The sequence below is a fragment of the Stenotrophomonas sp. SAU14A_NAIMI4_8 genome (assembly GCF_003086695.1).
Lineage (GTDB): Bacteria > Pseudomonadota > Gammaproteobacteria > Xanthomonadales > Xanthomonadaceae > Stenotrophomonas.
Genome location: NZ_CP025999.1, coordinates 2,099,485 through 2,214,827, shown reverse-complemented (window position 1 = coordinate 2,214,827; position 115,343 = coordinate 2,099,485). Strand labels below are relative to the sequence as shown.

The following is a 115,343-nucleotide window of genomic DNA, read 5'->3' as shown; positions in this document are numbered from 1 at the left end:
CACGGGCTTCCAGCGCGCCTTCAAGAAGGTCGGCCAGGTGTACGAGGCCGCAGACAGCAGTGGCGACCGCCTGGTCCTGAGTGGAAACTGGACCCTGTCTACGTCCGACACTATTTCGACGTTCGACGAAGCGGGTCGGCTCACCTCGAAGCGCTTCGTGGATGGCACTTCGCTCACGTTCGTCTACGATGCCAGCCAGCGCCTCGCTGCCGTCGTGCACAGCAGCGGCCGCACGCTTGAGTTCCTCTATCAATCCAACGACTACGAAGCATTGATCAGCTCCGTTCTGGTCGCGGGTGTGCCCCAGGCCAGCTATACGTACACTGCATATGGCCAGGTTGCTACGGTCACCTACGCCGGCGGCGGGGTGCGCACCTATCATTACGAGAACGTGGCGTTTCCTCAGCACTTGACCGGCATTACCGCTGAGGACGGGCGTCGCTACAGCACCTTTACCTACGACACCGACGGTCGCGTCATTTCAAGCCAGCATGCAGGCGGTGCCGATGGCGTAACTCTGGTCTACAGTCCCAACGGCGGCGCGGTGGTCACCAACGCATTGGGCCATCAGACCGATTACACGCTGACGCCCGGCGGTGACAGCGCGCCTCCCCGAAAGGTGTCGGGCACCACCGATGCCCAGGGTTCGATCAGCCGCACCTACTATGACGGCGCGATTGATTTCCGCCGACGTTTGGATACCTATACGGACCGGCGCGGCGTCCAGAGTAAGCACACCTACAGCGAAGGCACTGATGCGGTGACGGGCCGACCGGTCAACACCCATACCATCACCGATGCGGTGGGCCTGCCTGAGCAGCGTGTAGTGCAGACCGTGCGTGACAACGAGACCAATGCGGTGCTGGCTACGACCATCGGTCAGCGTGAGACGCGTACCACCTACAATGCGCGCCGGCAACCAGTAAGCGTGACCCAGAAGGATCTGGCGTCTGGGCAGACACGTACGACCACGTATGCCTATTGTGAGGCCGCGGATGTGGCCGCAGCAGGTAGTTGCCCGGTGGAAGGACTGCTGAAGACTGTGGATGGCGCGCGCACCGACGTGCCTGACGTCAGCACCTATGCCTACTACGCCGGAGACGACGCCGGATGCGCGACCAATGGTGCCTGCACCTATCGCAAGGGCGACCTGCGCAGCGTCACCAATGCACTCGGTCAGACGGTGGAGACGCTGGCCTACGACGCCTACGGGCGGCCGCTGTCAGTGAAGGATGCCAATGGCGTGGTCACCGACTACGCCTACCATGCTCGCGGCTGGCCCAACTCGGTGACCGTACGCGGGGCCACCACCGCAGAGGATCGCTCCACCCAGATCAGCTACTGGCCCACAGGCCAGGTGCAGCAGATCACCGAGCCGGATGGCGGCAGCGTGACCTACGTGTATGACGCCGCACTGCGACTGACCGATATCGAGGACAGCGCCGGAAACACCGTCCACTACACGCTGGACAACGCCGGTAATCGTCTCAAGGAAGACACGGTGGATGCGGGTGGCACCCTGCGGCGCACCTTGGCACGCATTTACAACACGCTCGGGCAGCTGTCGGCGCTGAAAGACGCCAGCAACCACGCCACCAGCTTCACCTACGATGGCAACGGCAACCCGCAGACGGTGACCGATGCGCTTCAGCGCGTCACCAGTCTGCAGTACGATCCGCTGAACCGGCTGGCGCAGACTCTGCAGGACGTTGGCGGCGTGGCGGCCGAAATCCGTAGCCAGTACAACGCGCTGGATCAGGTTACCCAGGTGACCGATCCCAAGGGGTTGCACACCACCTATGCCTACAATGGATTCGGCGACCTGACCGACCAGGTCAGTCCCGACAGCGGCACCAGCAGCTTCACCGTGGATGCGGCGGGCAATCGCAAGACCCGCACCGATGCACGTGGCGTTACGGCCACCTACAGTTACGACGCGCTCAATCGCTTGATCGGTGTTGCGTACCCAGATCCGAATCTGGATATCGGCTACAGCTACGATGTGGCGCCGGCTGCCTGTGCCGCCGACGAGCGCTTCGCCAAGGGGCGCCTGGGCCAGGTACTGCATGCCAATGGCAGCACCCAGTACTGCCACGACCGCTTCGGCCAGATCACCCGCAAGGTACAGACGATCAACGGTGTGTCCAGCATCGTGCGCTATGCCTACAGCAAGGCGGGCCGCCTGACCGCGCTGACCTATCCCGATGGCAGTGTGGCCGACTATGTTCGCGACCCCTTGGGGCGCATCAGCCAGGTTGGATTGACCCGCCCGGGGCAAGCGCGGCAGGTGGTGGTCGACAACGTGACCTACGCCGCCTTCGGCCCCGCGACGGGATGGAGCTACGGCAATGGGCGCCAACTGCAGCGTCCGCTGGATCTGGATTACCGCCCGCAGGCAGTACACGACCCGGCCGCCGACGGCCTGTCGCTGAGCTACGGGTACGATCCGGCGGGCTCCATCACCGAATTGAAGAATGGTGCGGGCTCAACCGTGTTGGCCACGTATGCCTACGACACGCTGGGTCGCCTGACCCAGACCCAGGACGGTACGACGGGCACGCCGATTGAGACGTATGCGTACGATGCCACCGGCAACCGCACTGCATTGACCACCGCGACCGGTGTGGCCAACTACACCTATCCCGCCAGCAGCCATCGTTTGATCGCGGTGGACGGCGAAGTACGTGACCATGATGCGGCGGGCAATACCACCAACATTGGCAGCAAGGCATTCACCTACAACGACGCCAACCGCATGAATGCGGTGAAGCAGGGCAACGCGGTGCTGGAAAGCTATGCCTACAACCATCGCGGTGAGCGCGTGCTGCGTACCCCGGCGGGCGGTACTGCGCAGATCACCTTGTATGACGAAGCAGGGCAATGGCTGGGCAACTACAGCGCCAGTGGTGATGCGCAGCAGCAGGCCATCTGGCTGGACAACTATCCAGTGGCGCTGATCAACGTGCCCGCTGCGGGCGTGCCGGAGCTCGCCTACATCCAGCCCGATCACCTGGGCACACCGCGTGTGGTGATCGACCCAGTGCGGGATGTGGCGGTCTGGGAGTGGAGCAACAAGAGCGAAGTGTTTGGGAACCAGATCCCGAGTGCCGACCCGGATGGTGATGGTGTGGCGTTCGAGCTGGCGCTGCGCTTCCCGGGCCAGCAGGCGACGGATGCAAGTGGGATGTTCTACAACTACCAGCGGGAGTATGACCCATCGGTGGGGCGGTATTCCCAGAGTGATCCGATTGGGTTGACTGCTGGTGTCAGCACCTACGGCTACGTGACTTCGAGCCCGACCCGGTTTGCCGATCCGCTCGGGCTGAAGACGATCCTAATAACGACACATGATTTCGGAATTGGAAGCCACTCTGCCATTCATATCTCGAGACCTGGCAAGCCCGATTTCCTGTATGACCCTTCCGGCTCCTACTCACCGGGTGGCCGTCGGGGGTCAGGAGGCACGTTTGACGGGGATGACGCTAGTTTGGTGAGCTATACGAGGTATCAGACAGGAACGGGTAGTCGGGTTGATTTCACAGTCATTCCCTTGACCCCGGAGCAAGAAACAGCTCTCATTGAGAGGGCAGAGGAGTGGGGGGATGCGCGAGGCTTCTGGTGCGCAAGCCATGTCTCTGGCGTGTTGGGTGGAATGTGCGGAATCAAGCAAACCATCTTTCCAGGCGCTCTCCAAAAGAGCGCAGAGGGCGCGAAATGTCCAGTGAAGTAAGGGATAGAGTTGTTTCATCATTGATTTGCTTCACTCTATCTGCACTCGTGAATTTTGCGGGGTGGATATGGATATCCGCGTTCATGAAGATAGCGGCGATGCGAATTCCATACGTGTTACTTCTCTCCGTGTTTCTTTCGGTCGCATTCTTTGCACTGTCTCGACGCGGGCGTATGCGTGGCATGTTGCGCAGCTTGGTGGCGGGGGGCATTGCTGGGCTCGCATTCGGCACTGTGGCGGTCACGCTTTCCAATCTGGCAGTTGATGGCGGGCATCGCTTACTTCTGCAGAGCTTTCAGAGATTCGGAGCAACGGCATTGGTTGCGGACATTTGGCCTTCGGTATTGCTTGGAAGTTGGCTTGTGGGAGCAATCGCATTCTGTGGCGCATCAGGCTATTTGAGGCGAACACTTCTTGTGCGAATGGTGTCGCGCGGAGACTGATCGTCGAACCGTAGAGTCGAGCTTGCTCGACTGCCCTCCGCAGCGCCCCATCACCAAAATCTATCCCGCACCATCGAACGCGCGGCCCGGCACCAGTCCATCAACCGGCCACCAGATGGCGGCGCACACCGCTCATTCCTAGGCACCACGGGCCCGGCCCGCCACCACGGCCGGGCCCGCCCATCGGGAATGCTGACACCCTCAAGCTGGTTGAGCGCCATCAACTGCTGCAGATCCAGATACAGCGCCTCAGATTCCGGCGCACGCTGCAGGGCGTCCGCCGGCAGACGAAGCGCGACAGTCGGTTTTGTGCGCTCCACCCTCAGCACGGGAAAGCCCTTGCAACGCACCTGGAAAGAGGGCGCAACGGCATCCGCGGGGTGGATCGTGAAGCCCGTTGCTCGGCGCGTGGAAACAAATTCGTGCGCACTGCCATAGAGCTTCTCGAACTCTGCGAATCCAACCTTCGGATATACCCACTTCTCTTCGGCTGCGCTCTGCGGCCATGGCAGGCAGGCAATAGCGGCCAGCGCGCCGAGAACCATCAGGCTAGACGCCAGGAATGACCGCACTCACGACCCCGCGCCGAGCGGCCGCACGCGTTCCTGGATGAAGACGTTGAGCGCGAGGCAGGCCATCGCCAGGCCCTCCATAACGCGATCGCCCACGTCCTGGTCGGGGTCTCCGTTCTGGCGGGCGCGCTCGGCGGCCAGCAGCAACTCCTGCACCACGCGCTGGCCGGCCAGGGCGCAATCGGCGTCGGCCAGTGCAATCTGTCGGCTGCGTAGCGGGTGGCGTTCCGGCCAAGGCTGGCCGTCGGAGGCTGCCCCGGCGCCGATCCTGCGCAGCAACTGGGTAAGGGTGTTGGGGTCTGGCGCGGGATCGGCTGCCGGCGGCTCCTGGATGGAATGCGGGGCAGGGGAATAGGGTGCGGTCATGGCGGGCTCCTTGCGTGCAGGCAGAAGCCGCCACCGATAAAGGTGGCGGACGATGCGTGGCTCGAAATCCGGTGTGCAACTAAGCCCGGGCGGGCACGAAGCCCCCACGCACCGCCCGCCATGGCCGGCAGACGGATTGCCAGCCGACACCACGCGAAGGTGGTGCCGACTGGCAAGCGTAAACATCAGTTGCACAACCGGGATTTTCGAGGCCCCGACCACCCGTTTTCGGTGGCCCGCCAAGGAATACGCCCGGTTGCGCTCAATGCCAAGGCAGTAGGGGCGAAGCCGTCACTGCTTTCAACATTTTCAGAATCGTTGCAAATTACGCGGCGTTGCTGATGCCTTGGCGCGCAAGGCTTTCGCCGGTATCGGCGATTCAGGCGAGTGCGTTGTCGCGGACCGAATGCAGCGACCGAGGGCAGGGCAGATGCGACATGCCAACGTCATCTGCCGGCGGCCGTTAGCGGCCGTTAGTGGCCTTTAATCGCCATTTTGGTGCGCTCAAGCCGCGCGGCATTGTGGCTGCGCGCATGGCGCGACCAATCAGTGCCATCCCGTCGGCGATCCAGGCCATTCATCGGAGGCATCTGTGGCTTGGTCGCAAACGGGTTGCCACGCCTCTGCGCGGGTGGCAACTTCCAGCGGCGATCACGTCGATCTGGAGCCCGCATGACCCCCGTTGCCCTGTATTCGCCGGAACCGGCCCGCGGCTGGTTGCCCTGGACCTGGCTGGCGCCGATCCTTATGATCTTGTTCAACGCGGTACCGGTGCTCGCGCTGGACGGGTGGATGCAGTCGCAGCATTGGTCGACGCCGGGCGGCGATCCGATCGGACTTGCTGGCGTGCATGCGCTGCTGTGGATTGGCTTCGCGCCGACGCTGGTGGCCGTGCTCGCCTGGGTGCGCTTCGTCGAAGGGCGCTCGCTGGCGAGTATCGGGCTGACCGGTCCGGCGCCGCTGAAAACCTTCCTGCGCGGACTGGCCGTTGGATTCGGCACGATCGCGCTGGTCGTAGTTGCGATCTGGATGGCGGGCGGCATGCAGGCGGCAGGCGTGGGGCTGGCCTGGCGATCGCCCATCAGTCTGCTGCACATCGGTCTGCTGCTACTGAGTTTCATGTTCCAGGCGAGCGTGGAGGAGATTATCTTCCGCGGCTGGATGCTGTCGGCGGTGGCGCGCAAGACCAATGTCGCGGTGGCAGTGCTGCTGGTGTCGCTCGTTTTCTGCTTCCTGCATTTCAGTCCGCACCAGCCGCTCCGGGTCACGCTTGGCATGTTCTTGTTCTCGCTGTTCGCCTGCGCCTGGGCGCTGCGGACCGGCAATATCTGGGGCGTGATGGGCTGGCACGCGGGGTGGAACTGGTTGCTCGCGACGGGCTTCGAACTGCCCGTCACCGGCATCGATGCGCACCTGCCGGCGTTGTTGGTGGCGCTGCGCCCGCAAGGCCTCGACGCCCTGACCGGTGGCGCGGAAGGCCCGGAAGGAAGTTACCTGTGCAGCGTGTTCTTCGTCGCCGCGATCGCGTGGATGCAGTGGCGAAAGACGCGCGGAGCTCAGAGCCTCTCGCCGACGGGCCACAGCCGCTAGCGGCCCTTCATCGCCACCTTGGTCCGCTCAAGCCACGCGGCATTGTGGCTGCGCGCGTGGCGCGACCAGTGCTTGGCGTCGTCCAGGATGCTGTCGAACAAGCTGCGGGCCTGATCCCGATCGGCCGACTGCGGCTGCGCCATCAGCCATTCGGCATACAGGCAACGTGCGGCGGCATCGTTACCGCAGTCCACCGCGCGCTCGAACGCTGCGCGGGCGTCGGGCGACTGGGTTTCGGCCAGTGCCTGCGCGTAGAGCAGGGTCTGTTCCGGCTTGCGGCGTGTATCAGGGTGGCGGGCGAACAGGCCGTCCAGCGTCTCGACCGCCAGCGCAGCGTGGCCGGAATCCAGGCGAGCGCGAGCCAGGCCGGTCAGGATGTAAGGATCGTCGCCCAGTGGTGAGCTGGCGGCGTGTTCCAGCAGGTCTCGGGCTTCCTCGGCCTGGCCGGAATTGAGCAGCGTCATGCCCAGGCGAACCCGGTTCTGCACGGTGGGCGTGCGCGCCAGCTCGGCCCGCGCGTTGCGCAGATCCTGGCCGGGGTTCACCAGTTGCTTGGCGGAGCGGATGGCCTGCCGGGCGCCGCGCGAATGGCGGGCTTCCGGAAAGTAGATCGCCAGGAAGTAGACGACGCTGCCCAGGAGCGGAAACGAGAAGAGCAGGAGGAGCCAGTAGAGGCTCTGGCCTGAGCGGATGGCGTGGACCGCGAAGAAGATGGCGGCCAGTACGTGGAGTCCGATTCCGATATAGGGCATGTGGGTGCCTGGTCCTTGGGAGGGCAGGCACTATAGTGGGAGTGGGGTGGGGCGCCAATGGGGTGTGGGTCGGGCGTGATGCGTCACGTTAATGGGGCCGATTCCCGTCGCATGACTCAGTGGCTTCGTGCGTCGGCAGGAAAATAGCGCCCGTCCAGCCGCAGGGCGACATGCACCAACAGGATCAGCACAGGCACTTCCACCAAGGGGCCGATAACCGCGGCGAAGGCGACCGGCGAGGCCAGGCCAAACGCGGCGATGGCAACGGCAATGGCCAGCTCGAAGTTGTTGCCTGCCGCAGTGAAGGCGATCGCGGTCGTGCGCGGGTAGTCCTTGGCAATGATCCTGCCCATGAAGAAGCTCAGCACGAACTGGACAATGAAATAGAGCGTGAGCGGGATCGCGATGCGCACTGCATCCATCGGGATGCGCAGCACGTCGCCGCCCTTCAGGCTGAACATGGCAACGATCGTGAACAACAGCGCCGCCAGCGTGATGGGACTGATCGCCGGCAGGAACGTCTCTTCATACCATCGCACGCCCTTGCGCGCCTTGAGCCAGCGTCGGGTAACGAACCCCGCCAGGAAAGGGATGCCCAGATAGATCAGCACGGCCTCGGCAATGGTCCAGAAACTGACGTCGATCACGCTGCCCTGCAGCCCGAACACTGGCGGCAGCCACGACAGGAAGAACCACGCATACACACTGAACAGCGCGATCTGGAAGATCGAATTGAATGCCACCAGGCCCGCCACGTACTGCCCATCGCCGCGGGCGAGCTGGTTCCAGACCAGCACCATGGCAATGCAGCGTGCCAGCCCAATCAAAATCAGGCCGGTCATGTATTCGGGGTAGTCGCGCAGGAACAGCACCGCCAGGCCAAACATCAGGAGCGGGCCGATGATCCAGTTCTGCACCAGCGACAGCATAAGTACACGCTTGTCGGCGAACACCTTGGGCAGCGCTTCGTACTTCACCTTGGCCAGCGGCGGATACATCATCAGGATCAGGCCAATGGCGATCGGGATGTTCGTCGATCCAATCGACAGGCTATGGAGCGCGCTGGGCACGCCTTCGAACATCGCGCCCACGCCGACGCCCAGGGCCATTGCCAGGAAAATCCAGAGCGTAAGGTGCCGGTCCAGGAAGGACAGGCGGGGCGTGTCAGTCGTCATGGCAGGTCTCGCAGGGAGCGGTTGGTCGATCTGTGCGATCTCGAAGAGGCGAGACGTCAGCAACCCGCAGGGCGGTCGCAGGCCTGATCGCCCGCGCAGCAGTTTTCGGTCAGGTAGGCCACCAGCGCGCTCATCGCCTGGAACTCGGCCCGGTAGCAGATGGTGCGACCGCGCTGCTCGGCGGTGACCAGGCCTGCGGCCAGCAGCTCCTTCAGATGGAAGGAGAGGGTGGCGCCGGGAAGGGAAAGCGACTGTGCGATGTCACCGGCCAGCTTGCCGCCACTTCCGGCCTGGACCAGGAGGCGAAAGATGGAAAGGCGGGTGGTGTGGCCCAGGGCCGCCAAGGCATGGGTTGCAGTCTTATGTTCCATGTTTCTAGAATAGTCGAATCGAATCGGCAGGACAACCCGCATGCAGCAGCTTCCCAACGTCGTCCCCGGCGCATTGAACCCTCCAGCTGCCGAAAGGCTGAGCGAGCCGAACGCCTCGCCACACCGGCCCCGCATCCTGATCCTGTACGGCTCCCTGCGCCCGCAGTCCTTCAGCCGCAAGCTGGCGCTGGAGGCGCAGCGGTTGTTGGAGCACTTGGGTGCAGAGACCCGGCTGTTCGATCCGCACGACCTGCCGATGCTCGACTCGGTGCCCGCCTCGCACCCCAAGGTGCAGGAGCTGCGCCAGGCCTCGCTGTGGTCCGAAGGGCACGTCTGGGTCAGCCCGGAACGCCACGGCACCCTGACGGCCGTGTTCAAGAACCAGATCGACTGGCTGCCGCTGGAGGAGGGGAGCGTACGCCCGACGCAAGGTCGCACGCTGGCCGTGATGCAGGTTTGCGGAGGCTCCCAGTCCTTCAACGTGGTCAACGCGCTACGGGTTCTTGGCCGCTGGATGCGGATGGTCACGATTCCGAATCAGTCTTCGGTGGCCAAGGCCTGGCAGGAGTTCGATGATGAGGGGCGCATGAAACCGTCGGCCTACTACGATCGCGTAGTGGATGTGATGGAAGAACTGGTCAAGTTCACCCTCCTGGTGCGTGGCCGCAGTGACTACCTGGTTGACCGCTACAGCGAGCGAAAGGGCGCAGTCGAAGCGGCCGCGCTTGCCGCTGCGGCCGGTGTGGTCGAGACCGCAGTGGATGAAAAGGAGAGCGCATGAACGCTGTCATCTACCACAACCCCAAGTGCGGCACGTCGCGAAACACCTTGGCGTTGATTCGTCACGCCGGCATTGAGCCTGAAGTGATCGAGTACCTGGCCAACCCGCCCAGCCGAGCGAAACTGGTCGCGCTGATTGCCGCCGCCGGATTGGATGTTCGCGGCGCGATTCGACAGAAGGGCACGCCGTATCTGGAGCTGGGGCTGGACGATCCCGCGTTGAGCGAGAGCGCACTGCTGGATGCCATGCTGGCCAATCCTGTTCTCATCAATCGGCCCTTCGTGCAGACGGACATGGGCACGCGCCTGTGCCGACCGTCCGAGGTGGTTCTGGACATCCTGCCAGCGGTGCGGGAGCCGTTTGCCAAGGAAGATGGCGAAGTGGTGATTGATCGGGGTGGCAGGCGCCTTCGTTGAACGGCTAAATTGCCACGGGATAGCAACCTCTGGAAGGAAGCGTGCTGGGTTGTTGGCCGGACGCGGCCACCCTAAGATCGAGCTGTATCAAGAAAAGGCCTCACCATGCGGTGCTTTGTGGATAGGTCGCATGCCCGGATCTACGAGTCCGTCTACCAGGTAGTTAGACCGCTAAGGATTGCTGAGTGAACTCTTTGGTCTTTGCTTTTCAGATTGAATTTTTCGTGGCAGCGCTATGTGCAGCTGTAATTTTTTACATGCAGGTTCGTGGCTATCGCAAGCACAGGAAGCAGTTCTTCATTACTTTGGCCGCCTCAACTGTATTTGCGGTGGCCGCCACTCTTATGAGAGCGCTCCCATACCTTCTTCGGATGCCTGAAAGCCAATCGGTCGAGCTGTACTGGCTGTCTGTCCCGCTCGCTATTCTTGCCTCTGCACTTGCCACATGGGGCAGCGTCCAGTTCTTTCAGGCATTCGATGATAAATAGCTCGCAGGCATCGCGGTCTAACAGATTGTTCGAACCGACGCCGCTTCGCAGCCCGGCCGCCAGATAGCGGCGCACACCGCTCATCCTTGGGCACCGCGGGCCCGGCCCGCCACCACGGTCGGGCCCGCCGATCGGGAATGCCGGCACCCTCAATCTGATTGAGCGCCAGCAACTGCTGCAGATCCACATACAGCGCCTCAGATTCCGGCGCACGCTGTAGAGCGTCTGCCGGCAGACGCAGCGCGACCGTCGGTTTTGTGCGCTCCACCCTCAGCACGGGAAAGCCTTTGCAGCGCACCTGGAAAGAGGGGCAACGGCATCCGCTGGGTAGATCGTGAAGCCCGTTGCTCGGCGCGTGGAAACAAATTCGTGCGCACTGCCATAGAGCTTCTCGAACTCCGCGAATCCCATCTTCGGATATGCCCACTTCTCTTCGGCGGCGCTCTGCGGCCATGGCAGGCAGGCAAGCGCGGCCAGTGCACTGATGACCATCAGGCCAGACGCCAGGAGCGACCTCACTCACGAGCCCGCGCCGAGCGGCCGCAAGCGTTCCTGGATGAAGACGTTGAGCGCGAGGCAGGCCATGGCCAGGCCTTCCATAACACGGTCGCCCACATCCTGGTCGGGGTCTCCGTTCTGGCGGGCGCGTTCGGCGGCCAGCAGCAGTTCCTGCACCACGCGCTGGCCAGCCAGGGCGCAATCGGCATCAGCCAGTGCAATCTGTCGGCTGCGTAGCGGGTGGCGTTCGGGCCAGGGTTGGCCATCTGCGGCGGCACCGGCGCCGATACTGCGCAGCAGGTGGGTAAGCGTGTTGGAGTCTGGCGCGGGGTCGGCTGCCGGCGGTTCCTCGATGGAATGCGGGGCAGGGGAGTAGGGTGCGGTCATGGCAGGCTCCTTGCGTGCAGGCAGAAGCCGCCACCGATAAAGGTGGCGGACGATGCGTGGCTCGAAAATCCGGTGTGCAACTAAGCCCGGGCGGGCACGAAGCCCCCACGCACCGCCCGCCATAGCCGGCAGACGGATTCCCTGCCGACACCTCTTTGGCGGCGGTACCGGCTGGCAAGCGCAAACAACGTCGTGTTCCCGGGATTTTCGAGACCCCGACCACCCATTTTCGGTGGCCCGGCGCAGGCTAATGCACGGCCTCTAGCGCGCGGCGCCATCGATTCAACTGCTTACGGCCCCCGGCCCAAGTCTCATTCGCTTTTTCAGCCATAGCCAAGTCGCGCTGCGGCAACATTCCAACATGGATTGAATGCTACGACGGCGCGGGACGGCCGCAGCAACTTGATCTGACTGGGGGACGTTACAACGCGGATCCGTGAAGACAATTCGCCCTTTCAGTACGCCCGGAAGCCGCTGGAACTTGCTTTCGTGCAGCTCCTCCTCATAGCCTCTGGCGCGCGCCTCCTCCAATTCCTTCAGGTTGACGTCAACGATCAACACCGCCTCACAGTTTTTACCCGCTTCAGACAGCACCTGCCGCGCACCCGTGCCGCGAATGGGGCCGAATACGCCGCTGCCGCCATACTTGGCGACATTGCTCATCACGATGTATTGGTAAAAGCGGTTTGCGTCGGCGATGCATGACGAACGATAGAGATCTGCGAAGGGGTTGTGGGCTACGACCACCACCATGTCCAGCGGACTCTCTCGTCCTTCGAGGTTCAGCCGGGCCAGCAGATCAAGGTGGCTGTAGTCGTAGCAGATAAGCACACCAATGGCCCGTCCCTGCGGGTCCACGAACCTCAAGAGCCGATCGCCGCGTTTCATCTGCATACGCCCGCCGTCCCGTTCGGAGCATTGACCGTCGTACTGGGAACGGGTGACCTTCCGGTACAAGATTGGGCTCGAGCCAGGCCGCAAGATGGCGCACTCGTTTGCGTTCTCGGCCGGGTAGTCGACTCCCGCCACCACCATCGCCCCGGTGCGGTCACTGAATGCCTGCAGTAACGGCAAGAATGCCCGCGGCACAAACACCTCTGGGAGGGCCAGCAGGTCCAACTTTCCCGGGCGTTCGCTCTTCAGGCTGCACTGGAACTCGACATGCTGGAGCCAGCTTGAAAGCTTCTGCATGAACACTCCAACACCGGTTGCGTTGGTCAATCGGTAGCCTGAAGTTGTGTAGGCGTCCAAGCTCATGCTCTCTAACTGCGCCACCGCTACACGCATTGAATCGGGCAGCGTCTTCGTCTCCTCGTCGCAGCAATGAACAACGACGGGCGCACCGGGGCGAGCATCGAAGGTCGAAAGGAAGTGCTGCGATGGAACCATCGCTTCAAGATCGTACGGCAGTTGTCCGGATTTGATTTCGTCAAACCCCTTCGTCTCGAAGTCTTTACGCAGTTTGCGCAGCACACCGATGTTCAGCATCATCTCGGTCGTGAATTCGCCTGGCCCTCGCGTGCCAAACAACTGTCCCGACGCGCTGAACTGCGCGTTCTTCTGAGTGCCAAGCCGCCGGTAAGGCGCGAACACTGCGGAGCCTCCCAGCTCGGCAGTATTCACGACGATCACGTAGCAGTACAGCCGATGCACATCGGAGCGCGCGTACTCCCAGTAGAGCCTAGTCGCCGCGTTGTGCGACACCACTACGAGCACCTCGATCTGCTCGACCATCAGCGCCGTCATGAGCTCTACGTGAGTGTATTCATGGCAGTTAAGCACGGCCCAGCGCACGGGCTGTTTCTTGCTTGACGAATTCCCGGCGTAGACGTGCAGCACCTGCCCAGTGGTCAACTTCGCAACCTGATCCTCGGACGACAGAGAGAGCTTCTCCTGGTGAATGAGGTTACGACCCATGGAGACATAGGTGATGCTCTTCTTCTCACAGTGCCAGGTACCAGACAGGGCGACTACGGCGCGCCCACTTTCAGCATCGGACAGTTGGAAGCTCGATCTATCAATGCCCCGGCAGTACGACATAACCGTCAGCCCATAATGCAAAGCAGGCACAGCAGAATCCAAAACGCAATCGGACGATTCGCATCGTGGAGTATCTGGTAAAGCAATCTGATTTCGAACGTCCACCCCAGCGGCCATCTGCACCAGGCGCAACGGAAGCATCCCTTCAGCATTGGCAAAAAGATCAGAGTCATGCCGCTGGATCTCAACTTGCTTCATTGTCACTCTCCATTTACTCCACATCTTGCGCCCAGCGGGTCATTTCTGCGGTCGATGGGGTGGTTTTTTCCGATCCGCACGGCAAACACGCCCGATCCATCCAGGTGTACCGGCACTCAAGAGTCCTCACGCGACCATCGCCGGCACTGCTCGTACACATCCCCATCCCACCAGGCATGAAATTCCATAGGCCGCGTAATGCGGTCCATCAGGGCACGCGTCTTGGCCTTGTCGCCGGCTTGGCAGGCGAAATAGGCGAAGTTCTGCAGGTTCCAGTCAGACGGATACCGGGCCAGCACATCGTCAATTCCCTGGCTCATCAACGGCCAGTCCACCTGTTTCTCAGCGAACGGGCTGCTGTAATAGCTGCCCGCGGTGGACCAGTAGATGCGCGCGTAGAGGGCAGGGCGGTCGCGTTCCGGCACCGTCTCGAGCGCGCGCCGTGCCATCGATTCCACGGCATAGGGGGTACCGCCCCATTTGGGCGAGAAGTACTGCGCCGCCACGAACGGAATCATGGTGTTACCCGGGTGCTTGGCCATGCCTTCATCCACCAGCGCCATCAGGTCGGTCGCTTCCCAGTTCAGCCGCACGGCGGCGGATGATGCCAGCTCGTACCAGCCTGCGTCGCTCGCGCACTGCTTCTTGTGTTCGGCCAGGTACTTGCTGGCCGCTTCGGTGTAGGCATGAAAGTAGGCGGAATCCTGCGCGCTGATCGAGTTGGAATAGCCGTATCCGCGGTACGCCATGCCGCGCCCGAGCATTGTGGCGGCCATGGCCAGGTGGGACGTTGCAGAACGCGGGTATTTCTTCACCCAGCGCGTGATCCGGTCGCGCATCGGGTCGTCCTGACCCAGCGGAATCCGGTCGGCCTCGTACAGCGCCGACAGCGCTTCGTAGAAATGGGTCAACTTGAGCGTGCCGCTGCTGGTGGTCTCACCGGAACGACGGTACTTGTTGGCCAAGGCTTCCAGACCCGCGAAATCCTCTTTGCCCAGCAAGGATTCAACCTGCAGTTGGATGCCGTTGCGTTCGGCGTACTCGGGCGAGTCTATGGATGGCCCGGCCTGTGCGGTACCGACGGCGCAAGGCAGCGTGACCAGTGCGATGGAGAGGCAGAGCAACAGTGATGCGGGTGAGCGCATGTCGACAGTCCTGGTCTGAGGGCCGCTTTCAGTCCTGGGTGGCGGCTGGAACCCGAGGCGAGTCTAGCTGGAATTGGGGAGCTCTAGCGGCTGGTTAGAAGCCATACTCCAGTTCGCATAATGTATATTATGTTACGCAAAGAAGTGACCAAGCCGCTCCAGCCCTACAGCCGCTCAATCCGCTCCACATAGATCACATCCTCCGAACAGCCAAACCCCTCGATCTTCCGATCCTTGATCTCCCACCAGATCACTTCGTCCATCCGTGGCCGGAACTGCATGGATCCCGCAATCACCACGCGCTTCCCGAACCAGCGCATGCTGTCCTTCAACACGTGCTTGGGAAGTGCCAGATCAAAGCATCTGCCGTCATCTACGCGGATCTCACCAAGGCCGTGACCGCCTGGGTAAACCTCCAGCGTGCCGGTCACCTCGATCATGGCGTCAGCCACAGACGGTTCGGATTGGGGTTCTGCAGCTGAAACGGATCCTACGGCCCACGCTGTGGTGACCAGGCCCAGGGCCGCGGCCAGGCTGCAGAGCAATCGATTCGAAGGTCGCACGCTCCAGCGCCTGGGCTGCACATGGCAGGACCAGACTCTACGCCGGCATCACTGCGCTTGGAACTGGAATGGGGTCAGAGCCTTTCGCTCTGCGAAAGGATCCGACCCTGGACGTCCTCGCGTCGGCCATGGTCAAGCTGCGCCAGGCACTGAAATGGGGTCAGAGCCTTTCGCGTTGCGAAAGGATCCGACCCCATGGCGGGCAAGGGCTCCCTCCCCGGCCCGCCCTGCCCCCTTGGTCAGTAGTCGTAGCTCACGCTGACCCGCAGCGATCGCGGCGCCTGTCGTACCGTCGCCGCGCCATACAGCGGGTCCGGCTGTCCGGGGTCCAGCTCCGAATACGGCGATTTCCACAGCGCGGTCTGGCTGTTGAACACGTTGAAAACATCCAGATTGAAGCCCAGTCGGCCCTCTGCAGCCGCCGGGCGGTAGGAAACGCCCAGATCCAGCTGCTTCAGCCACGGCAGGCGGCCCTGGCTGCCGGGAGGCGCCGGCTGGCCGTTGTAGAAGTGGTAGGCAATGCCGTAGCCGGACGGATCTTCGAAGTTCGGCCCGTAGGACCCCAGCGCACTGAACGGCGTGCCGGAAAGCGCCTTGATGTTGGCCGACACCAGCCACTCCGGCGTGATCTGGTAGTAGCCGTGCAGCTTGATCTGATGGGTGTGGTCGTTGCTCTGCGGGCCGTTGGTGTGCTCCATCAATTGCGCGTAATCCCACGCCTGGGTGGTGGACACCGCGGTCTGTCCGATGCCGGACAGCAACTGGCCTTCGGTGGTGCCGTAGCTGCGCGACCAGGTGTAATCGGCACGGGCGTACCAGCGGCCATCAAACGGGTGCTCCAGCGACAGGTTCACCGCGTAGTAGTTGCGCTTGAAGCGCGGGAAGCCCATTTCCGCGTTGCTCAGCGGCACGGATACGTAATTTCCGCTGGTATCAACCAGGTTGAAGGTGTTCGCCCGGCCCGGATTGATCAGCCAGCAACTTACCGGGTTGCTGTCCTTGGTCACGTTGTAGCCCAGGCTGCTGGCCTTGCCCAGCACGGCGTCGATATCGCAGTAATCATCCACGCCGCTGCGCAGCACGCGGTACGTGGCCTTGGCGCCGTACACCCAGTTCTGGCCCAGTGCCTTGCTGAAGCCCAGGATGAACTCGTCCTGGTAGGACGGCTCGATGCCCGAGGTGGCCACCGTCTTTGCATCCGGCAGCAGACCGTAGTTGTTGTTGGACGACACCGCGCCAGAGAACGCGGTCAGATCGGTCGGGTAGCCGTTGCTGTCGATGCCGCCGTACGTGTAGTAGGTGGACGTTGCCAGGGTGGCGCCGGCGGCATTGAAGGCCGGGTTCAGTGGCAGCGCCAGGTAGTAGCGGCCCACGTTGCCGAACACCTTGAAGCGCCCGTCCCCGCCCACGTCCCAGCTGAAGCCCAGGCGCGGCGCCCACTGCCCGCTGGTCTGCTTGATATACGCGTCGCCATCACGGTTGAAGTTGGTGAACTGGTCCAGGCGCAGGCCCAGGTTCAACAGCAGGCGATCGGTCACCTGCCAGTTGTCTTCGATGTACTGCGCCCGCTGCGAGGCGCGCACCGAGGCCAGTGCGCTGTAGATGTACTGGCGCACGTAGTAGCCGTCTTCACCATTGCGGATACCACCGGTGGCCGGCACGCCCAGGCCCGTGTTGATCGGCACGTTCGGGTTGGACTGGCCGTAGATCCAGTAGTAGCCATCGGCCGATGCCACCGAGCCACGATTCAGTGCACGCGCGTTCTGGTTGTCGATGCCGACGGTGATGCTGTGGTTGCCCCACACGTAGTTCGCATCCAGCCGCAGGTTGTTAGTGCGGTTGCCACGGTCCGGGTTCACCAGCAACGAGGTGGTCTGTGCATTGGTGATGGGCGTGCCACCGGTAATGGCCGGGTTCTGCAGTGATGCGCTGTTGATGTAGGTCAGGCTGCCGTCGTAGGCGGGATTGCCGATGTAGTCATCGGTGTTCATTTCACCGTACTGCGCGCTTACCGTCAGGCGGTCGGTCAGATAGCCGGTGTACTTGGCCGTCCACAGGTCGCCACCGGTCTTGGTGGTATCTTCCTTGCCGCGCTGTTCGCCCCTGCTCAGCGCGTCGTAGTCGTAGGCGAAGATGTCGCCGCGGAACACGTTTCGGCTGGACGCGCCGGTCAGTTCCAGCAGGTGGTTGTCGGTGATGTTCCAGTCCAGCTTGGCGTACCAGCGCGGCCGGCTGTATTCGTACTTTGAATAGGAATTGGTGGCCTCGACGTTCTTCACGTCGGTGCCCTCGCGGCGTTCCAGTTCGTAGGACCCGAAGAAGAACAGCCGGTCTTCGATCAGCGGGCCGCCGGCATAGATGCTCTGCGTGGTCACCCACTCGCGGTCCTTGCTCTCGGGCGCGTACAGCGCGCCGTCGCCCGGGTAGCGCACATCGTCCTTGTTCGATCGCGCCGAGGCCGGCTCCCACGTCATCTGGCCGCCGAAGTGCCAATCATTGGTGCCGCGCTTGCCAACGGCGTTGATCACGCCGCCGTCGGAGCGGCCGTACTTGGCGCTGTAGCCGCCGGTGTAGATTTCCTGCTGGTCGATGCTGCCGTATGGCAGCGTCAAGCCACCCAGGCCGCGCAAGGGATCGGTCGTGTTGAAGCCGTTGATGTAGTACGCGTTCTCTGCGGCCGACGAACCGCCAAAGCTCACCAGCTGCGCGCCGGTCGGGCCGGCATAGCTGCCGTTGCCGCTGTTGCCGATCACCCCTGGCGCCAGCTGGGCGATAGCCTCGGCCGAGCGCCCCAGCGGCAGCCGCTGCAGCTGCTCGGCGGTGATGACGGTGCGCGAATCCACGCTGCTGACATCGATCGCCGCGGCGGCACGATCGGCGCTGACCTGCACGCCATCCAGCCGGGTAATGCCGGCGAAGGACACTTCCGTGCTGGCGCCCACGGTCAGCGCCACATCTTGGCGGGATTCCAGCACCTTGCCCTCGGCATCGCGCGCTTCCACCGAATAGCGGCCCAGTGGCAGCTGGCTGACAGTGAAGCGCCCGCGTGCATCGACCGCCACCTCGCGGCTGAGGCCGGTGTCACTGCGAACGAAGATGCGCTGCGTGGAAGGCGGCGCCTGGCCGGCGATGGCACCGGTGGTGGACTGCGCATGCAGCGCGGGAGACGCGGTGGCAAGCGCCACCGCCAACGCCAGCAGACGCGGGCGCAGTGAAGAACGAGCTGTCGTCATCGTGTTTCGGTACGGGTAGTGGGGGAAGCGCTGCCCACGCGCCGCAACCGACGCGCCAGACATTGCACATTCATTAACCCCGCTCGCGCCCCAATGCAGAAATGCCCAGTGGTTATCTGCTATTGGCCGATGGCGATAGGCAGGTCTCTGCCCTACCCTCGCATGCGCCCGCTCGCTCCGCCGTGACGCGTCACGATAATGTGCCGGGCGCGCGGCACCTTCATGGCCGAAACCCCAACGCAACGCATACGCCTCCGCAGCGCTTGGGTTAAAAGCGACGCGCTGCAACAAATAGGAATAATCGTAAAATTCGAACGAATTCGAGGCTGGCGTGACGTGCAGCGCCAGAATGGGCGCCACGCCCCAGCGGCGCCGATCACCTCCCGCGCATGAACGGATTCCCTGCACCGCGCCGCCTGCGTCTGGCACTACTGGACGACCACGATGTGGTCCGTCGCGGCACCGCACTCCACCTGGGGGCAGACTTCCGCTTCCAGATCGTGGCCAGCCACTCCGCCAGCGCGTGTTTTGCACGGACGCTGCAGCAGGAGCGGGTAGACGTGGGCATCATCGACCTCAGCCTGGCGCCCGGCGATCTGAGCGGTACGGCGCTGGTGGAACATCTGCGCGAGCACGCACCCCGCACCCCGTTGCTCGCGTTTGCCGGGCAGGCCTCTGCCGCGGCGATCAGCCACCTGCTGGCGGCCGGCATCAATGGCTATGTCGGCAAATCCGAGCCGCTAAGCGAACTGGCCGACGCCGTGGTGCGCGTCTCGCAGGGGCTGTATCGCATTCCCGCCGCGTGTCGGCGGCTGCCGGGCCAGGATGAGTTGAGTCGCAACGAACGCGAAGTGATGCGCCTGCTGCTGGCGGGCTACACCGTTTCGCAGATCGCGCAGCACCGGCACCGCAGCGTCAAGACCATCAGCACCCAGAAAGTCGCGGCGCTGCGCAAGCTGGGGCTGCGCAACGACGCAGAGATCTTTGCCATGCGCCGCGAACTGGAGGCCTTATGAGCTGCACGCCCACCCCTTGGCGCAACGTGGCAATGGTGGCCGCACTGACCCTGCTGCCCTGCGCCTCCGCCGGCGATACGAATCTGTGGCAATGGGGCGATGGTCGCCAGGTGCGCGTGGCCACCTACCCGACCCTGCGCCCCTTCCCTGACGCCCCGGGCAGTCGCCCAGTGCTGCCGACCATCGCCCACGGCTATGCCGAGCTGGTGGAGCGCCACTCCGGGCTGACCTTCGCCGATACGCCCTATGACAGCCTGCGCGAGGCCCTGCTGGCCCTGTGCAGCCGCGAGGCCGACCTGATCCTGGTGCAGGGCAGCGCGCTCGATCACGCCACCTCCTGCGCATTGCAGACCGGTCGGCGCAGCTTCCCCGGCGCAACGACGGCGCTGGCCGGGCGCAACGGAACGCGCCTGCCGCGCGATGCCGATGGGCTGGATGCGGTGGTGCTGGCCGCCGTGCAGGGTGGCGCCTACCCCGGCTGGCTGGCACAGCACGCCGGTGATGTCCGGGTGCTGCCGGTACCGAATGTCTACGCCGCGCTGGCCGCGGTGGAGGCCGGTGCGGCTGACGCGGCCATCGGCATGGAAGCCTCGCTGCGCCCGATCCTGCGACGGCATTTCAGCGAGGGCCTGAAACTGCAGCCGATCCGCTCGGGATTTCCGCAACAGCTGCACCTGCTGGCCCACGCTGACCAGCGGGCGCTGCTGGATCGGGTCGAACAGGGCCTGGACAGGATCAGCCTGGAAGAACACGCCGCGCTGGGCCATCGCTGGGCGGTGCAGACCCTGCCCCGTTCGATTGCCGACGCATTGGCGCAGGCGGGCATGCGCGGTTCGTCGTCACTGCTGCCGCTGGTCGCGCTGGCCGTGGGCGGGTTGTGGCTGCGTCGCCGGCTGGCAGGACGTTGGCGCCAGCGCTCGCAGTCGCAGGCGCGTGCGGTGGGCATGCTCAGTCACGAGGTGCGCAATTCGGCGCACCTGGTGATGTCGGCACTGGATCTGCTGCGGCAGTTGCAACTGCCCGCCAGTGCGCGCGATCTGGTGAGCGCCGCCAATCGCGCGACGCTGGAGCTGCGCGCGCGACTGAATCGCGCACTGGATTTCTCGCGTCTGGCGGCCGGCACGTTCCAGCCCAGCCCCCGCCCCTGCGACGCCGCCGACATCGCAACCCAGGCGCTGGACGCCATCACCCCCGAAGCCCAGCGCAAGGGACTGACTCTGCATCTGGACGTATCGCCACAGCCGCTGCCGGGGCTGCAACTGGACCCGGACTGCCTGCGGCAGTTGCTGGACAACCTGCTGGGCAACGCCATCAAGTTCACCGATGCCGGCGGCATCGAGCTGCGCATGCAGTTGCGCGCAGATGCAGACGCGCCACAGTTGCTGGTGGATGTCATCGATAGCGGCATCGGTATCGCGCCGGCGCAGATGGCGGTGCTGTTCCAGCCCTTCCAGCCCGGCGACGAGGGACAGGCGCGCGGCGGCAGTGGCCTGGGGCTGTCGATCTGCCGCGAGCTGGCAGCATCGATGGGCGGTACGCTGGACGCGCACAGTGTGCAGGGCCGCGGCAGTCGCTTCAGCCTGCGCCTGCCGGTCACGGTCATCCCGTTGCCGGATGCCCAGGCACCGGCCGCGCCTACGGCCGCGGCCACGCCGCTGCTGGCAGGGCTGGATATGCTGCTGGTGGAAGACCACACGCTGTCGCGCCGTGTACTGGCCGCGCAGCTTCGCAGGCACGGTGCGGACGTGCATGAAGTCTCCAGCGCCGGTGCGGCACTGCTGCGCCAGGCGAGCGCGCAGCACGCGGTGATCCTGCTGGATATCGAACTGGGGCACAGCAATGGCTATGCGTTGGCGCCGCAGCTGCGCCAAGCCAGCACGGCCGAAGGTGGCACCACGCAGATCCTGGCGCTGTCGGCCCACACCGGGGCCGCGCACCAGCAGCGCTGCCTGCAGGCCGGCTTCGATGGTGTACTGAGCAAGCCCCTGCAGCTGGATGCGTTGCTGCAGGCCCTGGGTCATTGCGATGCAGCCGCCGAGCCTGCCATGCACGACAGGGTCACACTGGCGGCAGAGATGGCCGAGGATCTTCGGCGCGAACATGCGGCAGCCGAACGTGCGGCGCAGGCTCACGATTTCGTTGCGCTGGCGCACCATGCGCACCGGCTGCATGGCGCGTTGCAGATGCAGGGCCTGCACGAACTGGCGGCGATGGCCGCAACGCTGGCCCAGCACGGGCGCGAGCGCTCGCCCGATTGGGGCGCTGCGGTGCATCTGGTCGATCAACTGCGCATCGTGCACGGCCCCGGTATTGCCGGGGCCGTGCAGCTGCCCTGAATCAGGCGGCGCTGCGCGCGATCTGGCGACGGGTCAGGTCGTTGAAGCGGCCCAGCGACATCAGGTGCTGGTGGATCAGTGCCAGCCAGCCGCTGCGGTGCCATTCGACCACGGTCGCGTCGGGCAGTGCGATGAACTTCTCGACATCCACCACGAAGAAGCCGTTGAGGTTGAATTCGCGGCCATCGGGCAGGCGCACGTTGGCATTGCGCTCCACCAGCAGGTTGTTGTCCACCAGCGCCTTGGAGAAGGCCTGGGTCTGCTCGTGCTCGCGGGTGAACTGACCGCAGAATTCCAGCGCCTGCTGCACCAGCTCGGTGGCCTTGCCATCGGCGAACAGCGGCTGGCCTTCCTCGCCACCGCGGGCGATGCGGGCGCTGTCTTCGTCGATGCCCAGCAGGAAGTCGTTGCCTTCGCCGGTGTCGATGAAGATGAAGGGATGACGGCGCAGATAGGCCGGGATGTAGGTCTCATCGGCCCACAGGCCATCGGTGATGAACAGGTTGTCGTTGGTGATGCCCACCGCCGCCATCGGCACCGCGGTGGGGCCGGCGAACAGGATCGGGAAGTGGTGCAGCGCCAGCGAGAATTCGCCCAGCACCAGCGGGATGGAGTTGCTGCTGGCAGCAAATTCGAGCTTGCCCGGCAGGATCCGCACGTCGGCATGCTTGTCGGCCTGCAGCGGCACCGGACGGGTGTAGAACAGGGGCGCGCTGCTCGGTGCAGCTTCGGTGGTGGTGTCGCTGGTAGTGGTCATCGTAAAACCATGTCGATCATGCGCGCCTGCCATCCCGGGCGCGCCAGCGGGAACAACCTGAACCCCGCATTATCAACAAGCTGGGTGGCCACGACCACCCCGACCACGAATTATTTCAACTGAAGCGGGTAGCGCTGCCACAGAACGTGGACCAGGAAGCCGGCCAGTTCGGTGTCGCGGGCGCTGACGGCCGCGCGGATCTTGTCCAGCAGCACCATGTCGCTGCACGAGCGCACGTCGGCGTGGTTGGCCTGCCCTGCCCTGCGTGCGCGGTAGCGCGCCGCCCGCTGTGCATCGCTCATGGCGTACCCGAACTTGGGCGGCCGACCGCGTTTGCGCGGCAGGGTCAACTCCAGGGTTCCGGGGTCATTGTCATCACGCATGGCGGGTGCGATCGGCGGTAATTCAACAGGGGGTGCGCAATTTATCGTGAGGCATCACTTTAATCCAGCTTTTTCTGCGCTTTTGTTGCGTTGCAGCGGGCATGACCCCGCATCCACGCATGGCGTGGATCTACCGCCGCGCGCAACGCGCCGATGACGTGACGTGTCGACCATTCGTGCAACGCCCCGATGGGCACAGTAGATCCACGCCATGCGTGGATGGCACGCCCATCGCCCCATCCGCCCCCGCGCGCAACGCGCCGATGACGTGACGTGTCGACCATCCTTGCAATGCCACGATGGGCGCAGTAGATCCACGCCATGCGTGGATGGCACGCCCATCGCCCTATCCGCCGCCAACAAAAAGGGGAGCCCGCGAACGGACTCCCCTGCCTTGCCTGCTATGCGGCGCGCACCGGCTCATACCCGTGCAGGTGCGCCTCGCTGCTGGCCCGCCCCTGGCTGAGCGAGCGCAGCGCGGTGGTATACCCCACCAGGTTGGCCAGCGGCGCAAAGCCACTCACCTCGGCGCGACCGTCCTGGTCGTCGATGCGGGCGATGCGGCCGTGGCGGCGATTCAGGTCGCCCACCACGTCGCCCACCGATGCCGACGGCGAATGCACCGTCACTTCCATTACCGGCTCCAGCACCTGGGTGCCGCTGCCAGCCAGTGCCGCCCGCACCGCTTCCAGCCCGGCGCGATGGAAGGCCAGTTCCGAGGAGTCCTTGGCATGGGTTTCGCCATCGACCAGAGTCACCTCGATACCCACCACGGGGTAACCCTGCGGGCCATCGGACAGCGCCGCACGCACACCCTTTTCCACCGCGGCGATGAAGCCACGCGGCACCACGCCACCGACGATGCGGTCGTTGAAGACCACCTCGCCATCTTCGCGCGGCGCAATGTCCAGCACCACGTGGGCAAATTGACCCTGCCCGCCGTTCTGCTTGGACACCCGGCCCACCACACCGGAAACGGCCTTGATGGGCGTTTCCTGGTAGGCCACGCGCGGCGATCCCACGCCCACGTCCACCTTCCATTCGCTGCGCAGGCGCTCGACCATCACCTCCAGGTGCAGCTCGCCCATGCCCCAGACCAGGGTTTCACCACTGTCGCGATCCGTTTCCACACGGAACGACGGGTCTTCCTGGGCCAGGCTGGCCAGGCCCTGCGCGATGCGGATCAGGTCCGCCGCCCGCGCCGGGCTCAACCGCCATGCCAGTACCGGTGCCTGCGCCTGGATGTTTTCCAGTTGCAGCGGCCGTGCCCGGCTGCTCAGCGTTTCACCGCTGACCGCATCTTTCCAGCCCAGCACCGCCACGATGTCGCCGGCCACGGCCTGTTCGATGTCGTGGGTCTGGTCGGCCTGTACCCGTACCAGGCGGCTGACGCGCCGCCCCTGCGGGTGCTGCGAACTGGCCACGGCATCGCCCACCTTCAAGGTGCCCGAGTACAGCCGCACGAAGCTGAGCGCACCGTGCTGCTGGTGGGTGATCTTGAACAGCAGGCCCGCCAGCGGACCGTCCGGGTCCGGCGGCAGCACGACGTCACCCTGCTCGCTCACGGCCGTAACCGCGGGGCGATCCAGTGGCGAAGGCAGGTAATCGACCACCGCGTCCAGCAGCGTCTCGATGCCCTTGTCCTTGAACGCCGCACCGGCCAGCACCGGCACCCCTGCACCGGCCAGGGTGGCCCGGCGCAGCGCAGCGCGCAGCAGCGCTGCATCGATGGCGCGGCCTTCCAGCCAGGCATCGGCCAGCGCGTCGTCGTGGTCGGCCACCGCCTCGATCAGGGCCTGGCGATGTGCCTGCCATTGCGTGCGCGCGGCATCGTCCCACGCCGAAACGGTGGTGGCGCCATCGTCGTGCCACTGCAGCACGCGCTCATCGACCAGGTCCACCCAGCCGTTGAACGCGCTTTCGCTGCCCAGCGGTACACCCAGCGCCCACGGCCGCGCCTGCAGCTTGTCCTGCATCTGCTCCAGCACACGCCCGAAGTCGGCACCCACGCGGTCCATCTTGTTGACGAAGGCAATGGATGGCACACCATGCCGGCGCGCCTGGCGCCACACGGTTTCCGACTGCGGCTGTACGCCATCCACGGCCGAGAACACGGCCACGGCACCGTCGAGCACGCGCAGCGAACGTTCCACTTCAATGGCGAAGTCGATATGGCCGGGGGTGTCGATCAGCGTGAGCCGGTGCGGCGGCAGATCGCGCGGCGCCCACTGCGCCTGCACGGCGGCGGCGCCGATGGTGATGCCACGCTCGCGCTCGATGGCCGAAAAATCGGTGGTCGCATTGCCGTCGTGCACTTCGCCGACGCGATGGATCTCGCCGCTTTTCCACAGCAGGCGTTCGGTCAGCGTGGTCTTGCCAGCGTCGATGTGGGCAATGATGCCCAGGTTGCGGCGGCGGGAAAGGGTCTGGGTGTTCATGAGATAGGTTCCTGCAAAGCCAACTTCAGGGGCCGCACACCCCGGTTGGCGACAGGGCATGCGGCTAGCGTTCGGTCTCGGCGATCTGGTGCATGGCACGTTCTCCTTGGGTCGAGCCGGCGGCGCCGGCGGCGTTGAAAATGAAACTGCGGAAACGAAAAGAGCGCCCCGAAGGGCGCTCTGTGGATGGTCCAACGATAGCCGTATCAACGGCTTCGTGGCACTCCAGGCAGATACGCCCGTTCCGCGCTTGCGCGGGTCAGGGTGAAAAACTTCAGGAGCGGCATCCGGTTCATGCAGCGCATTCTAGACCTGCCAATCTGGCGCGCAAGGGGCTATTGCACACGCCAATGGAACAATGAGGTGTAATGGGTTCAGAGCCTTTCGCTTTGCGAAAGGATCCGACCCCGGGCGGAGGTGCGGGGTCAGATCCCTTGGCCACGCCAAGGGCTCTGACCCCAGCAACGGCCGGTCACTCGCAGCCGTTGATCCGCCGCGCGTCGCCCACGGTTGCCGCGTTGTCACCGGTCACCGACACCCAACCCTTCAGCGAGTACGCCGGATCGACCTCGCCACGCCGCGGGGTGGTATGGAAGGTGACTTCGGTCCAGCTGCCTACCGCGCCGAGTTCGCTCAGACGTGCGTCCTGGTCTTCGTCCGTACTGAAGGTATCACCCGGCTTGGAGCGCTTGGCCGTATTCACCGTGGCGGTCTTCACCGCGCGCACCCGCAAAGCGCCATTGGGCATGCGCTGGCTGGTCACATCGTAGCGCTCGGTGCCGTAGGCCCACGGGCGTTCGGCCTGGCGGCGCACTTCGCTGCCATCGTCGGCCACGGCAACCGAGCCATCCACCATCTCGGCAATGGCCGCATAGCTGGTGTAGCCGGCCATCATGGCCTGTGCGCCGATCATCTGTCGCTGCTCCAGCGGCAGTTCGCTGGCAGCAGGCTTCATGCCCGGCAGTTTCAGATAAGCGGACTTCTTGCACAGCACCAGCACCTGCTGGTCGGCCCACGCCATCATCATCTCACCGCCCGCGTAGTAGTGCGTGGTGAACAGATCCGGCGTGGCGCCCTTGCCCTTGGCGCTGCGCGTTTCGATCGAGGTGGCCTGGTCGGCCGCCTTGCTCAACGACACCGAGGTCGTGGCTGCATTGGCCGCACACGCCGAAGCAAACAGCGCAGCGACAAGTGCGGTACGTGCGAAGGGAACTTTCATGGGGGTCATTCCGTTGAAGAAAAACGAACCGCCAAGGATACGTCGCGGCGCGAACGGAAGCTTTGCTGCGTGGGGTCAGAGCCTTTCGCTGGGCGAAAGGATCTGACCTTGGGCATTCAGCCGTCAGCCGGCGGATCAAAGTCAAACCGATGTTCAACGAATCCGCCTTCATCCTTGCCGTCGCGCTGTGCGGGCACGTAGCACCAGTTCCACACGCTCTCTGCTGCAGCCGCATCCTGCGCGGCATCACCACTGGACTGGACCACTTCGACTGAACGCAGCATTCCTGCAGCATCCACCTGCATGCGCACAACGGCCGTTCCACCGGAGAACCGGTCGGGCGGATACTCGGGCGGATTCAGGAACGGAGAGAAGAACGAGATGGAAGGCTCAGACGATCGGGTCGCTTTGAAACTGCAGTCATCACGCCGATAGAAGCGCTTCTCGCGTGCCTGTACGATCCGCTTCACCGATGCCACGGCTATCTCCGCGCAGGCGTCGGCGTGCAGCGCAAGACGACTTCGGCAGACCGTATCAGCCGCGCGCTCAGGGGCGGAGTGCTGCACGCACCCTGCGGACGCCAGCATGCAGACCGTAATGGCAGTCACGTGAAGCAACTTCATGGTGGCAGGCCGGCGGAAGCGGGCTGCACAGGATTCCATCGGCCCAACGCGCCGGTCCATGCAACTTTTCCGAATTTCGACCCTGGGGCCGAGCTTGGGGTCAGAGCCTTTCGCGGGGCGAAAGGATCTGACCCCCGACAGTCAGGTCACTACTACCAGCGGCACGCCACGCTTGGGGTGCTGCAGCACCACTACGTCCTGCTGGTATACACGCTGCAGGTTGGCCTCGGTCAGCACGTGCGAGGGGGTGCCATCGGCGGCCACCCTGCCCTGTTCCAGCAGCACGATGCGGTCGGCGTAACCGGCGGCAAGATTCAGATCGTGCAGCACCACGATCACGCACGCACCGGCTTCGGCACAGGCGCGCACGCTGCGCAGGGTACGTTCCTGGTGCCGCAGGTCGAGCGCTGCGGTGGGTTCGTCCAGCAGCAACAACGGCGTGTCCTGCGCCAGCACGCGAGCAAACGTGGTGCGCGCCGATTCGCCGCCGGACAACTGCTGTACTTCGCGCAGGCGCAGTGCCTGCAGCTCGGCCGCACCAATGGAGGCTTCCACGCGCGCATCGTCCACGGCCGGATCGGGTGGGTGCGGCAGGCGCCCCATCGCCACCACTTCTTCCACGCTGAAGGCGAAGCGCACGCCATGTTCCTGCGGCATCACCGCGCGCTCGCGCGCCAGCGGCCCGGCCTTGTAGGCATGCAGCGCACGTCCGTTCAACGCCACGTCGCCGACGTCGGCGCGCAGGTCGCCCGCAGCTACCGCCAGCAAGGTGGATTTGCCGGCACCATTGGGACCCACCAGGGCAGTGACCGTGCCCGGCGCGAAATCCAGGGTGATGCCATGCAGGATCTCGCGCTGCTGGCGGCGCACCACCACATCGCGCAGGCTCAGCAAGGCGCTCATGCAGCCACCTTGCGGCGCTGCTGCAGCACCAGCCACAGGAAGAACGGCGCGCCCAGCGCGGCCGAGAACAGCCCCAACGGAATCTCCGCAGGCGGATCCAGCGTCCGCGCGGCGGTGTCGGCCACCACGATCAGCAGCGCGCCCAGCACGCCCGATACCGGCAGCAGCCAACGATGCCCCGGGCCCACCAGCAGGCGCGCCACGTGCGGCACCACCAGGCCCACGAAGCTGATCGAGCCGGCAAATGCCACCGCCGCGCCCACCAGCAATGCACTGAAGGCCACCAGACGGCGGCGCGTGCGCGCCACGTCCAGGCCCAGATGCTGCGCCTGGCGCTCCCCCAGTGCCAGCATGTCCAGCGGCGTGGCCAGGCGCAGCAGCGCGAACACGCCGATGGCGAACAGCGGCAGCACCGCTGCCACGTCCGACCAGTTGGCGCGCGCCAGCGAACCCATCTGCCAGAACACCAGCGACTGCAGCTCGCTTTCGCTGGCGATATAGGTCAGGAAGCCGATCAGCGCCGAACAGAACGCGGCCATCGCAATACCTACCAGCAGCAACGTGGCATTGCCGGTGCCCTTGCCCGGGCGTGCCAGCGCATAGGTCAGGCCGATGGCCGCAGCGCCGCCCCCGAAGGCCGCCACCGGCACCAGCCAGCCGGCGGCACCGGCCGCGCCCAGCACGATGGCCGCCACCGCACCCAGCGCCGCACCCTGGCTGACACCGACGATGCCAGGGTCTGCCAGCGGATTGCCGAACAGCCCCTGCAGACTGGCGCCCGCCATGGCCAGCGCCGCGCCCACCATCGCCCCCAACAGGGCGCGCGGAATGCGCAGCTGCCAGACCACCGCCAGATCGCGGCTGCTGACCGCCTGCGGATCGACCAGGCCCAGTTTCACCCCCAGCGCCTGCAGCACCTCCAGCGGCGGCAGCCGCAGCGGGCCGACGGCGAACGACGCCAGCACTGCCCCCAGCAGTGCCAGCAACGCAACCAGCAACATCACCCGCCCGCGACGGCGGCGCCGATCCGCAGGGCTCATGCCGGCGGCAGCGCCGCAAAGGCCTTGGCCAGCGCCAGCGCACCCGCACCCGAGCCCACGCTGGTGTACTTCAGCTGCACATCCGGCAGCACCCAGACCCGGTCGGCGGCGCCGGCCGGGGTCTGCTTCAGGGTCGGATAGGCCTTCCACAGCCCATCAGCACCGCCGAACTGCTGCAGGTCGTGCTCGGTCACCAGAATCACTTCCGGCGCCGCGGCCACCACACCCTCGTTGCTCAACTGCGAATAGTTCTTCACCCCGGCTTCGGTACCGATGTTCACGCCGCCAGCCAGCGCGATCAGCTGCGCCGAGGCGCTGTCCGCACCTGCCACGGTGGGCAGACCGCCGGCGCCGGTGGCCGATACGTGAATCACGCGCGGCGCATGGGCCAGGCCCTTGCCGATCCCGGCGGCCTCATCCAGCTGGCGCTGCACCTGGGTGGCCAGGGTCTGCCCGGCATCGGCAAGACCGATCGCCGCCGCGATCTTGCGCACCTTGTCTGGTGCGGGCTGCAGATCGTCCACCACCACGGCCGGCTCGCCCACTTCACGCAGCTTCTTCGACAGCTCGGTGTGGCGCCGCAGGCTGTTGCCCAGGAACAGCGAGCCCTGCAGGCTCAGTACGCCTTCCACGCCGGTGGTGCGGTTGAACAGGAACTGATGCGGCGCGGCCAGGCCGGCCTGGGTGGTGGTGTTGGTGGGCGCGGCAAACACCTGCCTGCCAGCGCCCAGCGCTTCCAGCACCGCAATCACGTCATCGCCGCCGGCAATGATCCGGCTGGCATCCTTCACTTCCACTTGCGCGCCGTCATCACTGGTTACCGTGGTCGGCAGTGCGGCCTTCTGCTCCTGCAGGGCCGGCACATCCACGCCGGCCACGCGCTGCCAGCCAGCCGGCAGTTCCGGCGCAGCGCCTGCCGAAGCCGCAGCAGACCCGGCGGCCGGCGCAGCGGCATCGGTCGCGCTCGGCGGCGCACTGCCACCGCAGGCGGCCAACGCCAGCGAAACGGCCAACGGGAGCGCACACAGGCGCAGATGGGAAGCGAAGTTCATGCGAATTCTCCTTGCTGGCCGGGCGAAGGCACTGCCCCCGCCCGGCACGGGGGTTACGGCTGGCGCAGGCTGATGCGGGTGATGCGGTCACCCTTGGGGTCTTCGGCGCCACGCGACTTGTTCACGGCAAACACATTGCCCTTGCCGTCGGCGCGCACGTGGTTGGGCAGCGTGCCGCCATCCAGGTTGCCGACGATGTTGCCATCACGGCTGACCGCGGTAACCGTACCGGCACCACGATTGGTGACGTAGGCCAGGCCGCTCTTGTCATCGAACGCGACGTTCAGCGCACCGGCGCCGACCGGCACGTCGTGCACGACCTTGCCGCTGGCCACGTCGACGATCAGCAGGTTGTCGGTGCCCTGCGAGGCGACGTACAGACGGTTCTGCTGCGCATCGAAGGCCACGCCCGAAGCGCTGATCGAATTGCCCAGGTCGATCACCTTGTCCACCTTGCCGCCGGCCACGTCGATCACCGCCGCTTCCGGGGTGCCGATGCTGACGGTGAACAGCTTGCCGGCCTTTTCATCCAGCACCAGGCTCATCGGGGTGAATTTGCCTTCGTCCACGCCCGATTCCAGGGTGATCGATTCCAGCGGCTTCAGCGTCTTGGCGTCGAACACCGACAGGTGGTCTTCGCCCGTTGCCGAAGCGAATACCTTGCCGTGGGTGCCATCGACCACCACGTCGCGCGCATGCGGCACGGCATCGACCGGGAACTGGTGGACCAGCGACAGATCCTTCTGGCGGTAGACGGCCACCGTGTTCTGGCGGGTGTTGGTGACCCACACGTTGCCGTTGGTGTCATCCACACCCACGCCGTACACCGCGTAGACCGCGCCGTTGGTGCTGCCCGGCACCTGCGCCGGGGTGATCGCCTTGGTCACCTTCAGGCTCTTGGGGTCCAGCTTCAGCAGCTGCGACTGGGTAACCGGCGGGCGGCCAACGGCCGAGGTAACGAACACCGCGTTGCTGGCGGCGCTGTAGGCCGACTGGTACAGGCCCGGCACCAGCTTGTTGGACTGGGTGGCGAACTGCTGCTGGCCCGACAGCGGCAGCTGCGGCGAGATGCGCAGCTTCAGCACGGTGGCGGCCGCCGGCTGGCTGGCGCGCACCACCACCGGGTGGGTGCCCGGCACCGCATCGGCCGGGATGGCCAGCTGGGTCTTGAAGTTGCCATCGGCATCAACCACCACCGGCTGGCTGTTCAGCACGGTATCGCCGCGCACCAGGCTGATCTGCTGGCCGGGCACGAAGCCGCGGCCGGTGACATCGGCGGTGCTGCCCGGCACCACGTTCTCGCCACGCGAGACCACCTGGCCCTTGAAGGTCGCGTTGGCCGGCTGGTCGAACACCGGCTGCGCCGATGCGGTAACGGCCAGCAACAGGCCGGCGGCCAGGGAAGTAAGACGGAAGGAAGAACGGGACGACATGGAAGGCTCCTTGCACACGTAGGCCGCGCCGCGTGGCGCGGGATTCATCGGTTGCCTGGGCCGCTGCACATCGACAGCCAAGCCTGGGTAGTGGGGTCGCACGGATTGGCCGTGCGCGGTTGTCATTCGGTGGCGTTGGACGCGGCCGGCGCCTTGCCATCCGCTTCGCTGCGGTCGGCCACGCCGTACAGCTCATGCAGGGCGGCGTGGAACGAGGCTGGCAGCATCGGGCCATGGCCCAGCCCCGGGAACTCGCGGTACTGCACCTGCAGCGCCGGCACCTTGGCCAGGCGCGTGGACAGCTGCATGGCCGCATCCGGTGTGGCGCCACCAATGCGGCGCAGGTGCGCGACCACGCGCGGGTTGTTCATATCACGCTTGCCGCGGTCACCCACGCGCTCGGCACCGCCCAGCATCAACCAGACCTTGGCCGGCTGGCCGTGCACGTTCTGCACGAACTGCTGTTCCGGGTCGCCCAGCGCAGCGCCCTGCGCCCACCACAGGGACGGGCTGGCGGCCACGAAGTACTGGAAGGCCGCCGGGCGGGTGTACAGCGTGTTGAGCACGAACAGCCCGCCCAGCGAATGACCCCACAGCGCCTGTTGCTGCGGGTCGATCTTCGCGCGGCGCTCGACCTCGGGCTTGATGCGGCGTTCGATCACATCCAGGAACGCGGCGGCGCCGCCCCCGGTGGCCTGGGTGGTACCGGCCTCATCGTCGGCGCGATCGATCCAGGCGGTGTAGTCTCGGGTGCGCGACGGCGAATCGATGCGCAGTTCATTGTCATAACCGATCATCACCAGCACCGGCGGTGCCTTGCGGGCGGCCAGCTCGGCCAGCAGCGACTGGTCCAGCACCATGGCCACCGCATTGCCGTCCAGGGCGTACAGCACCGGCGCGGGGGTCTTGCCCGCCTTGGCCGGGATCGCCACGTTCACCCGCCAGCGGCGCTGCTGGTCCGGGCTGTCGATCACGAAACGTTCGAAGCGGTAGCTGGACGCGGGCTCGTCCAGCACGGTGCGGCCCATCAGCTGCTGCGGGTTGCGCTGCTGTGCATGGGCGTAGGGAGCGGCCATCAGGACCCCCATCATCAGGGCGGCCAGACAGCCGACGGAGCGTACGGAAAACATCATGGGTGACGGATGCGGCGGGCCGGGCCGCCTCTTCATCAAGGGACCGCAGTCTATCCTAGATGCGAATGCTTATCACCTAGATCAAACGTCACGCTGTGTATCACGCGCGCGAGTGGCCGCCCGGTGTGCATACTGCCGTCATGCGCGATACCGCCTCCACGTTGCTGCCTGTACTGCGATGGCTCGCCCCTGCCCTTGCCTGCGCCGCTGCATTGGCCACGACCAGCTGCCCCCCCCAGCCGCTGAAGGTGGTGGTGCTGCTGAAGGGCGACACCCGCTACCAGACGCGCACCATGCAATGGCCGCGCGGCGAGGTGACGGTCGAGTTCGTGTCAGGCGGTCGTTACGCGACCGAAGACCTGAACGCCGCCGTTGCCAGCGGTTTGCTGGCCGCGCACTTCCCCGGCGCGCACGGTATCGGTACCGATGCCGTGAACGGGCGGATTCTGGTGGACGCGGCGGACGACGTCGCGTATGCGCGCCACCAGGCCGCGGCGGCTGAACTGGAGAAGGAGCTGGGCGTGCCGATCGCCATCAAGCGCGGCAAGGGCGATTGGCGTTTGTAGCCTCGAGTTTGCTCGACTGAAGCCCGGCTTTTGTAGAGTCGAGCTTGCTCGACTGCTTTCAATCCAGCAGTCGAGCAAGCTCGACTCTACGAAGAGCACAAGGCAGTCGAGCAAGCTCGACTCTACAAGAGCGCGAAAGGCAGTCGAGCAAGCTCGACTCTACAGACGCTTTGCGGCCCTGGCTGCTTCGCGCTCGGCGCGCAGCCGGTCCAGCTTTTCCTTCAGCTTGATTTCCAGCCCGCGCGGCACCGGGTTGTAGTACACCCGCTCGCCCATCGCATCGGGGAAGCCGGTCTGGTCCAGCGCGATGCCGCCTTCGGCATCGTGGTCGTACTGGTACTCGGCGCCGTAGCCCAGCTCCTTCATCAGCTTGGTCGGTGCGTTGCGCAGGTGCAGCGGCACTTCTTCGGTACCGCTCTCGCGCACATCGGCCTTGGCCTGGTTAAAGGCCGCATAGCCGGCATTCGACTTGGCGGTGCTGGCCAGGTACAGCACCAGCTGCGCGAAGGCGAGCTCGCCTTCCGGGCTGCCCAGCCGCTCGTAGATGTCCCAAGCCTCCAGCGCCATGCTCTGCGCGCGCGGGTCGGCCAGGCCGATATCTTCGATGGCCATGCGGGTCAGGCGGCGCGCCAGGTAGGACGGATCGCAGCCGCCATCGAGCATGCGGGTCAACCAGTACAGCGCGGCATCGGGGTTGGAGCTGCGTACCGACTTGTGCAGCGCCGAGATCTGGTCGTAGAACTGCTCGCCGCCCTTGTCGAAGCGGCGGGTGCGGTCGGCCAGCACCTGGGTCAGGGTCTGCGGGGTGATGCGACCGCCCTCCCCGCCCGCCAGCTCGGCGGCGATTTCCAGCAGGGTCAGCGCACGCCGCACGTCACCGTCGGCGGCCGTGGCGATTTCCAGCAGCAGCTCGGGGGCGACCTCGATGCGCGCCTCGCCCAGGCCGCGCTCGCGGTCGCCCAGCGCTCGTTCCAGCGCCTCGACAATATCCGTGGGCGACACCGCTTCCAGCACGTGCACGCGGCAGCGCGACAGCAGCGCGGAATTCAGTTCGAACGAGGGATTCTCGGTGGTGGCGCCAACGAACAGGATGGTGCCGCGTTCGATGTGCGGCAGGAAGGCATCCTGCTGCGCCTTGTTGAAGCGGTGCACTTCGTCCACGAACAGCACGGTGCGGCGGCCCTCGGCGAAACGCTGCGCGGCCTCGGCCAGCACCTGGCGCACTTCGGGCAGGCCAGAGAGCACGGCAGAGATGGCGCGGAATTCGGCGTCGGAGTATTCGGCCAGCAGCAACGACAGCGTGGTCTTGCCACAGCCGGGCGGGCCCCACAGGATCATCGAATGCACGCGACCGGATTCGACCGCGCGGCGCAGCGCGCTTTCCGGCGCCAGCAGGCGCTTCTGCCCGACCATTTCGTCGAGGGTGCGCGGGCGCATGCGCTCGGCCAGCGGGCGCAGATGATCCCGATCAACGCTCAGCAGATCGGGGCCGGGGAAGGAAGTGGAACGATGTCTTGGCACCGGGGCATTGTACCGCGAGAGCGTGCCAACCAAGGTTGGCACCTACCAAAGCCAGGGGCCCGCGCATCGGTAGCGCCGGGCCATGCCCGGCGTCACACCTCAATTACCGATGACGTCGGTGCCCTTCGGCGGGGTGAAGCTGAAGGTGCCGGCGGCGAAGCCGGGGTTGCGCTTCCAGCCACTGAAGGTGATCACGGTGCGCTGGCCGACGGCATCGGTGATTTCCATCTTGGCCAGGCCCTGCGCATTGAAGCCCAGTGCGGCGTACTGGAAGCTGGCTTCGGTATCCCGCTTGGGCGACAGCGACAGCCACTGCAGGCCGTCACGCTTGGCCGCTTCTTCGCTCAGGTCGTACTGCTGTTCCAGCAGCGCCGGGTTGATCAGTGCAGTCAGCGGGCTGTTCTGCTCTTCCTTGCCCTGCTCGCGCACGGTGGCCTGTTCCAGGTCCGGCTCGTACATCCAGACCTTCTTGCCGTCGGCCACGATCAGCTGTTCGTGCGGGCGCACGTATTCCCAGCGGAACAGTCGCGGCGCCGACAGCGCAACGCGGCCACTGGTCGATTCCTTCACCTTGCCGCGGCTGTCGAACACCTGCTGGCTGAACTGCCCATCCAGACCCTTCAGGCCACTGGTGAAGGCTTTCAGGTCATCGCGGGCGCCAGCCCAGGCGCTGCCAGCGGCGGCGCAGGCCACGGCCAGGGTGGTGGTGGCAAGGAAACGACGGAAGCGGATGTTCATGCGGGAATCCTGTGGGCGCGTGCGCCAGGAAAGTTGGGTGCCAGTGTGCCCGGGCAAAGATGAATGGGCGATCAGGGCGACATTATGCCGCCCCGCGCGTGCATCGGCGATTCAGTTGCCGCCGGTCGGCAATCTGCCGTACAGCACTTGGCCACGGAAGCCGCGGCGCACTTCCCGGTACAGCGCCCGGAACGCGGCATAGTCCTGCGGCTGGCACAGCGCCTGCGGGCCGCGCACCGCGTTCTGCTGCAGGCGGTGGTGCACGGTCACTTCCTGGCCGTTGCGGCTCCAGTCCACGCGGTAGTCGCCGGCCGCATTGGTGAAGCGCTGGCTGGCCGGAATGGCGATGATCGGCGCGTTGTCCGGGAACTGCAGGCGATAGGTTTCCTCGCGCAGGCTGGCATTGCAGTAGAACGGGGTCTGGTTGTCCGGCGCCGACGCGCTTGCGTACAGCCCGCGCACCGATTCACCCCCGGGCGGATCGGGCACAGCCATGCCGCCGGCCACGGCGAAGTCGACGTAGTCCTCGGCCTGGAACGCCATGCGGTAGCCGAACGGCCGGGTCAGGTCGACCGGCACGCCCTGCAGCTGCAGCTGCCCGCGGCCATCGAAACCGGACGCGGCCATGATCGACTCCTCTGCCCGTGCGCGGTTCTGCGCATTGAGCTGGGCGAACTGCGCGCGCATGCCGATCTCGGCGTTGTCGCCCAGCTGCGGCACGGTCTCGCCACGCAGGTTGCCCTGCGCATCGAAGGTGAAGCGCACGTCCATCACTGTGGCATTGCGCTGCGGGTCGTTGGCCGGGGTGCGCGCCACGCTGGCAGTGCGCGTGTGCAGTACCGGCGCGCCCAGATCACCATCGGGCAACTGGCCGAAACGCGCCCAGGCGCTGGTCGAATCCAGGTACAGATCGAATTCGGGCACGTAGGTGATGGCGTGGTTGAAGCGGCCCAGCACCGGAATCTTCGGCAGGGTCGGCCCGCCACCGGCGCCGATCAGCACCGGCGAGCTGGCAATGCCCTTGGCCGCCAGCAGCGCTTCCAGGATCGCCACGTGGTCCTTGCAGTCGCCATAGTGGTTGTCCAGGATGCTCTGCGCGCTGTTCGGCTCCAGCCCACCATTGCCCAGGTAGACCGCCACGTAGCGGATGTTCTGCGCCACCCAGCGGTACAGCGCATCGGCCTGTGCCTTGCGGTCGCTGATGCCGGCGGCCACTTCATCGGCCAGGGCCTGGATCTGCGGGGTCACCTGTGCCGCCTCCCCCGCCTTCAGCTGGTAGGCACGGCCCATCTGCGCCCAGTCCTTGTAGGTGCTGGCCATGATGTTCGGGCCAAACTCCCACACCGCCGCCGACCAGTTCTGCGCCTGCATCGGTTCGCGCCGCTGGTAGCGCCAGCGCCACTGCGCCTGGCCGTTCTTCACCTGCGGGCGGTCGCTGCCCTGCACGCCCCGGCTGTCCACGTACATGGGCAGGTTGGCCGGCGCGCTCAGGGTCACTTCGGCATCGTCGTACTGGGTGAACACATTGAAGGTTTCCCACAGCCCGAAGTAGCCCGGGAAATACGGCGTCAGCTGGGTGCGCCGCACCTGGTAGAACAGCCGCGTGCCCGGCGCCAGGTTGGGGAACACGATCACCCGCACCTTGCGGTCGGCATACATGGCGGCCGCGGCGCTGGAATAGCTTTCCTGGGTATAGATGCGGTCGGCCGGCACGTCGCGGCGCTGGCCGTCGGCGGTGAGCGTGTAGGCGCTCACCACCTCCAGCGTTTCCATCTTCTCGCTGTAGCTCAGCCGCACCTGGCTGAACTGCTCCACCGCCGCCTTGGTCTTGAGCAGAATTTCGTAGGTTTCGGTCTGGATGTTGCCGGCGTCGGCACGCACCTGGTAGTCGGCGCGATAGCGCACGAAGCTGAAGTTGTTGCTGGCCTCGGCATCGCTGCTGGTGGACGGCGGCGCCGGCTGCGGCACGCCGGCGTCAGCCAGAGCGGGGCCGACCGCCAGCGCGCAGGCCAGCGCCAGCACGCGGGGAAGAAGTCGATGCATGCGTCGGTTCCTTGGACGTGGTGGCGGTGGCGGGGCTTACTTCGGCGGCGGCGGTGCCAGCACCGTGCGGTCGCCGTTGTGTTCGGGCGCGCTGACCACACCGGCCGCTTCCATGGCCTCGATCAGGCGTGCCGCGCGGTTGTAGCCGATCTTCAGGCGCCGCTGCACACCGGAAATGGAGGCGCGGCGGGTTTCGGTCACCACGCGCAGGGCCTCGTCGTACAGCGGGTCGGATTCGTCGCCGGCCGCGCTGGTTTCCGGCAGGCCGGTGGCACCCACCACCACGCCATCGCCCAGGGTCTGCACTTCGTCCAGCACGCCCTCGATGTAGTCGGCCGGGCCCATCGCCTTCAGGTGCTCGACCACGCGGTGCACTTCATCGTCGGACACGAACGCACCGTGCACGCGCTCGGGCATGGCCGTGCCCGGCGGCAGGTACAGCATGTCGCCGTGGCCGAGCAGGGTTTCGGCACCGGACTGGTCCAGGATGGTGCGCGAATCGATCTTCGAGCTGACCTGGAAGGCAATGCGGGTGGGGATGTTGGCCTTGATCAGGCCGGTGATCACGTCCACCGACGGGCGCTGGGTCGCCAGGATCAAGTGGATGCCGGCCGCACGCGCCTTCTGTGCCAGGCGGGCGATCAGCTCTTCCACCTTCTTGCCGACGATCATCATCATGTCGGCGAATTCGTCGATGAAGATGACGATGAACGGCAGGGTTTCCAGCGGGCGCGGCGCCTCGCCCAGTTCCGGGTTGGGCCTGAACAGCGGGTCCATCAGCGGCTGGCCGGCGTCCTCGGCGTCCTTCACCTTCTTGTTGAAGCCGGCCAGGTTGCGCACGCCCACCGCGCTCATCAGCTTGTAGCGGCGCTCCATTTCGGCCACGCACCAGCGCAGGCCGTTGGCGGCCTCCTTCATGTCGGTGACCACCGGCGCCAGCAGATGCGGAATGCCCTGGTAGACGCTCAGTTCCAGCATCTTCGGGTCGATCATCAGCATGCGCAGGTCTTTCGGCGAGCCCTTGTACAGCAGGCTGAGCACCATGGCGTTGACCGCCACCGACTTGCCCGAGCCGGTGGTACCGGCCACCAGCAGGTGCGGCATGCGCGCCAGGTCGGCCACGGTGGGCCGGCCGGCGATGTCCTTGCCCAGCGCCAAGGTCAGCACGCTGGCCGCCTTGTCGTATTCCTTTGAGCGCAGCAGCTCGGAAAGGAAGATCATTTCGCGGGTGACATTGGGGATTTCCAGGCCGATCACCGACTTGCCCGGAATCACATCGACCACACGCACCGACTTCACCGACAGGCCGCGGGCGATGTCCTTGTCCAGCGAGCTGATCTGGCTGACCTTGATGCCCGGCGCCGGCTCGATCTCGAAGCGGGTGATGACCGGACCCGGATAGGCGCCGACCACCTGCGCATCGATGCGGAAGTCCTTCAGCTTGAACTCGATCTGCCGCGACAGGGTTTCCAGCGTTTCCTCGTCGTAGCCCTTGGGCTGCGGCTTGGGGTCATCCAGCAGCGCCAGCGGCGGCAGGTCCGAGCCGTCGCCATTGACGCCACGGAACATGGGAATCTGGTTGTCACGCTTGGCCCGGTCGCTCTTCTCGATCACCGGCTCCGGGCGCGGCTCGATCTTCACCGGCTCGCGCTTGGCGCGCACTTCGGCATCGGCCTTGCGCACTTCCTGCCGCTCCTCACGCAGGGCGCGGGTCTGCTTCCATTCGGTGGCCTGTTCCTTCTTGCGCTCCAGCAACGGCGCCAGCGACATCACGCCGCGGCCGATCTTTTCCATCACCGCAAACCACGACAGACCGGTGGCCAGGGTGATCGAGGCCAACAGCAGCACCAGCACGAACAGATTGGCGCCCAGCGCGCCGAAGCCCACGGTGAGCGAATTGCCCACCAGCTTGCCGAGGATGCCGCCGGCGCTGGACACATCACCACTGAACAGGCGCACGTGCAGGAAGCCGGTGCCGGCAATCAGGAAGCCGACCAGGCCGACCAGGCGCAAGGCCGGGTCCAGGTCGTTGTCGCCCTTGGCTTCGCGCTTGAGCCCGAACATTGCGATCCACGACAGGGCGCCCAGCACCACCGGCAGCAGGAAGGCGATGTAGCCGAACAACTGCAGCAGCACATCGGCAATCCAGGCGCCGGCACGGCCGCCCATGTTGTGCACGGGGGCGACCACGCTGCCGGTGTGCGACCAACCGGGATCACTGGCTGAATAGGTAAAGAGACTGGCGGCCAGGTACAGCAGCGCCGGAGCGATCGCGATCAGCCCCAGGTCGCGCCACAGGCGCTGGCGCCGTGGATTGTCGGTCGTTGCCGCGGCCGCCGTGCGACGCGACGCCTTGCTGTCGTCGGACTTGGAGCGTTCGGGCACCTGCTTCGCCACCTTAGACCATACCTTTGGAATGCGCTGTTAGTGGTTGATAATAAACGACACGGCGTCAGTTTTCAGTCACCGCAGCCGAACGGGCGCCAGAACGGCGTCAATCCGCCCGTGGGCGACCGCGTTCTGTTCATCGGCTTGAATCGCCCTGCCCCAGCCGCCACTCTATGACCAGCCAAGGTTGCCGCGCAAACCGCAGCCGCGCCTTGTCCCATCTACCTTTTCGCGAGTCTACATGAGCACCAGCCTGCCCTCCCGCCATCAGCGCCTCGTCATCCTCGGTTCCGGCCCGGCCGGTTGGACCGCCGCGGTTTATGCCGCCCGCGCCAACCTGAAGCCGGTGGTCATCACCGGCCTGCAGCAGGGTGGCCAGCTGATGACCACCACCGAAGTGGACAACTGGCCGGGCGACGCCCACGGCCTGATGGGCCCGGACCTGATGGCGCGCATGCAGGCTCACGCCGAGCGCTTCGAGACCGAGGTCATCTTCGACCACATCCATACGGCCGACCTGTCGCAGCGCCCGTTCAAGCTGATCGGTGACAGCCACGAGTACACCTGCGACGCGCTGATCATCTCCACCGGCGCCACCGCCAAGTACCTGGGCATTCCGACCGAGGAAACCTTCAAGGGCCGCGGCGTGTCCGCCTGCGCCACCTGCGACGGCTTCTTCTACCGCGACCAGGACGTGGTGGTGGTCGGCGGCGGCAACACCGCCGTGGAAGAGGCCCTGTACCTGTCCAACATCGCCCGCAAGGTCTACCTGGTGCACCGCCGCGACACCCTGAAGGCGGAAAAGATCATGCAGGACAAGCTGTTCGCCAAGGTCGCCGCCGGCAAGATCGAAACCGTCTGGCACCACCAGGTGGAAGAAGTGCTGGGCAACGACGCCGGCGTAACCGGCGTGCGCGTGAAGTCGACCCTGGACGGCAGCACCCGCGACATCGAGGCCCATGGCTTCTTCGTGGCCATTGGCCACCACCCGAACACCCAGCTGTTCGACGGCCAGCTGGCCATGAACAACGGCTACCTGGAAATCCGCTCGGGTCTGGGCGGCAACGCCACCCAGACCTCGGTGGAAGGTGTGTTCGCCGCCGGCGACGTGGCCGACCAGCACTACCGCCAGGCGATCACCTCGGCCGGCTTCGGCTGCATGGCCGCGCTGGACGCCGAGCGCTACCTGGACGCACAGGGCAAGGCCAGCTGACCGGCCAGGTTGTAGAGTCGAGCCATGCTCGACTGGACCATGCAAGACAAAGGCCGGCGCGAAAGCGCCGGCCTTTTCGTTTACTGCGCCAGGCCAGCAACGTTTCGGGCCAAGGCGCTCACGTCAGGACTACCCACGGCAACGCAACGAACGGTGTGAGGTACCGGCTGGGTCTTGACCCCGTCGGCATCCACCACATGCGTTTCCCAACCAAGCGTTCCCACGCTGTTGCGACCACAGCTGAGTTTCATCCTGCTGTGCTGGTCTGGCGAATCGATCTTCACCGCTCTCCCGCCGTCGATCGCGCGTTACCCCGCCGTTGCAGCACCCAAATCGATTTCAACTCCCGGGCTCACAACTGAGTCTCGCGACCCGCGGATGCACTGCACCCAGTGGCGGACGGGTGCCGACTTCACCCCATCGGCATCCACGACTTGTGTATCCCAGAGAACGGGGGCACTGCCCGCGCTGTCGCAGCGCAGCGTGATCTTGCTTGGCTTGGCATCCGGCGTCTCGATTCGCACCCGACCATCGGCGCAGGCCCAGCCTGGCGGGCAGCCTACGTTTGTAGTCACCAGTTCAATTGGATACTGTGGGTAGCCCTCGAAGACGACATCCACCTGCTGAGAGCCACCTTGGGGCAGTTGAATCCCCTGAATCGGATCGGCCTTTAATGGGACGCAGCCCTTTCCCTCGCGAAACATCCGGTATCCCTTCTCCACACCTTTCATGGAAGCTGCACGAAACAGGGGATCCTGCAGTGCCTGCGCATCTATGGGATTGGTATGGAACGCCACCTCCACGACGACGGAAGGCATGCTCGCGAAGCTGTTTTCGCCGTGTCCTGCTGCGGTACCCGCCGCGGGCACGGGAAAGTCAGCATAGCCGTCCTGTGCAGTAATGATCTCCTTCATGTAGCAAAGCGCTAGGTCCGCAAGCAGGCGATCCCCAGGTTTACTTGCGTGATAGTAGACCCGCGCCCCACGAGCGACGCCCGGGACATCTGCATTGGTATGAATACTGAGCAATCCACCAACACCCAGGTGGTTGGCGTAGTAAGGTCGCGCGCGAATATCGTCAAACACCTCCCTGTCGGTGGCAGTACTGGTGGCAAAGTGATTCCAGATGTCTGTCCGCTCAGGCAGAAGATCCTTCAGGTGGTACCGGGCAGACATCTGGGGCCACGGACGCTCCGACTCCGGGTGTATGGCGCCACTGTCCCTGCGGGCTTGATGCACGACCAGTCCGCCACGCTCCTGTAGCAGGGCTTGTAGCTCTTCGGCATAGGCCGGCGTGACCAGGTCTTCCAGGAGGCCATTGCTTTCTGGCCGCTGAAACTCCCATTCCAGCCCAGGATGCACTCGCAACAAACCATGACTGGCCGAGACAAGCACGGAATCGCCCGCTTGTGCATGACTGGCCCGCATTGACGTCGCTGGATCCCGGGGGAAATGCTCCCAGTAGAGCTTCCCCTCATAGAGAACTTCCGTTTCGACCTCGCCTACGCCCGCCTGGAGTGCTCGTGCCTCCAAGGTGTTCCTCATGCGTTGTTCCATTTCCTCGAGCGAATGATCGTCCTGCATCGGCAGCACGCCGGGACCGAACCTGATGGACAGCTTCCTCTGCTGGATGTCCACCGAAGCATCCACCGACGCTGACAATGGTCGCCTAGCGCGTAACTGATGGCGATTAAGGATGTCCTGCGCCTCCCGCGTCAAAAGCAGGTCCAGGGCTGTATCGGCCACCATGGAAGGCATTCGCCCGTTGTCGGTTTCCGTCGACCACGCCGGAGCGCAGGTGACAAGCCAAACCAGCCCAAGAAGCCGGAGTATCCGCATGCAGTTCATATCAAGTCCTTTGATGTCCTTTGTGAGCGCGCTACGTGTGGCGTGCACAAAGAACACTGCCGAGCGTCCAAAGGGGATGCGCTGCGAAATGCGCCAAATGCGGCCATTGAGCCAATCCTCAAGCCGAATGCGCCCGTCGCTGGCGCAAGGGCCCTGTACGCGCCCTGCGCCGATCAGAGCGTGCATGCTACTTGCGTCGTGGCGGCAGTCCATTCGCATCTAGCGATCCACGCATGGACTCCGATCGCACACTGCCTGCCGTATCCTTGCTTCCATGCCTTCCCTTCGCTTCCTCGACTCCCTGCAGGCCATTCCCGCCACCGACTGGGACGCCCTGCACGACGGCCGCAATCCATTCGTCACCCACGCCTTCCTGGCCGGGCTTGAAGAACATGGCTGCCTGCGCGAGGACTGGGGCTGGCAGCCGCAGCACTTCACGCTATGGGAGGGCGACACGCTGGTCGGCGCCATTCCGGGCTACCTGAAGACCAATTCGCACGGCGAGTTCGTGTTCGACCATGCCTGGGCCAATGCCTACGCCCGCCATGGCCGCGACTACTACCCGAAATGGCTGGGGGCGGTGCCCTACTCGCCCGTCAGCGGCCCACGCCTGCTGGCCCGTCACGATTCGGTGCGCGGCGATCTGCTGGAGGCGCTACGTGGGCATCTGGCGTCACTGCAGGTCTCTTCGGCACACATCAATTTCCACACCGCCCGCGATGAGGCCGCCTTCAGCGACGACTGGCTGCTGCGCGAAGACATCCAGTTCCAATGGCAAAACCCGGGTGACTGGACCACCTTCGAGCAGTTCCTGGGGGCGATGAACCACAAGCACCGCAAGAACATCCGCCAGGAACGGGCCAAGGTCACCCGCCAGGGCATCAGCTTCCGCGTGGTACATGGTGACGAGGCCAGCCGCGCCGACCTGCAGGCGATGTACCGCTTCTATCTGCAGACCTTCCTGGAATATGGCAACGCGCCGGCGCTGACCGAGGCCTTCCTGCGCCATCTGGCGATTTCACTGGGCCGCGGGCTGGTGCTGTTCCTGGCCGAGCAGGACGGCGAGCCGATTGCCGGCGCGCTGTGCCTGCGCGGCGGGGACACGTTGTATGGGCGCTACTGGGGTGGCGCCACCCTGCCCGGCCTGCATTTCGAGGCCTGCTACTACCAGGGCATCGAGTACTGCCTGCGCGAGGGGCTGAGCCGTTTCGAGCCCGGCGCGCAAGGCGAGCACAAGCTGGCGCGGGGGTTCCTGCCTACGGTGGTGCGCAGCCGGCATTGGGTGGCCGATGCGGAGTTTGCTGAGGCTCTGCAGGACTGGTGCAGACAGGAGCGCCGCGATGTGCGGCGATACCAGCAGGCGCTGCAGGCGCACAGCCCGTTCCGCGCCGAGCCGTGATGCGTGCCAACCAAGGTTGGCACCTACCAAGGCTACGCGGGCCGTTACACTTCGGGCATGACCCGCCAGTTGCCCTGGCGCCTGGCCGATGCGCCGGACGCGCCGTTCCCGCCCGCTGAAACTGCGCTGCGCCAGCCCGATGGGCTGCTGGCGGTGGGCGGCGATCTGCACCCGCTGCGGCTGCTGAACGCCTACGCCGGCGGCATCTTCCCGTGGTTCAGCGACGGCGAGCCGATCCTGTGGTGGTCGCCCGATCCGCGCATGGTGTTCCGCACCGATGGCGTGCACCTGTCCAGCCGCTTCCGACGCCAGCTGCGCGCCAGCCCGTGGGAAGTGACGGCGGATACGGCATTCACCCAGGTGATGCGCGCCTGCGCCGGGGCGCCCCGGGCCGGTCAGGATGGCACGTGGATCAGCCCCGCCATGGTGGACGCCTACAGCCATCTGCACGACCTGGGCTTTGCCCACTCCTTCGAGGTCTGGGACCGGCAGGATCTGGTCGGCGGCATCTATGGTGTCGCCATTGGCCAGATGTTCTTCGGCGAAAGCATGTTCAGCGGCGCCAGCGGCGGCTCCAAGGTGGCGCTGGCAGCACTGGCGGCCACCCTGAAGGATTGGGGCTGGCCGCTGATCGATGCCCAGGTGGAGAACCCGCACCTGCTGCGGATGGGCGCGATCCACCTGCCGCGCCAGGAGTTCCTGCAGCAAATGCGCCATGCCGTGCAGCAGCCGGGGCGCGAGAGCCCCTGGACCCAGGCCCTGGGGCGCCTGCCTGCGCGCGCCCTGGCCGGGGGTTAACACAAACTTTGCAAGCTGGCGCGAGTGCGCGTAAAATACTGCGCCTTAGGCCCAGCGTGGCCGTTTTCTGAACCGCACAGGACTACATGTCGAAAGACGATTCCATCGAGTTCGAGGGCACCGTCAGCGAGACGCTGCCGAACACCACTTTCCGCGTTCGCCTGGAAAATGGGCACGAAATCATCGCCCACATCTCCGGCCGCATGCGCAAGAACTACATCCGCATCCTCACCGGTGACCGGGTCAAGGTTGAAATGACCCCGTACGACCTGACCAAGGGTCGTATCACCTACCGCATGAAGTAAGCGGTCGGCGCACTGCGCCACCCCGACAAGGCCTGCCCTGGTTGCTGGCCTTTTGTCATGCCTGCCATCCGGCCCTGCCGGAGGTCACCGTGACCGAGCTCACCGTGGCATCGGTCAGCCGTGCTTGCGGCAGATTCGCATTCGTACCGATGGCGGCATCGTGGCACCCGGTCCAGTCCGGACCGCCACCCCTGCCCCGCCATGAACACGCCCCGCCTGCACGCCCTGATTGCTGCCGCCGCGCTGTCTGCCGGCGCCCTGTTTGTCACCGCCAACGCCGCTGATGCCCCCGCTGCCAGCGCCGGCGACTGCGTTGAACTGGGCAACGACCAGCAACTGGTCCGCGCCAACGCCTCGCGCGATGTACTGCTACGCAACGGCGAAGCGCACTATCGGGTGCACTTCCAGGAAGACTGTTCCAAGGCCGCCTACTCGCGCAAACTGACCTTCAGTACCGACGGCCAGCCCGGACAGGTCTGCGGGGCCGGGCGCACCCAGCTGCAGACCGACCGCGGGCAGTGCACCGTGGCCCGCGTTGAAGCCATTGATGCCGACACCTTCAAGCAGAAGGCGCGCCAGCGCAGCCGCTGATGAGGCGCACAACAAGGGCGGCCGAAGCCGCCCTTGTTGATGCAGCGACGAAGTGCAGGCGCTAGCGCGCCGCTACAAGCGACTGCACATTCGGTTGCGCGCGCTGCCGCGCCAGCCAGAGATCGTAGTTCGACTGCAGGCCCATCCAGAACACCGCCGTACTGACGCCGGCAAGCTCCAGCCGAATCGCGAGATCGGGACTGATTCCCGCCTTGCCGTTGATGACACGGGACAGCGCAACACGCGACATGACCAGGCGCTCGGCGGCCTCGGTGACAGACAGCGAGACCGGATCGAACACCATGGCCTTGAGAGTTTCGCCCGGATGGGGGTGGTGGTGAATCATGTGCGCCTCAGTGGTAGTCCTGGTAATCCAGCAGCTCAACATCACCGCCCGAAAATCGAAATGTGACCCGCCAGTTGCCGTTCACCCATATCGACCAGTGCCCCTGCAATGCACCTTTCAGGCCGTGCAAGCGCAGGCCGGGCATCGCCAGATCGTGAGGGCCGGATGCGACGTCAAGAATGGAGAGAATCATCAGCAGCTTCGCCGCGTGACTCTGACGAATCCCTCGGCTGGCGCCTGTTCGATAGAGCTGCTCTAGACCTTTGTGCCGAAAGCTGATGATCACAACTGTATCCCGTATCGTTACGCGATACAATAGGTGTACAGTATCGCTGAACGCCAGACACTCCCACCGATCCCAGCACCGGGCAAGGCAGCCAGCGACAACCGCGCACAAAAAAGGGCGGCCGAAGCCGCCCTTGCCTACCCCCCAACAGTGGCCGGGCGTGACCCCGGCCGCTGGTTTTATTCCACCGTGGCCGGCAGCAGCCGCTCGGGCTCTGCCTGGGTTTCCACCACCAGTTCGTCGTCGCGAACGTCGATGCTGACCTTGCCACCGTTCACCAGCTTGCCGAACAGCAGCTCGTCGGCCAGCGGACGCTTGATCTTGTCCTGGATGACGCGGGCCATCGGCCGTGCGCCCATCAGCGGATCGAAACCATGGTGGGCCAGCCAGTCGCGCGCGGTCGGGGTGGCCGACAGGCTGACGTGCTTTTCCTGCAGGCGCATTTCCAGCTCGATCAGGAACTTGTCCACCACGCGCAGGATGTGCTCGAAGCCCAGCGCCTGGAACTGCACCACTGCGTCCAGGCGGTTGCGGAATTCCGGGGTGAACGCGCGGCGGATGGTTTCCATCGCGTCGGTGGCGTGGTCCTGTTTGGTGAAACCGATCGAACGCCGCGAGGCCTGGGCTGCACCGGCATTGGTGGTCATCACCAGCACCACGTTCTTGAAGTTGGCTTCGCGACCGTTGGTGTCGGTCAGCACGCCGCGGTCCATCACCTGCAACAGGATGTTGAAGATGTCCGGGTGCGCCTTCTCGATTTCGTCCAGCAGCAGGACGCAGTGCGGCGTCTTGACGATCTTTTCGGTCAGCAGCCCGCCCTGGTCGAAGCCGACGTAGCCCGGGGGCGCACCGATCAGGCGGCTGATCGAATGCGGCTCCATGTACTCGGACATATCAAAGCGCACCAGCTCGATGCCCAGCTGCAGGGCCAACTGCTTGGTCACTTCGGTCTTGCCCACGCCGGTGGGGCCGGCGAACAGGAAGTTGCCGATCGGCTTTTCCGGGTTGCCCAGGCCCGAGCGGGCCAGCTTGATGGCCGACGCCAGGGTGTCGATGGCCGGGTCCTGGCCGAAGATCACCATCTTCAGGTTGCGCTCCAGGTGCTGCAGCACATCCTTGTCGGTGGCGCTGACTTGCTTGGCCGGGATGCGCGCCATCTTGGCCACGATCGATTCGACCTCTTCGACGTCGATCAGCTCCTTGCGCTGGCCTTCGGGCATCAGCCGCTGGCGGGCACCGGCCTCATCGATCACGTCGATGGCCTTGTCCGGCAGCAGACGGTCGCCGATGTGCTTGACCGACAGGTCCACGGCGGCCTGCAGCGCTTCGTCCGAGTAGGTCACCCCATGGTGGGCCTCGTACTTGGCCTTCAGGCCCTGCAGGATCTCGTAGGTTTCACCCACGGTCGGCTCGACGATGTCGATCTTCTGGAAGCGACGGGCCAGCGCCCGGTCCTTTTCGAAGATGCCGCGGTATTCCTGGAAGGTGGTCGAGCCGATGCAGCGCAGCTCGCCCGAGGCCAGGGCCGGCTTGATCAGGTTGGAGGCATCCATGGTGCCGCCCGAGGCCGAACCGGCACCGATGATGGTGTGGATCTCGTCGATGAACAGCACGGCGTTGGGCACCTTCTTCAGGGCCGTCAGTACACCCTTCAGGCGCTTTTCGAAGTCGCCCCGGTACTTGGTGCCGGCCACCAGCGCGCCCAGGTCGAGCGAGTAGATGATGGCATCGGTCAGCACGTCGGGCACCGAGCCTTCCACGATGCGGCGGGCCAGGCCCTCGGCGATCGCGGTCTTGCCCACGCCGGCCTCGCCCACGTACAGCGGGTTGTTCTTGCGGCGGCGGCACAGGACCTGGATGGTGCGCTCGATCTCGTCGGCACGGCCGACCAGCGGGTCGATGCGGCCGGCGCGGGCCTGGTCGTTCAGATTGCTGGCAAATTCGGTCAGCGCGTCGCCCTTGGGCTCGCCCTCCCCGCCCTCCATGCGGCCCTCGCTTTCCGGGGAGGACGGCTGTTCGCCCTCCTCGCCCAGCTTGGCGATGCCATGGGACAGGTAATTGACCACGTCCAGCCGGGTGACATCCTGCTGGTTGAGGTAATAGACCGCGTGGGAGTCCTTTTCGCCAAAGATCGCTACCAGCACGTTGGCGCCGGTCACTTCCTTCTTGCCCGAGGACTGCACGTGGTACACGGCCCGCTGCAGCACGCGCTGGAAGCCCAGGGTGGGCTGGGTATCGCGGCCATCATCTTCGGCCAGGCGGGACACCGAGGCCTCGATGGCCTGTTCCAGCTCCTGGCGCAGGCGCTCGGCGTCGGCGCCACAGGCCTTCAGGACCGCCTGGGCGGAGGGGTTGTCGAGCAGTGCCAACAGCAGGTGTTCGACCGTCATGAACTCATGCCGGGCCTCACGGGCGCGCTTGTAGCACTGGCCGATGGTGTGTTCGAGGTCTTTGCTGAACATGGATTACTCCGGCGGCAGTTGGAGACAATATGCGGCCTGACTACGCGATTTCCATCACCCTAGCGGATTGCAGCGTTCAGATGGCGTTAGCAGTGCGAACCGCTTGATCATCATTCACTCCACGGGCAGCCCACGGGGGCCTGAGCGCACCCTACCCGAGGCGCGGGCGATTGTGACGTGAATGGACCATCCCCATGGCTTTGAAGGAGAGCACGCAGGCTGTGACGCGGAGCGGCCAGCGGAGGGGCGACCAAGGCGTGGTGCTGCGACGGGGCTGCCATTGGGGCGCGCGACCAAGGCCGTCGTAGAGTCGAGCTTGCTCGACTGCTGTTGGCCAGAGCAGTCGAGCAAGCTCGACTCTACGGGGCAGTCGGCTCAGGCCTTTTCCATCGTGCACAGCAGCGGGTGCTGGTTCATGCGCGAGTACTCGTTGACCTGGGCCACCTTGGTCTCGGCCACTTCGCGAGTGAACACCCCGCAGACGCCGCGGCCGCGGGTGTGGACGTGCAGCATCACCTGGGTGGCCTTGTCCAGGTCCATGGTGAAGAACTGCTGCAGTACATCCACCACGAAATCCATCGGGGTGTAGTCGTCGTTGAGCAGCATGACCTGGTAGAACGGCGGCGGCGCCACTTCCGGGCGCGCGGGCTCCACGGCAAGGCCGTGCTCGTGGTGGGAATCGGGGGAAGACTCGCGGGGCATCCGCCTATTATAAGCGCTGGCGGCCAGCCGCGTCGGGCTGCCGCAGAATGGACGACACGCACCGGCACCGTCACAATTACCGCCTTCCCCAACGTGTTTCACAGGAATTTCATGAAAAGGATCCTTCTGCCCGCCCTGCTGATCGCCCTGGCCACCCCGGCCATGGCCGCCGCGGCCAACGCCGCCGGCAACAGCACGGCCAAGGCCGATGCCGCCATCGGGCGCCACCTGGACAAGTTGGGCTATACCTACGAAGTTGACGAAGACGGCGACTACCAGATGGTGTTCGACGTGGAAGGCGACCGGACCCAGATCGTGTACGTGCGCTCGGCCGTGGAAGATTTCGGCACGCACAACATCCGCGAGATCTGGTCGCCGGGCTACACCGGCAAGAGCAAGCAGTTCCCGGCCGAGGTGGCCAACCGTCTGCTGGAAGATTCGCAGGACGCCAAGATGGGCGGCTGGGTGAAGCAGGACATGACTGCGATGTTCGTGGTCAAGATCGATGCCGATGCCAGCACTGAACAGCTGAGCGATGCCATCGACGCGGCGATCCGTACCGCCGATGCGATGGAACTGGAACTGACCAAGAAGGACGACCTCTGAATTGAATACCCCGCAGGACATGCGCTGGGCACCCCACGCCACCGTCGCCACCGTGGTGGTCGATGGCGGCCGCGTGCTGCTGGTGGAAGAAACCATCGAGGGCCGCGCCGTGCTGAACCAGCCGGCGGGCCACTTGGAGCCGGGCGAGAGCCTGGCCCAGGCGGCGCTGCGTGAAACCCGGGAAGAAACCGGCTGGACCGTGGCGCTGACCGATTTCATCGGCTGCTACCAGTGGACCGCCGGCGACGGCACCGTGTTCCTGCGGTTCTGCTATGCCGCCCGCCCGCTCAGCCATGACCCGGCGCAACCGCTGGATACCGGCATAGACCGCGCGCTGTGGATGACCCCCGATGAGCTGCAGGCCGCCGGCGAGCGCCTGCGCAGCCCGCTGGTCTGGCGCGTGCTGGCCGACTACCTGGCCGGCCAGCGCCACCCGCTGCACCTGGTGCAGGAGGTCGCATGAGCAGCCCACGGGTGATGGTGGGGGTGTCTGGCGGCGTGGATTCATCGGTGGCCGCCTGGCGCCTGGTGCAGCAGGGCGAGGCCGTGGCCGGTCTGTTCATGCAGAACTGGGCCGACGATGGCAGCGGCGATTGCCGCGCCGAGGACGACCGCCGCGACGCCGTGGCAGTCTGCGGGCTGCTGGGCATTCCGTTTCACTTCCGCGATTTTTCCAGCGAGTACTGGCAGGGCGTGTTCGAGCACTTCCTCGCCGAGTACGCGGCCGGCCGCACCCCCAACCCGGACGTGCTGTGCAACCGCGAGGTGAAGTTCAAGCACTTCCTGGACGCCGCCCGCGAGCTGGGCGCCGAACGCATCGCCACCGGCCACTACGCCCGCGTGGCCCAGCGCGGCCAGCAATGGCTGCTGCTGCGCGGTGCCGACCGCAGCAAGGACCAGAGCTACTTCCTGCACCAGCTGGGGCAGGCGCAGCTGGCCGCGACCCTGTTCCCGATTGGTGACCTGGAAAAGAGCGATCTGCGCCGCATCGCCCGCGACGTCGCCCTGCCCACCCATGCCAAGAAGGATTCCACCGGCATCTGCTTCATTGGCGAGCGCGATTTCCGCGAGTTCCTGGGCCGCTACCTGCCCGCGCGCCCGGGCCAGATCCTGGACCCGGCCGATGGCAGCGTGATTGCCGAGCACCCCGGCGTGTTCTATTTCACCCTGGGCCAGCGTGAGGGCCTGAACATCGGCGGCGTGCGCGGTCGCCCGGCCGCGCCCTGGTACGTGGTGGGCAAGGATGTGTCCAGCAACGTGCTGTACGTGGACCAGGACCGGGAAAGCCCGTGGATGCTGTCCAACCGCCTGCGCTCGGAAACCGCGCACTGGATTGCCGGCGCGCCGCCGGCCCGGCGCTTCGAATGCACGGCACAGACCCGCTACCGCCAGCCCGATGAACCGTGCGTGGTATCGGTGCTGGACGATGGCAGCGTGCTGGTCACCTTCGCCCGGCCGCAGCGCGCCGTCACCCCCGGCCAGTCGCTGGTGCTGTATGACGGTGAGGTCTGCCTGGGCGGTGCGGTGATCGCCGCCACCGATGCGCCGCTGGAACAGCGCCTGCGCACCACCCCTTCTCCTTTCGAGGTAATTGCTGCATGAGTTTCACTGTCGACGACCGCGTACTGGCCCTGGCCGGCATTGCCCAGGCCCTGCAGCAGGTCCGCCGTATCGCCGATACCGGCCATTCCGATGCCTCTGCCGTGCGTACCGCGGTGGACAGTGTGTTCCGCATCGATGCCGGCTCGCCGCAGGACGTCTTTGGTGACCGCCATGCGCTGAAGAGTGGCCTGCGCCTGCTGCACAACTACTTCCGCAACCAAGGCCAGGACCCGGTGCTGCCCAAACTGGCCCTGTCGGTGCTTCAGCTGGAGCGCCGCTTCGTGCAGGACGGGGCCACCGTGAACAAGGTGGCCTCGGGCATCGAGCGTGCCCAGCAGCAGGCCGCCGAGCTGGGCGACAGCGGCCACCCGGACGTGCTGGCCAACCTGGGCGGCCTGTACGCCGACACCATCAGCCACCTGAAGCCGCGGGTGATGGTGCAGGGCAACCCGCATTACCTGGCCCAGGCCGGGGTGGTGGCCGAGATCCGCGCCCTGCTGCTGGCCGCCGTGCGCGCCGCGGTGCTGTGGCGGCAGGTGGGCGGCAGCTACTGGGACTTCCTGATCGGGCGCAAGGCCATGATCGAAGCGGTGGACCGCCTGCTGGCCTGAGGGCCGGGGGTCAGAGCCCGGGGTCGTCTGCCCCGGGGTCAGATCCCTTTTCCCCGGAAAAGGGCTCTGACCCCAGGACACCGGAAGGCGCCAGAAATCCGGCGCATTCAGAAAGCACATCGACGTTAAAGAGAAAGGGGGTACGGCCGATACATCCTCCGTGCACCTCCCGAGAACGTCCATGTACTCACGCATTTTCATCCGTCTGGCCGCCCCCCTGGCTCTGACCCTGCTGCTCCCTTTCGCCATCGGTTTCGAATGGCCGGCCGCCCTGCGCTGGGCGATCCTGACCACGATGACGCTGAGCTGGCTCGGCTTCGCGTGGTGGACCACCCGTGCCCAGGCCCATCGTTCCCCGGAACATGCCCGTGTCCTGCGTGAGCAGGACCAGCTGCTGACCGAACTGCGCAGCTTCGTCGGCAACGAGATCGACGGTTCGCGTGGCGAAGTCGAACGCGCCCGTGACCTGATCCGCCAGGCCGTGTCCAGCCTGGGTGGCAGCTTCGATGCCATGAACCGCAAGTCCCGCCAGCAGAGCCAGGCCCTGTCGCGCATCGTCGACCGCGCTGGCGATGAAGGCAGTGCCGGCCTCGACGTGGCCCGCTTCGCCCAGCACGCCAGCAACCGCATGGAACAGCTGGTGGAAGCGCTGGAACAGGTGAGCGGCCAGAGCAGCACCACCGTGCAGCACATCGACCAGATGGCGCAGCACCTGGACGGCATCTTCGCCCTGCTGGAAGACGTCAAGTCGATTGCCGACCAGACCAACCTGCTGGCGCTGAACGCGGCCATCGAAGCAGCCCGTGCCGGCGAAGCCGGTCGTGGTTTCGCGGTGGTGGCCGACGAAGTGCGCAATCTGTCCGAGCGCTCGACCACCTTCAACGAACAGATCCGCAAGCTGGCGCACAGTTCCAAGGACGCCATTGCCAAGGTGCGCGAGACCGTCTCGCACATGGCCTCGCGCGATATGGACCGGTCCCGCGAAGCGCGCCAGGAAGCGGCAACCATGCTCGACAACGTGGCGCAGATCAACGCGTCGCTGGGCGATGGCATGCGCGAAGTCTCCGAATGCGCCCGTTCGATCGACGGCAGCGTGGCCGAGGCCGTGCGCGCCCTGCAGTTCGAAGACATCGCCACCCAGGCCCTGGGCGGCGTGCACACCCACCTGGATCGCCTGACCGCGATCAACCGTGAGGCCGTGGCCCTGCAGGAGCTGCTGCACCGCAATGGCGGCGTGTTCGACGAAGAGATCGCCACCGCCCTGCAGCGCACCGGCAACCGCCTGCGCGACCTGCGCAGCGAATGGGAACGTCCGCCGCACAAGCCGGTTGCCCAGCAGAACATGGGCGCCGGTACGGTCGAGCTGTTCTGACCCTGATGTCCGCTGCCTTTTCCGGCAGCGCCGAAGGCCCCGGTTGTTCCGGGGCCTTTGCCTGTACGCTAGCTCTGGACCACCCCGACCCGCGCAGCATGACCCTGATCCGCGCCCTGCCCCCCATCGATGCCAGCCAACGCCCGCGCAACCCCAGTGTGCGCGAGCAGTTGCAGCAGCTGGAGGACGTGGCGCGCGAGGAGATCCAGGAGCTGCAGCGCCTGGCCGATGCCCGCCCCGCCCCGCCGGCCCAGACCGACGCCCTGATGAGCCTGGCCTGGGATCTCGGCCTGGGCGGCGACGCGCTGTAGATCCACGCCATGCGTGGATGGGCTCGTACCCATGGCATGATGCCCCAGTCCCGTTCATGGAAGACCGATGGCCATCGCCCTGATCGCATTGATGCTGATCGAATTGCTGCTTCTCTTCGCGTGGGCGCCGCTGTTCTTCCGCACTGGCATCATGCTGTTCAACCAGCGCATTGCCGCTTCACCTGACGATCTGAAACGACTTTCGCTGGGCGGCCTGGAATACGATCTTCCGACCGAACGATGGGCACGCCTGTCATTCCGCGCCCTGCCCGATGGCAGCGTTGCATTCCGTGAAAGCTTCGCGCCGGGATTCGGCGGCCGCTACTTTCCCTTGCTGCACGGCCAGATCGTGGTGGACACGCGGCGCCGCGAAGTGCGCGTGCTCGGCCGCTGCAGCTGGTTTGCGACGATCTTGACCGTACTGCTGGTGCCGATCGTGCTGCTGCGCCCGGCGGCGTGGCCGATATTGGCGGTGCCGCTGTTGTTCTATATCGGTTACCGCATCCAGCGCCGGCGCTATGCCAATGTAGTGGAGGCGGTGCGCGCACGGGTGCGCAACGACCCACCCCGGTAGATCCACGCCATGCGTGGATGGATTTCCGCGAGCGCATGCTTGTGTGCCAACCAAGGTTGGCACCTACCGTAGATCCACGCCATGCGTGGATGGGGGATTGCGCACGCGTGCGTGCCAACCAAGGTTGGCACCTACCAATGCGGTGTGGGCCGGCGTCAGCGGGCCAGGGCGACTTCGCTGCCGGCGTGCTGCTGGCGCAGCCATTGGGCCAGATCGCGCGGGCTGAGCGGGCGTGAGTACAGGTAGCCCTGGATCTCGTCGCAGCCCTGGCGGCGCAGCATGTCTTCTTCCTGGTGCGTTTCCACGCCTTCGGCCACCACCTTCATGCCCAGCGCGTGGCCCAGGTGCACGATGGCCTGGGTCACTTCGGCCGTACCCGAGTCGTGCAGCATGCCCTGCACGAAGCTGCGGTCGATCTTCAGCCGTCCCACCGGGAAGCGATTGAGATAGTTCAGATTGGAAAAGCCGGTGCCAAAATCATCCACCGCCAGCGGTACGCCATGCCGTTCCAGCACGTCGAAGCAGTGGCGCAGGATGTCGGTGTCACGGATCAGCGCCGACTCGGTCAGTTCCAGTTCCAGCCGCTGCGGCGGCCAGCCGTGGGCGTGGCAGATCTCGATCACGCGCTCGGCAAAGCCGCGGTCGCGCAACTGCACGGCCGATACATTCACCGCCACGCGTTCGAAGCACAGACCCGCACGGTCCCACGCCGCGGCCTGGCGGCAGGCCTCGTTCAGCACCCAATCGCCGATGCGGACGATTTCGCCGCACTTTTCCGCGATGGGAATGAACTCGGCCGGGCTGCAGTAGCCGATGCCGGGGCGGTGCCAGCGCAGCAGCGCTTCTATTGCCGGCGGTTCGCCGTTGTGTGCGTGCAGCAGCGGCTGGTAGGCCAGGCTGAACTCTTCGCGCTCGATCGCGCCGTGCAGGCCGTGTTCGATCTCCAGGCGGCGCTGGATGCGGGCCAGCGCGTCCTGGCTGTAGTACTGATAGGTGTTGCGCCCGGCTTCCTTGGCCGCGTACATGGCCGCATCGGCGGCGCGCAGCAGCGAATCGAAATCGGTCTGTGATTCACCCAGCATGGCGATGCCGACGCTGGCACCGACCTTCAGGGTGGTGTCACCACGGCGCAGCGGCTCGGCCAGCGAGCCAATCAGCTTGCGTGCCACATGGCCGGCATCCTCCGGCTCGGCCAGGTCGCGCAGCACCACGATGAATTCGTCACCACTGAAGCGGCCGAACAGATCGTTGTTGCGCAGGTTCTGGTGCAGGCGGGTGGCAGCGGCCTTCAGCAGCGCATCGCCGGTGGCGTGGCCGAAGCTGTCGTTGATGTTCTTGAAGCCGTCCAGATCGATGAACAGCATGGCCAGCGAGGTGCCACGGTCGCGCGCCTCTTCGATGGCTTCGGCGGTCTGCTCGCCCAGCAGCACCCGGTTGGGCAGGCCGGTCAGCAGGTCGTAGTGGGCCAGCAGTTCGATGCGCTCGCTGGCCTCGCGTTCGCGGGTGATGTCACGGAACAGGACCACGTAGCGGGCCGGCAGGCCGTCGCGGCGATCCAGCTCGATCAGCACCTGCACCCACACGCGCAGGCCGGATTGGCGGTAGAAGCACAGGTCCAGCTGCTCGGGCAGCCCGCCATTGGAGATACGGCCCAGCGCGGCCTCGAACGCGTTGCGCGAGTCCTCGGTGTAGAGCGCCAGCGCTTGGTCCAGCGTGATCGGTTCCTTGCGCAGGCCGTGGATGCGGTAGCACTCCTCGGTCCACTGCATGTGCCGCGTGGACACTTCGATTTCGCAGCCGCCAATACGCCCCAGCGCCGACACGCGATTGAGCAGCTCGGTGCGCCAGCGGATCAGCGCGTCGGTCTGGTGTTGTTCGGTGATGTTCTGCACCTGGCCGAGCAGGCGCTTGGGCTGCCCTTCCATGTCCAGCAGCGGCTGCATCCACAGGCGCAGGTGCTGCGAGGGCTCGCTGCCACGGGTCAGTTCCAGGTCCAGGTTGGCCGCCCGGCCGTCGCGCCACAGGCGACGCCATGCAGCGCGCAGCGCACCGCGCGAGCGCGGATGCAGTTGCTTCAGCCAGCGCCGCTGGCCGGGCACGCTGCCCTGCTCCAGCGCCAGCAGCGAGCGCAGCTCCGGCGACCACCAGAACCGGTGGTTCTGCGGATCGAACGACCAGCTGCCCATGCTGGCGATGCGCTGGGCCTCGCTCAGGTGCAGCTGCTGTTCCTGCAGCAGTGCTTCCAGCTGCTTCTGCTGTTCGATATCGGTATGGGTGCCGACCATGCGCAGCGGCTGGCCGTCGGCGGTACGCGCCACCACCCGGCCGCGATCCAGCACCCAGCGCCAATGGCCATCGCCCTGGCGGAAGCGGAACTGCGCGCTGTACTGCTCGCTGTGCCCGCGCAGGTGCTCGTCCAGCACCGCGCGCACATCGGCGATATCGTCCGGGTGGACCCGGCCCAGCATCTCGGTAGCGCTTTCGTCGCCAAGGGCGGGCGTGCGCAGCACGCGGTCGGTGGGAATATCCCAGTCCCACAGGCTGTGGCCAGCACTTTCCAGGGCCAGTGCCCAGCGCCCGCCGCCGGTCAGTGGTACCGGTTCAGGCACGCTGAGGGTGAAGGCCAGCAGGTTGCCGCTGCCATCGTGCACGGCGCGCAGGTGGCCGTCGTAGTGCCCCTGCGGCCCGCCGGGCAGCGAGCACGGCACGATGCCGCCGTCGGCCGCCAGCAGGCGCAGGTCTTCCAGCATGGGGGCATAGGCCGCCAAGGTGGCCGGCAGCCCATGTTCGCGCGCGGCCGGATTGGCCGCCAGCGGGCGGCCACTGCGGTCGACGATGACCAGTGCCGACGCGAGCGGATGCTGCAGCAGGCTGGCGATGATCCCTTGGTCCACGCGATCTAGCTCCGGAAAGACGCGCCCGACAGCGGGGCATGCAGTCCTTAACGGCCCGCCGCAGGGATAATTGAGTGGCCATCGCACACCCGCGCGGTAAGATGGCTGGCGCCCCTCCTTACTGCCCCTGTCCATGCCCGCAGACCCAACCGGCACCGACCCAGATTCCGCCCTGCGGATGGCGCAGTCGTTGCGGCGCGACCGCCGCCGGGTGGTGCTGAGCTATCTGATGATGGCCCTGGCCTGGATCATTGCCTCCGACGGCGCGGTGAACGGGTTCGTGCTCGATCCGCAGCAGGCCGCCTTCTGGCAGAGCGTGAAGGGCGCGTTCTTCGTCTTCGCCAGCGCGGGCCTGCTCTACCTGCTGCTGCGACCCCTGGCCGAGCACGTGCTGGCCACCCATGCGCGGCTGCAGATGTCCGAGACCCGCCTGCGGCAGATGTTCGAGGGCAACCCCGGGCCGATCCTGGTGTACGACCTGGACAGCCTGGCCATCCTCGATGCCAATCCCGCGGCATGCCTGGCCTTCGGCTGGGAGCGCGAGGAACTGCTGGCCCGCACCATCGAGATCCTGTGGCCGCCCGGCCAGGACCAGGCGCTGCAGACCAAGCTGGAGGCGATCCGCGAAGCGCCCGAGCAGCTGTGCATCCTGCGCGCGCAGCTGCAGCTGCGTGATGGCAGCCTGCGGCAGATGGAGCTGCGGTCCAATGCCATCGACTATGACGGCCACAACGCCCGCCTGCTGATCGCCATTGATCGCACCGCTGAAGACCTGGCGCAGCTGCGCCGTGACCAGGCGCTGGCGCGGGTGGAGGAGGCCCACGAGCTGGCGCGCATCGGTGCCTGGGAACTGGACCCCGCCAGCGGCCTGGGCCGCTATTCCAACCAGGTCTACCATCTGCTGGGGCGGCGCCCGCCCGAGGCCCGGCGCTGGCACCGCTTTGACGAACTGCTGGTGCCGGCCGACCCGGCCACTGCCGCGCAGACCGAGCAGCTGTTGGCCGACCTGTGCGCTGGCGAACCGGTCCAGGTGGACGTGCTGCTGCCGCTGCTGGCCATGGATGGGCGCGCCCTGATGGTGCACCTGCGCGCGACCAGTGGCCGCGACGAAGCCGGCCGCGAACGCGTGCTGGGTACGCTGCAGGACGTGACCGAGCGCGAGCAGTCGCGGCGCCTGCTGCGTGAGCGCGAAGAACAGTTCCGCGAGCTGGTGCGGGTGCTGCCCGACGGCGTGGTGATCCTGTCCGAAGAACATGTGCTGTATGCCAATGCGTGGGCCGCGGCGCTGTTCGGCTATGGCAGCCATGCCCTGCTGGGCGAGCCGCTGTCGGCGCTGGTGAACGGCGCCGATCTGCAGCGGGTGCGCGCCCAGTTGCGGGCCGGCCAGCCGCAGCACAGCCCGGGCCACAGCAGCGTGGCGGTCATGCAGCGCGCCGACGGCCGCCACTTCCATGCCGGCCTGGCGGTGGGTGAGGTGCGCTACGGTGGCCGCGACTGCAAGCTGCTGATCGTGCGTGACCTGAGTGAAGCCGAACGCACCCGCAGCGCGCTGGAAAACAGCAACCGCGAACTGCAGGCCATGGCCGGGCGCCTGTTCTCGCTGCAGGAAGACGAGCGCCGGGCGATCTCGCGCGACCTGCACGATGACATCGGCCAGGCGATCACCGCCATGAAGCTGTCGGCCTATGCCGCGCAGGACGAACAGGACCCCGCCCGCCGCGGCGAGGACCTTGCGCAGATCGTCAGCCTGGCCGACACCACCGTGGCCAAGCTGCGCGACATCTCCACCCTGCTGCGCCCGCCACAGCTGGATGCGCTGGGCCTGGAAGCCGCGCTGAGCTGGCAGGCGCGGGTGCTGTTCCGCTCGTCGCCGGTGGAGCTGCTGGCCGACATCGACGCCCTGCCCACCCGCCCGGACAACAGCATCGAACAGGCCTGCTTCCGCATTGCGCAGGAAAGCCTGACCAATGCCCTGCGCCACGCGCGCGCCAGCCAGGTGCAGCTGCAGCTGCGCGACCTGGGCCAGCGCGGACTGCACCTGCAGATCCGCGATGATGGCGAGGGCTTCGACCCCGATGGTCCGCGCGGCCTGGGCCTGATCGTGATGCGCGAGCGCGCGCAGAGCGTGGGCGGCCACGTGCATATCGCTTCGGCGCACGGCGCCGGCACCCTGGTCGACGTCCACCTTCCTTACCAGGCCGCCATGACGGCGGCCGTCGAGTCTCCGGAACACTGAACCATGTGGAACCCCAACCTGCCCCCGGTCAGCATTGACGACGCCCCCGACCGGCTGGGCGCCGGCAACCCCGAACTGCAGGCCATGGTGGCCGAGGCGGCCTCTGGCGGCACCCCGCTGATGCTGATGCACGTGGACATCGACCACTTCGCTTCGGTGAACGAGAACATGAGCGCCGAAGTGGGCGATCAGGCGCTGGTGCTGGTGGCCCAGCGGCTGCAGTCGTACCTGCGCGGGCGTGGCAAGCTGTGGCGGCACGGCAGCGATGAGTTCCTGATTGCCGTACCGCGCACCGCCGACCTGCCGTTGCCAGAAGACTTTGCCGAAGAGATCCGCCAGCAGATGGAGCTGCCGCTCTCCGTGCTGCCGTACACCCTGTTCATGACCGGCAAGCTGGGCGTGAGCCTGTGCCCGGAACATGCCAGCAGTGCGTCGCGGCTGCTGGACCACGCTGAGGATGCGCTCTACCAGGCGGCCCGCGAAGGCGGCAACGCGGTGCGCATCCACGCAGTGGACACCCCGCCCAGCGCGCACAGTGAAAGCATCATTGCCCGGCAGATCGTCGATGCCATTCCCAATGGCGAACTGAAGCTGCGCTACCAGCCGCTGGTGAGCGCACGCGATGGCCACGTGGTGGGCATGGAAGCGCTGTTGCGCTGGCAGTCGCCCACCCTGGGCATGCTGGTACCGGAACGCTTCATGCGCACCGCCGAGCGGCTGGGCATCATCGTGCAGATCGGCACCTGGGTGCTGGAAGGCGCACTCAAGCAGGCGCGCCTGTGGCGCGACCAGGGCTTTGACGATTTCACCATTGCGGTGAACGTGTCCACCCTGCAGCTGCTGCGCCCGAACTTCTTCGCCGAGGTGATGTCGTTGATGCAGGCCGCCGGCGTGCCGGCGCACATGCTGACACTGGAGATCAACGAAAGCGCGCTGACCAACAACGTCAATTTCGTGCACGAAACCTTGGCCAACCTGCGCAATGAAGGCATCAGCCTGAGCCTGGACAACTTCGGCACCGGCGATTCCAGCCTGAGCGCGCTGGTTCGCTACCCGGTGGACAAGCTGAAGATCGACCGCAGCTTCATCAAGAGCGCCCCGGCCGGTAACCGCGAGGCGGCCATTGCCCGCGCGATCATCGCCATGGGCCACCAGCTGGGCATGACGGTCATTGCCAACGGCGTGGAATCACAGGCCCAGCTGGGCTTCCTGCGCCGCAACGACTGCGATGTGTTCCAGGGCTATCTGTTCGGCGAGCCGATGTCGGCCGATGCCGCCGGCATGACCCTGCGCCGCCGCTACCTGCGCCCGGAAGCCTTCGCCGAAACGCGCCCCGACCGCACCCTGCTGCTGCTGGATGACGAGGAAAACGTGCTGCGTTCGCTGGTGCGCCTGTTCCGCCGCGATGGCTACCGCATCCTGGCCGCCGGCAACGTGCGCGACGCCTTCGATCTGCTGGCGATCAACGACGTGCAGGTGATCCTGTCCGACCAGCGCATGAGCGACATGAGCGGCACCGAATTCCTGGGCCGAGTGAAGATGCTGTACCCGGACACGATCCGGCTGGTGCTGTCCGGCTACACCGATCTGAACACGGTGACCGATGCGATCAACCGCGGTGCGATCTATCGCTTCCTGACCAAGCCGTGGAACGATGATGAGCTGCGCAAGCACATCCACCAGGCGTTCCGCACGTACGAAGAGCAGCGCCGCAGCAATGCAGGCCCGGCGCTGGCCGAGCCGCTGGAAGGTGGCGAGGATCGTTCGCCGTTGCGTTGATTACGGCCGCCGGGCACGGCCCGGCGCTACCGGAACACGTGGGTAGCGCCGGGCCATGCCCGGCGAAGGGCGGTCGAAGGTCAGCGCGGCTGCTTGATCGGCAGCACCACGCGGAAGCGCGAGCCCACGCCCGGGGTGCTGTCCAGATCGATGCGGCCGTGGTGCTTGTTGATGATGCTGTAGGAAATCGACAGGCCCAGCCCGGTGCCACTGCCCACCGGCTTGGTGGTGAAGAACGGATCGAAGATGCGCTGGCGCAGTTCCGGCGAGATGCCTCCGCCGGTGTCTTCAAACTCCACCCACACGGTCTCGCCATCCACGCCGGTGCGCACGGTGATGGTGCCGCGCTCGGCAATGGCATGGCCTGCGTTGAGCAGCAGGTTCATGTACACCTGGTTCAGTTCCGACGGCAGGCATTCCACCAGCGGCAACTGGCCGAACTGGCGTTCCAGGGTGACCTTGTACTTGAGCTCGTTCCAGATGATGTTGATGGTCGATTCAAGGCCGGCATGCAGGTCCACCAGCTTCCACGACTCGTCGCGGCCGGAGTACGAAAAGTCCTTCAGGTCGCGCACGATGCGGGTCACCCGCTCGATGCCTTCGCGTGATTCGGCCATCAGCTGCGGCAGATCCCGGCTGATGAAATCGATGTCCAGGCGGTCACGGATATCGTCGATTTCCGGAATCAGCGCCTTCGGATCGGGCGCACGCAGGGCGCGTTCGTAGGCTTCGATCACCGTGAACAGACTGCGCAGGTATTCCTGCAGGCTGCCCAGGTTGGAGTGCACGTAACCGATGGGATTGTTGATCTCGTGCGCCACACCAGCGGCCAGCTGGCCGATGGAAGCCATCTTTTCCGACTGCAGCAGCTTTTCCTGGGTGCCGTTCAGACGCAGGTACGCCTGGCGCAGTTCGGCATGGCGCTGCTGCAGCTCGCGTTCGTAGTCTTCCTGCCCTTCAATGCGCTGGAACAGCGCCAGGTAGTGGCTCTGGCCGCCCTCGCCATGGTGGTACAGATGGGCGATGACCACGCCCTCGCCCAGCGGCAGGCTGCCACTCCAGGCACCCTGCTGCCGGGCCTGTTCAAGGGCATCAGGCGGCAGCAGTTCGCGCAGGCGCTGGGCCGGTGCGGCCGCACTGTCGGCGTTGCCCAGCAGGTGCTGGGCGGCCGGATTGGCCAATGCCACCTGCCCGTCTGCGGTGAACAGCAACAGCCCTTCGCGCAGGCGTTCCAACAGGGCCTGCAGCACGGGCTGGGAAGGAAGGGGGGCGGTAACCAGGGCGTTGGCGGCGGACACGTCGACTCGGGGGCTTGCGAACAGGCGCCCAATATACGCGCTCCGGCTGCGGGTCACAGCCCGCCCGGTGGCGGCCAGTGGCCGCCGGGGAATCAGGCGACGGCCAGCGGCCGACGCGCAGTGACGGTGTGCGACTGGCCCTTGGCGTCGTAAGCCGAGGCGTCTTCGGTGCGGCCGAGCTGGCGCAGCGCCCAGTTGACCTCGCGGCGGCGGCGCGACAGCAGCACGCCGTTGGCGCGGTTGCGCTCGGCCAGTTCCTGCAGCTGTTCGCCCTGCCCGACCGGCGGCGTGCCTTCCAGCGCACGCAGCGCTTCCAGCTTGGCCCCGGTGGCGCGGATCAACGCATGCACGTCGTGCTCGACCAAGGCCTGGCGTTCAACGTCCAGGGCCTCGGCAAGGCGCTGCAGCGGCTCGCTCATGGCCGCGCTCATCCCTGCAGCTGCTGGTCCAGCTCGAGCATGCGCGAAGCAATCGCGTCCGGATTGATCTTGTAGGTGCCGTTCTGCAGCGATTCGCGCACTGCGGCCACGCGCTGGGCGTCGATCGCCGGGGCGGTGCTCAGGTCGCGTTCGATGGCCTGCAGGTTGGTGGCTTCGCCGGTCAGGCGCAGGCTGTCAGCTGCTTCCACCGGGCGGGCAGCCGAATCGCTGCTGACGCCGGGCTTGATGGCCGGGGTCGTCACGCCGCGCAGGGCCTGCGGGATCTGCAGATTGCCGTCGATTTTCTGGCTCATGGGGTGTCCTGGAGTTGCCGTACACAAGGGATAACGGCCGCTGGGCCGTGATCTTTAGGGATTTTCCAAACTTTTTCAACGCGCCACGATTACGTCACCGGCCGCATCCACCACGCCCTGCACGATGCGGCGGGTGGACAGGTTTTCGACCGAAACGCGGTCGTTGTGCCCGGCATCGCCCAGGGCGCGGCCGGCAATACGTACTTCCACGGCGCCGGTGCGGGCGACCAAGGCCACATTGTCTCCGCGCTTGATGAGACGCTGTGCCAGAAGATCATTGCCCGACAACAGGCTGCCGGCCGCCAGCGGACGGCGCGCAATGCGCCCCACCGCCGCGGCCGGGTCGGCCAGCACGGCGCCGGCAATACGGGCGGCGTCACGCTGGGCAGTGCTGATATCGGCCGCGCTGATGGTTTCTCCAGTGGCGATGCCACGGGTCAGCACCAGCACGGTCTGGTTGTGCCGTACCTTCACCGGCACGAACAGGCGCCAGCCGCCCGCATCGGGGCAACTGACCTCGACAGTGGTGTTGGCGGTGGGCTGCACCGCCAGCGGCTTGCCACACTGCGGCAGGCGCAGCGCATCGGCCACGATGGCCTCGCCTTCGCTGCCGGCCGCCAGGGTGGACAGCGCTGCGGCACGAATGCTGGCCACCGGCTGCCACTGCGCGGCCTGCGCCCACGGCGCGGCCATCGCGAGCGCGGCGGCTACTAGTAATGTCATCCGGCACATGGCGCCTCCTGGGTTCGCTGGGACCTGGCCCGGAAGGATGCAAGCGCTGTGCCAGCCCACCTCTGCAGCGTCGAGCGTGCTCGACGTCCGGCTTTTGTAGCGTCGAGCTTGCTCGACGTCCTTCTGTAGAGTCGAGCCGTGCTCGACTGCACGGCACATCAGTCGAGCATGGCTCGACTCTACAAGAGGCGGAAGTCGAGCAAGCTCGACGCTACGACCGCGGGGTGTCGGCATCACATGACCCTCAAGTTCGGCGGGCACCACGCCGATACAGCAGCCATGTCCCATGACCTGCTCAACCGGATCGACCAGCGGACCCGACTGGCCGGCCACAATCGCCTGGCGCTGCTGCTGTTCCGTCTCGGCGGACGTCAGCTTTTTGGCGTCAATGTCTTCAAGGTGCAGGAAGTGCTGCGCCGGCCCGAGCTGTTCCAGGTGCCCGGCCTGCCCGGCCAGTTCGCCGGCGTGGCCGACGTGCGCGGCCGCTCGGTGCCGGTACTGGACCTGGGCCTGGCCATCGGCCACCCCGAGCGTGAACCGGATGCGGACACCGCGCCGGGCTACCTGGTGGTGACCGAGTTCAACCGCTCCATCCAGGGCTTCCTGGTGAGCGGGGTGGAACGCATCGTGAACATCGCGGTGGAGGACATCCACCCACCGCCGGAGCTGGGCGCCGAATCGAGCTACCTGACCGCGGTGACCCGCTTCCAGGGCGAGCTGATCCAGGTGATCGACGTGGAAAGCGTGCTGGCCGACATTGCCCAGGTGCGCGGTGAAGCCGTGCTGGACCCGGCCATGGCCATGCCTGCCGACGCGCCGCAGCTGCAGGTGCTGGTGGTGGACGACTCGCGGGTGGCCCGCCAGCAGATCCGCAGCGTGCTGGACCAGTTGGGCGTAGGCGCCACCCTGCTGTCCGACGGCAAGCAGGCGCTGGACCACCTGCTGCAGATCCACGCTTCGGGCGAAAACCCGGCCGAACGCTACGCCATGGTCATTTCCGATATCGAAATGCCGGCCATGGACGGCTATACGCTGACGACAGAAATCCGGCGCCACGCCGGGCTGTCCGGGCTGTATGTGCTGCTGCACACCTCCCTGTCGGGCGTATTCAACAATGCGATGGTCGAACGCGTGGGCGCCAATGCCTTCGTGGCCAAGTATTCGCCGCACGAACTGGCGGACTTCGTGCTGGACCGCCTGCGCAAGGTGGCCATGGCGGCGTAAGGCCGCCACGCGGGGTCGGATCCCCGCAGGGGCTCTGACCCCTTCACGCCTCCCCTGTCCCAATGGGGTCAGAGCCCCTGCGGGGATCTGACCCCTTCACGCCAATGCCTTCGTGGCCAAGTATTCGCCGCACGAACTGGCGGACTTCGTGCTGGACCGCCTGCGCAAGGTGGCCATGGCGGCGTAAGGCCGCCACGCGGGGTCGGATCCCCGCAGGGGCTCTGACCCCTTCACGCCTCCCCTGTCCCAATGGGGTCAGAGCCCCTGCGGGGATCTGACCCCGTCGCGCTTCCCCTGCCCTGTTGGGATCGGATCCCCGCAGGGGCTCTGACCCCAGCGCGCTTTTGGCACACCGCTTGCAGCTTCCCGGGCAACGTTCCTGTGGGAGTGCATCGTGCGCAACCTGATTACCGATTACCTGGGCGTCCACGCCCAGGCCATGCCGTTGCGCGAACAGCGCATGAAGCTGATCGCCAGCAACCTCGGCAACGCCGACACCCCCGGCTACAAGGCCCAGGACCTGGACTTCGATGCCGCCCTGCGCCACGCCCAGGGCCTGGATGCCAACGGTCTGATGACCACCACCAACGAGCAGCACTACGAAATCAGTAGTGGCCTGAACCCGTTCCAGGTGGCCCGTGAAGGGGTGCAGCCCAGCCTGGACGGCAACACCGTCGACCCCGATGCAGAGCGCGCCGCCTATGGCCGTGCTGCCCTGGAATACCGCGCCTCGCTCAGCTTCGTCGAAAGCAAGGTGCGTTCCATGCTGACCGCGATCACGGGGCAATAAGCCATGAGCAATCTGCCGATCTTCGATATCGCCGGTTCCGCGCTGCAGGCGCAGTCGGTGCGCATGAGCACCATCGCCTCCAACCTGTCCAACGCAGACAGCATCGCCGGCTCGGCCGACGCGGTGTACAAGCCGCTGGAGCCGATCTTCCAGGCCGTCACCAGCAAGACCGATCCGAATGTCACCTCGGTGAAGGTGAAGGAAATCAGCCAGAGCGAAGCAGCGCCGATCAAGCGCTACGAGCCTGGCCACCCGCTGGCCGACGCCGAAGGCTACATCTACCAGCCCGACGTGGACCCGGTGGCGCAGATGGTCAACCTGATCTCGACCTCGCGCAATTACCAGGCCGGCGTGGAAATGCTGACCACCGCCAAGGAACTGGCCCTGGCCACCCTGACCATGGGCCGCTGAGGCCCGCTGTACCGGATACCGCCATGACCACCGCCGTCAACAACCAGACCAACCAGGACGTCTACGCCGCCCTTGGCCTGAACGCCCCCAACAGCACCAACACCAAGAAAAAGAACACCCTGGACCAGGCCGATTTCCTGCGCCTGATGACCGAACAGCTGCAGCACCAGGACCCGCTGAAGCCGATGGACAACACGCAGATGGTCGCGCAGATGGCGCAGATGTCCACTGTGCAGGGCATCACCGATCTGAACACCACCGTGCAGGGCTTCCAGGCGTCCATGGCCAGCGACCAGGTGCTGCGTGGCGCCGCGCTGGTTGGCCACGAAGTGCTGGTGCCTTCCGAGAAGCTGGTGCTGGAAGAGGAAGGTGATGTGAGCGGCACCGTCGCTGCACCTGCCGCTGGCATCGTCACTGTCGACGTGACCGACGCCAACGGCGCCAAGGTGACCTCGATCAGCGTGGAAGCCAAGGCCGCCGGTGAAGTCGCATTCCAGTGGGACGGCAAGGATGCCAACGGCAACCGCATGGCGCCGGGCAAGTATTCCATCGTCGCCAACCACGTCGACACCGCCGGCACCAGCACCAAGCTGTCCACCTATGTGCAGGCGCCGGTTGAAAGCGTGACCGTCGGCTCTGACGGCCTGTACCTGAACCTCAAGGGCCTGGGCACGGCCCCGATCGACTACGTGCTCCGCGTCAGCTGAGCCGCACACCCCGCATCTACCAGGAGCATCCCATGGGCTTCAACATTTCGCTGTCCGGCATCAATGCCGCCAACTCCGACCTGAGCGTCACCGCCAACAACGTCGCCAACGCCAACACCACCGGCTTCAAGGAATCGCGCGCCGAGTTCGCCGATCTATTCTCGGCCACCAGCTATGGCCTGGCCAAGAACCAGGTGGGTTCGGGCGTGCGCGTCTCCAATGTCGCCCAGCAGTTCATCCAGGGCAACAACGAACAGACCGGTCGCGGCCTGGACATGGCGATTTCCGGCGAAGGCTTCTTCACCATGAACATGAATGGTGCGCGGGTCTATTCGCGCGCCGGCAACTTCCAGACCGATCCGGCCGGCTATGTCGTCAACCCGCAGGGCGCGCGCCTGCAGGTGTTCGCGCCGAACGCCGATGGCACCAACTTCGATGCCGGCCGCCTGGTGGATCTGCAGCTGCTGACCACCGACAGCCCGCCCAAGCAGACCAGCGAAGTAAAGGTGGGCTTCACCCTGCCGGCCAACGCCAAAGTGCCGACGGTGAACCCGTTCGACCCCACCGACTCCAACAGCTACAACCATTCCAGCGGCGGCATTACCGTGTATGACTCGCTGGGCGTCAGCCACACCCAGGTGTCCTACTTCGAAAAGCTGGCCGGTGTGAACCAGTGGCGCGTGCACAACTACGTCGATGGCGTGGCGGCAGGGACGCCGACCGACCTGACCTTCGACAACGCCGGCAAGTTGACGTCGCCCACCAATGGCCAGATCAGCCTGGGCACCTTCACCCCGCCGACCGGCGCTGGCGCGCTGAACATGACGCTGGACGTGTCCGGTTCGACCCAGTACGGCGAGAAGTTCGCCCTGCGCAACACCCAGCAGGATGGCTACGCGGCCGGCAAGCTCAACGAGGTCACCGTGTCGGAAACCGGCGTGGTGTTCGCCCGCTATTCCAATGGCGATGACAAGGCACTGGGCCAGGTGGCACTGACCACCTTCAACAATACCCAGGGCCTGGAGCAGAAGGGCAACAACCTGTGGGTGGAGACCTTTGATTCGGGCACCCCGCGCACCAGCCCTCCGGACACCTCGAACATGGGCAAGATCCAGGCCGGCGCGCTGGAATCGTCCACCGTGGACCTGACCGAGCAGCTGGTGAACATGATCGTGGCGCAGCGCAACTTCCAGGCCAACGCGCAGATGATCACCACGCAGGACCAGATCACCCAGACCGTCATCAACATCCGTTGATGACCTGCTGACCCTGTCACGGAACTCCCCGCATGGATAAAGCCCTTTACGTGGCGATGACCGGTGCCCGCGCCTCCCTGCAGGCGCAGGGTACGCTCAGCCACAACCTCGCCAACTCGGACACCCCCGGCTTCAAGGAAGCGCTGGCCAACACCGAAGCCTTCCCGATCCGTGGGCAGGGCTACGCCTCGCGGGTGGATGCGCTGCACGTCGACGCCGGCTTCAACCGCAGCGCCGGCGCGCAGCACATCACCGGCAAGCCGCTGGACCTGTCGTTGCAGACCGGCACCTGGCTGGCTGTGCAGGCCACCGATGGCAGCGAAGCCTATACCCGGGGTGCCGCGCTGTCGGTCACCCCCAACGGCCAGCTGGTGACGTCCAGCGGCCGTGCGGTGCTGGATGACAACAACAATCCCATCGCCATTCCGCCCTACCAGGCGATGGAAGTGGGCAACGACGGCACGATCTCGATCATTCCGCAGGGCGAAGGCCCGCAGACCATGGCAATGATCGGCCGCATCAAGATCGTGCAGGCGCCGGACGAACGGCTGGAGCGTGGCCTGGATGGCCTGTTCCGCAACACCGACCCGCAACAGCCCTTCGCCCAGGCGCAGGGCGCCACCGTGCACAGCGGCCAGCTGGAGGGCAGCAACGTGGATGCCGCCGGTGCCTTGGTGCAGATGATCCAGCTGCAGCGCCAGTACGAAATGCAGGTGCAGGTGATCAAGCACGGCGACGACAACGCGCGCAGCGCCAACAGCCTGCTGCGCCTGGGCGGCTGACGGAATTCCGGCGCCGGCATGGGCCGGCGTTGGCACACCGCTTGCACACCCTTCACCAACGGCCGCACCGCGCGGCCCGCTTCAGCCAGACAGGATTCCGAAGATGAACCAGGCATTGTGGATCGCAAAAACCGGACTGGATGCGCAGCAGACGCGCATGTCGGTGGTTTCCAACAACCTCGCCAATACCAACACCACCGGTTTCAAGCAGGACCGCGCCAGCTTCGAAGACCTGCTGTACCAACAGGTGCGCCAGCCCGGCGGCGCCAGTTCGGCACAGACGCAGCTGCCGACCGGCCTGCAGCTGGGTACCGGCGTGCGCGTGGTGGCTACCTCGAAGAACTTCGAACAGGGCAGCCAGCAGCAGACCGGCCGCGCGCTGGACGTGATGGTCAACGGCCGTGGCTTCTTCGAAGTGCAGCTGCCCGACGGTAGTTCCGCGTACACCCGTGATGGCTCGTTCAAGATCAACCAGGACAGCGAGCTGGTGACCAACACTGGATACCCGGTGCAGCCGGGCATCCAGATTCCCGAAGGCGCGCAGTCGGTCACCATCGGCAGCGACGGGACCATCAGCGTGAAGATGGCCGACGACGCTGCATCGGTGGAAGTGGGCGCGCTGACCCTGACCGATTTCGTGAACCCGGCCGGCCTGCAGGCCCGCGGCGAAAACCTGTTCCTGGAAACCACGGCATCGGGCCCCGCACAGAACGGCAACCCCGGCCTGAACGGTCTGGGCACCGTGGTGCAGGGTGCGCTGGAAGGCAGCAACGTGAACGTGGTGGAAGAGCTGGTGTCGATGATCGAAACCCAGCGCGCCTACGAAATGAACGCCAAGGCCATTTCCACCACCGACGCCATGCTCGGCTACCTGAACCAGAACGTCTGACCGCAACCACCGGGATACCGCCATGTCGCCCTTCTCTACCCTCGCCCGCACCGCGCTGTGCTGCGCCGTAACCGCCCTGCTGGGCGGCTGCGTGATTGCCGGCGACGTGCGCCCCTACCCCGCCATGGCCCCGGTGCAGCCGATCGTGCCGATGCAGGCCGCGCCCACCGCCGGCGCCATCTATGCCGCCGGCCCGACGCTGAACCTGTATGCCGACCGCCGCGCCCGCGATGTGGGTGATCTGCTGACCATTACCCTGCTGGAAAACACCACCGCGCAGACCAGTGCCAACACCGCCACCAGCAAGGAATCGGGCCTGACCATCGGCTCGCCTTCGCTGTTCGGCGCACCGGTCACCCTGGGCGGCAAGGACATCCTGAGCGCCAGCGCCAATGGCGAGCGCGAGTTCACCGGCAAGGGCAACAGCGCGCAGAGCAACCGCCTGCAAGGCAGCGTGACCGTCACGGTGGTGCAACGCCTGCCCAACGGCAACCTGGTGGTGCAGGGGCAGAAGAACCTGCGCCTGAACCAGGGCGACGAACTAGTGCAGGTGCAGGGCATCGTGCGCCCCGGCGACATCAACCAGGACAACACGGTGCCTTCCAGCCGCGTGGCCGAGGCCCGCATCGTCTACGGCGGCCGTGGTGCCGTGGCGCAGTCCAACGCCATGGGCTGGCTGAGCCGCTTCTTCAATTCGGCGCTGGCGCCGTTCTGAGTACTGTCATGAAACTCTTCTCATCTTCTTCCTGGCAGCGACGCATGGCGTCGCTCTACGGAGCATTCTTCCTGCTGCTGGCCGTGGCGGCCCCCGCCAGTGCCGAGCGCATCAAGGACCTGGCCCAGGTGGGCGGCGTGCGCGGCAACGCGCTGGTTGGCTATGGCCTGGTGGTGGGTCTGGATGGCAGCGGCGACCGCACCAGCCAGGCGCCGTTCACCGTGCAGAGCCTGAAGAACCTGCTGGGCGAGCTGGGCGTGAACGTGCCGGCCAACGTGAACCCGCAGTTGAAGAACGTCGCCGCCGTGGCCATCCACGCCGAGCTGCCGCCGTTCGCCAAGCCCGGCCAGCCGATCGACATCACCGTGTCTTCCATCGGCAACGCCGTATCGCTGCGCGGCGGCTCGCTGCTGATGGCACCGCTGCGCGGTGCCGACGGCCAGATCTATGCCATCGCCCAGGGCAACCTGATCGTGGGCGGCTTCGGTGCGCAGGGCAAGGATGGTTCGCGCGTGTCGGTGAACGTGCCCAGCGTGGGCCGCATTCCCGGCGGCGCCACCGTTGAACGTGCCCTGCCCGATGTGTTCGGCGCCAATGGCGAGATCACCCTGAACCTGCACAACAACGATTTCACCACCGTCTCGCGCATGGTCGGTGCGCTGAACAATGCCTTCGGTGAGGGCGCCGCGCGTGCGGTGGATGGCGTGACCGTGGCCGTGCGTGCGCCCACCGACCCCGGTGCCCGCATCGGTCTGCTGGCCCGCATTGAAAACCTGGAACTGACCCCGGGCAGCGCGCCGGCCAAGGTGGTGGTCAATTCGCGCACCGGCACCGTGGTGATCGGCCAGCAGGTGCGCGTGGGCCCGGCGGCGATCTCGCATGGCTCGCTCACCGTCACCATCCAGGAAAACGCCAACGTCAGCCAGCCCAACGCGTTGGCCGGTGGCCAGACCGTAGTGACCCCGCAATCGACCATTACCGCCACCAACGATGGCAGCCGCATGTTCAAGTTCAGCGGTGGCACCAGCCTGGACGAGATCGTGCACGCGGTGAATGCGGTCGGTGCCGCGCCGGGCGACCTGATCGCGATCCTGGAAGCCCTGAAACAGGCCGGTGCGCTGAGCGCCGAGCTTGAGGTGATCTGACATGCGTATCACCCCCGCCCTTGAGCTGCACCCGACGCAGCAGAACGATCCGGCCAAGATCGACAAGGTCGCACGCCAGCTGGAAGGCCAGTTCGCGCAGATGCTGGTGAAGAGCATGCGCGATGCCAGCTTCGGCGATTCGCTGTTCCCGGGTGAAAACAAGGTCTTCCGGGACATGTACGACCAGAAGATTGCCGAGACCCTGACCCGCGGCAAGGGCCTGGGCCTGCACGAAACCATCGCCCGCCAGTTGTCTGGCAACCAGGGCGATGCCCCGGCGCTGGACACCCGCGTGGACCCGGCCAAGGCCAGCCGTGCTTACCAGTTGAACGCGCCGGCGCAGGCGCCGTCGCTGCCGCTGGAAGACGCCAGCAACGCACTGCGCATCCTGCAGCAGATGTCCGCAGGCGTGCAGGACGGCGCGCAAGCGTCGGTGGCACCGATGGAACAGGCGCTGGACCTGATTGCCGGCCGCGAAAGCAGCAGCGCGCACCGTGCGCTGGGCACCGAGGATCCGTACGCCAGCAACATTGGTGGTGCCGATTGGGCCGCCGCCAGCGACCAGTGGGCGCCCACAGCCAGCAACCGTGGCAGTACCGGCACCGCCGCCGACGCACTTGCCAGCCGTACCGCGGTGGCCCAGCTGGGCGCACACACGCCGGAAGGCTTCGTGGCCAGCATCTGGCCGCATGCACAGAACGCGGCCAAGGAACTGGGCGTGGATGCCCGCGCCCTGGTGGCCCAGGCCGCGCTGGAAACCGGCTGGGGCAAGCGCCAGATCAAGCATGCCGACGGCAGCACCTCGCACAATCTGTTCGGCATCAAGGCCACCGGCTGGAAAGGCCAGAGCGCGGTGGCCGGCACCCACGAATACGTGGATGGCGTGCGCCGTAACGAAACCGCCAGCTTCCGCGCCTACAGCTCACCGGCGGAAAGCTTCGCCGATTACGTGCGCCTGCTGAAGACCAGCCCGCGCTACCAGCAGGCCCTGCAGGCCGGCACCGATGTGCAGGGCTTCGCCCGTGGCCTGCAGCGTGCCGGCTACGCAACCGACCCGAGCTACGCCGCCAAGATCGCCGCCATTGCCGGTGGCCAGACCATCGAACGCGCGGTTGCCGCGGTGACCGATGCCGGCGCCCGCCTTGGCCAGACCTTCGCCAGCACCGCAACCGCGGCGCTGGGTATCACCCGCCGTTGAGGAACCCCATGTCCAGCGTCCTTTCCACCGGTACCAACGCCCTGCTCGCCTTCCAGCGTGCCCTGGCGACGACCAGCCACAACGTCGCCAACATCAACACGCCCGGTTACAGCCGGCAGAAGGTCGACTTTGCAACCGCCACCCCGCAGAACTTCGGGTATGGCGAGGTTGGCAACGGTACCCGCATCGTCGACATCCGACGCGCCGCCGACCAGCTGGCGATCTCGCGCCTGCTCGACAGCAGCGGCGAGCTGGCGCGGCTGCAGCAGCTTTCCACCATGGCCGACCGCGTCGATGCGCTGTTCTCGGACACCGCCACCAACGTGTCGGGCATGTGGTCGAACTTCTTCGACACCGTCAGCGGCCTGTCGTCCAACGCCGCCGGCACCGCCGACCGGCAGAACATGCTCGACAGCGCCAACGCACTGGCCAACCGCTTCCAGCAGCTCAACACCCACCTGAACAATCTCAATGGCGAGGTCAACAACGGCCTGATCGGCGGCGCCACCGAGGTCAACCGCCTGGCATCGGAGATCGCGCAGATCAACGGCGCCATCGGCACCAACATCGCCGGCGCCTCGCCGGACCTGCTGGACCGCCGCGACCAGCTGGTCGCGCAGCTGGTGGGCTACACCGGTGGCACCGCCGTCATCCAGGACGGTGGTTTCATGAACGTCTATACCGCCGGCGGCAACGCCCTGGTGGTGGGCACGACGGCGTCGAAGGTGACCACCGTCGCCGATCCGTACCAGCCCGAGCGGCTGCAGCTTGCCCTGCAGACCCAGAGTGGCACCATCACCCTGGACCCGAAGGCCGTCGGTGGCCAGATCGGTGGTCTGATGGAGTTCCGCGACACCGTACTGACCCCGGCGCAGGCCGAACTGGGCAAGATGGCCGTCGGCCTGGCCGAGACGTTCAACAGCAGCCACCGCAACGGCGTGGATCTGTATGGCCAGATGGGCGGTGACTTCTTCAATCTGGGTGCCCCGCGGGTCACCGGCAATACCGCCAACACCGGCACCGCGAGCATCAGCGCCAGCTACGGTGACCTGTCCAAGCTGGACGCCCAGAACATCGTGCTGAAGTACGACGGTACCCAGTGGCAGGCCAGCCGCGCCGATACCGGCGCCACCATTCCCATGACCGGCACCGGCACCGCTGCCGATCCGCTGGTGATCAGCGGTGTGGAACTGGTGGTGGGCGGAACCCCGGCCACCAACGATCGCTTCCTGCTGCAGCCCACCGCAGGCGTGGCCGGCAGCCTGAGCGTGGCAATCACCGATGCCTCGCGCATTGCCGCGGCGGCCGCGATCAAGGGCGCGGCTGCGCTGGCCAACACGGGCACCGGAAAGCTCAGCGGCGTGACCGTGACCGACGCCAGCAATGCCAATCTGCGCAATCCGGCAGCCATCGTGTTTACCTCGGCCACCACCTACACCATCGATGGCGGCGCGCCGCAGACCTACACCCCTGGCCAGACCATCAGCGCCAATGGATGGAGCTTCGTGCTGGATGGTGCGCCCAAGACCGGCGACACCTTCAACATCACCCCCACCCCTGCCGGCTCATCGGACAACAGCAACGCGATCGCCTTGTCCAAGGTGGAGGATGCCAAGGCATTCAACGGCGGCACGGTCACCCTCAACGGTGCATTGGGCGGGCTGACCACCCAGGTGGGCGCCGCCGCGCGTTCGGCCGAATACTCGCTCAGTGCCCAGCAGGTCATCACCGACCAGGCGCAGTCGGCACGCGATTCCATCTCCGGCGTCAACCTGGACGAAGAAGCCGCTGACATGCTTCGCCTGCAACAGGCCTACCAGGCGGCTTCACAGCTGATCTCCACCGCCGACAACATGTTCCAGACCATCCTGCAGGCGGTGCGCTGATGAACAACCGTATTTCCACCGGCATGATGTTCAGCCAGTCCGTGTCGCTGATGATGTCCAAGCAGGCAAAACTGAGCCACCTGGAACAGCAGATCGCCACCGGCAGCAAGATTGTCACCGCCAAGGACGACCCGGTGAACGCCGGCGCCGCCGTGGGGCTGGATCGCACCCTGGCGGCGCTGGAGCGCATGAAGCTCAACGCCGGCAACGTACAGAATCGACTGGGCGTGCAGGAAAACACTCTGGCCCAGGTGGGCGACATGATGGGCCGCATCAACGAGCTGACCATCTACGCCAACAATCCGGCGCTGGCCCCGGCCGACAAGCAGTCCATGGTGACCGAAATCAAGGCGATCCGGGACAACCTGCTGTCACTGGCCAACTCGAGCGATGGCACCGGCCGCTACCTGTTCGGCGGTACCAACGACAGCAACCCGCCGTTCTCGCAGGTGGGGGGCAGCGTTGTCTACAGCGGCGACCAGACCCAACGCCAGGTGGAAGTCGGCCCGGATACTTACGTGCGTGACGCACTGCCTGGCAGCGAGGTCTTCCTGCGTATCCCCACCGGCGACGGCTTCGTCGATGGTGGCCCGGCCGCTGGCAACACCGGTACCGGCGTGCTGACCAACATCACCCGTGATGGCACTGACAACTGGAACGGACAGGCCTTCAGCGTGCGCTTCACCGCTGCCGACACCTACGAGGTGCTGGATGCAGGCGGCACGTTGGTGGGCAATGGCACGATGAAGTCCGGCGATGATCTGGTGGTCAACGGTGTGCGCCTGCACATCGATGGCAAACCTGCCGCCGGTGACAGCTTCTCGGTCACCCCATCCAGCAGCCGCGACATCTTCGGCACGCTGGATTCGTTGATCGGCGCGCTGGAAGCCGACACGGGTACGCCGCAGACCCTGGCCGTACAGCAGAACGCGCTGCAGAGCAGCCTGCGCGATGTCGCCCGGGCCGCCGAGCGGATGATCGACGCCCGCGCCTCCGGCGGCGCACAGCTGAAAGCGCTGGACAACGCTGCGGACATGCGTGAATCCAATGGTGTAACCCTGAAGACCACCCTGTCGCAGATGCGCGACCTGGACTACGCCGACGCGCTGAGCCAGTACCAGCTCGAGAATACTGCGCTGCAGGCCGCGCAGACCCTGTTCGCACAGATGCAGCAGATGTCGCTGTTCAACAAGCTCGGCTGAGCCGACGGGGCCTGGCCCCCTCACCGCTGAACCCCGGAAGGCCGCGATGCCCAGCATCGCGGCCTTTTTCGTTTGCGTTACCGGTGCGCGGCAGCGCCGGGCCACGCCCGGCGAAACACATCGCCGTTCAGCTTCGCGCACCAGCGCCGATACCTCCACTGGCGCCGTTCGGAACCACCCCGACCGCCCTTTCCGGGGCCCGCCCCGCCCTGGACCAGGGCAGGCCAAACCCCGGAAAAAGCAGCCCCACGCGACGAATTACGGCCCCGACGAAATTCCCGCCTAAAGGTTGTTGACAAAGCGCCGTTATTCATTTGGCAACGGCGAAGCACACAGCCAAACAAAAGAAACAGGCGGCGCTTCGTTTCATTCACCAACGGGTTCCATATAAGAGGAGACGACCCCATGGCACAGGTAATCAACACCAATACGATGTCGCTCAACGCTCAGCGCAACCTGAGCACCAGCGGCAACTCGCTGGCCACCACCATCCAGCGCCTGTCGTCTGGTTCGCGCATCAACAGCGCGAAGGACGACGCCGCCGGCCTGGCGATCTCGGAGCGCTTCGGCACCCAGATCCGCGGCCTGGACGTGGCCATCCGCAACGCCAACGACGGCATCTCGCTGGCCCAGGTCGCCGAAGGTTCGCTGAGCGAAGTCGGCAACAACCTGCAGCGTATCCGCGAACTGGCCGTGCAGGCCTCCAACGCCACCAACTCGGCCAGCGACCGCAAGGCGCTGCAGGCCGAAGTGACCCAGCTGGTTTCGGAAGTGGACCGCGTTGCCAAGCAGAGCGACTTCAACGGCACCAAGCTGCTGGACGGCAGCTTCACCAGCCAGCTGTTCCAGGTGGGCGCCAATGCCGGCCAGGCGATCGCGATCAACAGCGTGGTCAACGCCAAGGCCGATGCGCTGGGCGCGGTCAACTTCGCAAACGCCTTCGTTGGCACCGCGCTGGCCACCGACAAGGCTGCTGCGGACACCACCTACTCGCAGCTGCAGGTCATCGTCACCCCGCCGGGCGGCAGCGCCACCACGGTCAACATCGGCGATATCTCGGTCAAGGCCGGTGAATCGATCAGCGCCGCCACCGCCGCCGCGATCAACAACAAGATCGGCGAAACCGGCGTGCTGGCCAAGGTCGACGCCGGGGTGATCAGCCTCAGCTCGGTCAAGGATGGCCAGACCTTCACCCTGGGTACCGCGGGCCCCGCTTCCACGGTCACCGGTGCGGTCCCGACCGATCTGGCCAACGTCGGCCTGACCCAGTCCAGCACCAACGGCGGCACCCTGACCGGCGTCACCAGCACCTTCGTCAAGGACCTGGACGTCAGCAGCGCCGAGGGCGCGCAGAAGGCCCTGTCCATCGTCGACAAGGCACTGGAGTCGGTGAACAGCGTACGCGCCGACCTCGGCGCCATCCAGAACCGCTTCACCTCGGTGGTGGCCAATCTGCAGACCTCCTCGGAGAACCTGTCCGCTTCGCGCAGCCGCATCCGCGATACCGACTTCGCCAAGGAAACCGCTGAACTGACCCGCACGCAGATCCTGCAGCAGGCCGGCACGGCGATGCTGGCCCAGGCCAACCAGGTACCCCAGAACGTGCTCAGCCTGTTGCAGCGCTGACATGAGCCGCCCCCGAAGCACGTCGGGGGCGTCTAACCCAACTCACGTGCAACCGCTCAAGGACCTCTCCTCATGGCACAAGTCATCAACACCAACACGATGTCGTTGAATGCTCAGCGTAACCTGAGCACCAGCGGCGCCTCGCTGGCCACCACCATCCAGCGCCTGTCCTCCGGTTCGCGCATCAACAGCGCCAAGGATGACGCCGCCGGTCTGGCGATCTCCGAGCGCTTTGGCACTCAGATCCGCGGCACCGACGTGGCCATCCGCAACGCCAACGACGGCATTTCGCTGGCCCAGGTCGCCGAAGGTTCGCTGACCGAAATCGGCAACAACCTGCAGCGTGTCCGCGAGCTGTCGGTGCAGGCCGCCAACGCCACCAACTCCTCCAGCGACCGCAAGGCACTGCAGGCCGAAGTGACCCAGCTGGTTTCGGAAATCGACCGCGTCGCCAAGCAGTCGGACTTCAACGGCACCAAGCTGCTGGACGGTTCATTCTCCAGCCAGCTGTTCCAGGTCGGCGCCAATGCGGGCCAGGCCATCGCCATCGACAAGACCATCGATGCCAAGGCCAATGCCCTGGGCGGCGCGCAGTTCGCCACCGGCGCCCTGGCTGTCACCGTCCCGGCTGACGGCACCACCGCTGCCAACATCACCGGCCTGTCGATCACCGACAGCAAGGGCAACGCTGTCACCTTCGCCGACCTGAAGGTCGAAGCCACCGGCACCGCCGCTGGCACCCAGAAGGCTGCAGCTACCGCCCTGTCGGCGGCGATCAACGCCAAGATCGGCGAAACCGGCGTCTATGCCGAAGTCAACACCGCCGGCACCGGCGTGGACCTGACCTCGGTCAAGGACAGTGTGGACAAGGACGGCGCCTTCAAGGGCTTCGCCGTGGCCGTCACCGGTGGCACCTTCACCGCTGGCCAGACTGCCCCGGCCGTGGCCGCCAAGCAGTTTGCCGACAAGATCGACGTGTCCACCGTGAAGGGTGCACAGCAGGCGATGGAAGTGGTCGACAAGGCCCTGGGTGCGATCAACAGCACCCGCGCTGACCTCGGCGCCATCCAGAACCGCTTCACCTCGGTCGTGGCCAACCTGCAGACCTCGTCGGAAAACCTGTCGGCGTCGCGTAGCCGCATCAAGGACACCGACTTCGCCAAGGAAACCGCCGAGCTGACCCGCACCCAGATCCTGCAGCAGGCCGGTACGGCCATGCTGGCCCAGGCCAACCAGGTGCCGCAGGGCGTGCTCAGCCTGCTGCGCTGATACGCACCTTGATCCATCTCCGGGCGCTGGCTGAGCCGGCGCCCGGATTCTGAAACTGAATCACGCTCCACCTCCGCCAAAGGAAAAAGCACCATGGCACAAGTCATCAACACCAACACCATGTCCCTGAATGCTCAGCGCAACCTGAGCACCAGCGGCGCCTCCCTGGCCACCACGATCCAGCGCCTGTCCTCGGGCTCGCGTATCAACAGCGCCAAGGACGACGCCGCCGGTCTGGCCATCTCCGAGCGTTTCGGCACCCAGATCCGCGGTACCGACGTGGCCATCCGCAATGCCAACGACGGCATCTCGCTGGCCCAGGTCGCCGAAGGTTCGCTGACCGAAATCGGCAACAACCTGCAGCGAGTCCGCGAGCTGTCGGTGCAGGCCGCCAACGCCACCAACTCCGCCAGCGATCGCAAGGCGCTGCAGGCCGAAGTGACCCAGCTGGTTTCGGAAATCGACCGCGTCGCCAAGCAGTCGGACTTCAACGGCACCAAGCTGCTGGACGGTTCGTTCTCCAGCCAGCTGTTCCAGGTCGGTGCAAATGCAGGCCAGGCCATCGCCATCGACAAGACCATCGATGCCAAGGCCAACGCCCTGGGCGGCGCGCAGTTCGCCACCGCCACCATCGATGCCGTGACCGGCGCTGACAACACCGACGTCGCCATTGCTGCCTTCACCATCACCGACAGCAAGGGCACCGTCGTCAACTTCGACAAGCTGGACGTGAAGAGCGTCGGCCTGGCTGCGGCCAACGAAGCCGCCGCCGGCAAGGCACTGGCCGCGCACATCAACGCCAAGATCGGTGAAACCGGCGTCTACGCCGAAACCGACGCGGCCGGTGAAGTGACCCTGACCTCGGTCAAGGACAGCGTCAATGACGCTGGTGTGGCAACCGCCTTCTCTTCGACCGTTGCGGGCTTCACCGCCGGTGCCGCTGCGACCAAGCAGTTCGCCGACAAGATCGACGTGTCCACCGTGAAGGGTGCGCAGCAGTCGATGGAAATCGTTGACAAGGCCCTGAGTGCGATCAACAGCACCCGTGCCGACCTCGGCGCGATCCAGAACCGCTTCACCTCGGTCGTGGCCAACCTGCAGACCTCGTCGGAAAACCTGTCGGCTTCGCGTAGCCGCATCAAGGACACCGACTTCGCCAAGGAAACCGCCGAACTGACCCGTACCCAGATCCTGCAGCAGGCCGGTACGGCCATGCTGGCCCAGGCCAACCAGGTACCGCAGGGCGTGCTCAGCCTGCTGCGCTGATCCACGGCAAGAAGGCGCCGCTACCGTCGGATCACACCGACGGTAGCGGCAACCAGAAGGACAAGGCCATCGCAGATGCCGGCCATGCCCGGCCCGGGTACACCCCGAACCGGCTTGGCATCGCCCGCCCCTGCGGACCTCTCTTTCAGCGCTGTACTCTTGACTGTACGTACCGGGTGGCTTCGTCTCCCCCCGATTGTCAGTAGCCTGATCCCTCCCCTACCTTGGGGGAGGGCTTTTTGCAGACTCCCGGCAGCCCGCGGTGAACCTACCCGCACCCTGCTCCTACCCTCCTGCAACCGGCGTGCCAGAACCGCCTTGTGGGCAGTGGCACAGGACATGCATCAACGAAGTCCTCAAGACCCGGCGGCGCAGGCCGCTATTTTCGTTGACAACGGCCCACCGCACAGCGCGTGGACCCGGCTACCAGGAGAAACGACGTGGCAGACTTTGGATACGGTGGCATTGGCTCGGGCCTGGATATTTCCGGCATGGTCAGCCAGTTGGTGGCAGCCGACCGCAAGCCCGCAGACAATGCGCTGAACCTTCAGCAGTCCAAGGCAAAGCTGCAGCTTTCGTCGGTGGGCACCATCACCTCGGCCTTCGACAAGCTGAAGACCGCATTGACCGCATTGAAGGCGTCCACCGCCTTCGACACCCGCACCGTGACCGCCAGCAAGGGCGGCACCAACAACGCCGACGAGATCCTGACGGCAACGGTGGCGCTGTATGACGTAGGCACGACCAAGGCCGCCGCGTCGAATGGCACGCACAAGGTGAACGTGCTGGAACTGGCCACCGCGCACAAGCTGATTGCCGATACCTCGGTGCCGAAGACCCAGACCTTTGCCGCCGGAACCTTGACGCTGACCGTTGGCGTGGGTGACAAGGCCAAGACCATGAACGTCGAGGTCGAGGAAGGCGACACGCTTACCACGGTCCGCAACAAGATCGATGCCGCCGGCCGCAAGGAAGGCGTGCAGGCAACGCTGATCAGCTCGGGCGACAACCAGTACCTGTCCATCGCCCAGGAGAAGACCGGCGCTGCCAACGCCATCAAGCTTGAATATGCGGGTAGTGATCCGGGCCTGACCTCGCTGGTCGGCAGCCTGAAAGAGAACACCGCTGCGAAGGACGCCAAGCTGACCATCGACGGCGTGGAAGTTGTCAGTGCCAGCAACACGGTGGCTGACGCGGTGCCCGGCCTGACCCTGAACCTGAAGATGAAGGGTGAAAGCACGGTCACGATCAGCACCGATACGACTGCCGCCACCAAGGTGATGCAGGAGTTCGTGACTGCCTACAACGCGGCGTTGGCGGCCATCAACACCGAAACCGCCTACGACGCCAAGACCAAGGAAGCCGCGTCGCTGACCGGCGATGCGCAGATGCGTGGCGCCATGAGCCAGCTGCGCGCCCAGATGAGCAGCATCCTGAAGGATCTGTCAGCCGAAGGCCTGGACCCGAAGACGCTGGGCCTGCAGACGCGCGGCTACCCCAATGCCGACGGCAGCCTGGTGCTGGACACCACCAAGTTTGCCGCGGCATTGGCCAACCAGCCGGAAAAGATCCGCCAGGCGATTACCGGCGACACCGGCGGCGCCGGCAAGCTCTATACGATGGTCGACGGCTATGTCAGCACCACGGTCGGCAAGGAAGGCGCCTTCGTTTCGCGCACCAACAGCCTGAACAAGACGCTGACCGACATCGACAAGCGCCGCGCCGACCTGGACACCCGCATGGAAGGCGTCGCCGAGCGCTACAAAAAGCAGTTCCTGGCGCTGGACACCCTGATGGGCAAGCTGCAGCAGAGCAGCAGCGCCCTGTCGCAGCAGTTGGCCCAGCTGAGCGGCTGATTGCAGGCGAACGCGGCTCAAGTTTGGCCCCGTACGCACCGATAACAGAAGCATCAGCAATCACCGCAGTGCCGCCGGCACGGATCCTGACGATCCGTCGGCGGCGCACAGCGCAAGGGAGAATCACGAATGTACGGTTCCAGCCGTCAATACGCCGAACAGTATCGCCAGGTGGGTGTGACCAGTGCGGTCGCCGATGCCGATCCGCACAAGCTGGTGGCACTGCTGCTGGCCGGTGCGCTGGAACGCGTGCGTCGTGCGATGGCCAGCCTTGAACGCGGCGACCAGGCCGGCAAGGGCAAGGCGATCGGCGAGGCCTGTGCGATCGTCGGCCACCTGAATGGTTCGCTCGACCATGAAGCCGGCGGCGAGATTGCCGGCAACCTGTCGTCCCTGTACGACTACGTGCTGCAGCGGCTGACCGAAGCGAACCTGCACAATGATCGGGTCGCCCTTGATGAATCGCTGCAGCTGTTGAGCGAGATCGACGGGGCGTGGAACGCGATTCCGCAGGAACAGCGCCGTCCGGCGGCGGTGGCGCCGTGAGCCTGAGCGATCTGCACGCGCAGCTGGACGCCTTTGAAAAGGCATTGAACGAAGATGCCTTCGAGCAGGCCGACAGCCTGCTGGACGGCCACGATGGCACCCTGCACGCCCTGCTCAGCCAGCCGCTGACCGGTGCCGACCACGCCCCGCTGTCGGCACTGCTGGAACGCCAGCAGAGTCTTCTGGGCCTTCTGCGCCAGCGCCGCGATGCAGTGGCGGTACAACTGCAGGATGGCCAGCGATCCCTTCGCGCTGCCCATGCATACCTGCAGGCAGAATCGCTGGCATGACCCTGCTGCCGACCACCTCGCTGCACCACCCGGCCGAAAGCGAGCTGTTCGACGAAACGCTCAGCTGCGAACTGGCCCTGCCTGCCGAATTCCAGGCCGGCAGCGCGCTGGGCCGTACCGGCAATGCCGAAGCCCTGCTGCGCAGCCTGGCCCTGGTGGAAGACAGCAGGGTGGATGAGCACGAGGAGCGCAGCGAGGCCACCCTGCAACTGCAGCGCCTGGAAGCCAAGCTGGACCTGACCATGGTGCTGCTGGGCCGGCTGGTGCGCCAGCAGGGCCACGACCTGCCCCTGCGCCCGGTACGCTGGTCGCGCCGCGGCATCCGCCTGCAATTGGGCCCGCGCAGTGGCGCCAACCCCGGCCAGGCCGGGCTGGTGCGGCTGCAACCCAGCGACTGGCTGCCCGACCATATCGACCTGCCGGTGGAGGTGGTGGCCGAAGCCGCCGATGGCAGTGGCGGGCATTTCCTCTGGCTGCGCTTCAGCCGCCTGGGCGATGGCCTGGAGATGGCCATGGAACGCCACCTTTTCCGTCTACACCGTCGACAGGTTGCCGAAGCGCGCCGGGCGCGCTGAACGCTGTCACGGTAGTGCGTGGCCGACGGGCCTTGGCGGGCCCGTTCAGCTAAGTTAAGGTGGACTCCCCTCACGGACCTGCTGCGTGCCTGTGCGAGTTCTCATCGTCGACGATCACACCCTGGTTCGCGCCGGCCTGGCGCGGCTGCTGCAGGGGTTTGCCGACGTGCAGCTGGTGGCCGAAGCCAGCAACGCCGAACAGGCGCTGCAACTGGCCCTGCAGCATGCACCGGACGTGGTACTGATGGACCTTTCCCTGCCCGGTCGCACCGGCCTGGAAGCGCTGAGCGACATCCGCCTGCGCGCACCCGGCACCCGGGTGGTAATGATGACCATGCATGACGATGCCGCCCATGTGCGCGATGCACTGGACCGTGGCGCGGTGGGGTTCGTGGTGAAGGATGCCGCGCCGCAGGAACTGGAACTGGCCCTGCGCGCCGCCCATGCCGGCCAGGTGTTCCTGAGCCCGCAGATCTCGGCCAAGATGCTGGCGCCCATGCTGGGCCGCGAAAAGCCCACCGGCATTGCCGCGCTGTCGCCGCGCCAGCGCGAGATCCTGCGCCAGATCGGCAAGGGCGAAAGCAACAAGGAAATCGCCGCCGACCTGGGCATCAGCGTGAAGACGGTGGAGACCCATCGCGCGCGCATGATGGAATCGCTGGGCTGCCGCCGCGCCAACGATCTGCTGCTGCTGGCCGCCCGCCACCAGCACGAGCTGGAATGATCGTCCGCCGGAAACCCCGCGCCTTGCGCGTTGGTCGACCAACGGTCGACCCTACCGACCCGGACCCTGCATTGGCGACGACTTCCCGTCACCCCGACAGACCCTGACAGGTTTCCGTACAGCCCGACCCACCTTTGCCCGGCTTTGCGCACCAGCAATCAACGATTTAGCCGCGGCCATCGTCAACTTCCCGCGCTTTCGTAGGGATTTCCCCTACAGCGTGTCGGGAACTCAACCAAGCGCCTCAGGAACCCCCCGATTCCGGACCTGCCGGATCAAAAGCAAGATGTGTTCCACAAGGCGCCGGGGAGCGGCGCCGGGGAACCACGATGAAGGCTGCACTCTCGACCCAGCTGGGCCAACAACTACACCTGACGCCGCAGCTGCTGCAGTCGATCCGCCTGCTGCAGCTCGATGGCCTGCACCTGGAACAGGAAATCCAGCGCCTGCTCGATTCCAATCCGCTGCTGGAGATCGAAGAAGCCGAGGCGCCCGTTGCCGACGCCAGCGATGCCACCGCCACCACCCTGGAAACGGCGGCGTTCGACGAGCTGCCCGAATCGTCCATGTGGGACGTGGCCGGCACCAGTTGGCAGGACGGCGATGATGACCGCATGGCGCGCATTGCCGCCGGCGAATCCAGCGATCCGCAGTTGCGCGTGCTGCAGCGCCTGGCGCTGGATATGGACGACCGTGGCCTGGCCATCGCCGCGTTCTGGCTGGAACACTGCGATGAAGCCGGCTACCTGCAGGCGCCGCTGGCCCAGCTGCACCTGCTGGCCAGCGCCCAGTTCGATGTCGACGCCGCAGGCGTGGAAGCGATCCGCCAGCAGCTGCTGCACGGCGAACCGGCCGGCATGGCCGCGCAGGACCTGCGCGAATGCCTGCTGGCCCAGCTGTACAGCCTGCAGGGCCTGGTGCCGGGCCGTCACTTGGCCGGGCGTATCCTGGAAGGCGCGCTCGACGCCCTGGCGGCCCACGACTACCTGGCCCTGGCCCGCCAGCACGATGCCGAAGTGGACGACGTGCGCGAAGCGGTGCGCCTGATCCTGTCGCTGCAGCCGCGCCCGGGCGACAGCCTGCAGACCGACAGCAACGTGGCCGTGGTGCCGGACGTGGTGGCCTGGCATGCCGACGAGCAGTGGAAGGTGGCGTTGAACCCGGCCACCAGCCGCCGCGTGTCGATCAACAGCCAGTACGAACAGGCCCTGGCCGACACCGCCGATGCTGCCCCTGCCCTGCGCGAAATGCTGCAGGAAGCCCGCTGGTTCAGCCGCGGCCTGTCCATGCGCTACGACACCCTGCTGCGCACCGCGCGGGTGATCGTCGAACGCCAGGCTGCCTTCCTGGTACGTGGCGATGAAGCCATGGCACCGCTGACCCTGAAGGAAGTGGCTGAAGAGATCGGCATGCACGAATCCACCGTTTCGCGCATCACCACCGGCAAGTACCTGCAGACCCCGCGCGGCACCTTCGAACTGAAGCACTTCTTCGCCGTGCGCCTGGAAGGCGCCAGCGTGTCCGGGCAGGCCGTGAAAGCCATGGTGCGCCGCCTGATCGACGCCGAACCGGCCGGTCGCCCGCTGGCCGACGAGGCCATCGCCGGCCTGCTGTCGCGACAGGGGGTGAACATTGCCCGCCGAACCGTCGCAAAATACCGCGAACAACTGGATATCGCTCCGGCCCGCGAACGGCGCCGGATCAGCGCCAGGCAACCCCAGCTGGCCCGGGTGGGCTGAAAAGGATGTTGGACATGAACAAGCTCACAGTGCTGCTGGTCGATGACCACGAAGGTTTCATCAACGCCGCCATGCGTCATTTCCGCAAGATCGACTGGCTGCAGATCGTTGGCAGCGCCGGCAACGGCCTGGAAGCGATCGAGCGCTCGGAAAGCCTGCGCCCGCAGGTGGTGCTGATGGATCTGGCCATGCCGGAAATGGGCGGCCTGCAGGCCACCCGCCTGATCAAATCGCAGGATGATGCCCCGTACATCGTGATTGCCAGCCACTTCGACGACGTCGAGCACCGCGAACACGCGTTGCGCGCCGGCGCCGACAACTTCGTCAGCAAGCTGTCCTATATCCAGGAAGTCATGCCGATCCTGGAAGGCCTCAGGGAGGATAGATCGTGAGCGAATCGCGCATCCTGGTACTGGACAACGATGCCGTGCGCGCCGAGCGCACCGTTGCCCTGCTGGAATTCATGGATTTCAACCCGCGCTGGGTCTCCGACGCGGCCGATTTCGACCTGGGCCGCCAGCGCCAGAACGACTGGATGGCGGTGATCGTCGGCAGCCTGGACGAAAGCCCGGCCAGCACCGCGCTGTATGCGTGGCTGGGGGGCAGCAGCCTGCCGCCGCCGGTGCTGCTGGCCGATGGCGATGCCGCCACGTTCGCCCACCAGCATGGCCTGCACGAAGCCAACATCTGGCCGCTGGAAGCACCGCTGCGCCATGCGCAGATGGAAGCCCTGCTGCGCCGTGCCAGCCTGAAGCGGCTGGATGCCGAGCACCAGGCCGGCGCCGTGCAGGACCAGGGCCCGACCGGCACCGGCCCGGCGGTGACCACCCTGCGCACCATGATCGAACAAGTGGCCGCCTTCGACACCACCGTACTGGTGCTGGGCGAATCGGGCACCGGCAAGGAAGTCGTCTCGCGCGCCATCCACCAGCGCTCACCGCGCCGTGACGGCCCGTTCGTTGCGATCAACTGCGGCGCGATTCCGGCCGACCTGCTGGAAAGCGAACTGTTCGGCCACGAAAAGGGCGCCTTCACCGGCGCACTGACCGCGCGCAAGGGCCGTTTCGAAATGGCCGAGGGCGGCACCCTGCTGCTGGACGAAATCGGCGACATGAGCCTGCCGATGCAGGTGAAGCTGCTGCGCGTGCTGCAGGAACGCAGCTTCGAACGCGTGGGCGGCAACCAGACCATCCGCTGCAACGTGCGCGTGGTCGCCGCAACCCATCGCGATCTGGAAACGCGCATCGCCGAAGGCAAGTTCCGCGAGGATCTGTTCTACCGCCTGAACGTATTCCCGATCGACGTACCGGCCCTGCGCGAACGCCGCGAAGACCTGCCTGCGCTGGTGGAAACCATCGCCGCGCAGCTGGCCCGTACCGGCCGTGGCGAAGTGCGCTTCACCCCCGAAGCCCTGCAGGCACTGGCCGGCTACGAATGGCCGGGCAATGTGCGCGAACTGACCAACCTGGTCGAGCGCCTGGCCGTGCTGCATCCAGGCGGCTCGGTGCGCGTGCAGGACCTGCCGGCCCGTTACCGCGGCGATGCCGCGCTGGCCCCGGTGGCGCCCGCCCCCGCCCCGGCGCCTGTGGCCAGCAGCGAAGACCGCCTGGACCTGCGCAGCTTCTCCTTCCACACCCCCGGCAGCGGCAGCCAGCCGGCGCTGGAGCACGGCATTGCGGTGAGCCGCGCCAATGCCCCGGCAGCCCTGCCCGACGACGGCCTGGACCTGCGCAACCACATGGCCAACATCGAACTGGGCCTGATCAACGAAGCCCTGGAACGCACCCAGGGCGTGGTCGCCCACGCTGCCCAACTGCTCGGCCTGCGCCGCACCACCCTGGTGGAAAAGCTGCGCAAGTACGGCATCGAACGCGAACCGGCAGAACTGGCCAGCTGACCGCCATAGGGGTCAGATCCCTCCCGAAGGGAGGGCTCTGACCCCGCGCGATTCCAGAGGGGTCGGAGCCCTTTCCACGGGAAAGGGATCCGACCCTTTTGCATTTGCACGTTTTCCTAAAGACATCGGAATCGCGCTGCGGACCATGGTAGGGACACCCTACGGAGGTCCTACCATGCATCGCCCAGCACTGCTCATCGCCCTGCTCTGCCCGACCCTGGCCACCGCCGCCGATTGCACCTTGCCCGCGACACTGGACCAGCGCCAGTTCACCAACCTCAGCGATCCACTGTATGCGCCGGACAATCCCAACGCCGGACGCGTGGTGCAGGTCAGCTTCGGCACGAGCGCTTACACGCTCGATGTACTGGGCACCGATATCCGCATCGGCGGCACCTACCGCTACCAGCGCCTGGCCCCGCATGCCGCGGAAATCCACATGGTCGAAGCCCACCCCGATGGCCCAGCCCGCTACACCTTGCTACTGACCTGCCTGACCCAGCACCAGGGCCGTTTCATCTACACCCAGCACGACGGTCCCATCACGCCCCGGCAGCGCCAGAATTCCGGCCGCTGGACCCTGCAGCCTTAGGCCAGAAAACCGACGCCGGTTAAATGACACCACGACCGGGGTCAGAGCCCGTTGCGTTGCAACGGGATCTGACCCCATCCCAGCGCTCTACTGTGTCGACCAAGGTCGACACCTACCAGAGCACGATGCCCTCCCGACAGATCGCAGAGAACTGTCGAAGGCGGGGTGGGTCCGGTTGCGGGGGCGTGAGCCGCATGGATGCGGCGACCGAGCCTACATGGACGTACTTGCGGCGTCCCCCGCAACCGGACCCACCACGCCCCCTCGATAAACCGGCTTTTGACGTTGCCGTTGATTCGGCAGGGCGCGGGGTACAACCCCGCATACACCCACCCCACCCTCACCACTCTGAATCAAAAACCGGTTTCGGCACGCCGCTTGCACTGCTTCCAGACGAAAGCCCCCATCCCTGTTTCTGGAACCGTTGCAGATGTCCCACTCCGTCACTTCGATCCTTTCCCAGATCCGCTCCTATCAGACCCAGATGGGACAGCCGGCGCTCAACCCGCTGGCCGAAGCGCCGCGCAGCAATGCCCTGCCCAACGCGGTGCTGGATGCCCCGCAGGTGCAGCCGCCCAGCTTCACCGAAACCCTGCGCGGCGCGCTGTCCAGCGTGAACGACGCCCAGCAGACCTCCGGCGCCCTGGCCAAGGCCTTCGAAATGGGTGACCCCAGCGCCGACCTGGCCAAGGTGATGGTCGCCTCGCAACAGTCCCAGATCGCCTTCCGCGCCACCGTGGAAGTCCGCAACCGTCTCGTCCAGGCCTACCAGGACGTGATGAACATGCCGCTGTAAGGATCCAACCGCATGGCACTGACGCTCTCCAAGGAATCCCTGAACGCCGAAAAGGCCGGGCAGTGGTTCGATCGGCTGCAAAGTCTGCAGATCACCCGCCGCCTGGGTCTGATGGCGATGATCGCCGTGGCGGTGGCGGCAGGCCTTGCCGTGTTCTTCTGGGCACAGAAGCCGGGCATGGTGCCGCTGTATACCGGCCTGGACCAGAAGGCCACCGCCGAAGCCACCGACCTGCTGCGCGCCGCACAGATTCCGTTCGAACTGGACCCGGCCACCGGTGGCATCACCGTGCCGGAAAAGAACCTGCACGATGCGCGCCTGAAGCTGGCCGGTTCCGGCCTGACCGACAGCGGCAAGCTGGGCTTTGAACTGATGGAGCGCGACCCGGGCTTCGGCGTCAGCCAGTTCGTGGAAAGCGCGCGCTACCAGCACGCGATGGAAACCGAGCTGTCGCGCACCATCAACACCCTGCGCCCGGTGCGCGATTCGCGCGTGCACCTGGCCATTCCCAAGCCCAGCGCCTTCACCCGCCAGCGTGACGTGGCCAGCGCCTCGGTCACCTTGGAACTGCGTGGCGGCCAGCAGCTGGAACGCAGCCAGGTCGATGCCATCGTCCACATGGTGGCCGCCAGCATTCCCGACCTGGCCCCGGAACGGGTGACCGTGGTCGACCAGAGCGGCCGCATGCTGAGCGTGAGCGACCCCAACAGCGAAGCGGCCGTCAACGCCGCGCAGTTCGAACAGGTGCGCCGCCAGGAAACCTCGTTCAATCAGCGCATCCGCGAACTGCTGGAACCGATGACCGGTCCGGGCCGGGTGAATCCGGAAGTGAGCGTGGACATGGACTTCTCGGTGACCGAGGAGGCGCGCGAACTCTACAACGGTGAACCGCAGAAGCTGCGCAGCGAGCAGATGAGCGAGAACACCAGCACCACGCCGGGCCCGCAGGGCGTGCCGGGCGCGACCAGCAACAGCCCGCCGGGCCAGCCGGCCGCACCGCCGACCGCGCAGACCCCGACCGAAAGCAGCAAGAACGCCACCCGCAACTACGAGCTGGACCGCACGCTGCAGCACACCCGCCAGCCGGCCGGCCGCATCAAGCGCGTGTCGGTGGCGGTGCTGGTGGACAACGTGCCGCGCGCTGGTGCCAACGGCAAGGTCGCCCCGCAGCCGCTGTCGGCCGCCGAACTGACCCGCGTGGAAGCGCTGGTGAAGCAGGCCGTGGGCTTCAATGCAGAACGCGGCGATACCGTGTCGGTGATGAACGCGCCGTTCGTGCGCGATACCACCCCGGTGGAAGGCCCCGCCTGGTGGGAACTGCCGTGGGTACACGATGCCGGCCGCATGCTGCTGGGTGCCATCGTGGTGCTGGCGCTGCTGTTCGGTGTGCTGCGCCCTGCCCTGCGCGCCATCACCGGGCAGACCAAGAAGGACGACGACGCTGCACTGGAACCGCACAGCGCGGACGTGCAGCTGGTGGATGACGATGGCACCCCGCTGCCGGCGCTGGGCGCCGACCGGGTCAGCCTGGGCGGGGCCGAAGCACTGGCCCTGCCGGTGGATTCATATGAGGAACGACTGCGGATGGCCCGTGAAGCCGTAAAGACCGACTCCAAGCGCGTGGCCCAGGTGGTCAAGGGCTGGGTGGCCAATGACTGAGGCACAACTGACCGGCGTGCAGCGCGCTGCGGTACTGCTGCTGTCCCTGGGTGAACTGGATGCGGCCGAAGTGCTGCGCCACATGGAACCCAAGGAAGTGCAGAAGATCGGCATCGCCATGGCCACGATGACCGACATCACCCGCGAGCAGGTGGAACGGGTGATGGACCAGTTCAGCCAGGAACTGGGCTCGAAGACCTCGCTGGGCGTGGGTTCGGACGACTACATCCGCAACATGCTGGTGCAGGCGCTGGGCAGCGAGAAGGCCGGCAACCTGATCGACCGCATCCTGCTGGGCCGCAACACCACCGGCCTGGACGCGCTGAAGTGGATGGACCCGCGCGCGGTGGCCGATCTGGTGCGCAATGAGCACCCGCAGATCATCGCCATCGTGATGGCCCACCTGGAAACCGACCAGGCCGCCGATGCACTGAAGCTGCTGCCCGAACGTACCCGGGTGGACGTGCTGCTGCGCATCGCCACCCTGGACGGCATTCCGCCCAACGCGCTGAACGAACTGAACGAGATCATGGAGCGCCAGTTCGCCGGCAACCAGAACCTGAAGTCGTCCAACATCGGCGGCGTGCAGTGCGCGGCCAACATCCTCAACTTCATGGACAGCGGCCAGGACCAGGCGATCCTGGGCGAGATCGCGCGCATCGACGCGCCGCTCAGCGGCCGCATCCAGGACCTGATGTTCGTGTTCGACGATCTGGTGGATCTGGACGATCGCGAAATGCAGCTGGTGCTGCGCGAAGTGAGCGGCGAGCGCCTGGGCCTGGCCCTGCGTGGTGCCGACATCAAGGTGCGCGACAAGATCACCCGCAACATGTCCCAGCGTGCCGCCGAAATCCTGCTGGAAGACATGGAAGCACGCGGCCCGGTGCGCCTGTCCGACGTGGAAGGCGCGCAGCGCGAGATCCTGGCCATCGTCAAGCGCATGGCCGATGAAGGCACGGTCACCATCGGTGGCAGCGCGGAGGCCATGCTGTGAGCAATGTCGTGCGCTGGCTCGCCCCGGACCTGCTGGCCCAGCCCGAACCCGAGCTGGAGCCGCAGGATGTGTTCGAACTGACCGAACCCGACCCGGAGCACGAGCCCGAGCCGGTACTGCAGCTGCCCACGCTGGAAGAGATCCAGGCGATCCAGGACAGCGCGGAGAAGGAAGGCTTTGCCCAGGGCCACAGCGATGGCTATGGCCAAGGCCAGGCCGAGGTGCGCCGTCTTGTCGCGCAGATCGAAGGCATCCTGGACAACTTCAGCCGCCCGCTGGTGCGCCTGGAAAATGAAGTGGTCGGCGCGCTGGGCGAGCTGGCCGTGCGCATTGCCGGCGCCCTGGTCGGCCGGGCCTACGAGGCCGACCCCGCGCTGCTGGCGCAGCTGGTGGGCGAAGCCGTGGATGCAGTGGGCGGCGCTACCCGCGAGGTGGAAGTGCGCCTGCACCCCGACGACATCGCCGCGCTGTCGCCGCTGTTGAACCTGTCACCGCAGCAGCGGCTGGTGCCCGACACCAGCCTGAGCCGCGGCGACCTGCGCGTGCACGCCGAAGCGGTGCGCGTGGATGGCACCCTGGAAGCACGCCTGCGCGGCGCCCTGGATGCGGTGATCCGCCAGACCGGAGCCAATGCATGAACACCGAACCGCATCTGCCGCCGCCGGCGGATTGGACCGTGGCCCGCAACCTGCGCCTGGCCGGCCGTCTGGACAGCCTGCGCGTGGACACCGCACACGGCCGCGGCCTGATCCGTGAGGGCGTGCTGCGCCGCGCGGTGGGCCTGACCCTGGAAGCGGTGGGCTGCGAAGCGCCGCTGGGCGCCAGCTGCAAAGTGGAAGTGGTCGATGGTGGCTGGGTGGATGCCGAAGTGGTCGGCTTCGCCGGCGAACGCACCTACCTGATGCCCAGCGCGGAACTGCACGGCCTGCTGCCCAACGCACGGGTGGTGCCCTCGGCCCGCCGTGGCGGCGTGGAAGTGGGCGAAGGCCTGCTGGGCAGGGTGATCGACAGCGACGGCGTGCCGCTGGATGGCAAGGGCCCGATCCGTGCCGAAGGCCATGTCGGCATGGCCGGCGTGTCGATCAACCCGCTGGCGCGCGAACCCATCACCCAGCCGCTGGACGTGGGCGTGCGCGCGATCAATGCGCTGCTGCCGATCGGCCGTGGCCAGCGCGTGGGCCTGTTCGCCGGCTCCGGTGTCGGTAAATCAACGCTGCTGGGCATGATGACCCGCTACACCGCCGCCGACGTGATCGTGGTCGGGCTGATCGGTGAACGTGGCCGCGAAGTGCGCGATTTCGTTGAAACCACCCTGGGCGAAGAAGGCCTGCGCCGCGCGGTGGTGGTGGCCAGCCCCGCCGACCGGCCGCCGCTGGCGCGCCTGCACGGCGCCTACCGCGCCACCGCCATTGCCGAATGGTTCCGCGACCAGGGCTTGAACGTGCTGCTGCTGATGGATTCGCTCACCCGCTTCGCCCAGGCCCAGCGCGAGATCGGCCTGTCGGTGGGTGAACCGCCGACCACCCGCGGCTACCCGCCGTCGGTGTTCGCCAAGCTGCCGGCGCTGGTGGAACGTGCCGGCAACGGCGCCAAGGGGCGCGGCTCGATCACCGCGTTCTACACCGTGCTGACCGAAGGCGATGACCCGCAGGATCCGATTGCCGATGCGGCACGCGCGATCCTGGACGGCCACATCCTGCTCTCGCGCCGGGTGGCCGACAGTGGCCTGTACCCGGCCATCGACGTGGAATCGTCGGTCAGCCGCGTGGTCACGGAAATCGCCGACGAGCCGTGGCGCCTGCGCATCCGCAAGCTGAAGCGGCTGGTGTCGGCCTACTCGGCCAACCGCGACCTGATCGCCATTGGCGCCTACCAGCGCGGCAACGATGCTGCGACCGACGAAGCACTGGAACGCTGGCCGGAAATCATGGAATTCCTCGGCCAGGACGTGGCCAAGGCCGCCGATCTTCCGCACAGCCAGGCCGCGCTGCAGCGCCTGGTGGAACAAGAGAACTAAGCCATGACACAGTCCAAGCGCATCGACCCGCTGCTGAAGCGGGCGCAGGAACACGAAGACGCGGTGGCCCGCGACCTGGCCGAGCGCCAGCGCGTGCTGGATACCCATCTGTCGCGGCTGGATGAACTGCGCCGCTATGCCGAGGAATATGCCTCGCAACAGATGGCCAACGCACAGATGGCTGCCACCAGTCCGGCGCAGCTGCTCAACCGCCGTGCCTTCCTGGACCGCCTGGACAGCGCGGTGGAACAGCAGCAGCAGACCGTGAACGGCAACCGCGAAAAGGTCGAAGCCGAACGCGCGCGCCTGATCCTGGCCAGCCGGGACAAGGCCGTGCTGGAACAGCTGGCCGCCAGCTACCGCGCACAGGAAAAGGTGGTGACCGACCGCCGCGACCAGCGCGAGATGGATGACATCGGCGCACGCCGCGCGCGCCTGGCGCAGGCCGCAGACCCGGACAGCGACCCGCAGGGAGGCCGCGCGTGATGCCTTCCCTGTTGACCGGCAACAGCACCGCCGCCGGCACCACCGGTTCCACCGGCAGCAGCGCACGCAGCAGCCGCAGCGACGGCAGCAGCGGCAACGGTTTCGACCAGATGCTGCAGGGCGGCGGCAATGCGCCTGCGGCCAAGACCGCCAGCACCCCGTCGAAGCCGGCGAACAAGGCGGGCAACGCCGACGCGGGCAACCCGGATGCGCGCACGCCGCCGGCCAGTTCCGCCGATGCCACCGACCCCGACGCGGCAACCACCGAGGTGGCCGCCAGCACCACTGACACCACTGCGCCGGCCACCGACAAGGACGCAGCGACCGACAGCGATGACGCGCCCTGGCCGCCGCTGGGTCTGGCCGGGTTGGCGCTGATGGTGCCGCCGGTCGCCGATCCCAGCGTGCCTGCCTTGCCCACCGCCACCGGCGCCGATGCCGAGGCCCTGCCCAGCGCCGCGCCCGCGGCGCTTGCCACACTGCCCGCCGCGGCCACCACCGCTACGCCGGCCACCGCGCCTGCGGCCCCTGGCGTCGCCGCCGCGACCGCGGCACCGGATGCCGATGGCGAAGCCATCGAACTGCCGCTGCCCGGCACCGTGCTTGCACAGACCGCGCTGGATGGCGCGGACGATGCGGACAGCCTGTTCGGCAGCGATCGCAACGTGACCGCACCGTTGCAGGTGGCCCTGCCCGCCGCCCTGCAGGACCTGAAGGCCGCGCTGGCCAGCACGCCGGTGTTCAACGGCGAACCTACCCCTACCCCGGTGTTGGGCGACGATGGTTTCGACCAGGCCATCGGTGCACGCGTCGGTTGGCTGGCGGACCAGAAGATCGGCCACGCCCACATCACCCTGAACCCGGAAGACCTGGGCCCGGTGGACGTGCGCCTGCACATGAACGGTGACAAGGTGCATGCCAGCTTCAGCAGCCCGCACGTGGATGTGCGCCAGGCGCTGGAAAGCAGCCTGCCGCGCCTGCGCGAACTGCTGGGCGAACAGGGCTTCCAGCTGGCCCATGCCGATGTGGGCCACCACCACAGCGGCGACGGCGGAACGTCGGGCCAGAACACCGGCAGCGGCAGTGGCCGGATCGGTGACGGAGAACCGTCGCTGGGCGACACCACGGTGTCGGCGGCGCAGCTGATCCGCCAGCGCGGATTGCTGGACGCCTACGCGTAACCGGTGGCCAACCAAGGTTGGCCACTACCGGAACCGGGGCGCCGACGGAATTCCGTCGCCCCCCTTCCCCACCCTTGCGGCACACCCCTTGCATAGCCCTGTGAAGCAACCCCTGAGGAGCTTCACCCCGTGGCCGCAGCCGCTGACAAAACCAAGAAGACCGCCGACAAGGACAAGAGCGCCAAGCCGCGCAGTCCTCTGCTCATCACCGCCCTGGTGGCCGTCCTGGCCGCAGGTGCCGCCGGCGCCGGCGTCTGGTTCTTCACCCAGAGCAAGCACGAACCGGCCACCGCCGAAGCCCCGAAGAAGGGCGCCACCCCGGCCCCGGCCCAGTACTTCGCGCTGGAACCGGCCTTCGTGGTCAATCTGAACGGTCCGATCGACGGCCCGCGCTACCTGCAGGTGGAAGTGCAGCTGATGACCCGCGACGCCGCCGCGCTGGAGGCGATCAAGACCCATGCGCCGGCACTGCGCGCCAACCTGCTGATGCTGTTCTCGCAGGTCAGCCCCGAGCAGATTGCCGACGTGGCCGGCAAGCAGAAGCTGCAGGGCGAAGCGCTGGCCGCCGTGCAGAAAGTGCTGAAGGCCGAGACCGGCAGCAACGGCGCCGACGATCTGCTGTTCACCAGCTTCGTGACCCAGTAAGGGCCTACCGATGAATGACCTGCTGTCCCAGGATGAGATCGATGCCCTGCTGCATGGCGTGGACAGCGGCGCGGTCGAAACCGATCCGGAGCCGCCGTCCGGCGAAGCACGTTCGTACGACTTCGCCAGCCAGGACCGCATCATCCGCGGTCGCATGCCCACGCTGGAAATGGTGCACGAGCGTTTCGCCCGCCTGTGGCGGATCGGTCTGTTCAACCTGATCCGCCGCTCGGCCGAACTGTCCGTGCGCGGCATCGAGCTGATCAAGTTCAACGACTACATGCATTCGCTGTATGTGCCGACCAACCTGAACCTGATCCGCTTCAAGCCGCTGCGTGGCACCGGCCTGATCGTGTTCGAGCCGACCCTGGTGTTCGCCATCGTCGACAACTTCTTCGGCGGCGACGGGCGCTACCCCACCCGCATCGAAGGCCGCGAATTCACCGCCACCGAAATGCGGGTGATCCACCTGCTGCTGAAGCAGACCTTCGCCGATCTGCGCGAAGCCTGGGCGCCGGTGATGGAAGTGGATTTCGAATACATCAATTCGGAAATCAACCCGCACTTCGCCAACATCGTCACCCCGCGCGAATACGTGGTGGTGTGCCGCCTGCACGTGGAACTGGACGGCGGTGGCGGCGATATCCACGTCACCCTGCCGTACTCGATGCTGGAACCGATCCGCGAACTGCTGGACGCCGGCATCCAGAGCGATCGCAACGACCGCGATGCCAGCTGGGGCGTGATGCTGCGCGAACAGCTCAACATCGCCGAAGTCACCCTGTCCAGCGTGCTGGCCAGCAAGCGCATGACCCTGCGCGACCTGACCCAGCTGAAGGTAGGCGACATCCTGCCGATCGAGCTGAACACCCAGGTGCCGCTGTGCGTTGAGAACATTCCCGTGTTCACCGGCGAATTCGGCATCGCCAACGGCATGAACGCCGTGAAAGTCACCGCTACCCATCCGCCGGGGACCCGCCCGCGCGTACCCGTCATCCAGGAAGACCCGCAATGAACGATATCGACGCCCTCGAACCGACCCCGGCCCAGTTCGGCAGCCTGCAGGCCGATGAAACCCAGGGTCCGGACCTGAACCTGGACGTGATCCTGGACGTGCCGGTGACGCTGTCGCTGGAAGTCGGCCGCGCCCGCCTGCCGATCCGCAACCTGCTGCAGCTCAACCAGGGCTCGGTGGTGGAACTGGAACGCGGCGCCGGCGAATCGCTGGACGTGTTCGTCAACGGCACCCTGATCGCCCACGGCGAAGTGGTGGTGATCAACGACCGCTTCGGCGTGCGCCTGACCGACGTGGTCAGCCCGAGCGAGCGGATCCGGAGACTGCGTTGAGCCTGCTGCTCGCCACCGCACAGGCCGCTGCGAAGGCAACGCCGCAGATCGGCCAGCATGCCGCCACCGCACCGAGTCTGTTCGGTGCGGTGCTGGCCCTGCTGGCCGTGCTGGCCCTGGTGATCGGTCTGGGCTGGCTGCTCAAGCGCCTGCCCGGCAGCGGCTTCCGCCCAGCCGAAGGCATGAAGCTGGTGGCCAGCCTGACCGTGGGCGCCAAGGAACGCGTGGTGGTGGTGGAAGTGAACGGCCAGCAGCTGCTGCTGGGCGTCACCGCCGGCAGCATCAACACCCTGCACACCCTGTCCGAGCCCCTGCCGCCGCCGGCGCCGGTGCGCGTGCCGGACCTGAAGAACCTGCCGAATTTCGCCCAGCTGCTGCAACAGCGGCTGCGCAAGGACCCCTGACATGCGCGTGACCCGTTCCCGCTTCGCCACCCTGATGCCGTGGCTGATCCTGATCGCCCTGTGCCTGCTGCCCGCGCTGGCGTTCGCCGCGCCGGGCGCACCGCCGTCGCTGCCCGATGTAAACGTGGGCAAGATCGGCGGCGCGCCGGTCAGCCTGCCGCTGCAGACCCTGCTGCTGATGACGGCGATCACCCTGATCCCGTCGATGCTGCTCGTGCTGACATCGTTCACCCGCATTATCATCGTGCTGGGCCTGCTGCGCCAGGCGCTGGGCACCGGGCAGACGCCGTCCAACCAGGTGCTGCTGGGCCTGGCCCTGTTCCTGACCGCGATGATCATGCTGCCCACCTGGGACAAGGCGTGGAGCACCGGCATGGCGCCGTACCTGAACGGTGATATCGACTTCCAGACCGCCTGGACGCTGACCACCCAGCCGCTGCGGGCCTTCATGCTGGCGCAGATCCGCGAAACCGACCTGATGACCTTCGCCGGCATTGCCGGTCACGGCACCTATGCCAGCCCCGATGCGATTCCGTTCCCGGTGCTGGTCGCCTCGTTCGTCACCAGCGAACTGAAGACCGCCTTCGAGATCGGCTTCCTGATCTTCATTCCGTTCGTGATCATCGATCTGGTGGTGGCCAGCGTGCTGATGTCGATGGGCATGATGATGCTGTCGCCGATGCTGGTGTCGGCGCCGTTCAAGATCCTGCTGTTCGTGCTGGTCGATGGCTGGGTGCTGACCGTGGGTACGTTGGCGGCCAGCTTCAATCCGGCTTGATTGCAGCAACAGCAGTCGAGCGTGGCTCGACTCTACAGAAGCGTCGCCGGGCATGGCCCGGCGCTACCAATGGAACAACGATGTCTCCCGAACTTGCCCTGACTGAGCTGCGTGGCGGCCTGATTACCGTACTGTGGGTAGCCGGCCCGCTGCTGCTGACCGTGCTGGTGGTTGGCGTGGTGGTGGGCGTGGTGCAGGCCGCGACCCAGTTGAACGAACCCACCATTGCCTTCGTCGCCAAGGCTGCGGCACTCACCGCTGTGTTGTTTGCGCTCGGCAGCCTGCTGATCGGCCACCTGGTCGAGTTCACCACGCTGCTGTTCCAGCGCATTCCACACCTGATCGGCTAGGAACCGCGCCGCCATGGACGCCGCCACCCAGATGGCCGCCGACGGCCTGCAGGCCTTCGGCATGATCGGCACCGTGCTGTGGACACTGCTGCGTTTCGGCGCGGTGGCCATGGCCATGCCCATGGTCGGTACCCGCGCGGTGCCGGCCCGCGTGCGGGTGATGCTGGCGGCCACGCTGTCCATCGCGCTGGCCCCGCTGCTGCCGCCGGTACCAGACTGGACCGGCTTCGACGCCGCCACTGTACTTACCATTGCCCGCGAGCTGGCCATCGGTGTGTCCATCGGCTTCCTGCTGCGGCTGATCTTCGAAGCCGGCGCGCTGGCGGGCGAACTGGTCGCGCAGGGCACCGGCTTGGCCTTCGCGCAGATGAGCGACCCGCTGCGTGGCGGCACCTCGGGCGTGATCGGGCAGTGGTTCTACCTGCTGTTCGGCCTGCTGTTCTTCACCGCCAACGGGCACCTGGCGCTGATCTCGCTGGTGGTGGACAGCTACCGCGCGCTGCCCATCGGCGCGCCGCTGCCCGACCCGCATGCCTTCTTCAGCATCGCCCCCACCTTCCTGCTGACCGTGCTGCGCGGCGGCCTTACCCTGGCCATTCCGCTGGTGGTGGCCATGCTGGCGGTCAACCTGGCCTTTGGTGTGCTGGCCCGTGCCGCGCCCGCGCTGAACCCGATCCAGCTGGGCCTGCCGGTGTCGCTGCTGCTGGGCCTGTTCCTGCTGGCCCTGCTGGCCGGTGAAATGGGCCCGCCGGTGCAACGCATGTTCGATGCCGCGTTCGAGGCTGCTGGCGCGGTCACTCAATGAGAACTTCATCACATCTTGTTGATTGCCCTGCCCCCCCTGTAACGCGTTACAGTGAATGCGCGGCGACCAGGGGGACGCCGCACGCGGCCCGCGTTCTGCACGGCCGCTTGCCGTAGCCTTGCCCCACCGTAGTTTTTCCGTTGACAGGCAGGTCCGGGAGACTGACGAATGCTGGTAGGCACGTATAACCCATGGCTGGTGGCCACCTCGCTGCTGGTTGCCGTCATGGCTTCGTATACCGCCCTGGCGATGGCCGGGCGCACGGTGACTGCACCTGGCCGCGGTGCCACCTGGTGGTGGCGGCTGGGCGGCGGGTTCGCGATGGGGCTGGGCATCTGGTCCATGCACTTCATCGGCATGCTGGCCTTCGACCTGCCCATTCCGCTGGGCTACGACCTGCCCATCACCCTGGTCTCGCTGGCGCTGGCCATCGCCTCGTCGGTGTTCGCGCTGTGGCTGGTGTCATTGCACACCCTGCCGCATGGCCGCCTGGCCGGCGGCGCAGTGCTGATGGGCAGCGGCATTGCCAGCATGCATTACGTGGGCATGGCCGCCCTGCGCATGCAACCGGGCATCGACTACCAGCCGGTGTGGCTGGCGCTGTCGCTGCTGGTGGCCGTGGCCGCATCGTGGACCGCGCTGTACGTGGCCTTCCGGCTTCGCGCGCAGAACACCCGCAATGTTGATCGGCTGACCGCCGCCGGCCTGCTGGGCTTGGCCATCGTGGGCATGCATTACACCGGCATGGCCGCCGCCCGCTTCCCCGAAGGCAGCGTGTGTGGTGCCGCCGTCGGCGACGGCCTGCGCAGCACCTGGCTGGCGGTGATGGTGGTGGTGCTCACCGTGGCCATCCTGGCGGTGGTGCTGGTGGTGTCCTGGCTGGAACAGCGGGTGGAGGCGCAGCTGCTGCGGCTGCGCAATTCGCTGCTCAGCACCTCGCTCACCGACGCCCAGCAGGAACTGACCCAGGCCGCCCTGCACGACCCGCTTACCCGCCTGCCCAACCGCCTGCTGCTGCAGCGCCGGATCGTGCAGGCGCTGGCCGAGGCCGAACAGCGCGGCAGCCGCTTCGCGGTGATGTTCATGGATCTGGACGGCTTCAAGCAGGTGAACGATGCCTATGGCCACCAGGCCGGCGATGCCCTGCTGGTGGCCGTGGCCGAGCGCACCCGCCAGCTGCTGCGGCCCAACGACATGCTGGCGCGACTGGGCGGTGACGAGTTCGTGCTGGTGGTGCGCATCGAACATGACGAGGACCTGCCGACCTTGGCCCGGCGCATCCTGGAAGCGGTGGGCGGCGGCCCGCTGCTGCCCGACAACGAACTGCAGGTGACCGCCAGCATCGGCGTTGCCATCTGTCCCGACCACGCCGCCAGCGAACGCCAGTTGATGGCCTTTGCCGATGCGGCGATGTACCAGGCCAAGGAATCGGGCCGCAACGCCTTCGTGCTGTTCTCCGACTGGATGAACGACAGCGCCGAACAGCAGTTCCGCCTGCTGGCCGACCTGCGCCGGGCGATCGGTACCGACCAGTTGTTCCTGCACTACCAGCCGAAGATCCGCGTGGCCTCGCAGGCCGTGGCCGGCGCCGAGGCACTGATCCGCTGGCGCCATCCCGAACAGGGCCTGATCCCGCCGGACCGCTTCATTCGCCTGGCCGAGCGCAGCGGTGCCATCCACGATATCGGTCGCTGGGCGCTGGAACAGGCCTGCCAGCAGTTGCGCCGCTGGCACGATGCCGGCCATGACGGCTGGTCGATGTCGGTGAACCTGTCGCCGGTGCAGTTCAGTTCGCCGCACCTGCTGCGCGATGTGGAGGACGTGATCGAACGCTACGCCATCACCCCGCGCCACCTGGTGCTGGAAATCACCGAAAGCACGGTGATGCGCGATACCGACACCAGCCTGCGCCTGCTGCAGAGCCTGTCGGCGCTGGGCGTGGGCATTTCCATCGACGATTTCGGCACCGGCTATTCCAGCCTGCTGTACCTCAAGCGCCTGCCGGCCACCGAAATCAAGATCGACCACGCCTTCGTGCGCGATCTGGAACACAGCCCGGAAGACGTGGTGATCGTGTCGGCCATCGTGGCGCTGGGCCACGCGCTGGACATGGACATTGTGGCCGAGGGCGTGGAAACCGCCCCGCAGCGCGCCTATCTGGAACGGCTGGGCTGTGACTACCTGCAGGGCTACCTGCTGGGCCGGCCGGTGGACCCGGCCCGCTTCATGCAGCTGCACGACCTGCCGCGGCCGCGGGTGGAACTGGCCAACCCACCGCCGCGCTGACGCGCCCGCCCGCCGGGCATGGCCCGGAGCTACCACCCTGCTCTGGTAGGTGCCAACCTTGGTTGGCACTTCTCACCCCGCCGGGCACGGCCCGGCGCTACCGCCATCTTCCGGTGGGTGCCATCCGCCGGGCATGGCCCGGCGCTACCGCCCCTGCTCTGGTGGGTGCCAACCGCCCCCATCCTGGTGGGTGCCAACCTTGGTTGGCACTGCTCTACCGTCACGGAACAGTTCTTGCACGCACCCCGGCACTCCCCGCCGTAGTGCACCGCGATGTCCGAGAACGAAGACGCAGGCGAAAAAACCGAACAGCCAACAGAAAAACGCCTGCGTGACGCCCGTGAACAGGGCAACATCCCGCGTTCGCGCGAGCTGGCCACCGTGGCAGTGTTCGGCGCGGCGGTCATCGCCATCATGGCCACCAGCAGCTCCATTGCCGCCGGCGGCCATGCCTGGATGCGCGCCGCGCTCAGCCCCGAGCCGGCCCTGTGGCAGAACCCGCAGGCCCTGTTCGGCCACTTCGGCTGGCTGTTCCTGCGCCTGATGATGGCCTGCTGGCCGCTGCTGGTGGTCTGCTTCCTGGCCAGCTTCCTGTCGCCGCTGGTGATGGGCGGGCTGCGCTGGTCGAACAAATCACTGATGCCCGACCCCAAGCGGCTCAGCCCCATCGCCGGCCTGAAGCGCATGTGGGGTGCCGAGGCCGTGGCCGAGTTCACCAAGTCGCTGCTGCGCGTGGGCTTTGTCGGCGCCGCGGCCGCGCTGGTGTTTGCCAGCAGCTTCGATGCCCTGCGCGGCCTGCTGCACCAGCCGCTGGAATCGGCCATCGGCCATGGCCTGGCCTTCACCCTGAAGCTGCTGCTGGCCACCGCCGGCGCCATGCTGCTGCTGGGCGCCATCGATGCGCCTTACCAGCGCTGGAACTGGATGCGCAAGCTGAAGATGACCCGTGAAGAGCTGCGCCGGGAAATGAAGGAAAGCGAAGGCAGCCCCGAAGTGAAGGGGCGCATCCGCCAGCTGCAGCAGCAGATGGCCAACCGCCGCATGATGGAAGCGGTACCCACCGCCGACGTGGTGGTGGTCAACCCCACCCACTACGCCGTGGCCCTGAAGTACGAAGGCAGCCGTATGAGTGCCCCCACCGTGGTCGCCCTGGGCGTGGACGAAACCGCCCTGCGCATCCGTGAAGTGGCCGACGGCAACAAGGTGGCCATCGTCTCGGCCCCGCCTTTGGCACGCGCCTTGTATCGGGAGGGTCAACTCGGCAAGGAAATTCCCGTGAGACTGTATTCAGCCGTCGCCCAGGTGCTGTCCTACGTCTACCAGCTGCGCGGCTGGCGGACCGGCCCGATGCCGTCCACTCCCCACATCGATGTGGATGAATTCGGCACTGGAGGCCGCCCATGAACGCCCAGACCTCTGGTTTCAACAGCCGCCGCGTGCTCGACATGATCCGCCAGGGTCTTGGCGCGCCGCTGATCGTGCTGGCCCTGCTGGCCATGGTGGTGGTGCCGCTGGCCGCCCCGGTGCTGGATGCGCTGTTCACCTTCAACATCGCCATCTCGTTGATGGTGCTGCTGGCGGTGGTCTACGTGAAGCGCCCGCTGGATTTCACCATCTTCCCCATCGTGCTGCTGGTCACCACCATGCTGCGCCTGGCGCTGAACGTGGCCTCCACCCGCGTGATCCTGCTCAACGGCCAGAACGGCCACGAAGCAGCCGGCAAGGTGATCGCCGCCTTCGGCGAGTTCGTGATCGGCGGCAACTACGCGGTCGGCATCGTGGTCTTCGCGATCCTGACCATCATCAACTTCGTGGTCATCACCAAGGGCGCCGGCCGTGTTTCGGAAGTGACCGCCCGCTTCATCCTGGATGCCATGCCCGGCAAGCAGATGGCCATCGACGCCGATCTGAACGCCGGTTTGCTGACGCGTGAAGAAGCCAAGGCCCGCCGCGAGGAAGTGCGCGAGGAAGCCGACTTCTACGGTGCAATGGACGGCGCCAGCAAGTTCATCCGCGGCGATGCGATCGCCGGCATCCTGATCCTGTTCATCAACATGCTGGGCGGCCTGGCCGTGGGCGTGCTGCAGCATGGCATGCCGTTCGGTGAAGCGGCGGCCACCTACACCCTGCTGTCCATCGGTGACGGCCTGGTGGCGCAGCTGCCGGCCCTGCTGGTGTCCAGCGCCGTGGCCATGCTGGTCACCCGCGCCTCGCGTTCGCAGGACATGGCCCAGGCCATGACCGGCCAGGTGTTCGGCCAGTACCGCGCGCTGGCCATCACCGCCGGCATCATCGGCCTGGTCGGCCTGGTACCGGGCATGCCCAACGTCGCTTTCCTGACGCTGGCCGCGATCCTGGGCTTCATCGCCTGGAAGCTGTACCGCAAGACCCAGCTGCCGGCCGACGATGCCGCCGCCAAGGCCGGCGAGAACGGCCCGGTGAATGCTCTGGGCCGCCCCGCCGCGCCGGCACCGACCGCCGAACTGAGCTGGGACGAACTGCGCCCGGTCGACCCGCTGGGTCTGGAAGTGGGCTACCGGCTGATTCCGCTGGTGGACAGCAACCAGGGCGGCGAGCTGATGGCGCGCATCAAGGGCGTGCGCCGCAAGCTGACCCAGGACGTCGGCTTCCTGATTCCCTCGGTGCATATCCGCGACAACCTGGAACTGGCCGCCAACGCCTACCGCGTGCTGGTGCACGGCGTGCCGGTGGCCACCGCCGAAATCCATCCCGACCGCGAACTGGCGCTGGACCCGGGCAGCGCGCTGGGCCCGCTGGACGGCATTGCCGGCAAGGACCCCGCCTTCGGCCTGGATGCCACCTGGATCCAGCCGCACCAGCGCGCACAGGCCGAAACCCTGGGCTACACCGTGGTCGACCCGGCCACCGTGGTTGCCACCCACCTGTCGCACCTGATCCGCGAACACGCGCCGGAACTGCTGGGCCACGAAGAAGTGCAGCACCTGCTGGCCAACCTGGGCAAGAGCGCGCCCAAGCTCGTCGAAGATCTGACGCCCAAGGCGCTGCCGCTGTCGGCGGTGGTGCGCGTGCTGCAGAACCTGCTGGTCGAACGCATTCCGATCCGCCAGCTGCGCAAAATCGCCGAAGCGCTGGTCGAGCACGCCCCGTCCAGCCAGGACCCGGCCACCCTCACCGCTGCCGTGCGCAACGCGCTGGGCCGCTTCATCGTGCAGGAGATCGCCGGAATGTCGGCGGAGCTGCCGGTGTTCACCCTCAACCCGCAATTGGAACGTGTCTTGCAGGAGTCCACGCAGGGCAACGGCGCCGCGCTGGAACCCGGACTCGCTGAGCGACTGCACCAGAGCCTGGCCGAATGTGTCAGCAAGCAGGAAGCCCGCAACGAGCCCGCGGTTGTGCTGGTACCAGGCCCGGTGCGCGCCGCGCTGGCCCGCCTGGTCCGCCACAGCGTTCCGTCGCTGTCGGTCCTGGCCTACAGCGAGGTGCCGGAGGACAAGCGCCTGAAGCTGGTCGGAACGATCAGCTGACGCCGCCCACCGCAGCGCCAGAAAACAGACACCACTCTTCAATTGCAGCAACCGACAGATTCCAAGGGGAACCCGAACCGTGCAGACCACCGACCACCCGCGTTCTCCGACCGCCAATCCGCCGTCTTCGACCCGTGATCACAGCATGAAAATCAAACGCTTCGTCGCCGCCGACATGCGCTCGGCCATGAACCTGGTGCGCAAGGAACACGGGCCCGATGCCGTGATCCTGTCCAACCGCCGGATCGAAGAAGGCATCGAAATCGTGGCCGCCGCCCATTACGACGAAGGCGTGGTGCAGCGCGCACTGGATGCCTCGCGCCGCGATGTCGCGCCGCCGCCGGCACCGAAGCCGCGCACCGCCGCCGATGCCGTCATCGCCGCGGTCACCCGCCGCCGCAGCGCCACCCCGGCGCCGGAACCGATCGCGGCCACCACCTCGGCCGTGGCCGCCCTGGCCCGCGCCGCCGTCGGTGCCACCGGCCGCACCCTGGACAGCGCCGACGAGATCGTGCCGACCCGCGGCAGCACCGGCTTCGCCGACACCCTGGCCCGCGCCAGCGTCAACGAACCGGCACTGCCGGAACAGATCTTCGCCCCGTTCGCCCAGGCCATCGTCGCCCCGCCGGCACCTGCCGCTGAGGCCGCCGCGTCGGCCCCGATCAACCGCGCCCGCTTCCTGATCGATCCGCCGCACGACGAGCCGCAGGACACTGCCGCCCTGCCGCCGCCGCTGCCGATGACGGCCGAGGCGCCGACGGCCGCCGTGATCGCCGCCGAGCCGGCGGTGACCGCCGAGCAGCCGATCCCGGTACTAGCCGAAGCCACGCCGCAGCCCGAGCCCGCCCCGCAGCTGATGCCGGCGCCGGTGGTGACCGTGGTGGCCCAGGATGACGCCGAGATCCGCCAGCTGCGCCAGGAAGTGGCCGGCATGCGCCAGGTGATCGAGCGCGAGATGAACCGCTTCACCGACGAACGCCTGCGTGGCAACGCAGTGCGCGGTGCGGCGCTGGACCTGATGGACGAGTACGGCTTCGATGCCGGCCTGGCCCGCGATGTGGCCATGCAGATTCCGGCGGAAACCGAGGCCCACCGCGGCCGCGGCCTGATGCTGGGGCTGATCTCGCGCAAGCTGCCGATCGCCCCGGTCGATCCGCTGGAAGAAGGCGGTGTGATCGCCCTGGTCGGCCCCACCGGCGCCGGCAAGACCACCACCATCGCCAAGCTGGCCTCGCGCTTCGCCGAAAGCCACGCCGCCCGCGATGTGGCCCTGGTCACCACCGACACCCTGCGCGTGGGTGCCCGTGAACAGCTGTACGGCTACGGCCGCCAGCTCGGCATCGCGGTGCACGAAGCCAACAGCGGCACCGACCTGGACCAGCTGCTGGAACGCCTGAAGGACTACAAGCTGGTGCTGATCGACACCGCCGGCCTGGGCCCGCGCGACCGCGCGCTGGCCGCCCAGCTGCAGTGGCTGCGCGCCGCCCGCCAGGTGCGCACCCTGCTGGTGCTGCCGGCCAACACCAGCTTCGGCGACATGGACGAGGTGGTCCGCCGCTTCGGCGCGGCCAACCTGCAGGGCCTGGTGCTGAGCAAGCTGGACGAGACCGGCCGCTTCGGCAACGCCCTGTCGGTGGCCGTGGACCACCAGCTGCCGATCACCTGGGTGACCGACGGCCAGGACGTGCCGGACGACCTGCACCGTGCATCTGCAGCCAATCTTGTACTTCGCCTTGAAGATTTGCGCCGAGCGGCCGATATGCCCTGCAACCCGGAGTTGAACCATGCCGTCGCGTGAGTACGCCAAGCTGACCACCACCTTCCCGCTGACGGCCACCCGCAGCGAGCCGCTGGGCCCTGTGCGCACCATTGCGGTGACCGGCGGCAAGGGCGGCGTGGGCAAGACCAACGTGTCGGCCAATCTGGCCGTGGCGCTGGCGGGCATGGGCAAGCGCACCCTGTTGCTGGACGCCGACCTGGGCCTGGCCAACATCGACGTGATCCTGGGCCTGAACCCGACCTTCACCCTGGCCGACCTGGTGGCCGGCCGCTGCTCGCTGGACGATGTGATCATCGAAGGCCCCAACGGCGTGCTGGTGGTGCCGGCCGCGTCGGGCCGCCGGCACATGGCCGAACTGGCCCCGGCAGAGCACGTGGGCCTGGTCAACGTGTTCTCCGAACTGGAACGCGAGCTCGACATCATGGTGGTGGACACCGCCGCCGGCATCAACGACGGCGTGCTGACCTTCTGCCAGGCCGCGCAGGACACCGTGGTGGTGGTCTGCGATGAGCCGGCCTCGATCACCGACGCCTACGCGCTGATCAAGGTGCTGTCGCGCGAACGTGGCGTGGACCGCATCCAGGTGGTGGCCAACATGGTGCGCGACCCCAACGAAGGCCGCGTGCTGTATGAAAAGCTGACCCGCGTCTGCGAGAAGTTCCTGGCCGATGTCTCGCTGAACTACCTGGGCTGCGTGCCGCAGGATGACTGGCTGCGCCTGTCGGTGCAGCGCCAGCAGCCGGTGGTGAAGGCCTACCCGTCCAGTCCGGCCGCGCTGGCGATCACCGAGATCGCCCGCCGCACCGCGCGCTGGCAGGCCCCGACCGAGCCGCGCGGCGGCGTTGAATTCTTCCTGGAACGCATCCTGAAGCAGCGCGGGGTGACCGCATGAAAGGCGCAGCCCAGTACAAAGAGGTGCAGCGCGCCTCGGCCACCGACGTGATCGTGCAGCACTCGGACCTGGTGCGGCGCATCGCCCACCACCTGGCCGCGCGCCTGCCGGCCAGCGTGGAAGTGGACGACCTGATCCAGGCCGGCATGATGGGCTTGATCGAGGCCTCGCGTAGCTACGACGCCGACCAGGGCGCTTCGTTTGAAACCTATGCCTCGATCCGCATCCGCGGCTCGATGATCGACGAGATCCGCCGCGGCGACTGGGTACCGCGCTCGGTGCACCGCCGCGCCCGCGATGCCGCCGCCACCATCCGGCGCCTGGAACAGAGCAGCGGCCGTGCCGCCAGCGCCACCGAAGTGGCCGCGGCCATGGAAATGCCACTGCCCGACTACCTGCGCCTGATGGAAGACGCCTCGCGCGGCCAGGTGCTGAGCCTGGAATCGCGCATCGAAGACCAGGGCGAGCTGGACACCATCGCCCAGGGCGGCCCCACCCCGCAGCAGGTGCTGGAGCGCGGCGAATTCGGGCGCGAACTGGGCAAGGCCATCGGCCACCTGCCCGAACGCGAACAGCTGGTGCTCTCGCTCTACTACGAGCAGGAACTGAACCTGAAAGAGATCGGCGCGGTGCTCGGCGTGAGCGAATCGCGGGTCTGCCAGATCCATGGCCAGGCAGTGCTGCGCCTGCGTGGCCGACTGAAAGTCTTCGAGGCGGCCGACGCCGGCCTCGAGAATTGAACAACAAAGGAACTCTGCTTTGAACAAGAACATGCGCATCCTGATCGTTGACGACTTTTCGACCATGCGTCGCATCGTCAAGAACCTGCTGGGCGATCTGGGCTTCACCAATACCGCCGAAGCCGAGGACGGGCATGCTGCGTTGTCACTGCTGCAGAGCCAGCCCTTCGATTTCGTGGTGACCGACTGGAACATGCCCGTCATGACCGGCATCGAACTGCTCAAGGCCATCCGCGCCGACGCCAAGCTGAAGACCCTGCCGGTACTGATGGTCACCGCCGAAGCCAAGCGCGAGCAGATCATCGAAGCGGCACAGAACGGGGTGAACGGCTACATCATCAAGCCGTTCACCGCGCAGACGCTGGAAGAGAAGCTGGGCAAGATCTTCGAACGCCTGGCGGCCAGCGCCTGATGGATACCACGGTCGACAAGAGCGCCCTGGCCCTGCGCCTGCAGGAAGCACTGGATGCACTGGAAGCGGGCGACGAGAGCGCCTGGCGCCAGCGCATCGACAGTCTGGTGGCCGCGCGCACCCAGCCGATGATGAGCGGCCTTTCGCGGCTGGCCCGCGAACTGGGCCAGGCCCTGGGCGAGCTGCCGACCGTGCCCGACGAAGCCGGCGAGCTGGACGACGCCTGCGCGCGCCTGGACCACGTGGTGGCCATGACCGAACAGGCCACCCACCGTACCCTGGACCTGGCCGAAGAATGCCGCGCCCTGACCGAACAGCTGCGCGCCGATGGCCTGCAGCCGGGCCAGGACGTGCAGCTGGAGCGCATCCGCCACAACCTGACCGAGATCGCCCTGACCCAGAGCTACCAGGACCTGACCGGGCAGATCATCCGTCGCGTGGTCGGCATCGTCCGCCGCGTGCACGAAGGCTTCGGCGCGCTCGGCCTGCCGCCGGAACAGCATCGCACCGACCCGGAACTGGCCGGGCCGGCACTGAAGGGACTGGACCGCCACGCGGTCTCGCAGAACGACGCCGACGATCTGTTGTCGGACCTGGGGCTGTAAGCATGAGCGCGGTTGCCGACGACATCACTGCCGATTTCATCATCGAAGCACAGGAGATCCTCGATCGCCTGGGCGAACAGCTGGTGTCGCTGGAACAGGCACCGCAGGACAGCGAACAGCTCAATGCCGTGTTCCGCGGCTACCACACGCTGAAGGGCGGCGCCGGCTTCCTCGGCATCACCGCCATGGTCGAGCTGTGCCACGCCGCCGAAGAAGCACTGGGTTCGGCCCGTGCCGGCCAGGCCGTGCTGCAATCGCACCACTTCGACGCGGCGCAGCAGTCGCTGGATTACCTGCAGTCCATGCTCGACGCCGTTTCATCCGGCACCGAGCCGGGTTACGCACCGCCGGAACTGATCGCCCAGTTCGACGTGCATGGCGGCGCCGCACCCGCGACCAGTGCCAGCGCGGCCGCGGCACCGGCTGCCGGCGGCAGCGACCTGATCACCGACGATGAGTTCGAAGCGCTGCTGGACCAGTTGCACGGCGGCGGCGCGCCCACGGCCGTGGCCCCGGCGAAGAAGGCCGACGATGGCCTGATCAGCGAAGACGAATTCGAAGCGTTGCTGGACCAGCTGCATGGCGGCGCCGCACCCGGCAGCAAGCCGGTGGCTGCAGCGCCGGCCCCCACGCCGGCGACGCGCCCGACGGCGACCCCTGCCGCTGCGCCGGCCAAGCCCGCCGCGGCCAAGCCGCTGGCCGAGGCCGAACACACCGTGCGCGTGGACACCAAGCGCCTGGACGCCATCGTCAACCTTATCGGCGAACTGGTGCTGTCACGAAACCGCCTGAAGACGCTGCGCACCCGCCTGCGCGATGAAGAGCTGGACCGTGCCGTGTCCACCCTGGATATCGCCACCGCGCGCCTGCAGTCGGCGGTCATGCGCACCCGCATGCAGCCGGTCGGCAAGGTGTTCTCGCGCTTCCCGAAGGTGGCCCGCGATGTGGCCCGTTCGCTGAAGAAGGAAGTCGATCTGGAACTGATCGGCGCCGAAACCGAGCTGGACCGCAACCTGGTGGAAGCGCTGGCCGATCCGCTGGTGCACCTGGTGCGCAACGCCATCGACCATGGCGTGGAAATGCCGGACCTGCGCGAAGCACAGGGCAAGCCGCGCATGGGCCATGTGCGCCTGTCGGCACAGCAGGAAGGCGACTACGTCAGCATTGAAGTGCAGGACGACGGCGCCGGCATCGACCCGGAAAAGCTGCGCGCCAAGGCGCGCGAGAAGGGCCTGATCGACCCGGAAGCCGCCGCCCGCCTGAGCAGCGAGGAATGCCTGCACCTGGTGTTCCTGCCCGGGTTCTCCACCAAGCAGCAGGTCACCGATATTTCCGGCCGCGGCGTGGGCATGGACGTGGTGCAGTCGCGCATCCGCGAACTGAGCGGGCAGATCCAGATCCAGTCCGAACTGGGTCGTGGCAGCCGCTTCCTGATCCGCGTGCCGCTCACCCTGGCCATCCTGCCGACCCTGCTGGTGCAGGCCGGCGAGGATGTCTACGCCCTGCCCCTGGCCCGCGTGATGGAAGTGCTGCATGCACCGCGCACCTCGCTGGGCTGGTTCGATGGCCGCGCCGTGCTCGACCGCCGCTCGCACACCCTGCCACTGATCGACCTGCGGCAGTGGCTGGATGTCACCCCGGCCGCCTCCAGCCTACTGACCATCGTGGTGCTGCAGGCCGGCGAGGCCCGTTTCGGGCTGGTGGTGGACCAGGTGCGCGGCCGCGAGGAAGTGGTGATCAAGCCGCTGCCGAAGGCGCTGCGCGGCCTGCGCGGCTACGCCGGGGCAACGCTGATCGGCGATGGCCGCATGGCCCTGATCCTGGACGTGGACGGGCTGAGATGAACCCGGCCGGGCGCTGCCCGGCACCCCGAAAACTGTGACTACCGTCTGTACACGCGCCACCGGTGTCTCAAGTCCCATTCACACACGCCGATACCGGACCCATGGATAGACTCAGCCTCATTGGACTTTTCCTTGCCCTGGCCTCACTGGTCGGCGGCAGCATCCTGAAGGGCGCCGGCCTGGCCTCGCTGTGGTCGCCGGCTGCCTTCGTGATCGTGATCGTCGGTACCGTGGCGGCCATCCTGCTGCACACCGCGCCGGCCGTGTTCAAGCACGCCTTCAAGATCGTGCGCTGGGTCGTGCGCCCGCCGCACAGCGACCGTCGCGAACTGATCCAGCAGATCGTGGAATGGAGCAACATCGCCCGCCGCCAGGGCCTGCTGGGCCTGGAATCGCAGGTGGAAGCACAGCGCGATCCGTTCCTGCGCAAGGGCCTGCAGCTGCTGGTGGACGGCGTCGAGCCAGAATCGATCCGGCACATGCTGGAAATCGAACTGGGCAGCCAGGAGCACCAGGACCAGGCCGGCGCCAAGGTGTTCGAAGCCATGGGCATCTATGCGCCCACGCTGGGCATCATCGGTGCCGTGCTTGGGCTGATCGCGGTCATGAAGAACCTGGCCGACCCCAGCAAGCTGGGCCACGGCATCGCCGCCGCGTTCACCGCCACCATCTACGGCATCGCCTCGGCCAACCTGCTGTTCCTGCCGATCGCGGCCAAGCTGAAGGGCGTGATCGCCCACAACTCGCGCGACCGCGAAATGGTCATCGAAGGCCTGATCTCGATTGCCCAGGGCGAGAACCCGCGCAACATCGAAACCAACCTTTCCGGCTTCCTGCACTGACATGGCCCGCCGCAAGCACCACGAAGAGCACGCCAACCATGAAGCATGGGCGATCCCCTATGCCGATCTGATGACGTTGCTGCTGGCGTTCTTCGTCGTGATGTACGCCATTTCCTCGGTGAACGAGGGCAAGTACCGCATCATGGCCGATGCGCTGACCGATGCCTTCGGCGGCGCTCCGCGCACCATCAACCCGGTGCAGGTGGGCAACAAGCAGGTGCAGGGCGGCGGCTGGGACAGCCCCTCGGTCATCAAGTCCGGCACCAAGATCGGCCCGTCCGCGCCGGCGCCTTCGCACGACCCCACCCTGCTGCCTTCGATGGCCTCGCAGATGCGCATGCCGGTGTCGGTGCACAACCAGGAACAGATCGCCCGTGCCGAGCGCCAGCTCAACAGCATCGCCGACCGCCTGACCGCCGCACTGTCGCCGCTGATCGACCGCGGCATGATCAGCGTGCGCCGCACCGAACTGTGGATCGAGGTGGAGATCAACAGTGACATCCTGTTCCCCACCGGTTCGGCGGCACTGGACGTGCATGCGCGGCAGACCCTGGCCAGCCTGGCCGAGGTGCTGCGCGATGTGCCCAACAGCGTGCGCGTGGAAGGCCACACCGACAATATTCCGATTGCCACCGCAACCTTCCCGTCCAATTGGGAACTGTCGGCCGGTCGCGCCGCCAGCGTGGTCCACCTGTTCGCCGACCAGGGCGTGCAGCCCTCGCGCCTGGCCATGGTCGGCTACGGCCAGTTCCGCCCGCGCGATGCCAACGACAGCGCCCAAGGCCGCAACCGCAACCGCCGGGTGATGGTCATCATCCTGGCTGACACCAGCCACGCGGTGGACCCGCTGGGTGAGCGCCTGAACGCCGCCACTGGCCAGACCGATGCCGCTGCACCTGCGGCCAGCACCGCCGCTGCGGCGACGGCACGCACCCCTTCCCCTTCCCCCCTTGCACCGGTGCAGTTGCCGCCGGTGTCGGCAGGCAGCCATGTCGGCGCCGCCGTTCCCCCTGCAATGAAGGAGTAATCCGATGCGCATCTGGGCAGTCGCCAACCAGAAGGGCGGTGTCGGCAAGACCACCACCACCCTCGCCCTCGGTCGCGGCCTGGCCGCACTCGGCCACCGGGTCCTGCTGATCGATCTGGATCCGCACGCCTCGCTCACCCGCGCCTTCGGCGTGCCGGTCGAGCCGGCGCCTGCCGGGGTACTGGAACTGTTCGGCGCACCGCCGGCCGATCTGGCAACGCTCAGCCACCCCAGCCCGATCAACGGCCTGGACTACGTCTGCGCGCAGGCCTCGCTGGCCACGCTGGAACGCCGCAGCGCCAACCAGCCCGGCCTGGGCCTGGCCCTG

The 115,343-nt window shown here is 66.4% G+C and carries 107 protein-coding genes (2 of these 107 only partly in view); 72 read left to right on the top strand and 35 right to left on the bottom strand.

The genetic code is table 11. From position 1 onward, the window contains the following. Positions 1-3,730 carry the 3' portion of an RHS repeat-associated core domain-containing protein gene (locus tag C1930_RS10210; protein WP_108771644.1) on the top strand. It extends 986 nt beyond the left edge of the window, so only the last 3,730 of its 4,716 coding nucleotides appear in the window; its start codon lies off the left edge, out of view; its stop codon occupies positions 3,728-3,730. 493 nt (positions 3,731-4,223) lie between these two features. Here C1930_RS10210 and C1930_RS10205 read toward each other — a convergent pair whose 3' ends face one another. Beyond that, positions 4,224-4,718, bottom strand: a complete 495-nt coding sequence (locus tag C1930_RS10205) for a hypothetical protein (RefSeq protein ID WP_159093586.1) — start codon at positions 4,716-4,718, stop codon at positions 4,224-4,226. Between the two features lie 27 nt (positions 4,719-4,745). Continuing rightward, positions 4,746-5,111: a hypothetical protein gene (locus tag C1930_RS10200; protein ID WP_108771642.1), complete on the bottom strand. Its 366-nt coding sequence runs from the start codon at positions 5,109-5,111 to the stop codon at positions 4,746-4,748. Between the two features lie 672 nt (positions 5,112-5,783). On the opposite strand from C1930_RS10200, the gene C1930_RS10195 reads away from it, so the two are divergent. After that, positions 5,784-6,701 (top strand): type II CAAX endopeptidase family protein, encoded by a 918-nt coding sequence (locus C1930_RS10195; RefSeq protein ID WP_108771641.1) that lies wholly within the window; start codon positions 5,784-5,786, stop codon positions 6,699-6,701. On the opposite strand, the gene C1930_RS10190 is transcribed toward C1930_RS10195, so the two are convergent. The 3 genes from C1930_RS10190 to C1930_RS10180 all read right to left on the bottom strand — a co-directional run bounded on the left by C1930_RS10190 (position 6,698) and on the right by C1930_RS10180 (position 8,999). Then, a complete protein-coding gene (locus C1930_RS10190) occupies positions 6,698-7,453 on the bottom strand; it encodes a hypothetical protein (RefSeq protein WP_108771640.1) in 756 nt (251 codons plus the stop codon). The genes C1930_RS10195 and C1930_RS10190 overlap by 4 nt on opposite strands. A 116-nt stretch (positions 7,454-7,569) precedes the next feature. Further along, positions 7,570-8,628 (bottom strand): ACR3 family arsenite efflux transporter, encoded by a 1,059-nt coding sequence (gene arsB / locus C1930_RS10185; RefSeq protein WP_108771639.1) that lies wholly within the window; start codon positions 8,626-8,628, stop codon positions 7,570-7,572. A 56-nt stretch (positions 8,629-8,684) separates the two neighbouring features. Next, a complete protein-coding gene (locus C1930_RS10180) occupies positions 8,685-8,999 on the bottom strand; it encodes a metalloregulator ArsR/SmtB family transcription factor (RefSeq protein WP_108756179.1) in 315 nt (104 codons plus the stop codon). Positions 9,000-9,039: 40 nt separating this feature from the next. Here C1930_RS10180 and arsH point away from each other — a divergent pair, with 40 nt between their 5' ends. The 3 genes from arsH (at position 9,040) to C1930_RS10165 (ending at position 10,684) form a co-directional block, all read left to right on the top strand. Beyond that, a complete protein-coding gene (arsH, locus tag C1930_RS10175) occupies positions 9,040-9,780 on the top strand; it encodes an arsenical resistance protein ArsH (RefSeq protein ID WP_108771638.1) in 741 nt (246 codons plus the stop codon). After that, the gene (gene arsC, locus C1930_RS10170; RefSeq protein ID WP_108771637.1) at positions 9,777-10,196 is read left to right on the top strand and encodes an arsenate reductase (glutaredoxin); all 420 of its coding nucleotides are present in this window, start codon (positions 9,777-9,779) and stop codon (positions 10,194-10,196) included. The genes arsH and arsC overlap by 4 nt, the downstream gene beginning before the upstream one ends. A gap of 185 nt (positions 10,197-10,381) precedes the next feature. Beyond that, entirely contained in the window at positions 10,382-10,684 is a 303-nt protein-coding gene (locus C1930_RS10165; RefSeq protein WP_108771636.1) for a hypothetical protein, read from the top strand. A gap of 270 nt (positions 10,685-10,954) precedes the next feature. Here the strand turns inward: C1930_RS10165 and C1930_RS20525 are convergent, their stop codons facing one another. The 6 genes from C1930_RS20525 to C1930_RS10135 all read right to left on the bottom strand — a co-directional run bounded on the left by C1930_RS20525 (position 10,955) and on the right by C1930_RS10135 (position 18,748). Then, positions 10,955-11,176, bottom strand: coding sequence for a hypothetical protein (locus C1930_RS20525; protein ID WP_234412765.1), 222 nt, complete (start codon positions 11,174-11,176; stop codon positions 10,955-10,957). Positions 11,177-11,203: 27 nt separating this feature from the next. Continuing rightward, positions 11,204-11,569, bottom strand: a complete 366-nt coding sequence (locus tag C1930_RS10155) for a hypothetical protein (RefSeq protein ID WP_108771634.1) — start codon at positions 11,567-11,569, stop codon at positions 11,204-11,206. A 282-nt stretch (positions 11,570-11,851) separates the two neighbouring features. Then, positions 11,852-13,807, bottom strand: a complete 1,956-nt coding sequence (locus C1930_RS10150) for a hypothetical protein (protein ID WP_159093585.1) — start codon at positions 13,805-13,807, stop codon at positions 11,852-11,854. Between the two features lie 116 nt (positions 13,808-13,923). Beyond that, positions 13,924-14,952, bottom strand: a complete 1,029-nt coding sequence (locus C1930_RS10145; RefSeq protein WP_108771632.1) for a DUF4034 domain-containing protein — start codon at positions 14,950-14,952, stop codon at positions 13,924-13,926. Between the two features lie 164 nt (positions 14,953-15,116). Continuing rightward, entirely contained in the window at positions 15,117-15,392 is a 276-nt protein-coding gene (locus C1930_RS10140) for a hypothetical protein (protein ID WP_108756173.1), read from the bottom strand. A gap of 362 nt (positions 15,393-15,754) precedes the next feature. Beyond that, the gene (locus tag C1930_RS10135) at positions 15,755-18,748 is read right to left on the bottom strand and encodes a TonB-dependent receptor (protein ID WP_108772578.1); all 2,994 of its coding nucleotides are present in this window, start codon (positions 18,746-18,748) and stop codon (positions 15,755-15,757) included. A gap of 389 nt (positions 18,749-19,137) precedes the next feature. Between C1930_RS10135 and C1930_RS10130 the strand changes: the two genes are divergently transcribed. Together C1930_RS10130 and C1930_RS10125 are read left to right on the top strand one after the other, a co-directional pair. Further along, positions 19,138-19,764, top strand: a complete 627-nt coding sequence (locus C1930_RS10130; protein ID WP_108771631.1) for a response regulator transcription factor — start codon at positions 19,138-19,140, stop codon at positions 19,762-19,764. Continuing rightward, entirely contained in the window at positions 19,761-22,100 is a 2,340-nt protein-coding gene (locus C1930_RS10125; RefSeq protein WP_234412764.1) for an ATP-binding protein, read from the top strand. Before C1930_RS10130 ends, C1930_RS10125 begins: the two co-directional genes overlap by 4 nt. Before the next feature lies 1 nt (position 22,101). Here C1930_RS10125 and C1930_RS10120 read toward each other — a convergent pair whose 3' ends face one another. The 10 genes from C1930_RS10120 to C1930_RS10075 all read right to left on the bottom strand — a co-directional run bounded on the left by C1930_RS10120 (position 22,102) and on the right by C1930_RS10075 (position 33,081). Next, a complete protein-coding gene (locus tag C1930_RS10120) occupies positions 22,102-22,857 on the bottom strand; it encodes a SapC family protein (protein WP_108749617.1) in 756 nt (251 codons plus the stop codon). A 110-nt stretch (positions 22,858-22,967) separates the two neighbouring features. Continuing rightward, positions 22,968-23,240 (bottom strand): hypothetical protein, encoded by a 273-nt coding sequence (locus tag C1930_RS10115; protein WP_079221882.1) that lies wholly within the window; start codon positions 23,238-23,240, stop codon positions 22,968-22,970. A 401-nt stretch (positions 23,241-23,641) separates the two neighbouring features. Next, positions 23,642-25,678 (bottom strand): elongation factor G, encoded by a 2,037-nt coding sequence (gene fusA / locus C1930_RS10110; RefSeq protein WP_108771630.1) that lies wholly within the window; start codon positions 25,676-25,678, stop codon positions 23,642-23,644. A 472-nt stretch (positions 25,679-26,150) separates the two neighbouring features. Beyond that, positions 26,151-26,897: a hypothetical protein gene (locus tag C1930_RS10105; protein ID WP_108771629.1), complete on the bottom strand. Its 747-nt coding sequence runs from the start codon at positions 26,895-26,897 to the stop codon at positions 26,151-26,153. Between the two features lie 116 nt (positions 26,898-27,013). Then, entirely contained in the window at positions 27,014-27,580 is a 567-nt protein-coding gene (locus C1930_RS10100; RefSeq protein WP_108771628.1) for a TonB family protein, read from the bottom strand. An 81-nt stretch (positions 27,581-27,661) separates the two neighbouring features. After that, on the bottom strand, positions 27,662-28,423 hold the full coding sequence (locus tag C1930_RS10095) for a heme ABC transporter ATP-binding protein (RefSeq protein ID WP_108771627.1): 762 nt from the start codon (positions 28,421-28,423) through the stop codon (positions 27,662-27,664). Then, a complete protein-coding gene (locus tag C1930_RS10090; RefSeq protein WP_108756165.1) occupies positions 28,420-29,463 on the bottom strand; it encodes an iron ABC transporter permease in 1,044 nt (347 codons plus the stop codon). Before C1930_RS10090 ends, C1930_RS10095 begins: the two co-directional genes overlap by 4 nt. Next, positions 29,460-30,515, bottom strand: a complete 1,056-nt coding sequence (locus C1930_RS10085) for an ABC transporter substrate-binding protein (protein ID WP_108771626.1) — start codon at positions 30,513-30,515, stop codon at positions 29,460-29,462. The genes C1930_RS10090 and C1930_RS10085 overlap by 4 nt, the downstream gene beginning before the upstream one ends. Positions 30,516-30,568: 53 nt before the next feature. Continuing rightward, positions 30,569-31,948, bottom strand: a complete 1,380-nt coding sequence (locus C1930_RS10080; RefSeq protein ID WP_108771625.1) for a YncE family protein — start codon at positions 31,946-31,948, stop codon at positions 30,569-30,571. A 122-nt stretch (positions 31,949-32,070) separates the two neighbouring features. Next, the gene (locus tag C1930_RS10075) at positions 32,071-33,081 is read right to left on the bottom strand and encodes an alpha/beta hydrolase-fold protein (RefSeq protein WP_108771624.1); all 1,011 of its coding nucleotides are present in this window, start codon (positions 33,079-33,081) and stop codon (positions 32,071-32,073) included. A 140-nt stretch (positions 33,082-33,221) separates the two neighbouring features. Between C1930_RS10075 and C1930_RS10070 the strand changes: the two genes are divergently transcribed. Beyond that, positions 33,222-33,647, top strand: coding sequence for a hypothetical protein (locus C1930_RS10070; protein ID WP_159093584.1), 426 nt, complete (start codon positions 33,222-33,224; stop codon positions 33,645-33,647). 159 nt (positions 33,648-33,806) lie between these two features. Here C1930_RS10070 and C1930_RS10065 read toward each other — a convergent pair whose 3' ends face one another. The 4 genes from C1930_RS10065 to C1930_RS10050 form a co-directional block, all read right to left on the bottom strand. Beyond that, a complete protein-coding gene (locus C1930_RS10065) occupies positions 33,807-35,084 on the bottom strand; it encodes a replication-associated recombination protein A (protein ID WP_234412762.1) in 1,278 nt (425 codons plus the stop codon). Positions 35,085-35,267: 183 nt separating this feature from the next. Beyond that, positions 35,268-35,906 (bottom strand): outer membrane lipoprotein chaperone LolA, encoded by a 639-nt coding sequence (lolA, locus tag C1930_RS10060; RefSeq protein ID WP_108771621.1) that lies wholly within the window; start codon positions 35,904-35,906, stop codon positions 35,268-35,270. 111 nt (positions 35,907-36,017) lie between these two features. Continuing rightward, positions 36,018-37,949, bottom strand: coding sequence for a DUF3857 domain-containing protein (locus C1930_RS10055; protein WP_108771620.1), 1,932 nt, complete (start codon positions 37,947-37,949; stop codon positions 36,018-36,020). 36 nt (positions 37,950-37,985) lie between these two features. After that, the gene (locus C1930_RS10050; protein WP_108771619.1) at positions 37,986-40,346 is read right to left on the bottom strand and encodes a DNA translocase FtsK; all 2,361 of its coding nucleotides are present in this window, start codon (positions 40,344-40,346) and stop codon (positions 37,986-37,988) included. A gap of 232 nt (positions 40,347-40,578) precedes the next feature. On the opposite strand from C1930_RS10050, the gene trxB reads away from it, so the two are divergent. Next, entirely contained in the window at positions 40,579-41,550 is a 972-nt protein-coding gene (gene trxB / locus C1930_RS10045) for a thioredoxin-disulfide reductase (RefSeq protein ID WP_108749607.1), read from the top strand. 308 nt (positions 41,551-41,858) lie between these two features. Here trxB and C1930_RS10040 read toward each other — a convergent pair whose 3' ends face one another. Continuing rightward, the gene (locus tag C1930_RS10040) at positions 41,859-43,583 is read right to left on the bottom strand and encodes an N-acetylmuramoyl-L-alanine amidase (RefSeq protein ID WP_234412761.1); all 1,725 of its coding nucleotides are present in this window, start codon (positions 43,581-43,583) and stop codon (positions 41,859-41,861) included. A gap of 88 nt (positions 43,584-43,671) precedes the next feature. On the opposite strand from C1930_RS10040, the gene C1930_RS10035 reads away from it, so the two are divergent. The 4 genes from C1930_RS10035 to C1930_RS10020 all read left to right on the top strand — a co-directional run bounded on the left by C1930_RS10035 (position 43,672) and on the right by C1930_RS10020 (position 46,490). Continuing rightward, entirely contained in the window at positions 43,672-44,796 is a 1,125-nt protein-coding gene (locus tag C1930_RS10035) for a GNAT family N-acetyltransferase (protein WP_108771618.1), read from the top strand. Positions 44,797-44,853: 57 nt separating this feature from the next. Beyond that, positions 44,854-45,594 carry a leucyl/phenylalanyl-tRNA--protein transferase gene (aat, locus tag C1930_RS10030; RefSeq protein WP_108771617.1) on the top strand — a complete coding sequence of 247 codons (741 nt, stop codon included), beginning with the start codon at positions 44,854-44,856 and terminating at the stop codon, positions 45,592-45,594. 86 nt (positions 45,595-45,680) lie between these two features. After that, entirely contained in the window at positions 45,681-45,899 is a 219-nt protein-coding gene (gene infA, locus C1930_RS10025; RefSeq protein WP_005409596.1) for a translation initiation factor IF-1, read from the top strand. 201 nt (positions 45,900-46,100) lie between these two features. Continuing rightward, a complete protein-coding gene (locus tag C1930_RS10020; protein ID WP_108771616.1) occupies positions 46,101-46,490 on the top strand; it encodes a hypothetical protein in 390 nt (129 codons plus the stop codon). A gap of 61 nt (positions 46,491-46,551) precedes the next feature. On the opposite strand, the gene C1930_RS10015 is transcribed toward C1930_RS10020, so the two are convergent. From C1930_RS10015 to clpS, 4 genes are all read right to left on the bottom strand, one after another. After that, positions 46,552-46,836: a HigA family addiction module antitoxin gene (locus tag C1930_RS10015; protein WP_108756153.1), complete on the bottom strand. Its 285-nt coding sequence runs from the start codon at positions 46,834-46,836 to the stop codon at positions 46,552-46,554. A 7-nt stretch (positions 46,837-46,843) separates the two neighbouring features. Continuing rightward, positions 46,844-47,122: a type II toxin-antitoxin system RelE/ParE family toxin gene (locus C1930_RS10010; protein WP_108771615.1), complete on the bottom strand. Its 279-nt coding sequence runs from the start codon at positions 47,120-47,122 to the stop codon at positions 46,844-46,846. Between the two features lie 179 nt (positions 47,123-47,301). After that, complete coding sequence (gene clpA, locus C1930_RS10005; RefSeq protein WP_108771614.1) at positions 47,302-49,584, bottom strand: ATP-dependent Clp protease ATP-binding subunit ClpA; 2,283 nt, start codon at positions 49,582-49,584, stop codon at positions 47,302-47,304. 375 nt (positions 49,585-49,959) lie between these two features. Further along, on the bottom strand, positions 49,960-50,286 hold the full coding sequence (gene clpS, locus C1930_RS10000; protein WP_108749599.1) for an ATP-dependent Clp protease adapter ClpS: 327 nt from the start codon (positions 50,284-50,286) through the stop codon (positions 49,960-49,962). Between the two features lie 111 nt (positions 50,287-50,397). Here clpS and C1930_RS09995 point away from each other — a divergent pair, with 111 nt between their 5' ends. The 7 genes from C1930_RS09995 to C1930_RS09965 all read left to right on the top strand — a co-directional run bounded on the left by C1930_RS09995 (position 50,398) and on the right by C1930_RS09965 (position 55,362). Next, positions 50,398-50,892 (top strand): hypothetical protein, encoded by a 495-nt coding sequence (locus C1930_RS09995; RefSeq protein ID WP_108771613.1) that lies wholly within the window; start codon positions 50,398-50,400, stop codon positions 50,890-50,892. Positions 50,893-50,911: 19 nt separating this feature from the next. After that, positions 50,912-51,355: an NUDIX hydrolase gene (locus C1930_RS09990; RefSeq protein WP_108757717.1), complete on the top strand. Its 444-nt coding sequence runs from the start codon at positions 50,912-50,914 to the stop codon at positions 51,353-51,355. Continuing rightward, positions 51,352-52,494: a tRNA 2-thiouridine(34) synthase MnmA gene (mnmA, locus tag C1930_RS09985; RefSeq protein WP_108756151.1), complete on the top strand. Its 1,143-nt coding sequence runs from the start codon at positions 51,352-51,354 to the stop codon at positions 52,492-52,494. The genes C1930_RS09990 and mnmA overlap by 4 nt, the downstream gene beginning before the upstream one ends. Further along, entirely contained in the window at positions 52,491-53,105 is a 615-nt protein-coding gene (gene hflD / locus C1930_RS09980; RefSeq protein ID WP_108753063.1) for a high frequency lysogenization protein HflD, read from the top strand. The genes mnmA and hflD overlap by 4 nt, the downstream gene beginning before the upstream one ends. Positions 53,106-53,286: 181 nt before the next feature. Further along, positions 53,287-54,477, top strand: coding sequence for a methyl-accepting chemotaxis protein (locus C1930_RS09975; protein ID WP_108749595.1), 1,191 nt, complete (start codon positions 53,287-53,289; stop codon positions 54,475-54,477). 98 nt (positions 54,478-54,575) lie between these two features. Further along, positions 54,576-54,788, top strand: a complete 213-nt coding sequence (locus C1930_RS09970) for a hypothetical protein (RefSeq protein WP_108756150.1) — start codon at positions 54,576-54,578, stop codon at positions 54,786-54,788. A 67-nt stretch (positions 54,789-54,855) separates the two neighbouring features. After that, positions 54,856-55,362, top strand: a complete 507-nt coding sequence (locus tag C1930_RS09965; protein ID WP_108771612.1) for a hypothetical protein — start codon at positions 54,856-54,858, stop codon at positions 55,360-55,362. A 155-nt stretch (positions 55,363-55,517) separates the two neighbouring features. Here the strand turns inward: C1930_RS09965 and C1930_RS09960 are convergent, their stop codons facing one another. After that, on the bottom strand, positions 55,518-58,256 hold the full coding sequence (locus C1930_RS09960; RefSeq protein WP_108771611.1) for an EAL domain-containing protein: 2,739 nt from the start codon (positions 58,254-58,256) through the stop codon (positions 55,518-55,520). Between the two features lie 133 nt (positions 58,257-58,389). Between C1930_RS09960 and C1930_RS09955 the strand changes: the two genes are divergently transcribed. Next, positions 58,390-60,492 carry a PAS domain-containing sensor histidine kinase gene (locus tag C1930_RS09955; RefSeq protein WP_108753057.1) on the top strand — a complete coding sequence of 701 codons (2,103 nt, stop codon included), beginning with the start codon at positions 58,390-58,392 and terminating at the stop codon, positions 60,490-60,492. Positions 60,493-60,495: 3 nt separating this feature from the next. Then, the gene (locus tag C1930_RS09950) at positions 60,496-62,271 is read left to right on the top strand and encodes an EAL domain-containing protein (RefSeq protein WP_108749587.1); all 1,776 of its coding nucleotides are present in this window, start codon (positions 60,496-60,498) and stop codon (positions 62,269-62,271) included. 80 nt (positions 62,272-62,351) lie between these two features. Here C1930_RS09950 and C1930_RS09945 read toward each other — a convergent pair whose 3' ends face one another. The 4 genes from C1930_RS09945 to flgA all read right to left on the bottom strand — a co-directional run bounded on the left by C1930_RS09945 (position 62,352) and on the right by flgA (position 65,025). Beyond that, a complete protein-coding gene (locus C1930_RS09945) occupies positions 62,352-63,569 on the bottom strand; it encodes an ATP-binding protein (RefSeq protein ID WP_108749586.1) in 1,218 nt (405 codons plus the stop codon). 92 nt (positions 63,570-63,661) lie between these two features. Further along, a complete protein-coding gene (locus C1930_RS09940) occupies positions 63,662-64,000 on the bottom strand; it encodes a flagellar protein FlgN (RefSeq protein ID WP_108749585.1) in 339 nt (112 codons plus the stop codon). Then, entirely contained in the window at positions 63,997-64,302 is a 306-nt protein-coding gene (gene flgM, locus C1930_RS09935) for a flagellar biosynthesis anti-sigma factor FlgM (protein ID WP_108756144.1), read from the bottom strand. Before flgM ends, C1930_RS09940 begins: the two co-directional genes overlap by 4 nt. A gap of 75 nt (positions 64,303-64,377) precedes the next feature. After that, a complete protein-coding gene (flgA, locus tag C1930_RS09930; RefSeq protein WP_199912421.1) occupies positions 64,378-65,025 on the bottom strand; it encodes a flagellar basal body P-ring formation chaperone FlgA in 648 nt (215 codons plus the stop codon). A gap of 288 nt (positions 65,026-65,313) precedes the next feature. On the opposite strand from flgA, the gene C1930_RS09925 reads away from it, so the two are divergent. The 50 genes from C1930_RS09925 to C1930_RS09680 form a co-directional block, all read left to right on the top strand. Further along, complete coding sequence (locus tag C1930_RS09925) at positions 65,314-66,258, top strand: chemotaxis protein (protein ID WP_025879111.1); 945 nt, start codon at positions 65,314-65,316, stop codon at positions 66,256-66,258. A gap of 394 nt (positions 66,259-66,652) precedes the next feature. Continuing rightward, entirely contained in the window at positions 66,653-67,048 is a 396-nt protein-coding gene (gene flgB, locus C1930_RS09920; RefSeq protein ID WP_075075988.1) for a flagellar basal body rod protein FlgB, read from the top strand. Between the two features lie 3 nt (positions 67,049-67,051). Beyond that, positions 67,052-67,459 (top strand): flagellar basal body rod protein FlgC, encoded by a 408-nt coding sequence (gene flgC, locus C1930_RS09915; RefSeq protein ID WP_108749581.1) that lies wholly within the window; start codon positions 67,052-67,054, stop codon positions 67,457-67,459. A 23-nt stretch (positions 67,460-67,482) separates the two neighbouring features. Beyond that, positions 67,483-68,166, top strand: coding sequence for a flagellar hook capping FlgD N-terminal domain-containing protein (locus tag C1930_RS09910; RefSeq protein WP_108749580.1), 684 nt, complete (start codon positions 67,483-67,485; stop codon positions 68,164-68,166). A 32-nt stretch (positions 68,167-68,198) separates the two neighbouring features. Next, positions 68,199-69,422: a flagellar hook protein FlgE gene (flgE, locus tag C1930_RS09905; RefSeq protein ID WP_108771610.1), complete on the top strand. Its 1,224-nt coding sequence runs from the start codon at positions 68,199-68,201 to the stop codon at positions 69,420-69,422. Positions 69,423-69,454: 32 nt separating this feature from the next. Further along, complete coding sequence (locus C1930_RS09900; protein WP_108749578.1) at positions 69,455-70,204, top strand: flagellar basal body rod protein FlgF; 750 nt, start codon at positions 69,455-69,457, stop codon at positions 70,202-70,204. A gap of 103 nt (positions 70,205-70,307) precedes the next feature. Next, the gene (gene flgG, locus C1930_RS09895) at positions 70,308-71,093 is read left to right on the top strand and encodes a flagellar basal-body rod protein FlgG (protein ID WP_049461063.1); all 786 of its coding nucleotides are present in this window, start codon (positions 70,308-70,310) and stop codon (positions 71,091-71,093) included. Positions 71,094-71,115: 22 nt separating this feature from the next. Beyond that, entirely contained in the window at positions 71,116-71,808 is a 693-nt protein-coding gene (gene flgH, locus C1930_RS09890; RefSeq protein WP_108756141.1) for a flagellar basal body L-ring protein FlgH, read from the top strand. 8 nt (positions 71,809-71,816) lie between these two features. Further along, positions 71,817-72,953, top strand: a complete 1,137-nt coding sequence (locus C1930_RS09885) for a flagellar basal body P-ring protein FlgI (protein ID WP_108761962.1) — start codon at positions 71,817-71,819, stop codon at positions 72,951-72,953. Position 72,954: 1 nt separating this feature from the next. Further along, a complete protein-coding gene (gene flgJ, locus C1930_RS09880; protein ID WP_108771609.1) occupies positions 72,955-74,151 on the top strand; it encodes a flagellar assembly peptidoglycan hydrolase FlgJ in 1,197 nt (398 codons plus the stop codon). Between the two features lie 8 nt (positions 74,152-74,159). Continuing rightward, positions 74,160-76,037: a flagellar hook-associated protein FlgK gene (gene flgK / locus C1930_RS09875; protein WP_108771608.1), complete on the top strand. Its 1,878-nt coding sequence runs from the start codon at positions 74,160-74,162 to the stop codon at positions 76,035-76,037. After that, positions 76,037-77,239, top strand: coding sequence for a flagellar hook-associated protein FlgL (gene flgL, locus C1930_RS09870; RefSeq protein ID WP_108771607.1), 1,203 nt, complete (start codon positions 76,037-76,039; stop codon positions 77,237-77,239). The genes flgK and flgL overlap by 1 nt, the downstream gene beginning before the upstream one ends. 405 nt (positions 77,240-77,644) lie before the next feature. Next, positions 77,645-78,865: a flagellin gene (locus C1930_RS09865; RefSeq protein ID WP_108749572.1), complete on the top strand. Its 1,221-nt coding sequence runs from the start codon at positions 77,645-77,647 to the stop codon at positions 78,863-78,865. A 72-nt stretch (positions 78,866-78,937) separates the two neighbouring features. Continuing rightward, positions 78,938-80,134 carry a flagellin gene (locus C1930_RS09860; RefSeq protein ID WP_108771606.1) on the top strand — a complete coding sequence of 399 codons (1,197 nt, stop codon included), beginning with the start codon at positions 78,938-78,940 and terminating at the stop codon, positions 80,132-80,134. 93 nt (positions 80,135-80,227) lie between these two features. Beyond that, positions 80,228-81,400 (top strand): flagellin, encoded by a 1,173-nt coding sequence (locus tag C1930_RS09855; RefSeq protein WP_108749570.1) that lies wholly within the window; start codon positions 80,228-80,230, stop codon positions 81,398-81,400. A gap of 440 nt (positions 81,401-81,840) precedes the next feature. Next, the gene (gene fliD, locus C1930_RS09850) at positions 81,841-83,256 is read left to right on the top strand and encodes a flagellar filament capping protein FliD (protein ID WP_108771605.1); all 1,416 of its coding nucleotides are present in this window, start codon (positions 81,841-81,843) and stop codon (positions 83,254-83,256) included. A gap of 129 nt (positions 83,257-83,385) precedes the next feature. Then, positions 83,386-83,802 (top strand): flagellar export chaperone FliS, encoded by a 417-nt coding sequence (gene fliS, locus C1930_RS09845; RefSeq protein ID WP_108753043.1) that lies wholly within the window; start codon positions 83,386-83,388, stop codon positions 83,800-83,802. Beyond that, complete coding sequence (locus C1930_RS09840) at positions 83,799-84,092, top strand: hypothetical protein (protein WP_108771604.1); 294 nt, start codon at positions 83,799-83,801, stop codon at positions 84,090-84,092. Before fliS ends, C1930_RS09840 begins: the two co-directional genes overlap by 4 nt. Further along, complete coding sequence (locus C1930_RS09835) at positions 84,089-84,667, top strand: PilZ domain-containing protein (protein WP_108771603.1); 579 nt, start codon at positions 84,089-84,091, stop codon at positions 84,665-84,667. Before C1930_RS09840 ends, C1930_RS09835 begins: the two co-directional genes overlap by 4 nt. 91 nt (positions 84,668-84,758) lie before the next feature. After that, positions 84,759-85,391: a response regulator transcription factor gene (locus C1930_RS09830; RefSeq protein ID WP_049460605.1), complete on the top strand. Its 633-nt coding sequence runs from the start codon at positions 84,759-84,761 to the stop codon at positions 85,389-85,391. A 329-nt stretch (positions 85,392-85,720) separates the two neighbouring features. Further along, positions 85,721-87,130 carry an RNA polymerase factor sigma-54 gene (gene rpoN / locus C1930_RS09825; RefSeq protein WP_108756131.1) on the top strand — a complete coding sequence of 470 codons (1,410 nt, stop codon included), beginning with the start codon at positions 85,721-85,723 and terminating at the stop codon, positions 87,128-87,130. Positions 87,131-87,144: 14 nt separating this feature from the next. Next, entirely contained in the window at positions 87,145-87,522 is a 378-nt protein-coding gene (locus C1930_RS09820; protein ID WP_049460600.1) for a response regulator transcription factor, read from the top strand. After that, on the top strand, positions 87,519-89,027 hold the full coding sequence (locus C1930_RS09815; protein WP_108771602.1) for a sigma-54 dependent transcriptional regulator: 1,509 nt from the start codon (positions 87,519-87,521) through the stop codon (positions 89,025-89,027). Before C1930_RS09820 ends, C1930_RS09815 begins: the two co-directional genes overlap by 4 nt. Positions 89,028-89,202: 175 nt before the next feature. Beyond that, positions 89,203-89,619, top strand: a complete 417-nt coding sequence (locus C1930_RS09810) for a hypothetical protein (protein WP_108771601.1) — start codon at positions 89,203-89,205, stop codon at positions 89,617-89,619. 430 nt (positions 89,620-90,049) lie between these two features. Then, positions 90,050-90,415, top strand: a complete 366-nt coding sequence (gene fliE / locus C1930_RS09805) for a flagellar hook-basal body complex protein FliE (RefSeq protein ID WP_108749563.1) — start codon at positions 90,050-90,052, stop codon at positions 90,413-90,415. Positions 90,416-90,427: 12 nt separating this feature from the next. Further along, positions 90,428-92,074, top strand: a complete 1,647-nt coding sequence (gene fliF / locus C1930_RS09800; protein ID WP_108756128.1) for a flagellar basal-body MS-ring/collar protein FliF — start codon at positions 90,428-90,430, stop codon at positions 92,072-92,074. A 7-nt stretch (positions 92,075-92,081) separates the two neighbouring features. Then, on the top strand, positions 92,082-93,068 hold the full coding sequence (gene fliG / locus C1930_RS09795) for a flagellar motor switch protein FliG (protein WP_108751550.1): 987 nt from the start codon (positions 92,082-92,084) through the stop codon (positions 93,066-93,068). Beyond that, entirely contained in the window at positions 93,065-93,706 is a 642-nt protein-coding gene (locus C1930_RS09790) for a FliH/SctL family protein (protein WP_108756127.1), read from the top strand. The genes fliG and C1930_RS09790 overlap by 4 nt, the downstream gene beginning before the upstream one ends. Further along, on the top strand, positions 93,703-95,085 hold the full coding sequence (locus tag C1930_RS09785) for a FliI/YscN family ATPase (RefSeq protein WP_108749560.1): 1,383 nt from the start codon (positions 93,703-93,705) through the stop codon (positions 95,083-95,085). The genes C1930_RS09790 and C1930_RS09785 overlap by 4 nt, the downstream gene beginning before the upstream one ends. Before the next feature lie 3 nt (positions 95,086-95,088). After that, on the top strand, positions 95,089-95,571 hold the full coding sequence (gene fliJ / locus C1930_RS09780; RefSeq protein WP_108756125.1) for a flagellar export protein FliJ: 483 nt from the start codon (positions 95,089-95,091) through the stop codon (positions 95,569-95,571). After that, on the top strand, positions 95,571-96,752 hold the full coding sequence (locus C1930_RS09775) for a flagellar hook-length control protein FliK (RefSeq protein WP_108771600.1): 1,182 nt from the start codon (positions 95,571-95,573) through the stop codon (positions 96,750-96,752). The genes fliJ and C1930_RS09775 overlap by 1 nt, the downstream gene beginning before the upstream one ends. 129 nt (positions 96,753-96,881) lie before the next feature. Further along, positions 96,882-97,397 (top strand): flagellar basal body-associated FliL family protein, encoded by a 516-nt coding sequence (locus C1930_RS09770; RefSeq protein ID WP_108749557.1) that lies wholly within the window; start codon positions 96,882-96,884, stop codon positions 97,395-97,397. A 10-nt stretch (positions 97,398-97,407) separates the two neighbouring features. Further along, entirely contained in the window at positions 97,408-98,412 is a 1,005-nt protein-coding gene (gene fliM / locus C1930_RS09765) for a flagellar motor switch protein FliM (protein WP_108749556.1), read from the top strand. After that, entirely contained in the window at positions 98,409-98,744 is a 336-nt protein-coding gene (gene fliN / locus C1930_RS09760) for a flagellar motor switch protein FliN (protein WP_108753035.1), read from the top strand. The genes fliM and fliN overlap by 4 nt, the downstream gene beginning before the upstream one ends. Further along, positions 98,741-99,148 (top strand): flagellar biosynthetic protein FliO, encoded by a 408-nt coding sequence (gene fliO / locus C1930_RS09755; RefSeq protein WP_108749554.1) that lies wholly within the window; start codon positions 98,741-98,743, stop codon positions 99,146-99,148. The genes fliN and fliO overlap by 4 nt, the downstream gene beginning before the upstream one ends. Before the next feature lies 1 nt (position 99,149). Then, the gene (gene fliP / locus C1930_RS09750; RefSeq protein WP_108761945.1) at positions 99,150-99,926 is read left to right on the top strand and encodes a flagellar type III secretion system pore protein FliP; all 777 of its coding nucleotides are present in this window, start codon (positions 99,150-99,152) and stop codon (positions 99,924-99,926) included. 80 nt (positions 99,927-100,006) lie between these two features. After that, entirely contained in the window at positions 100,007-100,276 is a 270-nt protein-coding gene (locus C1930_RS09745; protein WP_005413254.1) for a flagellar biosynthetic protein FliQ, read from the top strand. A 13-nt stretch (positions 100,277-100,289) separates the two neighbouring features. After that, positions 100,290-101,081: a flagellar biosynthetic protein FliR gene (gene fliR / locus C1930_RS09740; RefSeq protein ID WP_108749552.1), complete on the top strand. Its 792-nt coding sequence runs from the start codon at positions 100,290-100,292 to the stop codon at positions 101,079-101,081. A gap of 168 nt (positions 101,082-101,249) precedes the next feature. Beyond that, a complete protein-coding gene (locus tag C1930_RS09735; RefSeq protein WP_108756121.1) occupies positions 101,250-103,367 on the top strand; it encodes a bifunctional diguanylate cyclase/phosphodiesterase in 2,118 nt (705 codons plus the stop codon). Positions 103,368-103,640: 273 nt separating this feature from the next. Continuing rightward, complete coding sequence (gene flhB / locus C1930_RS09730) at positions 103,641-104,771, top strand: flagellar biosynthesis protein FlhB (protein WP_108771599.1); 1,131 nt, start codon at positions 103,641-103,643, stop codon at positions 104,769-104,771. Next, on the top strand, positions 104,768-106,873 hold the full coding sequence (flhA, locus tag C1930_RS09725; protein WP_108771598.1) for a flagellar biosynthesis protein FlhA: 2,106 nt from the start codon (positions 104,768-104,770) through the stop codon (positions 106,871-106,873). The genes flhB and flhA overlap by 4 nt, the downstream gene beginning before the upstream one ends. Before the next feature lie 145 nt (positions 106,874-107,018). Continuing rightward, a complete protein-coding gene (gene flhF, locus C1930_RS09720) occupies positions 107,019-108,671 on the top strand; it encodes a flagellar biosynthesis protein FlhF (RefSeq protein WP_108771597.1) in 1,653 nt (550 codons plus the stop codon). Then, the gene (locus C1930_RS09715; RefSeq protein WP_108749548.1) at positions 108,658-109,545 is read left to right on the top strand and encodes a P-loop NTPase; all 888 of its coding nucleotides are present in this window, start codon (positions 108,658-108,660) and stop codon (positions 109,543-109,545) included. Before flhF ends, C1930_RS09715 begins: the two co-directional genes overlap by 14 nt. Continuing rightward, positions 109,542-110,285 carry an RNA polymerase sigma factor FliA gene (locus C1930_RS09710; protein ID WP_108749547.1) on the top strand — a complete coding sequence of 248 codons (744 nt, stop codon included), beginning with the start codon at positions 109,542-109,544 and terminating at the stop codon, positions 110,283-110,285. The genes C1930_RS09715 and C1930_RS09710 overlap by 4 nt, the downstream gene beginning before the upstream one ends. 19 nt (positions 110,286-110,304) lie before the next feature. After that, positions 110,305-110,697 (top strand): chemotaxis response regulator CheY, encoded by a 393-nt coding sequence (gene cheY, locus C1930_RS09705; RefSeq protein ID WP_005413247.1) that lies wholly within the window; start codon positions 110,305-110,307, stop codon positions 110,695-110,697. After that, positions 110,697-111,302, top strand: a complete 606-nt coding sequence (locus C1930_RS09700; protein WP_108749546.1) for a protein phosphatase CheZ — start codon at positions 110,697-110,699, stop codon at positions 111,300-111,302. The genes cheY and C1930_RS09700 overlap by 1 nt, the downstream gene beginning before the upstream one ends. A gap of 2 nt (positions 111,303-111,304) precedes the next feature. Beyond that, positions 111,305-113,146 carry a chemotaxis protein CheA gene (locus C1930_RS09695; protein WP_108771596.1) on the top strand — a complete coding sequence of 614 codons (1,842 nt, stop codon included), beginning with the start codon at positions 111,305-111,307 and terminating at the stop codon, positions 113,144-113,146. A 101-nt stretch (positions 113,147-113,247) separates the two neighbouring features. Then, positions 113,248-113,988: a flagellar motor protein gene (locus C1930_RS09690; protein WP_108749544.1), complete on the top strand. Its 741-nt coding sequence runs from the start codon at positions 113,248-113,250 to the stop codon at positions 113,986-113,988. Between the two features lies 1 nt (position 113,989). Next, a complete protein-coding gene (gene motD, locus C1930_RS09685; protein WP_108756117.1) occupies positions 113,990-115,015 on the top strand; it encodes a flagellar motor protein MotD in 1,026 nt (341 codons plus the stop codon). Positions 115,016-115,019: 4 nt separating this feature from the next. Next, a protein-coding gene (locus tag C1930_RS09680; RefSeq protein WP_108771595.1) for a ParA family protein crosses the window boundary here: on the top strand, positions 115,020-115,343 show its 5' end (the start). The gene runs 459 nt beyond the window's last position; 324 of the gene's 783 nt are visible here — the first part of the coding sequence; it begins with the start codon at positions 115,020-115,022; its stop codon lies beyond the right edge, outside the window.

Coding starts and splice junctions, on each gene's coding strand:
- C1930_RS10080 (WP_108771625.1), bottom strand. CDS start 31,948: ATGTCGTCCCGTTCTTCCTTCCGTCTTACTTCCCTGGCCGCCGGCCTG.
- C1930_RS10190 (WP_108771640.1), bottom strand. CDS start 7,453: ATGCCCTATATCGGAATCGGACTCCACGTACTGGCCGCCATCTTCTTC.
- fliF (WP_108756128.1), top strand. CDS start 90,428: ATGGCACTGACGCTCTCCAAGGAATCCCTGAACGCCGAAAAGGCCGGG.
- C1930_RS09710 (WP_108749547.1), top strand. CDS start 109,542: ATGAAAGGCGCAGCCCAGTACAAAGAGGTGCAGCGCGCCTCGGCCACC.
- flgK (WP_108771608.1), top strand. CDS start 74,160: ATGTCCAGCGTCCTTTCCACCGGTACCAACGCCCTGCTCGCCTTCCAG.
- flgC (WP_108749581.1), top strand. CDS start 67,052: ATGAGCAATCTGCCGATCTTCGATATCGCCGGTTCCGCGCTGCAGGCG.
- C1930_RS09970 (WP_108756150.1), top strand. CDS start 54,576: ATGACCCTGATCCGCGCCCTGCCCCCCATCGATGCCAGCCAACGCCCG.
- C1930_RS10195 (WP_108771641.1), top strand. CDS start 5,784: ATGACCCCCGTTGCCCTGTATTCGCCGGAACCGGCCCGCGGCTGGTTG.
- C1930_RS09775 (WP_108771600.1), top strand. CDS start 95,571: ATGCCTTCCCTGTTGACCGGCAACAGCACCGCCGCCGGCACCACCGGT.
- trxB (WP_108749607.1), top strand. CDS start 40,579: ATGAGCACCAGCCTGCCCTCCCGCCATCAGCGCCTCGTCATCCTCGGT.
- C1930_RS09700 (WP_108749546.1), top strand. CDS start 110,697: ATGGATACCACGGTCGACAAGAGCGCCCTGGCCCTGCGCCTGCAGGAA.
- C1930_RS09690 (WP_108749544.1), top strand. CDS start 113,248: ATGGATAGACTCAGCCTCATTGGACTTTTCCTTGCCCTGGCCTCACTG.
- C1930_RS09975 (WP_108749595.1), top strand. CDS start 53,287: ATGTACTCACGCATTTTCATCCGTCTGGCCGCCCCCCTGGCTCTGACC.
- C1930_RS10020 (WP_108771616.1), top strand. CDS start 46,101: ATGAACACGCCCCGCCTGCACGCCCTGATTGCTGCCGCCGCGCTGTCT.
- fliE (WP_108749563.1), top strand. CDS start 90,050: ATGTCCCACTCCGTCACTTCGATCCTTTCCCAGATCCGCTCCTATCAG.
- flhA (WP_108771598.1), top strand. CDS start 104,768: ATGAACGCCCAGACCTCTGGTTTCAACAGCCGCCGCGTGCTCGACATG.
- C1930_RS09990 (WP_108757717.1), top strand. CDS start 50,912: ATGCGCTGGGCACCCCACGCCACCGTCGCCACCGTGGTGGTCGATGGC.
- C1930_RS10125 (WP_234412764.1), top strand. CDS start 19,761: ATGAGCTGCACGCCCACCCCTTGGCGCAACGTGGCAATGGTGGCCGCA.
- fliP (WP_108761945.1), top strand. CDS start 99,150: ATGCGCGTGACCCGTTCCCGCTTCGCCACCCTGATGCCGTGGCTGATC.
- flhF (WP_108771597.1), top strand. CDS start 107,019: ATGAAAATCAAACGCTTCGTCGCCGCCGACATGCGCTCGGCCATGAAC.
- C1930_RS10075 (WP_108771624.1), bottom strand. CDS start 33,081: ATGATGTTTTCCGTACGCTCCGTCGGCTGTCTGGCCGCCCTGATGATG.
- infA (WP_005409596.1), top strand. CDS start 45,681: ATGTCGAAAGACGATTCCATCGAGTTCGAGGGCACCGTCAGCGAGACG.
- fliJ (WP_108756125.1), top strand. CDS start 95,089: ATGACACAGTCCAAGCGCATCGACCCGCTGCTGAAGCGGGCGCAGGAA.
- C1930_RS10205 (WP_159093586.1), bottom strand. CDS start 4,718: ATGGTTCTCGGCGCGCTGGCCGCTATTGCCTGCCTGCCATGGCCGCAG.
- C1930_RS09745 (WP_005413254.1), top strand. CDS start 100,007: ATGTCTCCCGAACTTGCCCTGACTGAGCTGCGTGGCGGCCTGATTACC.
- C1930_RS09900 (WP_108749578.1), top strand. CDS start 69,455: ATGGATAAAGCCCTTTACGTGGCGATGACCGGTGCCCGCGCCTCCCTG.
- C1930_RS10100 (WP_108771628.1), bottom strand. CDS start 27,580: ATGGACCGGCGCGTTGGGCCGATGGAATCCTGTGCAGCCCGCTTCCGC.
- lolA (WP_108771621.1), bottom strand. CDS start 35,906: ATGAACATCCGCTTCCGTCGTTTCCTTGCCACCACCACCCTGGCCGTG.
- C1930_RS10120 (WP_108749617.1), bottom strand. CDS start 22,857: ATGACCACTACCAGCGACACCACCACCGAAGCTGCACCGAGCAGCGCG.
- flgJ (WP_108771609.1), top strand. CDS start 72,955: ATGCGTATCACCCCCGCCCTTGAGCTGCACCCGACGCAGCAGAACGAT.
- C1930_RS10015 (WP_108756153.1), bottom strand. CDS start 46,836: ATGATTCACCACCACCCCCATCCGGGCGAAACTCTCAAGGCCATGGTG.
- flgL (WP_108771607.1), top strand. CDS start 76,037: ATGAACAACCGTATTTCCACCGGCATGATGTTCAGCCAGTCCGTGTCG.
- C1930_RS09940 (WP_108749585.1), bottom strand. CDS start 64,000: ATGAGCGCGGCCATGAGCGAGCCGCTGCAGCGCCTTGCCGAGGCCCTG.
- C1930_RS09995 (WP_108771613.1), top strand. CDS start 50,398: ATGAAAAGGATCCTTCTGCCCGCCCTGCTGATCGCCCTGGCCACCCCG.
- C1930_RS09835 (WP_108771603.1), top strand. CDS start 84,089: ATGACCCTGCTGCCGACCACCTCGCTGCACCACCCGGCCGAAAGCGAG.
- C1930_RS10145 (WP_108771632.1), bottom strand. CDS start 14,952: ATGCGCTCACCCGCATCACTGTTGCTCTGCCTCTCCATCGCACTGGTC.
- C1930_RS10130 (WP_108771631.1), top strand. CDS start 19,138: ATGAACGGATTCCCTGCACCGCGCCGCCTGCGTCTGGCACTACTGGAC.
- C1930_RS10070 (WP_159093584.1), top strand. CDS start 33,222: ATGCGCGATACCGCCTCCACGTTGCTGCCTGTACTGCGATGGCTCGCC.
- hflD (WP_108753063.1), top strand. CDS start 52,491: ATGAGTTTCACTGTCGACGACCGCGTACTGGCCCTGGCCGGCATTGCC.
- C1930_RS09965 (WP_108771612.1), top strand. CDS start 54,856: ATGGCCATCGCCCTGATCGCATTGATGCTGATCGAATTGCTGCTTCTC.
- C1930_RS09855 (WP_108749570.1), top strand. CDS start 80,228: ATGGCACAAGTCATCAACACCAACACCATGTCCCTGAATGCTCAGCGC.
- clpA (WP_108771614.1), bottom strand. CDS start 49,584: ATGTTCAGCAAAGACCTCGAACACACCATCGGCCAGTGCTACAAGCGC.
- fliM (WP_108749556.1), top strand. CDS start 97,408: ATGAATGACCTGCTGTCCCAGGATGAGATCGATGCCCTGCTGCATGGC.
- C1930_RS09865 (WP_108749572.1), top strand. CDS start 77,645: ATGGCACAGGTAATCAACACCAATACGATGTCGCTCAACGCTCAGCGC.
- C1930_RS09820 (WP_049460600.1), top strand. CDS start 87,145: ATGAACAAGCTCACAGTGCTGCTGGTCGATGACCACGAAGGTTTCATC.
- C1930_RS09695 (WP_108771596.1), top strand. CDS start 111,305: ATGAGCGCGGTTGCCGACGACATCACTGCCGATTTCATCATCGAAGCA.
- C1930_RS09885 (WP_108761962.1), top strand. CDS start 71,817: ATGAAACTCTTCTCATCTTCTTCCTGGCAGCGACGCATGGCGTCGCTC.
- flgH (WP_108756141.1), top strand. CDS start 71,116: ATGTCGCCCTTCTCTACCCTCGCCCGCACCGCGCTGTGCTGCGCCGTA.
- flgE (WP_108771610.1), top strand. CDS start 68,199: ATGGGCTTCAACATTTCGCTGTCCGGCATCAATGCCGCCAACTCCGAC.
- C1930_RS10035 (WP_108771618.1), top strand. CDS start 43,672: ATGCCTTCCCTTCGCTTCCTCGACTCCCTGCAGGCCATTCCCGCCACC.
- flhB (WP_108771599.1), top strand. CDS start 103,641: ATGTCCGAGAACGAAGACGCAGGCGAAAAAACCGAACAGCCAACAGAA.
- C1930_RS09910 (WP_108749580.1), top strand. CDS start 67,483: ATGACCACCGCCGTCAACAACCAGACCAACCAGGACGTCTACGCCGCC.
- clpS (WP_108749599.1), bottom strand. CDS start 50,286: ATGCCCCGCGAGTCTTCCCCCGATTCCCACCACGAGCACGGCCTTGCC.
- C1930_RS10115 (WP_079221882.1), bottom strand. CDS start 23,240: ATGCGTGATGACAATGACCCCGGAACCCTGGAGTTGACCCTGCCGCGC.
- C1930_RS09735 (WP_108756121.1), top strand. CDS start 101,250: ATGCTGGTAGGCACGTATAACCCATGGCTGGTGGCCACCTCGCTGCTG.
- flgG (WP_049461063.1), top strand. CDS start 70,308: ATGAACCAGGCATTGTGGATCGCAAAAACCGGACTGGATGCGCAGCAG.
- C1930_RS10055 (WP_108771620.1), bottom strand. CDS start 37,949: ATGCATCGACTTCTTCCCCGCGTGCTGGCGCTGGCCTGCGCGCTGGCG.
- C1930_RS10095 (WP_108771627.1), bottom strand. CDS start 28,423: ATGAGCGCCTTGCTGAGCCTGCGCGATGTGGTGGTGCGCCGCCAGCAG.
- arsH (WP_108771638.1), top strand. CDS start 9,040: ATGCAGCAGCTTCCCAACGTCGTCCCCGGCGCATTGAACCCTCCAGCT.
- fliS (WP_108753043.1), top strand. CDS start 83,386: ATGTACGGTTCCAGCCGTCAATACGCCGAACAGTATCGCCAGGTGGGT.
- fusA (WP_108771630.1), bottom strand. CDS start 25,678: ATGAACACCCAGACCCTTTCCCGCCGCCGCAACCTGGGCATCATTGCC.
- C1930_RS09955 (WP_108753057.1), top strand. CDS start 58,390: ATGCCCGCAGACCCAACCGGCACCGACCCAGATTCCGCCCTGCGGATG.
- aat (WP_108771617.1), top strand. CDS start 44,854: ATGACCCGCCAGTTGCCCTGGCGCCTGGCCGATGCGCCGGACGCGCCG.
- C1930_RS09810 (WP_108771601.1), top strand. CDS start 89,203: ATGCATCGCCCAGCACTGCTCATCGCCCTGCTCTGCCCGACCCTGGCC.
- C1930_RS20525 (WP_234412765.1), bottom strand. CDS start 11,176: ATGGTCATCAGTGCACTGGCCGCGCTTGCCTGCCTGCCATGGCCGCAG.
- arsB (WP_108771639.1), bottom strand. CDS start 8,628: ATGACGACTGACACGCCCCGCCTGTCCTTCCTGGACCGGCACCTTACG.
- fliR (WP_108749552.1), top strand. CDS start 100,290: ATGGACGCCGCCACCCAGATGGCCGCCGACGGCCTGCAGGCCTTCGGC.
- C1930_RS10105 (WP_108771629.1), bottom strand. CDS start 26,897: ATGAAAGTTCCCTTCGCACGTACCGCACTTGTCGCTGCGCTGTTTGCT.
- arsC (WP_108771637.1), top strand. CDS start 9,777: ATGAACGCTGTCATCTACCACAACCCCAAGTGCGGCACGTCGCGAAAC.
- rpoN (WP_108756131.1), top strand. CDS start 85,721: ATGAAGGCTGCACTCTCGACCCAGCTGGGCCAACAACTACACCTGACG.
- C1930_RS10155 (WP_108771634.1), bottom strand. CDS start 11,569: ATGACCGCACCCTACTCCCCTGCCCCGCATTCCATCGAGGAACCGCCG.
- C1930_RS10135 (WP_108772578.1), bottom strand. CDS start 18,748: ATGACGACAGCTCGTTCTTCACTGCGCCCGCGTCTGCTGGCGTTGGCG.
- mnmA (WP_108756151.1), top strand. CDS start 51,352: ATGAGCAGCCCACGGGTGATGGTGGGGGTGTCTGGCGGCGTGGATTCA.
- C1930_RS10180 (WP_108756179.1), bottom strand. CDS start 8,999: ATGGAACATAAGACTGCAACCCATGCCTTGGCGGCCCTGGGCCACACC.
- C1930_RS10140 (WP_108756173.1), bottom strand. CDS start 15,392: ATGATCGAGGTGACCGGCACGCTGGAGGTTTACCCAGGCGGTCACGGC.
- C1930_RS09785 (WP_108749560.1), top strand. CDS start 93,703: ATGAACACCGAACCGCATCTGCCGCCGCCGGCGGATTGGACCGTGGCC.
- C1930_RS09860 (WP_108771606.1), top strand. CDS start 78,938: ATGGCACAAGTCATCAACACCAACACGATGTCGTTGAATGCTCAGCGT.
- C1930_RS09950 (WP_108749587.1), top strand. CDS start 60,496: ATGTGGAACCCCAACCTGCCCCCGGTCAGCATTGACGACGCCCCCGAC.
- motD (WP_108756117.1), top strand. CDS start 113,990: ATGGCCCGCCGCAAGCACCACGAAGAGCACGCCAACCATGAAGCATGG.
- C1930_RS10085 (WP_108771626.1), bottom strand. CDS start 30,515: ATGAACTTCGCTTCCCATCTGCGCCTGTGTGCGCTCCCGTTGGCCGTT.
- flgA (WP_199912421.1), bottom strand. CDS start 65,025: ATGACATTACTAGTAGCCGCCGCGCTCGCGATGGCCGCGCCGTGGGCG.
- C1930_RS09715 (WP_108749548.1), top strand. CDS start 108,658: ATGCCGTCGCGTGAGTACGCCAAGCTGACCACCACCTTCCCGCTGACG.
- C1930_RS10150 (WP_159093585.1), bottom strand. CDS start 13,807: ATGAAGCAAGTTGAGATCCAGCGGCATGACTCTGATCTTTTTGCCAAT.
- C1930_RS10065 (WP_234412762.1), bottom strand. CDS start 35,084: ATGCGCCCGCGCACCCTCGACGAAATGGTCGGGCAGAAGCGCCTGCTG.
- C1930_RS09925 (WP_025879111.1), top strand. CDS start 65,314: ATGTCCCATGACCTGCTCAACCGGATCGACCAGCGGACCCGACTGGCC.
- fliN (WP_108753035.1), top strand. CDS start 98,409: ATGAACGATATCGACGCCCTCGAACCGACCCCGGCCCAGTTCGGCAGC.
- C1930_RS10200 (WP_108771642.1), bottom strand. CDS start 5,111: ATGACCGCACCCTATTCCCCTGCCCCGCATTCCATCCAGGAGCCGCCG.
- C1930_RS10040 (WP_234412761.1), bottom strand. CDS start 43,583: ATGCACGCTCTGATCGGCGCAGGGCGCGTACAGGGCCCTTGCGCCAGC.
- flgM (WP_108756144.1), bottom strand. CDS start 64,302: ATGAGCCAGAAAATCGACGGCAATCTGCAGATCCCGCAGGCCCTGCGC.
- C1930_RS10090 (WP_108756165.1), bottom strand. CDS start 29,463: ATGAGCCCTGCGGATCGGCGCCGCCGTCGCGGGCGGGTGATGTTGCTG.